General features: G+C 54.6%; 93 protein-coding genes and 1 other annotated feature (1 of these 94 cut by a window edge). Of the genes, 64 read left to right on the forward strand and 29 right to left on the reverse strand.

Annotated features, from left to right (window positions below; all coding sequences use genetic code 11):
- Positions 1–1,123 (reverse strand): cadherin-like beta sandwich domain-containing protein (locus JJB07_RS04435; RefSeq protein WP_201631452.1); only part of this gene is annotated, 1,123 nt, incomplete at its 3' end.
- Positions 1,124–1,321: 198 nt separating this feature from the next.
- On the opposite strand from JJB07_RS04435, the gene JJB07_RS04440 reads away from it, so the two are divergent.
- The 6 genes from JJB07_RS04440 (at position 1,322) to JJB07_RS04465 (ending at position 5,623) form a co-directional block, all read left to right on the forward strand.
- Positions 1,322–1,807: a GNAT family N-acetyltransferase gene (locus JJB07_RS04440; protein ID WP_236587764.1), complete on the forward strand. Its 486-nt coding sequence runs from the start codon at positions 1,322–1,324 to the stop codon at positions 1,805–1,807.
- Positions 1,808–1,836: 29 nt separating this feature from the next.
- Positions 1,837–2,352, forward strand: coding sequence for a phage tail protein (locus JJB07_RS04445; protein WP_201631456.1), 516 nt, complete (start codon positions 1,837–1,839; stop codon positions 2,350–2,352).
- A 29-nt stretch (positions 2,353–2,381) separates the two neighbouring features.
- Entirely contained in the window at positions 2,382–2,897 is a 516-nt protein-coding gene (locus JJB07_RS04450; RefSeq protein ID WP_201631458.1) for a phage tail protein, read from the forward strand.
- 15 nt (positions 2,898–2,912) lie between these two features.
- Complete coding sequence (locus JJB07_RS04455; protein WP_201631460.1) at positions 2,913–3,470, forward strand: phage tail protein; 558 nt, start codon at positions 2,913–2,915, stop codon at positions 3,468–3,470.
- 110 nt (positions 3,471–3,580) lie between these two features.
- The gene (locus JJB07_RS04460) at positions 3,581–3,787 is read left to right on the forward strand and encodes a hypothetical protein (RefSeq protein ID WP_201631462.1); all 207 of its coding nucleotides are present in this window, start codon (positions 3,581–3,583) and stop codon (positions 3,785–3,787) included.
- A gap of 111 nt (positions 3,788–3,898) precedes the next feature.
- Positions 3,899–5,623, forward strand: a complete 1,725-nt coding sequence (locus tag JJB07_RS04465; RefSeq protein ID WP_201631464.1) for an acyltransferase family protein — start codon at positions 3,899–3,901, stop codon at positions 5,621–5,623.
- Between the two features lie 171 nt (positions 5,624–5,794).
- On the opposite strand, the gene JJB07_RS04470 is transcribed toward JJB07_RS04465, so the two are convergent.
- Entirely contained in the window at positions 5,795–7,099 is a 1,305-nt protein-coding gene (locus JJB07_RS04470) for an S-layer homology domain-containing protein (protein ID WP_201631466.1), read from the reverse strand.
- Positions 7,100–7,720: 621 nt separating this feature from the next.
- Here JJB07_RS04470 and JJB07_RS04475 point away from each other — a divergent pair.
- Together JJB07_RS04475 and JJB07_RS04480 are read left to right on the forward strand one after the other, a co-directional pair.
- Positions 7,721–9,004, forward strand: coding sequence for an MFS transporter (locus tag JJB07_RS04475; RefSeq protein ID WP_201631468.1), 1,284 nt, complete (start codon positions 7,721–7,723; stop codon positions 9,002–9,004).
- Positions 9,005–9,082: 78 nt separating this feature from the next.
- Complete coding sequence (locus JJB07_RS04480) at positions 9,083–10,567, forward strand: gluconokinase (protein ID WP_201631470.1); 1,485 nt, start codon at positions 9,083–9,085, stop codon at positions 10,565–10,567.
- 22 nt (positions 10,568–10,589) lie between these two features.
- Here JJB07_RS04480 and JJB07_RS04485 read toward each other — a convergent pair whose 3' ends face one another.
- Positions 10,590–11,633, reverse strand: coding sequence for a LacI family DNA-binding transcriptional regulator (locus tag JJB07_RS04485; protein ID WP_201631472.1), 1,044 nt, complete (start codon positions 11,631–11,633; stop codon positions 10,590–10,592).
- 89 nt (positions 11,634–11,722) lie between these two features.
- On the opposite strand from JJB07_RS04485, the gene JJB07_RS04490 reads away from it, so the two are divergent.
- Positions 11,723–12,787 (forward strand): PD-(D/E)XK nuclease family protein, encoded by a 1,065-nt coding sequence (locus JJB07_RS04490; RefSeq protein WP_201631474.1) that lies wholly within the window; start codon positions 11,723–11,725, stop codon positions 12,785–12,787.
- 52 nt (positions 12,788–12,839) lie between these two features.
- Here JJB07_RS04490 and JJB07_RS04495 read toward each other — a convergent pair whose 3' ends face one another.
- The 3 genes from JJB07_RS04495 to JJB07_RS04505 form a co-directional block, all read right to left on the reverse strand.
- On the reverse strand, positions 12,840–14,093 hold the full coding sequence (locus JJB07_RS04495; RefSeq protein WP_201631476.1) for an MFS transporter: 1,254 nt from the start codon (positions 14,091–14,093) through the stop codon (positions 12,840–12,842).
- A gap of 12 nt (positions 14,094–14,105) precedes the next feature.
- Positions 14,106–15,026, reverse strand: coding sequence for an ArsR/SmtB family transcription factor (locus tag JJB07_RS04500; RefSeq protein WP_201631477.1), 921 nt, complete (start codon positions 15,024–15,026; stop codon positions 14,106–14,108).
- Between the two features lie 155 nt (positions 15,027–15,181).
- On the reverse strand, positions 15,182–15,709 hold the full coding sequence (locus tag JJB07_RS04505; protein WP_201631478.1) for a hypothetical protein: 528 nt from the start codon (positions 15,707–15,709) through the stop codon (positions 15,182–15,184).
- A 105-nt stretch (positions 15,710–15,814) separates the two neighbouring features.
- On the opposite strand from JJB07_RS04505, the gene JJB07_RS24355 reads away from it, so the two are divergent.
- Positions 15,815–16,561, forward strand: coding sequence for a DUF6060 domain-containing protein (locus JJB07_RS24355; protein WP_201631479.1), 747 nt, complete (start codon positions 15,815–15,817; stop codon positions 16,559–16,561).
- A gap of 240 nt (positions 16,562–16,801) precedes the next feature.
- Here the strand turns inward: JJB07_RS24355 and JJB07_RS04515 are convergent, their stop codons facing one another.
- From JJB07_RS04515 to JJB07_RS04530, 5 genes are all read right to left on the reverse strand, one after another.
- On the reverse strand, positions 16,802–17,239 hold the full coding sequence (locus JJB07_RS04515; protein WP_201631480.1) for a hypothetical protein: 438 nt from the start codon (positions 17,237–17,239) through the stop codon (positions 16,802–16,804).
- Positions 17,240–17,263: 24 nt separating this feature from the next.
- On the reverse strand, positions 17,264–18,394 hold the full coding sequence (locus tag JJB07_RS04520; RefSeq protein ID WP_201631481.1) for a helix-turn-helix domain-containing protein: 1,131 nt from the start codon (positions 18,392–18,394) through the stop codon (positions 17,264–17,266).
- On the reverse strand, positions 18,333–18,638 hold the full coding sequence (locus JJB07_RS04525) for a helix-turn-helix domain-containing protein (protein ID WP_201631482.1): 306 nt from the start codon (positions 18,636–18,638) through the stop codon (positions 18,333–18,335). The genes JJB07_RS04520 and JJB07_RS04525 overlap by 62 nt, the downstream gene beginning before the upstream one ends.
- A 256-nt stretch (positions 18,639–18,894) precedes the next feature.
- Complete coding sequence (locus JJB07_RS24175) at positions 18,895–19,017, reverse strand: hypothetical protein (RefSeq protein WP_283809044.1); 123 nt, start codon at positions 19,015–19,017, stop codon at positions 18,895–18,897.
- A complete protein-coding gene (locus JJB07_RS04530; protein WP_201631483.1) occupies positions 19,017–20,204 on the reverse strand; it encodes a hypothetical protein in 1,188 nt (395 codons plus the stop codon). The genes JJB07_RS24175 and JJB07_RS04530 overlap by 1 nt, the downstream gene beginning before the upstream one ends.
- A 255-nt stretch (positions 20,205–20,459) precedes the next feature.
- On the opposite strand from JJB07_RS04530, the gene JJB07_RS04535 reads away from it, so the two are divergent.
- From JJB07_RS04535 to JJB07_RS04575, 9 genes are all read left to right on the forward strand, one after another.
- Complete coding sequence (locus JJB07_RS04535; RefSeq protein ID WP_201631485.1) at positions 20,460–20,978, forward strand: hypothetical protein; 519 nt, start codon at positions 20,460–20,462, stop codon at positions 20,976–20,978.
- Positions 20,979–21,089: 111 nt separating this feature from the next.
- Positions 21,090–21,320, forward strand: coding sequence for a hypothetical protein (locus tag JJB07_RS04540; protein WP_201631486.1), 231 nt, complete (start codon positions 21,090–21,092; stop codon positions 21,318–21,320).
- 153 nt (positions 21,321–21,473) lie between these two features.
- Positions 21,474–23,333: a DEAD/DEAH box helicase gene (locus tag JJB07_RS04545; protein WP_201631487.1), complete on the forward strand. Its 1,860-nt coding sequence runs from the start codon at positions 21,474–21,476 to the stop codon at positions 23,331–23,333.
- Positions 23,320–23,760: a hypothetical protein gene (locus JJB07_RS04550; protein ID WP_201631488.1), complete on the forward strand. Its 441-nt coding sequence runs from the start codon at positions 23,320–23,322 to the stop codon at positions 23,758–23,760. The genes JJB07_RS04545 and JJB07_RS04550 overlap by 14 nt, the downstream gene beginning before the upstream one ends.
- Positions 23,761–23,866: 106 nt before the next feature.
- Positions 23,867–24,178 carry a nucleoside triphosphate pyrophosphohydrolase gene (locus JJB07_RS04555; protein WP_201631489.1) on the forward strand — a complete coding sequence of 104 codons (312 nt, stop codon included), beginning with the start codon at positions 23,867–23,869 and terminating at the stop codon, positions 24,176–24,178.
- Between the two features lie 13 nt (positions 24,179–24,191).
- On the forward strand, positions 24,192–26,357 hold the full coding sequence (locus JJB07_RS04560) for an MrcB family domain-containing protein (protein ID WP_201631490.1): 2,166 nt from the start codon (positions 24,192–24,194) through the stop codon (positions 26,355–26,357).
- Entirely contained in the window at positions 26,329–28,788 is a 2,460-nt protein-coding gene (locus JJB07_RS04565; protein WP_201631491.1) for a restriction endonuclease-like protein, read from the forward strand. Before JJB07_RS04560 ends, JJB07_RS04565 begins: the two co-directional genes overlap by 29 nt.
- 279 nt (positions 28,789–29,067) lie before the next feature.
- Entirely contained in the window at positions 29,068–30,711 is a 1,644-nt protein-coding gene (locus JJB07_RS04570) for an ABC transporter substrate-binding protein (RefSeq protein WP_201631493.1), read from the forward strand.
- 191 nt (positions 30,712–30,902) lie between these two features.
- Positions 30,903–32,237 carry a helix-turn-helix domain-containing protein gene (locus JJB07_RS04575; RefSeq protein WP_201631495.1) on the forward strand — a complete coding sequence of 445 codons (1,335 nt, stop codon included), beginning with the start codon at positions 30,903–30,905 and terminating at the stop codon, positions 32,235–32,237.
- A 265-nt stretch (positions 32,238–32,502) separates the two neighbouring features.
- Here JJB07_RS04575 and JJB07_RS04580 read toward each other — a convergent pair whose 3' ends face one another.
- Entirely contained in the window at positions 32,503–33,357 is an 855-nt protein-coding gene (locus tag JJB07_RS04580; protein WP_201631497.1) for a D-Ala-D-Ala carboxypeptidase family metallohydrolase, read from the reverse strand.
- 281 nt (positions 33,358–33,638) lie between these two features.
- Here JJB07_RS04580 and JJB07_RS04585 point away from each other — a divergent pair, with 281 nt between their 5' ends.
- Genes JJB07_RS04585 through JJB07_RS04595 form a run of 3 tightly spaced genes read left to right on the forward strand, consistent with a single transcriptional unit; the run spans position 33,639 to position 36,767 of the window.
- Positions 33,639–34,673, forward strand: a complete 1,035-nt coding sequence (locus JJB07_RS04585) for a tetratricopeptide repeat protein (RefSeq protein ID WP_201631499.1) — start codon at positions 33,639–33,641, stop codon at positions 34,671–34,673.
- 38 nt (positions 34,674–34,711) lie between these two features.
- A complete protein-coding gene (locus JJB07_RS04590) occupies positions 34,712–35,497 on the forward strand; it encodes a C39 family peptidase (protein WP_201631501.1) in 786 nt (261 codons plus the stop codon).
- Positions 35,498–35,555: 58 nt separating this feature from the next.
- Positions 35,556–36,767, forward strand: coding sequence for a DEAD/DEAH box helicase (locus JJB07_RS04595; RefSeq protein ID WP_201631503.1), 1,212 nt, complete (start codon positions 35,556–35,558; stop codon positions 36,765–36,767).
- 139 nt (positions 36,768–36,906) lie between these two features.
- Here JJB07_RS04595 and JJB07_RS04600 read toward each other — a convergent pair whose 3' ends face one another.
- Entirely contained in the window at positions 36,907–38,670 is a 1,764-nt protein-coding gene (locus JJB07_RS04600; protein ID WP_201631505.1) for a methyl-accepting chemotaxis protein, read from the reverse strand.
- A gap of 208 nt (positions 38,671–38,878) precedes the next feature.
- On the opposite strand from JJB07_RS04600, the gene JJB07_RS04605 reads away from it, so the two are divergent.
- From JJB07_RS04605 to JJB07_RS04640, 8 genes are all read left to right on the forward strand, one after another.
- Positions 38,879–40,432 (forward strand): hypothetical protein, encoded by a 1,554-nt coding sequence (locus JJB07_RS04605; protein ID WP_201631507.1) that lies wholly within the window; start codon positions 38,879–38,881, stop codon positions 40,430–40,432.
- The gene (locus tag JJB07_RS04610; protein WP_201631509.1) at positions 40,425–41,165 is read left to right on the forward strand and encodes a DUF6063 family protein; all 741 of its coding nucleotides are present in this window, start codon (positions 40,425–40,427) and stop codon (positions 41,163–41,165) included. The genes JJB07_RS04605 and JJB07_RS04610 overlap by 8 nt, the downstream gene beginning before the upstream one ends.
- Positions 41,158–45,582, forward strand: coding sequence for a coiled-coil domain-containing protein (locus JJB07_RS04615; RefSeq protein WP_201631511.1), 4,425 nt, complete (start codon positions 41,158–41,160; stop codon positions 45,580–45,582). The genes JJB07_RS04610 and JJB07_RS04615 overlap by 8 nt, the downstream gene beginning before the upstream one ends.
- 19 nt (positions 45,583–45,601) lie before the next feature.
- Positions 45,602–46,918 (forward strand): helix-turn-helix domain-containing protein, encoded by a 1,317-nt coding sequence (locus tag JJB07_RS04620; protein ID WP_283809045.1) that lies wholly within the window; start codon positions 45,602–45,604, stop codon positions 46,916–46,918.
- A 137-nt stretch (positions 46,919–47,055) separates the two neighbouring features.
- Entirely contained in the window at positions 47,056–48,417 is a 1,362-nt protein-coding gene (locus JJB07_RS04625; RefSeq protein WP_201631515.1) for a helix-turn-helix domain-containing protein, read from the forward strand.
- Positions 48,414–49,745, forward strand: a complete 1,332-nt coding sequence (locus JJB07_RS04630) for a helix-turn-helix domain-containing protein (protein WP_201631518.1) — start codon at positions 48,414–48,416, stop codon at positions 49,743–49,745. Before JJB07_RS04625 ends, JJB07_RS04630 begins: the two co-directional genes overlap by 4 nt.
- 182 nt (positions 49,746–49,927) lie before the next feature.
- Positions 49,928–50,557: a hypothetical protein gene (locus JJB07_RS04635; protein WP_201631521.1), complete on the forward strand. Its 630-nt coding sequence runs from the start codon at positions 49,928–49,930 to the stop codon at positions 50,555–50,557.
- 66 nt (positions 50,558–50,623) lie between these two features.
- Positions 50,624–51,331, forward strand: coding sequence for a SpoIID/LytB domain-containing protein (locus JJB07_RS04640; RefSeq protein WP_201631524.1), 708 nt, complete (start codon positions 50,624–50,626; stop codon positions 51,329–51,331).
- Positions 51,332–51,376: 45 nt separating this feature from the next.
- On the opposite strand, the gene JJB07_RS04645 is transcribed toward JJB07_RS04640, so the two are convergent.
- On the reverse strand, positions 51,377–51,832 hold the full coding sequence (locus tag JJB07_RS04645; protein WP_201631526.1) for a hypothetical protein: 456 nt from the start codon (positions 51,830–51,832) through the stop codon (positions 51,377–51,379).
- 170 nt (positions 51,833–52,002) lie between these two features.
- Here JJB07_RS04645 and JJB07_RS04650 point away from each other — a divergent pair, with 170 nt between their 5' ends.
- The 8 genes from JJB07_RS04650 (at position 52,003) to JJB07_RS04685 (ending at position 71,423) form a co-directional block, all read left to right on the forward strand.
- Positions 52,003–54,093 carry a fibronectin type III domain-containing protein gene (locus tag JJB07_RS04650; RefSeq protein WP_201631529.1) on the forward strand — a complete coding sequence of 697 codons (2,091 nt, stop codon included), beginning with the start codon at positions 52,003–52,005 and terminating at the stop codon, positions 54,091–54,093.
- Positions 54,094–54,219: 126 nt separating this feature from the next.
- On the forward strand, positions 54,220–58,644 hold the full coding sequence (locus JJB07_RS24360; protein ID WP_201631532.1) for a fibronectin type III domain-containing protein: 4,425 nt from the start codon (positions 54,220–54,222) through the stop codon (positions 58,642–58,644).
- A gap of 143 nt (positions 58,645–58,787) precedes the next feature.
- Entirely contained in the window at positions 58,788–60,416 is a 1,629-nt protein-coding gene (locus JJB07_RS04660; protein ID WP_201631535.1) for a dynamin family protein, read from the forward strand.
- A 7-nt stretch (positions 60,417–60,423) separates the two neighbouring features.
- Positions 60,424–62,391 carry a dynamin family protein gene (locus JJB07_RS04665; RefSeq protein ID WP_201631538.1) on the forward strand — a complete coding sequence of 656 codons (1,968 nt, stop codon included), beginning with the start codon at positions 60,424–60,426 and terminating at the stop codon, positions 62,389–62,391.
- Between the two features lie 124 nt (positions 62,392–62,515).
- A complete protein-coding gene (locus JJB07_RS04670) occupies positions 62,516–66,394 on the forward strand; it encodes a FlgD immunoglobulin-like domain containing protein (RefSeq protein ID WP_201631541.1) in 3,879 nt (1,292 codons plus the stop codon).
- 126 nt (positions 66,395–66,520) lie between these two features.
- Complete coding sequence (locus JJB07_RS04675) at positions 66,521–70,258, forward strand: FlgD immunoglobulin-like domain containing protein (protein ID WP_201631543.1); 3,738 nt, start codon at positions 66,521–66,523, stop codon at positions 70,256–70,258.
- A gap of 126 nt (positions 70,259–70,384) precedes the next feature.
- Positions 70,385–71,239, forward strand: a complete 855-nt coding sequence (locus tag JJB07_RS04680) for an SPFH domain-containing protein (protein ID WP_201631545.1) — start codon at positions 70,385–70,387, stop codon at positions 71,237–71,239.
- A 16-nt stretch (positions 71,240–71,255) separates the two neighbouring features.
- Complete coding sequence (locus tag JJB07_RS04685; protein WP_201631547.1) at positions 71,256–71,423, forward strand: type II toxin-antitoxin system antitoxin; 168 nt, start codon at positions 71,256–71,258, stop codon at positions 71,421–71,423.
- A gap of 38 nt (positions 71,424–71,461) precedes the next feature.
- On the opposite strand, the gene JJB07_RS04690 is transcribed toward JJB07_RS04685, so the two are convergent.
- From JJB07_RS04690 to JJB07_RS04705, 4 genes are all read right to left on the reverse strand, one after another.
- A complete protein-coding gene (locus tag JJB07_RS04690) occupies positions 71,462–72,283 on the reverse strand; it encodes a polysaccharide deacetylase family protein (RefSeq protein WP_201631549.1) in 822 nt (273 codons plus the stop codon).
- A gap of 21 nt (positions 72,284–72,304) precedes the next feature.
- Entirely contained in the window at positions 72,305–77,863 is a 5,559-nt protein-coding gene (locus JJB07_RS04695; protein WP_201631551.1) for a DNRLRE domain-containing protein, read from the reverse strand.
- Positions 77,864–77,934: 71 nt separating this feature from the next.
- Complete coding sequence (locus JJB07_RS04700; RefSeq protein WP_201631553.1) at positions 77,935–78,912, reverse strand: TolB family protein; 978 nt, start codon at positions 78,910–78,912, stop codon at positions 77,935–77,937.
- A gap of 84 nt (positions 78,913–78,996) precedes the next feature.
- On the reverse strand, positions 78,997–79,386 hold the full coding sequence (locus tag JJB07_RS04705) for a globin domain-containing protein (RefSeq protein WP_201631556.1): 390 nt from the start codon (positions 79,384–79,386) through the stop codon (positions 78,997–78,999).
- A 115-nt stretch (positions 79,387–79,501) separates the two neighbouring features.
- Here JJB07_RS04705 and JJB07_RS04710 point away from each other — a divergent pair, with 115 nt between their 5' ends.
- Together JJB07_RS04710 and JJB07_RS04715 are read left to right on the forward strand one after the other, a co-directional pair.
- Positions 79,502–79,795, forward strand: coding sequence for a DUF2087 domain-containing protein (locus tag JJB07_RS04710; protein ID WP_201631558.1), 294 nt, complete (start codon positions 79,502–79,504; stop codon positions 79,793–79,795).
- Positions 79,796–79,876: 81 nt separating this feature from the next.
- Entirely contained in the window at positions 79,877–80,836 is a 960-nt protein-coding gene (locus JJB07_RS04715; protein WP_201632740.1) for an aldo/keto reductase family protein, read from the forward strand.
- Positions 80,837–80,894: 58 nt separating this feature from the next.
- On the opposite strand, the gene JJB07_RS04720 is transcribed toward JJB07_RS04715, so the two are convergent.
- Genes JJB07_RS04720 through JJB07_RS04730 form a run of 3 tightly spaced genes read right to left on the reverse strand, consistent with a single transcriptional unit; the run spans position 80,895 to position 83,533 of the window.
- Positions 80,895–82,526: a GMC family oxidoreductase gene (locus JJB07_RS04720; protein WP_201631561.1), complete on the reverse strand. Its 1,632-nt coding sequence runs from the start codon at positions 82,524–82,526 to the stop codon at positions 80,895–80,897.
- The gene (locus tag JJB07_RS04725) at positions 82,519–83,130 is read right to left on the reverse strand and encodes a gluconate 2-dehydrogenase subunit 3 family protein (RefSeq protein ID WP_201631564.1); all 612 of its coding nucleotides are present in this window, start codon (positions 83,128–83,130) and stop codon (positions 82,519–82,521) included. Before JJB07_RS04725 ends, JJB07_RS04720 begins: the two co-directional genes overlap by 8 nt.
- A gap of 4 nt (positions 83,131–83,134) precedes the next feature.
- Positions 83,135–83,533: a hypothetical protein gene (locus JJB07_RS04730; protein ID WP_201631566.1), complete on the reverse strand. Its 399-nt coding sequence runs from the start codon at positions 83,531–83,533 to the stop codon at positions 83,135–83,137.
- Positions 83,534–83,662: 129 nt separating this feature from the next.
- Here JJB07_RS04730 and trmB point away from each other — a divergent pair, with 129 nt between their 5' ends.
- From trmB to JJB07_RS04745, 3 genes are all read left to right on the forward strand, one after another.
- Complete coding sequence (gene trmB / locus JJB07_RS04735) at positions 83,663–84,331, forward strand: tRNA (guanosine(46)-N7)-methyltransferase TrmB (RefSeq protein WP_201631569.1); 669 nt, start codon at positions 83,663–83,665, stop codon at positions 84,329–84,331.
- A 240-nt stretch (positions 84,332–84,571) separates the two neighbouring features.
- On the forward strand, positions 84,572–85,753 hold the full coding sequence (locus JJB07_RS04740) for a S8 family serine peptidase (protein ID WP_201631572.1): 1,182 nt from the start codon (positions 84,572–84,574) through the stop codon (positions 85,751–85,753).
- A gap of 97 nt (positions 85,754–85,850) precedes the next feature.
- On the forward strand, positions 85,851–86,480 hold the full coding sequence (locus tag JJB07_RS04745) for a hypothetical protein (protein WP_201631575.1): 630 nt from the start codon (positions 85,851–85,853) through the stop codon (positions 86,478–86,480).
- Positions 86,481–86,574: 94 nt separating this feature from the next.
- Here JJB07_RS04745 and JJB07_RS04750 read toward each other — a convergent pair whose 3' ends face one another.
- The 6 genes from JJB07_RS04750 to JJB07_RS04775 all read right to left on the reverse strand — a co-directional run bounded on the left by JJB07_RS04750 (position 86,575) and on the right by JJB07_RS04775 (position 91,918).
- Positions 86,575–87,489 carry a response regulator gene (locus JJB07_RS04750; RefSeq protein ID WP_201631578.1) on the reverse strand — a complete coding sequence of 305 codons (915 nt, stop codon included), beginning with the start codon at positions 87,487–87,489 and terminating at the stop codon, positions 86,575–86,577.
- Positions 87,486–88,778, reverse strand: coding sequence for a sensor histidine kinase (locus JJB07_RS04755; RefSeq protein ID WP_347338314.1), 1,293 nt, complete (start codon positions 88,776–88,778; stop codon positions 87,486–87,488). Before JJB07_RS04755 ends, JJB07_RS04750 begins: the two co-directional genes overlap by 4 nt.
- A gap of 79 nt (positions 88,779–88,857) precedes the next feature.
- Positions 88,858–89,514, reverse strand: coding sequence for an amino acid ABC transporter permease (locus tag JJB07_RS04760; protein ID WP_201631581.1), 657 nt, complete (start codon positions 89,512–89,514; stop codon positions 88,858–88,860).
- Positions 89,515–89,532: 18 nt separating this feature from the next.
- Positions 89,533–90,186: an amino acid ABC transporter permease gene (locus JJB07_RS04765; protein WP_201631584.1), complete on the reverse strand. Its 654-nt coding sequence runs from the start codon at positions 90,184–90,186 to the stop codon at positions 89,533–89,535.
- Between the two features lie 134 nt (positions 90,187–90,320).
- Positions 90,321–91,175 carry a glutamate ABC transporter substrate-binding protein gene (locus tag JJB07_RS04770; RefSeq protein ID WP_201631587.1) on the reverse strand — a complete coding sequence of 285 codons (855 nt, stop codon included), beginning with the start codon at positions 91,173–91,175 and terminating at the stop codon, positions 90,321–90,323.
- Between the two features lie 17 nt (positions 91,176–91,192).
- Complete coding sequence (locus JJB07_RS04775; RefSeq protein WP_201631589.1) at positions 91,193–91,918, reverse strand: amino acid ABC transporter ATP-binding protein; 726 nt, start codon at positions 91,916–91,918, stop codon at positions 91,193–91,195.
- A gap of 170 nt (positions 91,919–92,088) precedes the next feature.
- On the opposite strand from JJB07_RS04775, the gene JJB07_RS04780 reads away from it, so the two are divergent.
- The 9 genes from JJB07_RS04780 to JJB07_RS04820 all read left to right on the forward strand — a co-directional run bounded on the left by JJB07_RS04780 (position 92,089) and on the right by JJB07_RS04820 (position 102,357).
- Positions 92,089–92,346: a DUF6154 family protein gene (locus tag JJB07_RS04780; protein ID WP_201631591.1), complete on the forward strand. Its 258-nt coding sequence runs from the start codon at positions 92,089–92,091 to the stop codon at positions 92,344–92,346.
- Between the two features lie 92 nt (positions 92,347–92,438).
- Entirely contained in the window at positions 92,439–93,317 is an 879-nt protein-coding gene (locus tag JJB07_RS04785; RefSeq protein WP_201632746.1) for a cation diffusion facilitator family transporter, read from the forward strand.
- 97 nt (positions 93,318–93,414) lie between these two features.
- Positions 93,415–94,557 (forward strand): two-component system sensor histidine kinase NtrB, encoded by a 1,143-nt coding sequence (locus tag JJB07_RS04790; RefSeq protein WP_201631593.1) that lies wholly within the window; start codon positions 93,415–93,417, stop codon positions 94,555–94,557.
- Positions 94,558–94,646: 89 nt separating this feature from the next.
- Positions 94,647–96,005, forward strand: a complete 1,359-nt coding sequence (gene murC / locus JJB07_RS04795; protein WP_201631595.1) for a UDP-N-acetylmuramate--L-alanine ligase — start codon at positions 94,647–94,649, stop codon at positions 96,003–96,005.
- A 123-nt stretch (positions 96,006–96,128) separates the two neighbouring features.
- Entirely contained in the window at positions 96,129–97,661 is a 1,533-nt protein-coding gene (locus JJB07_RS04800) for a fumarate hydratase (protein ID WP_201631597.1), read from the forward strand.
- A gap of 126 nt (positions 97,662–97,787) precedes the next feature.
- Positions 97,788–98,069, forward strand: coding sequence for a YkvA family protein (locus JJB07_RS04805; RefSeq protein WP_236587611.1), 282 nt, complete (start codon positions 97,788–97,790; stop codon positions 98,067–98,069).
- Between the two features lie 38 nt (positions 98,070–98,107).
- Positions 98,108–98,332, forward strand: a binding site (T-box leader).
- A 55-nt stretch (positions 98,333–98,387) separates the two neighbouring features.
- Entirely contained in the window at positions 98,388–100,106 is a 1,719-nt protein-coding gene (argS, locus tag JJB07_RS04810; protein WP_201631601.1) for an arginine--tRNA ligase, read from the forward strand.
- 6 nt (positions 100,107–100,112) lie between these two features.
- Positions 100,113–100,880 carry a TrmB family transcriptional regulator gene (locus tag JJB07_RS04815; RefSeq protein ID WP_201631603.1) on the forward strand — a complete coding sequence of 256 codons (768 nt, stop codon included), beginning with the start codon at positions 100,113–100,115 and terminating at the stop codon, positions 100,878–100,880.
- A 115-nt stretch (positions 100,881–100,995) separates the two neighbouring features.
- On the forward strand, positions 100,996–102,357 hold the full coding sequence (locus tag JJB07_RS04820; RefSeq protein ID WP_201631606.1) for an ATP-binding protein: 1,362 nt from the start codon (positions 100,996–100,998) through the stop codon (positions 102,355–102,357).
- A gap of 325 nt (positions 102,358–102,682) precedes the next feature.
- Here the strand turns inward: JJB07_RS04820 and JJB07_RS04825 are convergent, their stop codons facing one another.
- Positions 102,683–104,266, reverse strand: coding sequence for a M2 family metallopeptidase (locus JJB07_RS04825; RefSeq protein ID WP_201631607.1), 1,584 nt, complete (start codon positions 104,264–104,266; stop codon positions 102,683–102,685).
- A gap of 85 nt (positions 104,267–104,351) precedes the next feature.
- Here JJB07_RS04825 and JJB07_RS04830 point away from each other — a divergent pair, with 85 nt between their 5' ends.
- The 7 genes from JJB07_RS04830 (at position 104,352) to JJB07_RS04860 (ending at position 110,455) form a co-directional block, all read left to right on the forward strand.
- On the forward strand, positions 104,352–104,879 hold the full coding sequence (locus tag JJB07_RS04830) for a hypothetical protein (RefSeq protein ID WP_201631609.1): 528 nt from the start codon (positions 104,352–104,354) through the stop codon (positions 104,877–104,879).
- 46 nt (positions 104,880–104,925) lie between these two features.
- A complete protein-coding gene (locus JJB07_RS04835; RefSeq protein WP_201631611.1) occupies positions 104,926–105,699 on the forward strand; it encodes an SDR family NAD(P)-dependent oxidoreductase in 774 nt (257 codons plus the stop codon).
- A 124-nt stretch (positions 105,700–105,823) separates the two neighbouring features.
- Complete coding sequence (locus tag JJB07_RS04840) at positions 105,824–106,891, forward strand: HD-GYP domain-containing protein (RefSeq protein WP_201631613.1); 1,068 nt, start codon at positions 105,824–105,826, stop codon at positions 106,889–106,891.
- A 203-nt stretch (positions 106,892–107,094) separates the two neighbouring features.
- Positions 107,095–107,712, forward strand: coding sequence for a LysE/ArgO family amino acid transporter (locus JJB07_RS04845; protein WP_201631615.1), 618 nt, complete (start codon positions 107,095–107,097; stop codon positions 107,710–107,712).
- A gap of 41 nt (positions 107,713–107,753) precedes the next feature.
- Positions 107,754–108,671: a nitroreductase family protein gene (locus JJB07_RS04850; protein ID WP_201631617.1), complete on the forward strand. Its 918-nt coding sequence runs from the start codon at positions 107,754–107,756 to the stop codon at positions 108,669–108,671.
- On the forward strand, positions 108,668–109,489 hold the full coding sequence (locus JJB07_RS04855; RefSeq protein ID WP_201631619.1) for an enoyl-CoA hydratase-related protein: 822 nt from the start codon (positions 108,668–108,670) through the stop codon (positions 109,487–109,489). The genes JJB07_RS04850 and JJB07_RS04855 overlap by 4 nt, the downstream gene beginning before the upstream one ends.
- Positions 109,490–109,570: 81 nt before the next feature.
- Entirely contained in the window at positions 109,571–110,455 is an 885-nt protein-coding gene (locus JJB07_RS04860; protein WP_201631622.1) for a 5'-3' exonuclease, read from the forward strand.
- 72 nt (positions 110,456–110,527) lie between these two features.
- Here JJB07_RS04860 and JJB07_RS04865 read toward each other — a convergent pair whose 3' ends face one another.
- Positions 110,528–111,376, reverse strand: coding sequence for an alkaline phosphatase family protein (locus JJB07_RS04865; protein ID WP_201631625.1), 849 nt, complete (start codon positions 111,374–111,376; stop codon positions 110,528–110,530).
- A gap of 151 nt (positions 111,377–111,527) precedes the next feature.
- Between JJB07_RS04865 and JJB07_RS04870 the strand changes: the two genes are divergently transcribed.
- The 5 genes from JJB07_RS04870 to JJB07_RS04890 form a co-directional block, all read left to right on the forward strand.
- Entirely contained in the window at positions 111,528–112,013 is a 486-nt protein-coding gene (locus tag JJB07_RS04870; protein WP_201631628.1) for a hypothetical protein, read from the forward strand.
- A 78-nt stretch (positions 112,014–112,091) separates the two neighbouring features.
- Positions 112,092–112,805: a hypothetical protein gene (locus JJB07_RS04875; protein ID WP_201631629.1), complete on the forward strand. Its 714-nt coding sequence runs from the start codon at positions 112,092–112,094 to the stop codon at positions 112,803–112,805.
- A complete protein-coding gene (locus tag JJB07_RS04880; protein WP_201631631.1) occupies positions 112,798–114,717 on the forward strand; it encodes a RecQ family ATP-dependent DNA helicase in 1,920 nt (639 codons plus the stop codon). The genes JJB07_RS04875 and JJB07_RS04880 overlap by 8 nt, the downstream gene beginning before the upstream one ends.
- A complete protein-coding gene (locus JJB07_RS23925; RefSeq protein ID WP_201631633.1) occupies positions 114,714–115,067 on the forward strand; it encodes a MazG-like family protein in 354 nt (117 codons plus the stop codon). The genes JJB07_RS04880 and JJB07_RS23925 overlap by 4 nt, the downstream gene beginning before the upstream one ends.
- A 20-nt stretch (positions 115,068–115,087) precedes the next feature.
- Positions 115,088–115,343, forward strand: the 5' portion of a protein-coding gene (locus tag JJB07_RS04890; RefSeq protein WP_236587613.1) for an RluA family pseudouridine synthase. 701 nt of this gene lie beyond the right edge of the window; the window shows 256 of its 957 coding nt (coding positions 1–256); its start codon is at positions 115,088–115,090; the stop codon falls past the right edge of the window.

A 115,343-nucleotide genomic window follows, 5' to 3' on the forward strand; every position in this document is an offset into this window, starting at 1 on the left:
CTTTCACAGTCGCGTGCGAATTCGAAACCGTCGGGGTGACGGTGAGATTCGTGACTGCATTGCCAACGCTCACCGTGTAAGTAGGCGTGCCCGAATCGAAGTTCGGAGTCAGAGCGCCCTGGCTAACCGTCAAATTGCTCAAGCTCGCATCGTTGCTCAAACTCAAACTCATCGGTTTCGTCGCGAGATAACCGGATTCACCGACAGCGACGTATTTCGTGCCACCGGCAAACACAGAGTAGAACATTTGCGAAGCATCAAACGTTTCCGACGTCCACGAAATCCCGTCTGCCGATGTATAGAGGAGACCGGAAAGCCCGGAGGCGACAAATTGTCCTCCGCCATATGTGACTCCGTACATCAGATCGGAAGTGCTTTGTTTCTTCGTCCACGAGACTGCGTCCGTAGACAAATAGATCCCGTCATCCCCGACTGCGACGTACTGGAGACTCCCATCGTACGCAACACCATGGAGATTGGTGGACGAACCGACGGATTGTGAGGCCCAAGATACACCGCCGTTGTTCGAGACAAAGACACCGCCGTTCGCTCCAACCGCTACGAAGCGATTGCCTCCAAAGACCACATCATTCAGATCTTGAGAGGTAAAAGGAGTCATCGAACTCCACGTCGTCCCGTTGGAAGAGGTCAAAATCTTACCGCCGGTTCCTACTGTGACATAGGTTGTCCCGTTAAATGCAATGCCGAAAATAGACTCGGTGTCGGGAATGGTCACCGCAGTCCAAGCAAGGCCGTCTGCTGAACTGTACATAGAAGCGCCGGTGCTGTACAGATGAGGCGTGCCGTATCCAACGGCTAAAAACTTGCCGTTCTGATACGTACAGCGCAACAGGTCATCCGTCCCAACGGTCTGAGAAGTCCAAGTCGTGCCGTCTGATGAGGTGACGACCTCCCCAGATTGACCGACACCTACATAGTGACCGTTGCCATAGCATCCTCCATAGATACCGACTGAGGAATTGGAAGTTACAGGACTCCAACTAGATGCTGCAGATGCAGAGGACATGAAGGAGCCAAATCCGCTGGAAACCAACACGAGTGCGAAGATGAGAAAGGAACCGATCCAACGCTCGATTCGTCTCGTAAAACGAAAGCTTTGCATGTGCCACCTCCTGATGTTATGAAGTTGTAAAAGAACGAAGTGCCACTCTCATCATAATCGAAGCTAAAGGTCGTGTAAATGATCCAAATTCCTATTTGGACTTAAACAAAAAGTACGGAAATCTGGAAGGTGCATCATTTTTTATGATAGAATCAAATCATTACTTACATACGTTTCATAGGAAGTTGGTGAAGTTTGATGAAGGAGGGCCTCAAGGTCCAAACAACGCCCGTGCGAGATGAGGATGAATCGTTTCTGTTTGCTTTATTTACCTCCACGCGCGAACAAGAACTTCAAGCGTGGGGATGGGACGAAGCGATGCAACAGCATTTTTTGCAGATGCAATGGAGGGCGCAGTGCAGTTCCTACTCCGTGCAATTCCCCCAAGCAGAACACTTGCTGCTCTGCCACGATCAGCAACCTGTAGGGCGTGTCATCTTGAATCACAGTCAAGAGAGCCTGCATCTCGTCGATATCACCCTTCATCCCAACTTCCGTGGACAGGGAATCGGCACCCGGTATCTGCTCACTTTGCAGCAAGAGGGAAGTGAGTCGGGACAGTCTGTGATCTTGAACGTCAGGACGGACAATCCGGCTCGCCGTCTCTATGAGAGGCTGGGGTTTGCAAGCACCGGAGAAGACGAACTGTACGTACGCATGGCGTGGCACTCGAAACAAAAGTAGTGTGAAAAACAGAGGAAGAGGTGACTTTCATGGCTACGGCCTATGTAGGTGAAATTCGCATGTTTGCAAGCGGTAAAGTTCCGAACGGGTGGGCGCTTTGCGACGGTTCCTTGCTGTCGGTGAACGCATACCCGGCACTGTACTCCTTGATCTCCACGACGTATGGCGGCGACGGTGTAAACAACTTTGCGCTTCCGGATCTGAGAGGGCGACTGCCGATTCACGTGAGCAGTCAATATCCGATGGGGAGTAAAGCAGGAACCGAGAAGGTTACGTTGACCACAGCTCAATTGCCGAATCATACGCATCCGGGACAAGCATCCAGCGCGGTCGGTACAAGTGCAGATCCGACCAATGCGTTCTGGGCCGCATCGACCGGGGCCAGCAACACCAACTTCACCGATGGTGTCGGTGTGACGTTGACGTCCATGAGCGCGGCAGCCGTCAGCAGCGTGGGATCGAACGGGGCACACGACAACATGATGCCGTCCTTCACGCTCAACTTTATCATCGCTTTGAACGGCGAATATCCGAACCTTCAATAATAAGTAACCAACAAGGAGGCGTGACCCCAATGGCAGAGCCGTTTGTAGGAGAGATTCGGCTGTTTTCGTATAATCGAATTCCGCAGGGATGGTTGCCTTGTAACGGGCAACTGTTGAACATTCAACAGAATATGGCACTCTATGCTCTCTTGAGCACAAAATTCGGTGGCGACGGAAAAACGACGTTCGCTTTGCCGAACTTGCAAGGTCGAGTTCCGATTCATCCGAACAACGCCAACCCGAATTTGGCGTACGCGGCATCCGGCGGTGAAAGCGCACACACGTTGACCCTCAAGGAAATTCCGATACATGACCATCAAGTGTACGCTTCAAGCGTTGCAGCCACCACCGCAGCACCGGGAGGCGCGGTGTGGGGAAGCCAAGCGAATCAGTTTGCTCCGGCTTCGGACCCCGGGACGCTCGTCCCGTTGAATGCCAATGCGTATGCTGCGGCCGGCGGGAGTGCAGCACACAGCAACATGCAACCGTACTTGACCGTGTCTTATTGCATTGCAACGACCGGGATCTATCCATCTCGGTCCTAAGGAGGGAATAGAATCATGGCAGACGCATATATCGGAGAAATTCGACTCTTTGCAGGTTCCTTTGCACCTACTGGGTGGGAATTTTGTAACGGACAGCAATTGTCCATCCAACAGTACCAAGCGTTGTACACCATCTTGGGTACTACGTATGGCGGAGACAGCAGAACGTACTTCAATTTGCCGAACTTGCAAGGCATGGCACCGATGGGTCAAGGTGCAGGCCCGGGCCTCACGCCGCGACAAATGGGCGATCAAGATGGGACATCGACAGTTACCTTGGACGTTTCGACGCTTCCTCCACACAACCATCTGCCGCAAGCACTGAACGCCAGAGGGATGTCGAACTCTCCGCAGGGCAACTACTGGGCAGAAACCGTTCCCTCGGGACCCGCGCGCACTCAAGTGAAGTTATACGGTACGACACCGAACGTCACCCTGAATGATCAAGTGATGGCCCCGGTTGGCGGCAATGCACAAGGGGCGGCGGACCCTCATAACAACATGCAGCCGTACCTCGCGATCAACTTCATCATCTGCACGACCGATGGGCAATACCCGGATTTTAACAACTAGAAATAGGGGAAAAAAAGTCATAGTTTCCTTTGCTTTCGGGCTACTCATTCCGAGCGAGATTTGCTATCGTAGAGAGAGACAACTACTTGGAATAGAGAAGAGGGCATAACATGAAACGTGGCTTTATCATTTGGGGCGTCCTCACCCTGATCGTATGGGTGGTCGCGATTGTGTCTGCGATTGCGACTGATTCGTTCAGTCTCCAATATCTCGGCTATACGTTGCCGCTGGCAGCGCTTTTGACCGTATTCGTCGCGATCATCATCGAACTGGTGCTCGTGATGATCGGCAGTCGGAAGAAAACGGCAATCCGATAAGCAAGTATGAAAAAGAGCTTGGTCCCGCGATGCGGCCAAGCTCTTTTTTTGTGTACACGTATGGTTTGCCTCCCTTGCGAATATGTGTAGACAAAAAGGGAGGTTGGGCGCATGCCTGAGAAGCTTGAGAAGGAAAAGCATCAAGGCCGTTACATGGCCGGGTTGGACGGACTGCGGGCTCTGGCTGTGCTCGCCGTCATGGCGTATCATCTGCACTTCAAGTGGGCTCCCGGCGGGTTGTTGGGGGTGGGTGTGTTTTTCGTGTTGTCGGGGTATCTGATCACCGATATCCTGGCAAGTCAGTGGGAGCGGGACGGGAAGTTGAACTTGCGGGACTTCTGGATGCGGCGGGTGCGCAGGTTGTTGCCGGCGATGCTTTTTCTGGTGTTGGTCGTGGTTTTGTGGGTGCTGTTCGTTCCGGGGTCGCAGCCGTCCTCGTTGGCGGGGGATGTGTGGGCGTCCGTTTTGTATATCAACAATTGGTGGTTGGTGTTCCACCATGTTTCCTACTTTGAAAGTTTCGGACCGCCGTCGCCGCTCGGGCATCTCTGGTCGCTGGCGGTGGAGGAGCAATTTTATCTGCTCTGGCCGTTTTTGGTGGCGCTTTGCGTGAAGTTTGTTCCGAGCAGGGCATGGCGTACGGCGTTGGTTTTGCTCGGAGCGGTGGCGTCTGCGGTTGCCATGGCGCTGCTGTATGAGCCGGGAGTCGATCCGAGTCGAGTCTATTATGGAACGGATACGAGAGCGTTCGCGTTGCTCATCGGGGCGGCGCTTGCTTGGGTCTGGCCGAGTGCGAAGTTGCAGGAGAGCCTTGCAAAAAAAGCACGTGTGAGCCTCGATCTGGCGGGTGGCGCGGGTCTGTTGGTCATTCTCCTCATGGTTTGGCTGACGAATCAGTACCAGACTTTTTTGTATCGCGGCGGGTTCGTGTTGCTCTCGGTGGCGACGGCGATGGTCGTGGCGATGCTCGCTCATCCGGCGAGTCGTTTGGCGAACGTATTGGGTGCGCAACCTCTGCGCTGGCTTGGTGTGCGGTCGTATGGGATGTATCTGTGGCACTATCCGATCATCGTCTTGACGAGTCCGGCGGTGGATACGGGCGGTTTGGATGTGTGGAGGTCGTTGTTGCAAGTGGCGTTGACGATTGGGATTGCGGCGCTGTCCTACGAGTTCGTTGAAAAACCGATCCGCTATCGCACCGCATCCTACAATAAAATCGTCGTCGCCGCCTGCACCGTGGTCGCGTTGGGCGTTTCAGGCGGGGCGATGGCATTGCCAGCGCCGCAGATTCCTACCCATGCCGTGCCTGTGACGGTGACTCCTGAACCTTCCGCAACTACGTCATCTGCCTCTCCGACGTGCCACGGCGTGACGGCGATGGGCGACTCGGTGATGCTCGATGCAGAGCCCTTTTTAAAAGAGTTCCTGCCCGGCATCGTGGTTGACGCGCAGGTGGGGCGGCAGATGGTTCAACTGCCTGACGTGGTGGAGCGTTTGAAGTCTGAGGGCAAGCTTGGCTCGTGCGTGATGATTCAAACGGGCACGAACGGACCTTTTACTCAAGACCAACTGGTAGCGCTTTTAGATTCTCTGGGTCCTGACCGGCAGATCGTGCTCGTGAACACCCGTGTGCCCCGCCCGTGGGAGAGCGTGGTGAATTCGACGTTGCAGGAAGTGGCGGCCTCGTATCCGCACACGACGCTCGTGGATTGGTATGGCAACAGTGCGGGCAAGGATTCGTACTTTTACCCGGACGGCGTGCATCTGAATCCGGAGGGGGCGCAGGTCTACGCGTCCTTGCTTTCGGTGGAAGTCACAACAGATAAGGAAAGGTAGTAAAAAAAAAAGCCCGTTTCGCTGTAAGAGCGAAGCGGGCTTTTTCATGAGCTAGAAGCCGAGCTTTGAAAGCCGAGCTTTGAAAGCCGAGCTTTGAAAGCCGAGCTTAGAAGCGGTGCTTAGAAGCGGTGCTTAGAAGTGGTGCTTAGAAGTGGTGCTTAGAAGTGGTGCTTAGAGCGCGATGGTGTAAACGGTTTTGGTGGTGCCGTCTTGAGCGGTTGCTACGACGGTCATGGTGTCGGTCAGGGTTGCGGAGTCTTCCACTTTGGTCGTTTGGGTGGAGTCGGTGAAGACTTCGACCGTGCCTTTGCCGCCGTCTACGGAGAGGACGGTTTTCAGAGCGGAAGCGGTGAGGCCGTTCAGAACGGTCAGTTTGTGATCCGTGTTGTCGATGGTGGTAACCAGAACGTTGCTGGAGGTGGTCAGCGTCGTGACGGTGCTTTTCACTTCCGGCAGAGCGATGGTGTAGGAAGTTTTCGTCGTGCCGTCTTGAGCGGTTGCGACGACAACCATCGAGTTGGTCAGGGTTGCAGCGCTGTCAGCTTCGGTTGCTTTGGTGCTGTCGGTGTAGACTTGCACGGTGCCTTTGCCACCGTCAACGGAGAGAATCGCTTCGAGGATCGCGACGGTCGTTCCGTTTGCCACGGTCAGGGCGTGGGTGGTGTTGTCAAGGTTGGTGACGATCGTGTTGCTGAGCGCAGTCAGCGCGGTCGCGTGGGATTGGTCGGTCGTCGGAACGTCCGGTTGGTCATCGCCGACGACGATGTTGTTTTCCAGCAGCAGGTCGAGCAAGGTTGCAGCTTCTGCGCGGGACAGGGAGTCTTTCGGGTTGAAATGGCCTTTGCCGTCGCCGTGGATCAGGTCGTATTGAACTGCGGTCGCGACGTACGGGCGAAGGACCGGAGCGATTTTATCAGCGTCCGAGAACTGACCTTTGAGGAGAGCGTCGGCAGCGGTAGCGTCCATCACTTTGATGGTCGGGTCGAGTTTGGTGAGGATCTTGACGAGCGTTACGGTGACGTCTTGGCGAGTTGCGGCGGTGTCCGGGTGGAACGCCAGGTTGCCGTTGAGGTCGCGGTACGCGTCGAAGTAGTCTTTTACAGATTCGACGTAGGAGTATTCCCAAGATTTAACCGGAACGTCGGTGAAGTCTTGCTTGGTTGCGGTGTTTTGCAGATCGAAGTAACGGGTGACCATGACTGCCCATTGAGCGCGGGAGACGGTGTTGTCCGGTTCGAAGTGTTTTGCATCCATGCCGGAGAGGACGCCTTTTTTGATGAGGTCGAGGATGAATTTCTCAGCCCAGTGGCCTTTGACGTCGGACATGTTGAGGTTCGGGTTGGTCGGCATGGTGAAGTGAGCTTTGATTTTGCCGTGAGCTTGAGATTTGCCGTTGCCGTTGTCATGAGCGAAGGCCGGAACTGCGGTCAGAGAGAGCATGGAAAGTACGGAGAGAGTTGCGATAACTTTTTTCATTCGATGGCACCCCTTAGGTATGTAATTGGTTTTGATATACCAATACGGACAGGTTGTTTTTGGTATGGGGGTTCCCACGCAAATATTTTGCAAATTTCGATAAAAAAAGCAAAAGACCTCTCGACGGCGTCCTGTCGGCTGTGGGGCCAAGCGGACTGCGAGGGGTCTTTTGTAGTAACAAGATATGCGCGGTTGCTTCACAACGTTCCACCAAATTTCGATAAAAAGGAAACGAAAACACAAAAGACCTCTCGACGGCGTCCTGTCGGCTGTAGAGCCTGGCGGACTGCGAGGGGTCTCTTGTAATAACAAGATATGCGCAGTTGCTTCACAACGTTCCACAAATTTCGATAAAAAGGAAACGGAAAAGCAAAAGACCTCTCGACGGCGTCCTGTCGGCTGTAGAGCCTGGCGGACTGCGAGGGGTCTTTTGTAATAACAAGATATGCGTGAGAGCTTCAAATGTTCCTCCACCTGTGCGGAGTTTTTTTGTGACTTTTTTTCAAATATTCCTTGACACAACCCTGTCCCACAAGGCATACTCCTTCTTAGGAAAACGTTTACGTAAACCGTTTACTGAAAGCGGTTGCAATCTTCTACCATCTAAGGGGGGACCCTCTCATGCAAAAAATCGGCAGAAAACGTTGGGGGATTGCTTTCATCTTATTCCTTGGCATTTTGGTCAACTATTTTGACCGTACCAACATGTCGGTCGCAACAAAACCGATGATGTCGGAGTATCACCTCTCCACCGTCCAGTGGGGCTGGATCATGTCCACCTTCGCATGGACCTACGCTCTCATGCAGATCCCCATCGGGGCCCTGCTCGACAAGATCGGCGTCAAATGGCTGATGCGCATCGCCGGTCTGATCTGGACCGCCGCGACTCTGCTGACCGCCGTCGTCAGCGGCCTCGGGCTGATCATCGCATCCCGCCTGCTCCTCGGCATCGGGGAAGCCCCGGCCTTCCCGTCCTCGTCCAAAGCAACCGGCTATTGGTTCCCGCTTCAAGAGCGCGGCGTTGCAACCGCAACCTTCGACGCAGCGGCGAAATTCTCCAACGTCATCGGCGCACCGACCGTCGCCTGGGCGGTAACGGAGTGGGGCTGGCGCGGCGGTTTTTATCTCACCGCAGTTCTGAGCTTGCTGTACACCGTCATCTACTGGGTCTGGTACCGCGATCCGAAGGAACATCCGACGCTTACCGTCGAAGAACGTCAATACATCGAAGCCGGCGGCGCGCAACAAGAGGGTAGCGCAGAGGGCGGCGTTTGGAAAAACTTCGCGTTCCTGCTGACCCAACGCAAAGTCTGGGGCTTGACCCTCGGGTTTGCGGCATACGGCTACACGTTCTACCTGTTCCTCACCTGGTTGCCGGGGTATCTGCAAAGCCAGATGCACATGAGCGTTCTCAAATCGGCGACCTACACCGCCATCCCGTGGTTGATCGCCACGGTCACCGACTTTTTCATCGGCGGCTTCCTCGTCGACAAACTGGTGAGCAAAGGCTATGATCAATCGAAAGTCCGCAAGACGCTGTTCATCATCGGTCTGTTGCTCGGTCTCTCCGTCGGCGGTGCCGCGTTCACGACCGATCCGAACGTCGCGATCATCTTCATCTCGATTGCCCTCGGTGGTCTGGCATTCGCCGCCCCGATCGGCTGGTCGATTCCGGCCCTCATCGCGCCCAAAGGCACAGTCGGCATGGTCGGCTCGATCATGAACTTGGTCAACAACGTCATGGGGATTCTCGCCCCGGTCATCACCGGCTATCTCGCGGTCAGCGGCTCGTTCGCATCCGGCTTCAAAGTAGCGGCCGTCGTGCTCCTCATCGGGATCGCAGCGTTCGCCCTCCTGATGGGGCCGATTGAAAAAATCAAGTCCCCCTACGAACAAGCAGAGTAAAACCAAATACAAAGAAAACATAGGGTGCTGTCTCTCTCGGGAGTCAGCGCCCTATGGACATTGATCGGAGAGATTACTATGGAGAGAAAAACTTGCTCCCTTGGCCTCGACATCGGAACCACGTCCGCAAAAGTGATCGCTTTGGCAGAGGATGGAACGCTTATCACCCAGCGCGGGCACCGTTTGGACTTGCTTCATCGAGAGGACGGCGCGGCCGAACAGGATGTCACCGCTGTCTACGCCGCCTTGATGGACGTGCTTTCGAACGTGCTCACAGAACTTCGCGCCGACAACTGGCACGTCCGCCACGTCGGATTCAGCGCCGCCATGCACAGCATTCTCGCTGTCGATAAAGCAGGGACCCCGCTCTCGCACGCCGTCACGTGGATGGACACCCGTGCCAAGCAATCCGCCACCGACCTCTGGGAATCGGAAACAGGCAAAACCATCTACACACGCACCGGGACGCCGGTGCACCCCATGTCGCCGCTCGTCAAACTGCACCACTGGAACCAACAACGACCGGAGTGGGTGGCCTCCATTTACAAATTCGTCTCCATCAAGGAATGGATCTGGCACCAATGGTTCGGCGAATGGACCGTCGACGCTTCGATGGCAAGCGCCACCGGCTTGTACAACGTGGCAGAGGGAGCCTGGGACTCTCAAGCCCTGCAAGTCGCCGGAGTCTCTCTTGACCAACTCAGCCGCGTGGTCCCGACGACCACCTGCATTCCTTCTATAAAAAGCGACGTGTTACGCAGTCTCGGATTTGACGAAGAGGTCCTCTTCAACATCGGAGCCACAGACGGCGTGCTCGCAAACCTCGGAGTCGGAGCTGTCGAGCCTCATACGCTGGTCCTGACGATCGGCACGAGCAGTGCTGTGCGCGTGACCTCCCTCCACGCGCAAACCAACGTGGACACGAGATCTTTTTGCTACGTCCTCGACGGGGAACGGTTCGTACTCGGCGGCCCCAGCAATGCGGGCGGAATTTCGGTGGAGAGCTTGTACGCACAGGTTCTGGCAGGGATCGGCGTCGCGTGGCAACCAGAGGAATTGGGCGCGAAACTGCTCGAAGCCGGCGAGGTGGAAACGCGTGACTTGCTCTGCCTGCCCTACGTCGCGGGCGAACGTGCCCCTCTCTGGGCACCGGAAGCCAGGGCATCGTGGATCGGAATCGACCGCAGCCACACAGGACTTCATCTCCTGCGCGCGGTGGTCGAGGGCGTCCTGCTCAACGCCTACTGGATCGCGACAAGCCTGTTCGAAATGACCGGACGTCCGAAAAAAGTGATGGCATCCGGCAAACTGCTGGAAGTCGCGTGGATTCGCCAACTTATGGCGGACATCTTCGGCCTCCCGGTGTATGAAAATCAAAACGGAGACGCCTCCGCCGTCGGTGCCGTGTGGCTTGCCGAGATCGCATCGGGCGTGCGCTCTCTACAGGACGTACTCACCACAGGCCAAGCAGAAGTGAGCGTCACCCACCCGCGCACCGAATTGCAGGAACACTACCAAGCCAAACTGGAACGCTTCCAACGCCTCGCAACCTTCTTGAACTAAAAAAAGATACGACACGCAGAGCCTATCTCTGTGCGTCGTATCTTTTTTCGTTTGTTCGTTGTGTGGAGGGCGAGAACACCAGGACGGACGGAATCGTCTGCACGGCGGGTTGCAAATGAGCTTTGATATCTCCGCGCAATCGCTCCAGAACGGTAGTGGCGGCGAGTTGCCCGATCTCGTGCGTTGGCTGTCGGATGCAGGTCATCCGCGGTTGCGTGAGTTTCACCCAATCCGGTTCGTCAAATGTCGCGATGCCCATCTCCTGCGGCACTTGCAGGGCCAAACCGGTCAGCATCGGGTACAACTCCATCATCAGCAAGCCGTTCGACGTATACACGGCAAAGGGTTGCTGACGCGGGTGTTGCCGGAGTTGTTCCATAACAGCTTCAAACGTGGCAGGGTCGCTTCGATCCACCCAGCAAACGTGCGGGTCGAGAGAACGCTCCTCACAAGCCCGTTGGTATCCCGCCAACCGCTCCGTCCGCGTACTGAGCCCGTTCAGCGTCTCCGAGATGAAATAGATGCATTCATACCCTTCTGTACACAAGGCGTCCGTGAGCAAATAGGAAGATTCTTCGTTGTTGGTAATGACGTTTTTGACCCCTGCGATTTCGAAATGACGGTCGACGAGCACGATCGGCATTTTTTGCGCGAGGTCTTGGAGGACTTTGAGGTTCTGTCCGTTCGTTTGGAGGATGATGCCGTCAACGCCGTGCGCGACCAGAGAGTGGAGCAGGGTGAGTTCACGCTTCGGATCATCGCCCGTCTCACAGACGAGCAGCGAATACCCCGCCGCGTTGAGCGCTTCGGAGATCGAACGGATCACCGAGACGCAAAACGGGTAGCTCATGTTCACCACGACGACCGCGAGAGTGCGGCTCTGGCCTTTGAGACCTTGGGCCATTTTGTTCGGGTGGTAGTTGAGGGTGAGGATGACTTCCTCAATCCGCAGTTTGGTTTCCTCGCTCATGGAGGAGAAGTTTTGATTGATATAACGGGACACGGTGGCGATGGAAACACCGGCCGCGTGCGCAACGTCTCGGATGGTTACTTTTTTATCTGACATAGCTCCATCATCCCATAGAGATTCAGGAGACGCAAGATCATCGCTACTTTAGTATAATTAGGTATTACTATGTGAGAGGGGGGAATAACATGAGATCTTTGTACGCGCGGTTGTACTCCTTGCTCGCAAACGCAACAGCAGAGGCCAAAGAGGATTTTCTAACGGAGATTCTCAGTTCCGTTCTTGAGGAACCCGCAACAATGACCCATTTTTTCAGCACTCTGCTCTCCACAACAATTGTAGAACCGAAACACCTGCGAGTTCTTACTCAACAAACATTTGAAAAGCTTTCTACACACCAAGTTGACTCCAGACCCGACCTCGTACTCACGTTCGAAGACGGGGGAACGCATCATATCGCGTTTCTTGAGAACAAGTTGGATTCGGTCGAAGGAAGCGACCAACTCAAAAGATACGCAGACCATCTCTATGAATATGAGATGAGAGGATACCGCACCACCCTGATCTATCTAACAAAACATCATGATCCCAAAGATCGACATTTGATCGTGCCAACAAGTTCGGCCTGTCGATTTAAGCAAGTTCGTTGGTATGAGATATATTCTTGGCATGCTGAACGGACTGAGGGTCAACGCAATCACTTTCTGCACTATATGGAGGAGTTAGAGTTGAATAACAAGAGAAGATTCACACCTGACCTTATTCTGGGTATGCAGAATCTACAGGTGATTTGGCGGCTGATGGAAGACTGCTTGGGGGCGGAGGTTCATGACGCCCTGACAGCATCGTTTAAGAGACCGGCGGACCAATCGAACCGAACCCCGCATATTCGAGACAATGGGAGATTTCTGAAATGTTCTTATTATGATTCCTACAAGTTGTGGGTAGGATGTGGATTTTACTTTACCAAACAGGATTTTCCCAACGTCTGCGTGATGATTGAAGTCGCTCCAAACGCACAGGATCGAAACAAAGTCATTGACGCCATGATCGAGTTTTGCAATGACAATCCAACTTGGACAGGTCACGATCTGGATGTACCCAGGTCGTGGGCAAGTATTCGGTATGAGAAGCCGTTATCTGAATTCCTGACGCAGGAAGATCAGGTGTCCGCGATACAAGACTTTTTCTGCGAGTGTCTCAAGGAGCTCGTTTCCTTTAAACAAAAGCATCCTGACCTTCCTTGGGTATGATGCAAAAAACCTCGTGTCGTTCGGCAACGACACGAGGTTTTTTTGTTTTGTCTTAGGCGGACTGCACCAACTCCTCAGAGATCTCCTTCGCCTTCTCCGACAAGTTTCCGTCGATGCCTTTCAACTGAGGCAACCACATCCCGAGCACCGCGCAACTCACGGCGAGGAGACCCGCTCCCACGAACAGCACGTGCAGTCCGAACGCCGTCGCCACCACGCCGCCCAGTCCGCTCCCGACCGGTTGCATCGAACCGCCGATCAACAAGCGAATCGACATCACCCGCCCGCGCAACGGGGCCGGCACCAATCTGCCGTACAGCCCCGACGACAACGCTCCGAAGAACGGCCCGCTCATCCCAAGCAAGAGGAAGATGGGAAACGCCATCCATGTCTTCGTCGCGATGCCGAGCAAGACGAAGCAGGAGCCTTTGACCAAGATACTGCCGAGCATCCAGAGTCTGCGTTTCTGGAGATCGCCCATCCACGCGATGAGCAGTCCGCCGCCGACAGCCCCGATGCCGTTCAGCGTCATCAGGACGCCGAGCATCAGCGCATCGCTGTGCAACCAGACCTGCACATACGGCACCCACATGGCGGAGATCGCGACCCCCGTCATATTGCCAATGGCGGCGAAGAGCATGATGACGAACAGGGCAGGAACTTTTTTGAAAAAAGCGGTGCCTTCCCGCATCTCGTTCCAATACCCACGCGTTGCTTTCGTCGTAGTCGCATGCTTCAACGACCCTACGACACGGCGAATCTGCACCAGCATCAGCGCCGAGAGCAAAAACGAACCTGCATTGAGCGCGATGCCCATCACAGGACCGACCAGATGGATGAGCAGACCGCCGAGAACCGGACCTGTCAGCATCGCGACGGTCATCGAGGTATCGAGGAGAGATTGACAGCGCACGAGGTCTTTTTCCGAAACGAGAGAGGGCAGGAGCGCCATCCCGGCCGGAGCGAACAGCGCCGTACACGTTCCGACGACCATCGCCGAGGCGTAGAGATGCCACATGTGGAGGTTGCCCGTCGTGGCGAGCACCGCCACGCCGCCAAACGCTGCAAATCGAAACGAATCCAGCCATGCCATCAATTTCACGCGGTCCACACGGTCCAAGAGCGTCGCTCCGGCCAGCCGCACGACAAACTCCGCAATCTGCTGCGCCATGACCAACGCCCCCATCGCCAGCAATGAGCCGGTCAATTGATAGACCAACCATTCCATCGCCAAGATGCCGAGAGCATCGCCGAGCGCTGAGACCGTGAATCCGGTGACCAAGTACCAATAGCCCTTCTCCCGCATGCGTGTTGCCTCCTATCGGCGGTCGTCCGCCAGAAAATACGCAAGCAATTCCGTGCCAAGCCGTGCGACAACGTCTGTCCGCAGCGAGTAGTACGTTACGTTGCCTTCGCCGCGTGCGGTTAGCAGCCCGGCTCCGCGCAACGCCATTAGATGGTGGTGAACCGTGGACATGGACAATCCGGTCGCTTGCACGACTTCGGTAAAAGATCGTGTGCCCCCGCCGATGAAGCGGAGGATGCGCAACCGGCTTTCCTCGCCCAAGCTCTTCGTCAGGCGCAAGAGTGCCGGAGCGGGGGAACCGTCCGACGGGGTTGGCAAATCGATCCCGTACCAGACCGACATCGAGGAGCCGTATCGGGTCATCGTCGAGATCGGGCGCAGGTGGTATTGGGGAACGAGCAGCACGTTGCGCAGTTCCGGCGTCACTTCATAGCGGACCCCGTTGGTGGCGAGTTCGATGACATCCATCTCGGGCATCGTGCCGAGCAGGGCGCGTTTTCGCTCGGCATCCCTCGCCAGTTCTTCGAAGACCGCGGGGTCCACGGTCTGAAAATACTCCGCGTCCCACTTCCCGAGCAGTTCCACGCCCAGATCCCGCTGCGCCCCGATGTCGGCAGGCACGTCTACGAACGGAGCCAACTTTTCAAACAAATCCCCGACAGACAGGGAAGACACCCATTGTAAAAACTGCGGTGCCGTCCGCTCGCCGGGACATTGATGGATGAGAAAGTCGAACCCGTGAAACATCGACCCCGACCAGCCATCGTCTAGCTGAGCGGCGAAGGCGGGGGATAGTTTTTTCCGAACCTCCCGCACCCAAGGCGTGCCCGCGTCCATGCCTTTGTGGTGCGTTTTGCGACTGTATGCGAAGAGGGAGATCAGCAATTCATAAGCCGGTGCCTGGTCGATGAGGATGGTGTAGGGAGAAGTCATGGGTTTCGCCTCCGTGGAAATTCGAGTTACTTCTATCTGCATCGAAGTTGTATGTATTTCTATGGTATTCGAAATCGGGAGACGTTGTCAATGTTTATGAAAAAAGGAGCCAATCCTCTGGGGATGGCTCCTACATAAATGGTGTCGGTACGCGTTCATTCATCAAGCGGCTTCACTTCAATCGAGGATACGTCTATGGATGGATCATGGATCAAAAAGTAAAAGGGAGCGGGTGTCTGGTCGAAAGTTTTGGAGATGACTTGAGAACCGCTCACAAAGAGACCCAACCTCTTGATTTGTTGACTGTAGACAACTCCCGCGACGATCTTGCGGGTATGTTTGTTCTCTGATTCAAAATCAAAACTGAGGGAGCCATAGGGCTGGTCACTCGCGAGAACTGAGGCATAGGATGCCGAGCGATACCAGCTGTACCCCTTGTCCCCATGAGTAATACTTGCCACACCCGTTTGGAGTCCTTTGTGATAAAAAACCAAGGTGTCTCCTTGATCGACCTCTGTTCCAAGGATGTCGGCGGTTGTAAGCCCCTCGTCTTGCAATCCATTCTGAATGACGAGGTCGATGGAGTCATACCATTCCCTGTTCGCTATAGTTTCCTTCTGAGAGCAGCCTACAAGCAATAGAAGAAAAAGGAGAAGAACCGGAAGGAATACAGTTTTGTTCACGAATCTTAACCCCCTACTATTTTCAATAGAAAACACTTGCGTGAATCCAATAGATAATATAGCATAAGTTTGTAAAAGTAAACAAATAGAAAGAGGTGTTTATTTGTGAAAAAAATAATTTCCATGGTCTGCACCGCTCTCATGGCCCTAAGTCTATTCGGGGCTACCGCTGCACATGCAGATACAAGTAATGCAAAGGTTGAGAACAGTGTGAAAATCCTAGGGGAGTACAACGGGAAGCAGGTCGTGTCTGTCAAAAAGATCACCAATGGTAACTGGGTGGATGTATCATTTGAGGAGTTCCTCAAGGATATGAACACAAAACAACAAGCGACTGTGCATCAAAACCCAACCAAGATGAAACTACAATCCCCCACTTCTATCATGAAACCTGCAGATGCCGTATACACGTGGTATGACTATTGGGAGAGCTCTGGCTATTACTACAATGCATCTCCAAGAAAAACGTCTCCAGACTACGGGTGTCCGAGCAGTGCTCCTGCACCTTGTACGCTGTCACTTCAATACTCCCTAACCCAATCCAAGAGTGCCAACGTCTCCCTGAGTTTGCCGGAATGGAACGCTATCAAAGCAACCCTCGGCTACACGTACCAAGACCAAGCTTCTGTCGCGGCGACTTACGCGCTCCCGGTTCCTCCGGGTAAATACGGGCACATGGAGTTTGCACCGAAATATTACCATAGTGAAGGAACTATGGAAGCTTGGATGAGTTCGATATCCGGTGTGCAGTTGGTGGGAACCCAATACGTTGGATGTGAAACTCCGCAAAAGTTGCAAACAGGATTTTTGGACGGTTATGCGATTGGTGTCATCACCAACAGTCCGACCTAATTTGTACGAAGTGAGAAGAGAAAGCCCTCGATGTTAAAATCGTGAGGGCTTTTTCTCTGGAGAAAAATCTATGATCAATATAGGGTCAGCATAATAATTTGTAAAAAACAACCTGTCCGATCAGTGATTCGGCAGGTTGTTTTTGTTTTCACGGAGTTATTTTGGAAAAAAGGAGCCAATCCTCTGGGGGGACCAGTCCTTTCGTAGTGCTAGTTGATAAAGAGGTCCAATCACTGCCCATTATTTTTTCGTATTCACGACAAGGCTGCCGTCAACGAAGAGTTTCCACTCTCCATTTTCTTTTACCATCGGTAGTGAGATCGGAACCCAACCTTTTTGGAATACGTCAGAGTAATGTTCGAAATTGACTTGATAGGTACCGCTGGATACTTCCTCTACGCTGATAAACTTCAATTGTTCATGTTGCTCCAAAGCCGTTTTGATGAAACTCTCGTAATTCGCATGCAGTTCTGCATCGTTCTGAGCGCGAGTGTCCTTAACGTGATTCATCAACTCATCGATGTCGTGATTCGTAAAGGCTTCGACATAGTCCTGAGCAGCCTTGATTACTACTTTCTTCTCTTCCTGAGTTGCGTAGACCGAGCCACTCCAACCAATCCCTATCGCCAGAACTCCAAGTGACAATGCAAGAGTAATGAGTTTGCTTGTACGTTGCAACAAGTACACCTCTTTTATTTGGTATTAGAAATTAGAATTCAACAAATAAATGGATATTCCTGTATTTTCGCTATGTAATCCCAAGACAGGCTGTGGGTAGAGTTTGAGGAGGTGTTTCGGGGTGCGTGCAAATGGTGGATTGTGCGTGGTGAGGTGGATGCCCTTCGTTTTCATTTTCTCTAGCGTCTCGGCCCTTGCATGGAGGAGCATGACGCAGGCTTCTCGGTAGTCTCCCTGATCGGCGCGAAGTCGGGCGAGGGTGGAGATGTCGTCGGCGGGGAGATTGGTTTTGGTATGTAGTTGGGTAGCTTCCATGCGATTGCGCCGGGCTTCGACCCGGTGGTGGTGCAGGTCTTGCAAATGCCGGGCACGGTCTGCGTAGTGGATCGCTTTGGTGTAGATCCCCTTTTGGTGAAACTCTTTCGCGAGGTGGAGGCAGGTCTTGGCTTGGTCGAGGAGAGAAGGTCTGGAACCGGCAGACGGTGCCGCCAGATTGACCAGTTCGAGGGCTCGGTCCGTTTGCCCGAGCTTGTCGTGTGCCTCTGCGAGAGTAAGCAACAGGGAGTTCGTGAAGTCGAGATCGGGATGCTCCTGCGTCGTGAGGATCGCGACGGCCTTCTCGAAAACCGGAATGGCTTTGTCATAGCGCTTGGCTTGCGTCAGGAGGAGTCCCTGCGCTTCCAGCAACCGTGCCTGCAAGTCCGGGTCTTCGGGAACACCCGCCGCCCGCAGCAGTTGCTCGGCCTCCGCGAGCTTCCCGAGATGGAGGTAGCAATGGACCAAGTCCACCAGCAAGGGGATGGAATCTCCATAGGTGCCGCGGGCGTTCAGCAAGTCTTGGAGATAATGCATGGCATGGGTGTACTTGCGTGCCCCCATGTACGCCTTGGCGAGGAAGTAGGAGAGAGTACCGGCCGAGTGTTTTTTGTTCTCGAAAAAAAAGTTCACGTCGACCTTCAGGCGTTTTGCCACTTCGGTCAGCAGGTCAAGAGACGGTCTCGCCTTGCCTGTTTCCACTTGGGAGATCATGCTCGCGGTACACAATCCCCGCGCCAAGTCCCCCTGTGTCAGACCTCGGATCTCGCGCAACTCCTTAATGAGAGTGCCGAGCACGACCAAGTCCTTTAAGCTTGAAGAGTTTGCGAGACGGTTCATGGTCTACCTCCTTGCCGGGGTGGCTTTGTGGGTCGTGTTCTACGATTTCAAAGATGTCGTCGAAGTTGCAGTCCAAGACGGCGCAGATCATCTTGGCATTGGGGGCGCTGACGTTGCGGGTGCCGTTTTCCACTTGGGAGAGGAACGCGCTGCTGAGTTGGGTTTGCTCCCCGAGACTTCGTTGGGTGAAGCCGGCGATGGCTCGGGTTTTTTTGAGGTTCGGTTTTTTGGCTTTGATAAGCATGGGGGGTGTCCTCCGGTGGAAGGTGGGTGGTTGGGGAGGGAAGTGAGTTCATGTAATCGCCACCTTTTGTTATTGTTGATGCTGGTTATGTTTATTTATTGCTGTGAAAATAATAAACCACCTCTGGGCGTGAGAGGTGGTTTTAGTCTGTAAGTAAGTTGCCGTATCGGAAAAAATCCAACTGGAAATTGGTTGTCGCTTGATGAATTGGGCAACAAAAAAAGCCCTCGTCAGGGAGTGACGAGGGCGAGGGGTGTTATTTGTATGCTGAGATGTGTAACGGATCTACCGGAATTGTTTCTGCCGTCTTGTTGATAGTAGCAGTTCCGAGAACAACTAAAGCCATAATCATAAGCCCAACCAAGAAAGACTTCTTCATTAGAACCCCTCCTCTTCAAAAAAATCAGCTTTCGAATTTGAAAAGATACGTGCTCTTTCATAGTACATCAGAGCGGTTTCAGCGTCACCTTTCTTGGTGTAAAAGTCGACCAAACACTTACAAGCGAAATAACGTACCTGTAAACTTCGGTTCGAATCGTTACTTATGCGCTCTGCATAGGAGGGATCATCTTTTATCTTGGTATACAAAATTTGCAGTTTCCCATGAAGATCGGGATACTCACTTGCAAGGGAATCGTACTGTTCAATAACTTGAGCCGCTTTTTCGTATTCTCGTAATTTCACCAAGACCTTTACATACTCTTTGACCGCGAAAACTAATGTATGGTCATAGTTTTTGGCTAAACTAATAGCGGAATTAAGAGAGACCGCTGCCTCTTCATAATTTGCAAGAATGTAATCGCAGTGAGCTAGGTTGATAAAGGCTTTGCCAATCCGACCCAAATCATTCGCTCGTTTGTAGTGACCGAGTGATTGAACAGCATGAGTCTTGGCAAGTTCAAATTTCCGACGTTCCAAACACAGTTTCATTCTCGTGTATGAGGCGAGCCCTAAAGCATTTGGGTTATCTGGAAATGACCGATCTACTAGGTCTAAGATTTCTTCGGCATGACTGTACTCATTACGAATGGTGTATGTCAGCATTAGATTCGCCGTAATGAGATGCAGTAAGTCTTTCTCATGATATTGCTCATACAAGGCTTTCGCAAAATCCAACGCCCGTAACCAAGTTGCGTGAGCATCATCATACTGCTGCTGAAAAAACTGAACACGACCGAGATTGTTTAGACTAACAGCTCGTTCCGTTGCACCCAATGCTACGTTTACCAAACGAGTGGCAAGATCGTATGCCCGGATCAACATAGGCTTCGTTCTCTTATTGGCTCCGAGGATCGTCGTTAAATCCTGAACTAGGTCAACAGTATCCGTCTGTGTCAAACGCTCTACCGTGATGCCTAATCCCTGAACGATTTTCTGTGTCATCGCAGGAGAGATCGCACGCTCACCGGTCAGCATGATTCTCAAATATTCACGACTAATACCTAGCCGTTGTGAAAAACCACGGATGGTGTAGGCATCCCCTTTTTCGTGCATGAGTTCAGTGATCCGTCTTGGTAAAGTTACTTTCCCAATCTCTGAGGATTGAGTCACTTCTATTGTTGACATGAGCGGTAATCCTCCGTTATAAGAGGTATATATACTTTGTTGATAAACCATGTGTAACAACAATTCGTCTATAGATTATATCATTTGTTTCTTGATTGGAGTACATACTTTTGGTGATTACAATTAAAATGAAATGATAATTGTCGAATTGTAATGCGTTGATGTTTCATTGACGACCAATTTTGTGTGGTATATTGAAATCGTAATACTTAGAAATATGGGAATGATAAAATTTGTGTTAAAGGAGAGAGAGTCATGATGAATTATTTTGCTACTTGTGCATTGGGGCTTGGATTAATTCTTATGTGCTTTTTAAGGATATCCAGTAGTATTTCAATCAATGGATCCTATATTGTGTGTGCTGCTTTGTCATCATTATTACTAACTTTTTCGGATTTTTTGCAGTTTTTTAATGATTTGGAAGAAAACAAACAAAAAAGAGAAAGGCTTGAGGTGTTCTCGGCTATTTGTATCATTTTTTCTGTATTGTCATTAACGGTTTTACCTTGGCTAAACTTTCTTAACGAGCATTCCGGTAATTTAACGATTTTAGGGGATGCAATTTCATTGGGGGCACTTGGCATTGTTGTCATCCTATCATCAATCAAAGATATTTATTCTCAAGGAGAAACTAAGAGGTCTGTCATTAAAGAGAGAGATGAATATAAGCAGGAGATGGAGAAGTATAAGAAACTCTACGAAGAGTCGGTTGGAAATCAGTCATTGGATGCTTTTAATGAAGCCGCTGTGACTAATGAGACAGTTAATGGCTGAGACTATTCAAGACGCTTTAGAAATCCAGTAAATATTTATTGATAAAAAATTGTATACTACTGAGTAGTAATCCTTCCTTGTTGGAGTATTTGGTTGAAGGGAGGTGTACTTATGCGAGTTAGATTGGTTATTGACACAGTAAGAGATGGGGAAGTGAAAATTGACAGTGACCCCAATGGTATGGCATTAAAAATGACTGACGATGAAATACAAGCGTTAAGGGGTTCGGAGGTTATTTACGTAAAAAACTATGGCGTGAAACTCAATACAAAATTTTTGAGAACTACCTATGATTTAGATACAAAGATACTAAGTATAGAATTAGCTGAGATTAGAGACTAGGCACCCTTCGGGGTGCTTTTTTAATGACATTTAGTAAAAGGTGACATAAAACAGGTAGAATATTTGAAGATGAAAATATAACCAAGATGGGAATATTGAGTAAATTTATGTAAAAGTGTATACTGTTGAGAAGAATGGTGATGAGGTGATGTTATGTATTTTAAAAATACGCCAGTTTTTATTGAGGGTAACAGCAAGTTAAGAAGCCCACAAATCGAGGCATATCTTAAGATTCAGTCTCATTTTGCAAAATCAAATGAGGAGGCATTAGTAGTTCTGCCGACTGGTACGGGGAAGAGTGGTTTGATTGCAATTGCCCCGTTCGGAATAAGTTCAGGGAGAGTATTGATCATAACTCCAGGCAAAGTTACGAGAAATAGCATTGCTAAAACTATGGAAATACTCGAAGATAACTTTTGGATTAATACAGAGGTCATCTTCGACATTGAAGATAATCCAGTACTGTTGATGTATGATAACGATGTATTGAACAGTGAACTGAGAGCTACAGATATAGTGTACACCAATGTACAAAAGCTGAATAAGTCTTACTCAAATTCTCTATTGAATCGTGTTGACAGAGATTTCTTTGATATGGTTATTGTTGATGAGGCTCATCACGCACCTGCAAATACTTGGCAAGAAGCCCTTACATACTTTAACAAAGCAAAAATTCTCCATGTAACGGGCACACCCTATCGAGGGGATGGAGTAAAAGTTCCCGGAAAAAGAATTCATGAAACAAAACTTTCGGAAGTAATGCAACAACGATATGTAAAATGGCTACGAAACAAAACACTGTCCTCAGGCAACATTTCCTTTATTATGGAAAACGGAACTATTCTTTCAATCCAAGAAGCCCGTAAATTAAGAGACGAAGAATGGGTTCAAAAATCAGTAGCTATGTCTGATGATTGTTCATTGGAAGTGATAAAGTATAGTATTCAGAAACTGAAAGAGTTAAAAGAGCTCTCGCCAAATGTACCTCATAAGATAATGGCAGCGGCATGTAATATTAAACATGCTAACAGGTTGTTTGAGTTGTACTCAACGGAGGGTGCAAAAGCAATCGTAATTCATAGCGATTTGCCAGATGAGGTTCAAGAAAAAAGATTTAAAGATATCGAGCTTCACAAATGCGATGTTGTAATAAATGTTGGCATGATGGGGGAAGGTTACGACCACAAATATCTTACTATTGCTGCCTTGTTTAGACCTTATAGAAGCTTAAATCAATTTGCTCAAATCATTGGTAGAGTATTAAGAGCTATTCCAAGCAATGAGATCACAAAGCATGAAATAGATAACAATGCACTTGTAATTTACCATAAGGAATTAGGGCTCGATGAGAAGTGGAAGTATTTTAAGGATGAAACTGAAATTGCGAGCAAGTATGAAAAAATACGAGAAATAGAAATAAGTGAGGATGAATATGAAGAGAGAAAGTCAATATATGGCACAGCTATTGTTGAGGGGACACTAATCGAGTATGATGATTCGTACAGCGATGCGATAAACTTCAACCATGAGTTTGAAAAAGCAAAACAATCACTGTCTGAAGAACTCGAGAAGAAGAAGACTGACTTATTAAATCTCGGTTGGGCAGAAGATGATATTGATGAAGCTTTATCGAAACTAGGAAGGAAGCGAAGTAAAGCAAAGTCTGAGGAGCTGTCCAGACTCTATAACGAGAAGAGGCCTTTAGAACGAAGAAGAAAAATAAGAGAACTTCTTAATGAAAAAATTAATCAAATATCGCTAGAACTTCTTGTTGAGTTTGATGTCGACCCTAAAGGAACGAATCTGTTCTCTAAGTTTGCACGGTCTTTGCCCCGACATATTAAACCTAGTACTAAGAATGATGGTGTATTAGTTATTTTCATAAACACCAAACTGAAAGCTCGTTTTTCAGGTCGTAATGAATTGGATGTTGATGAGTTGATTAAGGTGGAGGAATACCTTGAAGATAGCCTCCTCGGAGAACTAAGGAGGATATTAAATGGAACCCGTTAATATCATAAGAGATATAATTCAGGAACTTGTTCATTTACGGCTAGATAAAGGAGTTAGTCCTCAGGAGTTATCAAACAATATATTTGAAGAAGGATATCAAGAAGTCCGTATTCAGAAAATATTTGAGGAAATTCATTGCATCTTGACTTTCGTAGACAATGACATGTTTTCCGACAAAAGAATAAAAATTAAATACAAATACATCTATAACCAAAATCAATATCTCCAGCAGATTCTAAACATCTCCAATAAAAATGTATTGAGTATCTGGAACAGAGACGAGGAAGAAATGCGATTAATTAAGTTGATAGAAGATCAGTATTTGTTGATGGAGAAAACAAGTGACGAGTTAGGTGCCTTCTTGAGATCTTTACCAGAAGATTTACAGACATTACTCTCTTATTCAGAATGCAAAACAGGGTGCTAATAGCTACCCTGTTTTTTTCTTAGTCCCAAAAAACGTAACAATAGTAGATGCATAATAGAAAGTCATTTGTTATATTTAGGTGGAAATGACTAATAGAGGTGGAAATATGCCAACTTATAACAAACTAATCAGGGATCTTATCCCTGTTATTATTGAACAAACCGGTCGGACACCTAGCGGCCGAATTTTAGGGGAAGAGGAGTTCCAGCAGGAGCTTCGTATTAAGTTGCAAGAGGAAGTTCATGAATATTTAGAAGATCAGAACGTCGAGGAACTAGCCGATATCATGGAAGTCCTATTTGCTCTAGCGAAAGTACACGGAGCAAGCGAGGAGCAACTATTGCAAATTCGACAAAAAAAGCTCGAAGAGCGCGGGGGCTTTGAGAAGCGCATCTTTTTAGAGAACGTTACCGAGTAACAGGAGGTACGGAATGCCATTACCAATGCATCTGCGGGGAATCTATCGAAAGAAGCAAAAGTCGTACATGATGATACTCATGCTTGCGATGCTCGACGAGATCGAGTCAATGGAAAAGCGAGTTGTTTTGGCCTCCGATGTGAAAAGACGGTTCCACGACTACTTAATCAAAAGAGAGCAAACCAATCTAGTCATGGACCTTCCTCCAAAGGGCTTTAAAAGCTGGAAGGACGTACTTCCTGGCAACATGAACGACATCTTTAATCAACCTATAAACGCTCTCGCTGATGTCCTGATTTATGATAAGCCAGCAGGCACATTGGAAATTCGCCCCACGGTATTAGACAAATTTGACGAAGATTTTATTGCCGAACTTCGCGATTTCACGCAAGCTGAGTTGCAGGACTATTACGACAAACTAGCACAGAAACAGAACTCTCTCCGAAGAGAGTTTATCATGTTCATGGATCAATACCCGACAGCAAGAAATGAGCCGATACTTGATCATTCCTTAGCTGCGCATTTCCGACAAGGCATTCCAGCTCAATTGAGACAACTTCGATTCATGAGCGATCTTCTGAAAGTAAAATCCTCCGTTGGCTTTTCAGACCGTTGGGCAAGAATGCCTTGGATCGCGATCATGGACAAGCGCCTTACAGCAGACCCTCAATCGCATTACTACGTTTGCTATATTTTTTCAGAAGATATGGAACATCTCTACTTGTGCTTGAAACACAGTGACGAGCCTCTTAAAACGTCTGGCATTCAAGAATACCGAGAAGCAGTAGAGGGAATTCGTTCGAAACTCCCCGCACATTCGTTCAGTTCAAAAGACATTCGCGAGTGGGGCACAACCAAGAGTAGTTTAGACTATCTTTCTGGTGTCATCATCCACAAACGATATGACCGTACGGACATGCCTACTGATGAAGTTTTGGTAGATGATCTATACTCCATGATCAAGTTGTACATGGAAACCGTAACAAAGGAGTTGGGTGAAATGATTCCTTCTGATACATCTGTAGGTGAACTGGATCAGGTCGTAGCCCACATCCGCCACTACATCAACTCCCGTGGCTTCACCTACCCAGACCACCTCATCGAAAACTTCTACCTCTCCTTACGCACCAAACCCTTCGTCATCCTCGCGGGCATCTCCGGCACAGGGAAAACGAAACTGGTCAGCCTCTTTGCAGAAGCACTAGGAGCCAACTATACCCTAATCCCAGTCCGCCCAGATTGGAGCGACCCGACCGATCTCATCGGCTACAAGAACCTCCCAGGTGACTTCCAACCGGGCGAAGTCACGAAGGTTTTAGTAGAAGCCTCCAAGCCTGAGAATCAACAACGCTCGTACTTCATTTGCTTGGACGAAATGAACCTCGCCCGAGTCGAGCACTATTTCAGCGACTTCCTCAGCATTTTAGAAACCCGCGAACACGCCAAGTCAAACGGGAAGATCGTAACTCGCAACCTCCTCTCCACAGCCGGTATGACAGAAGAGGACGAGCAGACCTACCAAGACCTCCACATCCCGCAAAACGTATACTTCATCGGCACCGTCAACATGGACGAGACCACGCATCCGTTCAGCAAAAAAGTGTTAGACCGTGCCAACACCATTGAATTCAATTACGTGAAACTAGACAACTGGGAAACGGAAGAACAGGGCGAGCAATCAGAGGAACAGGCATCCGTAGAGCCTTTAGATGCACGGTCCCAAGTCTTAACTTCCGACTACCTCACACTGCAAGACGCACTACCAGACCACAAAGCCCTCATCCGTGAAACCACCAACGAACTCGTCACCATCAACGCCATCCTAGAAAAAATCCATGCCCACGTCGGCTTCCGAGTCCGCGACGAGGTCTGTTTCTACATGATCTACAACCAGCAAATCGGACTTCTCGAACGAAACATCGCGTTCGACCACCAACTCTGCCAAAAAATCCTGCCCCGTCTTCAAGGCAGCTCTCAGGGTGTAAAACGAGTCTTGCTCGAACTCTACAAGCACGCTACCAACCAACCCAACTTGCGCATCGCAGACTACGAACACGACGCATCCGATCTCTACGACAAAGTCCCAACCAACGCCCGCTATCAAATGACAGCAAACAAACTAGCCTACATGCTCCGGAGGTTTGATGAGGATGGATTCACCTCGTTCTGGCTCTCCTAATCGCAGTACCAGCGTGGAACTGCTCCGAGTAGAAACCGACCTGTTCGATCTCTATATAAAAGGAAAGCCATTCCACCCCACGGCGGAGGCTCTACAATTACACCGCGACGGGGACAATTGGGTTCCGGCAACTTTGCAAGTCTCAGCCTTAGACAAAACCCTGCAAACCATCCAAATCCAAGCCTTCTCTCCAGTCGAGCAGAAACTAACCGACTTCACGGATCACAACTACCCATGCTTCTACGAACACCAAAACTACGAAGTCGTAATCCAAGCCCACAACCCAGACCGCCCTTTACAGTTCCACCACGAAAACGCCCTGCTCCGAGACGCCGTGAAACCCATCGGGTCAGGCAAGGGCTTGCTCACCGGCATCCTCAACTTCAAAAACGAAGTCGGCTACACAGACTTCGAGATCCGTGAGCAGGGTCGTCCGTTGCTCCAAGTGCGCTTGGAAGTCTTTCCGTCCAAGATGGACTACAAAACCGACTACGAGAACATCCTGCACGATGTCAACGAGCAGGTGTACAACCTCGCTTTCGACTTCCTGCGCAGAACCTACACGATGACAGGCACGATGCAACCGTCACAGCCTCAAACCTTCACGGAGTTTTTCTCCATCTTGCGCGGGATTTTCGATCACCTCGTCCGCTCGGTGGAACGCATCCAGAACGCACCTCACCACCGTCTGCAACAGGAACGCCGTGAAGTCGTTGCGGACAAAGTCAAACGTGCGGGACGAGATAACCACCGCTATCTACAGAAGCGACCGCACCTGCTCGCCCACGACCCCGTTCACGGAATTCTGCCCATCGGGGGCACTCGCTACCAGCCGACGAAATTGCTTGAGACCAAACGGCAAATCAACTACGACACCGCCGAGAACCGTTTCGTCCGCTTTGCACTCTGTCGCATCCAAGCCAAACTCAAAGACATGCGCAAGCGGTTCACGGGCAACCAGAATCGCAGGAGAACCCGTTCCGACGCCGTCACATCCGATTGGCTCAGCATGATCGACCGCATGCAATCGCATCTCGACCGCCTGCTGCGTCTTGATTTTCTGCAAGGAGTAGGGGAGATGAAGCAAATGTCTCTCACCCTCGTCCTCCAGATGGCACCGGGCTATCGCGACGTTTACCGAGACTACCTTCTCTTGCATAAAGGTCTATCACTCCAAGGCGATCTCTTCCGCCTCTCGCTCAAGGACGTCGCCCAACTCTATGAATACTGGTGCTTCCTCAAACTGCACAGCCTGTTCAAAAAGCACTTCACCCTGCTCTCCCAAGACATCGTGCGCATCAAGCATGGCTCTCTGTTTGTCATGCTGGACAATACCAGCAAAGCGAAGTCCAAGTTCCTCGACCCGAAAACGGGGGAGGAGTTCACGTTGTTCTACAACAGGGCGTATCACGACGGCCCGACCTTGGGGCAGAAGCCTGACAACGTCCTGATGATCCACAAGCAGTCCTCCCGCCGTGAAAAAACGAAGCAGACGTACCAGTACGTCTTCGATGCCAAATACCGCATCAACCCCGCTTTTGAGGGCACGGAGTATAAAAACGTCTACCGCACACCCGGCCCCGAGGTAGACGACATCAACACCATGCACCGATACCGAGATGCCATCGTGCATGATACCCATCAGGACGGCACGTACGAGAGGCAGATGTTCGGCGCGTACGTCCTCTTCCCGTACCATGACGAAGACCAATTCCGTGAGCATCATTTCTACCAAAGCATCCGAAAAGTCAACGTCGGCGCGTTGCCTTTCCTGCCCGGATCGACGGAACTGGTCGAGACGTTTTTGCAAGAGCTCATTCAAGACTCGCCGGAAAAAGCGTTCGAGCGTTCCACGCAGTCGAAGGGGACACAGAGCTACTTCCAAGACAAGCTCTCAACCAAGAACGTCCTCATCGGTTCGCTTGGAGATGAGGAGCAATGGGACGTGAACCGTGAACACCGCTTCTACCACATGCCCTTGAAGAATCTCAAAAAGAAGTTGGACGCTCTGAGCAACTTACAGTGGATCGGCGTCTACTTCTCCAAAAAGTTCTACAAGGCAGAGGCTGGCATTCACTGGATCGGCCGCATCACCGAATGGAATGTCGTGAAACGCAGCGACATCACGGAACGGTCTTTCAAGCCGGGCAATGGGGAGGAACTCTACGTCCGCTTCGAGATCGAAGAGTGGGAGCAACTCCAACCACCGATTGAACCTTACGAAAAAGGAGTCCGTACCTGTCTTCTCACCACGGACTATCTGCTCAACCGTGCCACCAACCTCGGAGAACTCCGCATCGAATCGCCCGCTCACCTCCAAGACTGGCGGGAGTTGCGACGCCAAGGCAATTTAACCGTAAGCCTCGATCACTCATACGTAGACGAAGCCACTGAAGTCCTCCGAATCGAAGTCACAGAGCCTACGTCATAAGCACTTCCCGAAAAAAGAGACAGGCCCACACGGCCCTGTCTCTTTTTCTTTTTCACACCCGCCCTGAAACCGCTTACCTCCCTCCCTAAACCCCACCACCCACCCACTAAAAAACCACACACAAAACTCCCAACATTCCCAATCCCCCGAACATATTTACTTCTCTCCCACCCATTGTCCCCCATCAGAATTATTGCTATCATTCAACCCATCCGAATCTTACAACAACCGTCATAGCCTTGTAACATTCAACCAGACCTACTACCAGGAGGGATTTCGGTGAAACAACAAAACAAATGGCTCAGCATCGGTCTCGCAGTGACCATGCTTTCTACCGTCGCACTCGTCGGATGCGGCAGCGACGACTCTTCCGGCAACTCTTCTTCCGGTCTCTCGGCAGACCAGTCCCTGAACATCGCCCTCTCCGGCGAACCGTCTACGCTGGACAGCTCCAAGACCACAGACTCCAACTCCAACCTCATCATCGGCAACGTCGGGGAAGGCCTCACCCGAGTGGACAAGGACGGCAAAGCAGCCCCGGGCGTCGCCAAGTCGTGGGACATCTCCCAGGACGGCCTGACCTACACCTTCCACCTGCGCGATGACGCGAAATGGTCGGACGGCTCCGTCGTCACGGCGCAAGACTTCGAATACGCTTGGAAGCGCACCCTCGACCCGAAGACCGCGGCGCAGTACTCCTTCATGGTCGCGTGGATCAAGGGCGGCGCAGCATACAACTCCGGCAAGGGCACCGTCGACCAAGTCGCCGTCCATGCCAAGGATGACAAGACCCTCGAAGTCGTCCTCGAATCCCCGCGTCCGTACTTCCTGGCGCAAACGGCGTTCCCGACCTTCTTCCCGGAGAAAAAGGACTTCGTCGAAAAGCAAGGCGACAAATACGGCAGCGACGCAGACAAAACGCTGTACAACGGTCCGTTCAAAGTCGTCGAATGGAACCACGAGCAATCCGTAAAAGTCGAGAAAAACGAAAACTACTGGGACAACGCCAACGTCAAGCTCAACACCGCGACGTGGCAGATCGTCAAAGACTCGAACGCGGCGGAGAACCTCTTTGAAGCCGGCCAACTCGACCGCTTCACCATCGTCCGCGACCAAGTCGAGCGCTACAAGGACAAGCCGGAATACTCCGTCGTCCCGGAGCTGACCAACGCCTACATCCAGTTCAACCAAACCAACAAAGCGCTCGCCAACGTCAAGATCCGCCAAGCGCTCACCTACGCGATCGACAACAAGCAATACGTCGACGTCATCCTCGCCAACGGATCGCAACCGGCGCAGGGCTTCGTCCCGACCGGCGTCTCCAACGGCAACGGCGGCGACTTCCGCAAGGACAACGGCGACCTCGTCAAGCGTTCTGAAAACGCAGCCAAAGCCAAAGACCTGCTCGCAGAAGGTCTCAAGGAAGTCGGCCTGACGTCGTTCCCGGCGATGAAACTGCTCTCCGACGACAGCGACACCGCCAAGAAATCCTCCGAGTTCCTCAAGGAACAATGGCGCCAAAACCTCGGCCTCGACATCGAGATCCAGTCCGTGCCGTCGAAGCTCCGTTTCCAACTGCAACAAAAGCACGACTTCGACCTCGTCATGTCGCTGTGGGGCGCGGATTACAACGACCCGATGACCTTCCTCGACATGTACACCTCCGACTCTCCGTTCAACGACGTCTCGTACAAGAACCCGAAGTACGACGAGTTGATCAAAAACGGCAACAACGAGCCGGACTCCAAGAAGCGCATGCAATACCTCTACGACGCAGAGAAGCTCCTGATCCAAGACATGGTCGAAGGTCCGGTCTACTTCCGCGCCACCCCGATGGTGCTCAAAGGCTACGTCAAAGGCTGGCAGAACAACGTCTCCGCCCCGATCTACGACCTCAAGCACGTCTACATCGAAGGCAAGTAGTAAGCAAAAAGAGAACCGGGCCGTCACGGCTCCGGTTCTTTTTTTTAGGTAAATCCCCCAACGCAGGAAATTCAATGTGAATCACACAAAAATATCAATTTAAATACTTCTGAAAATATATACAAATACGTTCATCATTGTTATAATAATTCCACAATTGCTGAAATTGAGTCATTTGAGGTGAAACGAACGTGGCAGTCGATCTAGATGTAGATGAGCGAAACCGCATCATCGGGGACAATCTTCGCAAGTACAGGCAGCTAAAAGGCCTGACACAGGACGAGTTGGCCGATGGGCTGTGCAGTGTCAGCCAATTGAGCAAGGTCGAGAACGGCAAGACCTATCTCAAGCGAACCATGCTCAAGCAGATGGCCGATCGCCTGGATGTCCCCCTCGAACGAATCGAATCAGCAGATGCCTTGCTCGAAGAACTGACGGAGCTGTTGCAGTTGGCGAAGGACTATTACACCGCTCGCAATGTGACCAAGTCCTTGGAGCATTTGGAGCAGGTTATCGAGAAGTGTGAGGAATTTGGCTATTCAAAGTTGCTGGTGGATGCTCTGCATGAGAAGTGCTACATTCTCTTGTTAGAGAAGAAGGCACACGGAGAGGTCATGAGATTGGTCGAGCAAGTCCTGGAGAGAAAACTCTACCAAACACCTTCTCAGAAAATGTTGATGTTGCTTGATATTGGACAAGCCTACGATATGTCAGGAGACCAACAGGCCGCTTTCGATTGTTATTTACGAGCAGATGAAGAATATGAGTTCATTGAAGCAGAGGGCGAGCACTCCAAACTGCGGTATGCAGTCTCACTGGGTTTGGCGAAGTATCATTGCATTATGGGGAACTACCGGGCGAGTATGCGTTATGCGGAGAAGGCAGAGCGTGTTGCCGTTCATACGAACACACACCTGTATCGAATTCGCAGCCACTACTTCAAAGCGATCCCCTTACGACGTATGGGCGAGACCCAGAAGGCGGAGCAAATCTATCTCGAAGCATTAAAGGAAACACATGACAACTCGTTACTGGTCGATGTCGCAATTATCTCCAACAACCTGGGGGAGATCTATCAAGAACGAGGTGAATTGGGACCTGCCTTGCAGTTTTACCAACGGTCCTATAACATGTTTAATTTGGTAGGTGCGGGTTTGCAACTCTTCCAACCCTTGCTTCATATGGCGGAATTGGCCTGCCAGAACGAAGACCATGGCAAAGCCCAGGAATTCATCCAAGAGATATTTACGATCTGCGATCAAGAGGAGGGCAGAGCATACCGGGAGCGAGCCAGTGGTTTACGATTGCTCGCACAGGTCAAACTTTCCCTTCAAGATACGAAGTCGTTCGAAGATCACATGTTGCAGGCGTTGAGAATCTACCAAGACCATAATGTCTGGGATGCGGCCTACGAGGTTGCTGTTGAGATGGCCGAACATTACTCCCAATTCGATTCTGCTCGGTCTGTTGAGTTGTTCAGACAGGCTGTGGAATATAACAAAACAGTAAAGTCGCTAAGGAGATGACAGCATGAAAAAGTGGGTAGTAGGTAGTCTGATGGTGGCAGTCCTATTGATGGGTGCTTCGATTGCGACCTTGCACACGAATCACGTAGCGGATCTGTACCCTCCGGTATATGGGATTGCATTTATCCGTTAATACTCAATGTTGCCTGTCACCCGCCGATCTCCTCGGCGGGTTTTTTATTTGCTGACAATCCTGTCCAAACTGGTAAGATAAAAAAAGAGCACGGCTCCGGGGGAGGGAGCCATGCTCGGGAACAAACAGATCTTAGTAGTTGGTGTAGTCGCGAACTTCGTTTCTCCAGTCACCGTGCCAGTGGCTGTAGCCGGCTTCTGCGAAGGATTCGATGTAGTCCGGACCTTCTGCGGAGAACAGCGAGTTGTAGTAGTTGTAGTCAGAGGTCGTCGTAGCCGGAACGTCTACTGCATCGCCCCACATGTGACGGGACAGAGATGCGCCGCCAACTGCTGCGTTGTGGTTCGGCGTACGGTAGCCGGAGTTGATCGACATCGCGGAACCTTTGCGGGTACGCGCGTTTTGAACGTGTTGGATCATCATCGGGTCAACAACGCCCGAGGTGATCGTGCTTTCCGCGATGAACTCACCCAATTGGAAGTTCGGAGCGACGTTTGCCGCTTTGGAGTTGGAATCCAACGTGATGAACCATACCGGCTTCTGGTAGTTCGAAGCCGAGGAGGTCGGGTAGGTGGAAGTCAGCGAGGAGTCGGTCTTCATGCGGATGACCGTACCGGTTTGGTACTTCGCTGCACCTACTTGGTTGGAGTACGCCAGCAGCGTGCCGGAGGAGTTGTACGCGTACACTTTGAAGTAGCGGTAGCCGACTGCGGTCGTCATTTGCTTGGACAGCGAGGTCCCGGTTGTGGTTGCCCAGTCAACATCGGCTTCGTCAACGTGCGGAGAGTTCGAAGTCTTGATGACGTACTTCGATGCGCCGGTTACTGCACCCCAGCTCATGTTGACCATGTAGTTGGTGGCGACAACGGTGTTGATGCTCGCCGAGATGGTTTGCGAAGCTGCGGAAGCTGCGTCAACGCCGACGAACGAGAATGCGGTTGCGGCGATGGTCAGGGCCAGTGCGCCTTTTGCAATGATAGCTTTCATTTTGAATTGCCTCCCTATTTTGTTTATCTGTGTGTTTGGTTATTAATGATCTGTACTTGTAGTATACTAGATTGGCAAAAAAAAGAAAGATGTTTTATAAATAATAGTCTTATAATCCTAAATAATAGTTTTCGACACGGGAACTTTTTATAATGAAAGAGGTGTTTACGATCAACAACCTACCAATGGACTATGTTCGACTGGAAACTCAGCAGGACTTACAGTTTTATGAGACTCCTCCGCTGCAAGCAGAAGGATGGGGGGAGGAGATTCGGGCTTTTTTGGAAAAACTACGGGAGGCTTCTGCGGAATTTCGCACGGTCGGGGGCTGGAAGGTCTCGACGGCAGACGTGCAGCGGGCGGCGGAGCGTCTGGTTGAGGTGGTACGCGAGGTGTTCGGAGCGCCGTTGTCGCTGGACGATGAGGACGGGACGCATTTCGATGCGTTTTTGAATTCGCATGTGATTGCGGAAGATCTGCGGGCGTTGTTTGACGGGGCTCGTGTGCGCGAAGGGTTGAAGGACGCGGAGTATGAGGGATTTGCCCGACGCATCGCCGCCAATTCGATTCCGGCGGAGGAATCTCTGTATTACTTCCTCGGGGCGTACTGGGGCGAATGGTTGGTTCGTCATCGCGGGGCGGTCTGGATGTTGCACGCGCCGCTCAGACCTCTGCAAGCGTTTCCGGACATGATCACGTCCAACGGCACCGTCTCCCTGCACCCTTTTTCTCAAGTCTTGAAAAAAATCGCCGACCCGATCGGCGACAATCTCGCCTACAAAGCCGGCGTGTTTCCGAATGAGTACATCCCGCCGTATCCGTTGATCGCGTCGATGGCAGATCATCGGGAAGCGACGCTTGCGCTGTTGCCAAGTGAAGTACGCGAGGCGCAGGGGGCGGTGAAGCAGGGGGACATGGAGGGAGCCCTGCAACTGTTGGAGCAAGCGGTGGAGCGCGAGCCGGGGAATTTGTTGCTGCTCCTGCAATTGCAGCAGACGGCGTGGCAAGCGCAAGAGTGGGAGTTGACGCACAAAGCGCTGACCTCGTTGCTCCGCCAGTATCCGCATGCGCGTTCGTATTACAATTTGGGCGTGTTCTACGCGCAGTTCGATTTGCTGGACGAAGCGGTGGAGTCGATGCGGCAGGCGATTTTGCTCAATCCGAAGTATGGACGAGCCAAAGTCACGATGGCGGCGTTGCTTGCCGAACAGGGGGAAGTGGACGTGGCACGGTCGATTTTGACACAGGTTTTGACCGAAGGATATGACTCGACTCTGCAAGAGGAAGCGCAGAGGTTGCTTTCGGAGTTACAATAGAGAGAGTAGGAGAAACACCGCGAGGGAGTGAGGATGCCATGCAAGACCAAATGACGAACGAAAAAAGACCCGGCCGATGGTCTTGGCTGGTCTTCTGCGTTCTTGTGACGGGCCTGTTGCAAGGGCTCTGGGATTCTCCGATCCACGCAAATCCTCAATCGTCCGCTGAGATTGAGACCGGGCAACCGGAGTCGGCCACGGCAGAAGCAACCGCTGCAGCGGCGCTTCCGGAACGGACTTTATTGAACGTACCCCTGATCTCCCAACTGCCGGAGTTGTATAATGGATGCGAAGTGACGAGTCTCGCGATGTTGGTCAATGTGGCCGGGCACCCGGTCGACAAGTTGGAACTCGCCCGCAACATTCGCAAAGACCCGGCACGAGAGCAGACGAATGCGCAAGGTCAGACCCTTGCGTGGGGCAACCCGAACACCGGCTTCGTCGGCGATGTGACCGGCGCGAGTCGAGGGTATTCGGTGAACCACGGTCCGATTGCCGAGTTGTTGAGCCGGTATCTGCCAAACCGCGTCGTCGATTTGACGGGGCACAGCTTTGATGAACTGCTCAATTCTGTGGCGGGAGGCAAGCCGGTGGTCGTGTGGACCACGGAGAATTTCGGTCCGACCGACGATTGGGTGACTTGGAAGTCCCCGAGTGGCGACGTGCGGGCGACGTTCAGCGAGCACTGCGTGTTGCTCGTCGGCTACGATGCCACCACCGTCACCGTCAACGACCCGCTCGACAACCGCCAAAAGCAAGTCAACCGCGAGAACTTCGTGCAATCCTGGGAGCAACTGGGCAAGCAAGCGGTGACGTATCAGTAAGGGAAAAAGAGGCAGAACCGCGCTGGCGGTCTCTGCCGCTACATAAAGGAGCTATTTCATGACGACGAATTCGTTTCAGTCTTACAACCTGCCGGACTACCAACAGCAAGCGCTGCAAAAAATCGGCATCGACATCCCGACGCCGGTGCAAGCAGAAGCGATCCCGCTGATTCAAGCGGGGCGCGATGTGGTGGCGCAGTCGCAAACAGGCTCGGGCAAGACGCTCGCGTTTTTGTTGCCGCAATTGCAGAGAATCGATACGGCGAAGCGGGATGTGCAAGTGCTGATCCTCGCTCCGACTCGGGAGCTGACGGTGCAATTGGAGTCGGCGATTCGCGAAGTGACGGAGGGTACGGAGATTCGTTCGCTGGCGTTGGTCGGCGGGGCGAACATCGACCGTCAGTTGGAGAAGTTGAAGGAGAAGCCGCACATCATCGTCGGCACGCCGGGGCGTATCCTCGAAATTCAGGGCCGCAAGAAGCTCAAAGTTCACGAGGTCAAGTCGATCACCGTCGATGAAGTGGACCAGATGTTGGAGCTTGGCAATATTGAGGACGTGAAAAAGATCATCGGCTCAACGCTGCGTGATCGCCAACTGCTGTTCTTCTCGGCGACGATGAGTTCGGAAGCGCGGGAGATCGCCAAGCGGTGGATGAACGATCCGGTGTACATCGAAGCGAAAAAAGGCGAGCACATGGGCCGCATCGACCACGTCTGGTTCGGGACGGCGAAGCAGGACAAGCCGGATACGTTGCGTCGTTTGGTGCGGGCGTATGATGTGAACCGGGCGATCGTGTTCGTGAATGAAGGAGACCGCGTGTGGTGGTTGGTGCGCGAGTTGAACGAGATGGGGTTGACCGCTGAGGGGATGCATGGCGATGCGGCGAAGATTCAGCGCGAGAAGGCGATGAATGGATTCCGCGACGGCAAGTTTCAGTTGCTCGTCACCACCGATCTCGGGGCGCGGGGGTTGGATGTGGAGGGTGTGACGCATGTGTTCCATTTCGATATGGCGACGGATGCGGAGCATTATGTGCATCGTGCGGGGAGAACGGGGCGCGGGACGAATTCCGGGCTGTCGGTGAACATCGTGGCTCCGGAGGAGAAATTCATCATGCGCAAGTTTGAGAATGCGCTGGGGATCAAGATCTTCTCCAAAGGCCTCGACCAAGGCAAGATCACCAACCGCCGCCCCGGTCAGAGACGACCCGCTCCCGCCCCGGCCGGCAAGAAAAACGGCAAGGTCAAAGTCAAATCCAAGAAAAAATAGGCCGTCGTAAAAGCGACGCTCGAAAGGCAAGCAAGCTCGAAAGGCATGCAAACTTGAAGGACATGCTCGAAAGCTCGCGAGGCACGATGTGAAAGAGACGCTCCCACTTGGGGCAGCGTCTCTTTTTTTACACCCTTTTTTACATCTCGAATCTTCCGAGGACTTTCTTTAGCTCGTGGGCCATTTGGTTGAGGCCTTCGCTTAGATGGTAGAGTTCGTCCATGGAAGCGAGCTGTTGTTCCACCGCGACGGCGCAGGTTTGGGAACGTCGTGCGGTCAGGTGGGCGATGCCGGCCGACTCTTGGGCGGAGGACGCCACTTGTTGGGTCGTTGCCGTCATCTGCTCCGCCGCCGCCGTGATCTCGCGAATTTGCCCCGCCACCAGATGCGACTTGGTCAAGATCCGCTGGAACGCCTCCCCCGCAACGTCCACCGCCACGATGCCCGACTGCACTTCGTGAATCACATCGTCCATCGTCTGCACCGTATCTTGCGTATCCTCCTGCATCCGCTCAATCAACTCTTCAATCTGATGCGCCGATTGCTGCGACTGCTCCGCGAGCTTGCGCACTTCCTCCGCGACCACCGCAAACCCGCGCCCCTGCTCTCCGGCCCGCGCCGCTTCAATCGAAGCGTTCAACGCCAACATGTTCGTCTGCTGCGCCAATTTCGTGATCACGCCCACGATCTGCCCAATCGCCGAGGAGTGCTGTCCCAGACGGCGGACTTTGTCGGCGGAACGGTCTGTAACCGTCGAGATCGAGTGCATCTGCGTCACCGCCCGCTGGATCGACTCCTGCCCGGCATCCGCTTCACTTGCCGTCTCCACCGCCGCTTGCGTCACCACGCCGGTATTCTCCGCAATTCGATGAATCCCGTCTCCCATCTCTTCCATCGACTTCGAAATTTGATCCGCACCGGCCGCCTGCACATCGACCCCCAACGCTAACTGCTCCAACTCTCCGGCAACGCCTGTCGTCGAAGCTTTCATCTCTTCTGCATTCTTCGTCATCACCTCGGACGTCGCGGCCACCTGCTCGGCGGTGACCGTCACTTGCTCGATGAGGCCCCGCAGATTTTTTACCATCTCATGCAAGGCGTTCGAAAGCTTCCCGATCTCATCGTTCGCCAACTTCGGTTGCGACGTCTCCCGCAGATCGCCCTGCGCCGCTTGCTCCATAACCCCAAGCGTCCGCCGCAACGACTTGCGGATGTTCCACATGAACAGGGCCATGAACGAAATCGCCAGCACGATGGCGATGACAATCGTGAGGACGATGCTCTGCGCCGCCGTTTTTTTGCTGGCATCCTTGCGCTCCACCGCATGCGAGGCGACCGAATCCAACAATTCCTTGGTTTCCCCCATGCTCCCAAGCGCCGCTTGGAACGTGTAGTCCACTTCGTTGATCTTGCCAATCGTTTCTTGGCGAGCGGAGATCGACTGCGTGGGCAGTTTTTCAATCATCCCTGCCGACACTTGCACCCACGTTGAGAAGTTGGAGTCAAAGTCATCGAAGTTCTGGAAAATGGTCCGCTGCGTCTGAGGATGCTTGAACGTTTCCCAGTTGGATTTGTCCTCCTCCGCGAGCTTGCGGGCACTGTGCACCTTCGCACGGGCATTGACCGCGTGTTCCTCCATGCTCGTTTTCAACTGCCCGAACGTCGGAGAGCTCGGGTCCGTGTTCAAAAGCGTGTGCTCCAGAAGCAAGGCATCGTGCATTTCGCCCTGTGCCTGTGCAATCAAATCGAGCGTCACATAGTCGTGCTGATACAACACCTGCGTCAGATCATCCGAGATCGAGTTCAAGTTTCGAAGCGCGATCTGCGACGTGACACCGAGCGCCACCAACGGGATCAACAACAGGCAGAGCAGCTTCGTCACCAACGGCATTCTGCGAAACATCCCACTTCACCTCGTCTATGTAGAGTATTAGCCATTCTTAATTATCCAAAAGTGTCCTTCACAGAATTATACCCTGAGAGTCAATTGATTAGCAATGTTTAACTGTACTGTGCGATATTTTTACTTTCTATAAGTTGCTACTGACTTTTTCCCGAGAAAAAGAGTAGAATCAGAGGACGAGAGTTGTGCGTGATTGGAGGTTTTTTACGTGCATGACGCATTGACCGGATTTCGTGACCGGATGAAAAATATCGCGGGCTTCTGGCCGCTGTTTCGTTTGCGCGAACTGCGCAAGTACCAGGAGTTCGATTTGTTGGCGTTGGGGCTTGGCGTGCTCCTGTTGATTTTGGAGCACATGTTGATTGGACGCGTCGAGTGCGACCACGGAGACGTGGCGCGTTTTTTGCGAGAATCGATTCATGAGGCGTACGGGCAGGAGATCACCGAGGAGGAGAGCCGGGAGCTCGCTTCCTATCTGCTCTCCCAACTGCGCAACGACGGGCGGGCGTTCGAGTTCCCGTACCGCAACTTGGAAACGCGCGAAGATGACAGGCACCTGTTTCACCTGATCGAGAACGGCACCTACCACGTCGCCAGCGGGCAGATTCGCTTCAAGCTCTCCGACGTGGGTCTCGACCTGCTGTTCAAAACGCGCGAGATGTACAAGGAACTGCGCATCTCCATCTCCCAGATGCTGCTTCGACAGCAGATTGAAAAGGGCGTATTCGAAGACGCTCTGCACACCGTCGAAACCCTCGGCCTCGACGTGCGCCAATTGCGCGAAGAGATCGAGCGGATGAAAATGGGCATCAAACGCGACGTCTCGCAGTTTTCGCTGACGAAGTACGAAGCAATGCTCTCCCTGATCCGCGAGCAGTTTGACAAAGAACGGCAGATGTTCGAGGAATTGAACAACCTGATTCGCGACACCCGTTCGAATTACGAGATGAAGGGGAGCGGCGAGCGCGAAGAGATGGCGCTCAACCGCCTCGTCGAAGTGTCGCAACGATTGAACCAAGTGCAGAACCTGCACAACAAACTGCTCGTCGACAAACTCGATTTGCAAGAGTTGGTCTTGGAGTCGCTCGAAGAGGGCATCGTCTCCGGATTCCGCTCCAAAGTCAACTTCGAGCGCGAATTTCTCGATCCGCTGGTGCAGAACGGAGTCCAGTTGGAGAACGTCCGCCGCTTGATCGAGCCTTTGATGAGCTTGAACATCCGCAAGCGCTTCAACGTTCACAAAGCGTTCGCTTCGCAACCGGTGCAGAAGATCGTCGAGGAAAAACAATCCGACACCCCCGACGTCCCGACCGACGAATGGCAGCCCTCGCAGGAAGACCCGAAAGTCAAGCTCAAAAACATCCGCGACGCCCGGTACAAAGACTATCTGCGGATGATCTTCGAGCCGCTGGTTTCCAATCAGACGTTCAACCTGCACGACATCCTGCAAGCGCTGGAACCGCAGAAGCTCTACGACGTGGTCAACGCCCGCGACTTCTACCCGTTCCTCGTGCAATTGCACCAGATGAGCCCGATCAATTTCCGGCTGGATGCCGAGACCAAAGCGAAGATCCTCGATTCGGACGAAACCAACCTGCCGTACTTGCTCGTCCAACTGTTGAACGAGCAACCGGAATTTGAAGTGCTGGGCACGGTGCTGGTCGAAGTCGAGCACAACGGCGAACGCAGCCTGCGCCTCGCCGACGAAGAGGCGTGGACGGTGTCGAACTTCCGCTTTTACAAGGAGGGATTGTATGTATAGCAAAGAGAGCGTGGAACGTGCGATCAAACTTTTTATACTGCTGTTGGAAAAGGGCGAGACGGACGAGAAGGACCGCGACTTGGTGTTTGCGTACAAGGAAGACCCGGTCGCCCAAGAAATCGTCTCGCAAATGATTGAAAAGGAAGCCGGGATCAAGATCCTCCACGTCGGCGACAAGCTCTACGTCACGCCGTCGCTGGACAACAAGGTCTTCGGCTATTCCAATGAAGAACTGCGGGTCAAAATGGGCCTGCGCAATGACAACGTCTCGATGGGCTTGAAGCTCTACCTCGCCTATTTCATCATCCTCGCGACCCTCGCGATGTTCTATAACTCGGACGACCTGAACACGAAAGTCCGCCAGTACGTGCCGATTGAAGAGTTGGAGCAGTATGTCACGGAGAAGCTCCACATGCTCGGCACCGGCGATTACGGGCAATACCTCTCCGCCGAGTACGAGTTCAACTTCGCCCAAGTGGCGGAATACTGGCACTCGATGCCCGCGTACGACGAGACGCTGACCAACCAGCGCATGGGGCACAAATCCCGGGTGAGCTACATCCTCAAAGTCTGGTCGTTCCTCGAAGAGGAGAACCTTGCCAAAGTCGCCGTCGATTCGGAGATTCACCCGACCGACAAACTCGACCACATGGTGCGCAAGTACTACGCCCACCAAAAGCGCAAGGACGAACTGCTCGCCCTGATCCAGCAAAAGGAGATCTTCTATGCCTAGCATCAATCGAATCCGACTGGTCAACATCCAATATGACAAGGGCGGCAAGCAATACGCCGACGAACTTTTTAAACTGCACGGCAAAAACACCCTGATCAACCTCGCCAACGGAGGCGGGAAAACACTTTGGCTTCAACTCGTCATGCAAACGCAGCTCCCCGGCGGCCACATGGGATCGCGCCGCATGGTCGACTTGCTGGCTCATGAGCGGTACACGGGGCACATCCTCGTCGAATGGAAACTCGATACGCAAGGCGAGCGCGAGTTTTTGCTGACGGGCTTCTGTTTCACGAAAGCGTCCGATGAGGAAGGGGAGCTGAAGTATTTCACCTATGCCCACCCGTACCGCATCGGCGACGAACTTTCCATTGCGAAAATGCCGCTGGTGGCGGACGGCAAAGTCATCGGCTATCAGGATTACTACAACCTCCTGCGCAAAGAGTCGAGCGTGCAGACGTTCTCGCAACACGACCGTCGCAAGTACATCCAACACCTCGCCAACTACCACATCTATGAAAAAGAGTGGCTGTCGATTCGCACGACGAACGGCTCGGAGGGCGGGATGGACGGATTCTTTGCCCGCTCGAAAACGGAACAGTCGTTGCTTGAGAACCTGTTGATTCCGACGGTGGACCAAGCGCTTTTTCAAGATGACAACGAAGCGCAAGACTTGGCGAATTCGTTTTTGAAGTACAAAGACAAGCTCTTGCGGATTCCGCAGATTGAGAAAAACTTGGAGGAGTTCCAAGAGATCGAGTCGGCCGGCCGTTCCGTCGTGGACAAAGTCGCCGCCTATTCGGAAGCGCAGAAAGTCCGCTCGACGTTGGAAGGGCAACTGGTCTTCGTCAAGAACCGTCTGGAAGAGATGGTCGGCGAGCGCGAAGAGGAAGCGGCGGCGCTGACCGAAGTCGTCACGATGCTCAAGGAGCAGATTCGCGAGGAGGAGTTCAAGCAAGCCTCGCTCGACGTCAACGCTCTGCAAGCGGAGTTCCGTGCTGCGGAGCGCAAGTTGGCAGACCTCGCCGTGCGTCTGGAAGAACTGGACGAGCAAGAGACCACCGCTGAGAAAAACGTCCGCCTGCACCGGGCGATCCCGAAGTTCCTCCAGATCAAGGAATTGGAAAAACGTCTCGCCCGTGACCGCGAGACGCTCTCCGGACTCGACATGCAGAACGAAGACTTGCTCACCGAAGTCGCGACGTATCGCGGGCAGTTTCTGTCGTTATGGCAGGACAAGCTCACGAGTTTGCAAAGCGAGTTGAAAGCAAAGCAAGAGGAGCGCGAGACGTGGAAGCAGGCGGAGGTTGATGCGGAGAAGGAACACGACCGCGTCGCGGCGCTTTTGAACGATCTCAGCAAGTCGGGCGGGGAACTGGAGAACTGGTTCAAGCAGTATGAGAAGCAAAAATCCGCCGTGCGAGACCTGTTGGGCGACGAAATTGCAGAGGAGCCGACAGCGGAGCGCGACAATTTGCGTTGGCAGGAGCTTGAAGGCAACAAAACCGTTCGCGAGTCTGACGCGCAGGTAGAAGCGTGGGACGCGGAGATCGAGAAAGTCCAGAAGCAGATCGAGACCGAGCGAGACGATTTGCGCAAAGCGATGCGCGACCAAGACAAGTTGGAGGGCAAAATCGAGCTGTTCGAATCGGAACGTTCGAAACTCGCGGCGCGTCTGGAACTCGTGGACTTGGCGCGGGAAGACCTGCATGGTTCGCGGGCGGAGCTCGAGCTGAAACTGACGGAGAAGCGGGAAGGGTACGCGTATGAGTACAACAAACTCGCGGCGAAAAAAGGTGCGTTGGAGGAAAAAAGGGCCCTGCTGAGCAACGCGGACTACTACGTCCCGTCGCAAGAGCTCTTGCGATTCCAAGCGGTGTTGTCCGACTGGGGGATCGAATCCTCGCTGGGCTCCCAATGGCTCCAAGCCCAAGAGCCCTCGATCCGAGAAGCGCACGTCCGGACCAACCCGATGCTGCCCTACGCGCTCTTGCTCACCGACCCCGACATGCGCAAACTCCGCGACCCCCGTCTCGACTGGGAAGGCCTCTACTTAGAGAGCCTCATCCCGCTCCTGACGTTGCCGGACCAAGAGTCAAGTCATGAAAGTGCCACAGGCACAGGGGCCCTCGTATCCCTCGGCACGGAGACTGCATTCCTCACGCTCCACGGTGGCTACTCTCCATTCCTCTCCCAAGAGGCCCTCGACCGCCGTCGAACCTCATTGGAGACCGAAATGGCAACTCTCGTGGAAACCATGGACGTCGTCGAAAAGTCCCGCCGTCACATCGAGCAAGTCGCCGACGAACTGCTCCGCTTTTTCGAAACGTACAAGAAAAACCCGATGACCGACTGGCAAACCAAACGCGACTCCCTGCAACTCAAAGTCGCCGAGAAAAACGAAACCATCACCACCCAAACTCATCACATCACCACCCTGCGCACCCAAATCACCGACACCAAAAAATCGGTCAAAGATACCCAAGAAACACTCACCACCCTCCGCGACAAACTCCGCGTCCTCGACCCGCTCGCCACTCTAGCGGCCGAGCTCCCGGACCGAGAAACCTCGCGGAAAAACCAAGCCGAGCAGGAAACCGCACTCCAAGCCGAGCTCAAGGAACAATCCCGAATCCGCCACGACGCCCGCGACCAAGAGAACCGCCTGATCCCGGCCGTCTACGCACTTGAATCGGAAGAGTCCGCCCTGCAAAAAGCGCGCACCCAATACCTCGGCACCGACGCGGACACCACGACCCCGCTCCCCGCAGAGGAAGGTCTGACCTATGACACCGTCTGCGGCAAACTCGAATCGCTCGAAGGTCTGCTCGCTCAGAAATCGGTCGGTCGCGACGAGCTCATCCGCCTGATCCAGAACCACGAAGAGTCGATCAAGCTCAACCAAGCCTACATCGACGAGCAAGCGATCAACGCCGACGAACTCGCCGCCCACACCACGCAACCCCCGGCGTCCGAACTCACCTTCTGGGAAACCAAACTCAAGGAATCCCGCGCCGAGCAAAAACAAGTGGAAACCGAGCGCACCGACCTCCAAGCCGACCAGAAAAAAATCGAAGGCAAGATCGAAACCGAAGAGAAAAAAGTCAAAAAAGACTTCGACCGCGCTCCCTACGCCTACGACGACACCATCGACCTCGGCACCGAGCGCGACCGACTCAAGCTACTTCTCTCCGACCTCTGGAACCAACGCAAAACCAACGAGGGAGCTCTCGCCGAAATCGAGAAAAGCCGCGAAGAAGCCAAGTCCCTTTTCCAAAAAACGGACACCCTGCTCTCCGCCTACTCCATCGAACGCGACCCGCTCGACCTCGCCGAAGACCGTGCGCAGAAACTCGAATCCGAGCCGACCGCCGTCGTCACCGAACTCGACAAAGGTCTGCAGCGCACCGCCAAACAAACGGAGGAGCGCCGCCGCGAGATGGAGGATGAGTTCTTCCGCTTTGAGCGTTCGATTGACAAGTACGAATCAAAAATCGTCCAGAAATTCATCCGCTCCGTCATCGACTCCAAAGCGGAGGGCGACATGTCCGACATCGAGCAAGTGCGCCCCGTATTCGAGAAGTGCTTCGAGATGATGAAACTCTACGTCGAAAAAGCCCATCTCGAACGCCAAGAGCTGGAGGAAGCCAAGGAAGAACTCGTCCACCGCTGCCTCCAACACGCCGAGCGCGTCTACGACAACCTCAAGTCGATCGCCCAATACACCAAGATCGACTACCGCGGCAAAAAAGTTCAAGCGATCGACATCCAGCTCAAGGAAAAATGGGAGACCCCCGTCGGTCTGAAACTGATGTCGCAATACTTGCACGCCCTGACCGAAGAGTTGCAACAGAAATCGGCGAAGGACGAGGACGAAGACGACATCGAGAAATGGCTGATGATCAAACTGTCGTCCAAGCACCTCTTGAACGTCGTCGCCCCGATCTCCGAAGCGCGGATCAAAGTCTTCAAACCGCAACAGGTGCCGGGTGAGAAAGTCCGCTACGACCACTGGTCTGAAATTATGAAATGGTCGGGCGGCGAGCAATACACGGGATGCTTCGCGATGTTCATCGCCGTGCTCTCGTACCTGCGCGCCAAGATGTCCGGCCTCGACAACGCATCGAAAGTCCTGCTTGCCGACAACCCGTTCGGCGTCGTCTCGTCGCCGCATCTCTTGCAAGTCATCTTCCAATTGGCGCGCGTCAATCGGGTGCAGATGATCTGCCTGTCCGACCACAACAAGCAGTCGATTTACGATCTCTTCGAAGTCGTCTACTCGCTGAAACTGGTCGCCGCCCTCGGCCGTTCCGTCATCCAATCCAGCGAACGCCGCCCGGAGAGCGTCATGGAAGCCGGCTTCTATGAAATCGACTTCGACCAAGAAGTCGAAACCGAGCAAAAATCCCTCCTCTTATAGAACACATGGAGTGAACGAGATGCATATCGGCCTGAGAATCAAACAATATCGAGTTCAAAGAGAAATGCGCCAGAGCGAACTCTGCGAGGGAATCTGCTCCATCTCTCAACTGAGCAAGATCGAAACCGGCAAGACACAGATCAAACCGGACGAATTACAAGCTTTTGCAAAACGGTTAGGCGTAACGGTCAAGGACCTCGAATCAGACAGCGCCTTACACGCTGAGATTCAGACCCTGACGGAATACGCCAAGCAAGCGATCCAACTCGCTCGGTTCGATACCGCCCTGTCCTTGTGTAAACAAGCAATCGCAAAAAGTCTGGTCCTGCAAGACCGAACCGTTTATGCCAAGATGGTGCTCTTCGAGATCTATCTTCGTATTCGTTCCGAATCGTGGGAGGCACTCATCGAAAGCAGCAAGATTCTCTTGCAGGAGGAGTACGAACTTGAGACGGCTGAATGGGTCATGTTTTATTACTGCACGGCCCAAGCTTACCAACACACGGGCGAGTATTCGAAGATGTTGGAATATCTAGTTCAAGTGCTGAAGTATATGGAACGAACCCCATTGGACGATGAGGAGGCTGCCCGAGCATACAATGTGGGGTCCAACGCCTGCTTCTTTTTACGCAGGCCGAGAGATCTCTATCGGTATGCGAAGATCTCTGAGAAGCTCTTTTTGGAAATGGGCTCGTTCCATTGGGCGAGCGTCGCTCTCAACAACTCCGCGCATGGTCTGTTGTTGATGGGGCGATATGAAGAATCGAGCGAGATCTATGAAGCAAGCTATCAAAAGACATTGGCGAACATGATCAATATGTCATGTGGTACTTCTTCTCACAATTTAGGCTGTATCGCGTTGTTGACCAACAATTTGTCACAGGCGCGTCTGTACTTCGAACGGGCGTTGCATCATTATGGATTGGAGAAGACCCTGAACATGTTCGTGCAAGCGGAACCCAGCCTCGAATTGGCGACCGTCTCCGTTCGTGAGCACAAGTTTGCAGAGGGAGAGCGGTGGTTGCAGGATGTCGAGGCGATGTTGCCGGACCTTCCGGGTGCGAAATACCTCTACCAAGCCCGCATCGCCCGCACCCGCGCCGAATCCTGCGGGTTGCAAGGTCAGTCGGAGGAACAACTTGCCCACCTCCGCCATGCCCTCGACATCTACGAACGCCACACCGTCTGGTACGAAGCCTACGAAGTCGCCACGGAGCTTGCAGAACTCTTGGAAGCCCACCGTGAAGCAACCGCCCTCGACTATTACCGAAGCGCAATTCAATACCATGACTCCTTCGAAGTCGCCTGTGGACGCAAAATACTGGAACATCAGTAAAATATTAGAATACTACAGAAAAAAAGCGTCGTGAATGCGGCGCTTTTTTTTGTTTTAGGACTTAATTAATTTGTGCGACCTAGTATAATAGAGAACAGATGCAGTGTAACGAATGAAACTTTAGGAGTGTGAAGGGCTTGCCGCCACTTGCAGGACAGACGATGACCGTCGGTGAGAACCTGAAACGGATTCGGTTGCTAAAAGGGCTAAAACTTGACGAACTCTGTGCGGGCATCTGCTCGATCTCTCAACTCTCCAAGATCGAAAACGGCAAAGCGCAAGTGCGTGACGAGCAGTTGTTTCGATTTGCCGAACGGCTCGGGATGTCTGTGGAGATGTTGCGGGCGACAGATTCGTTCTTGGACCGCTTGCGGGACCAACTGAAACTCGCCCAACGGGCTTCGGCCGTACAACAAGATGAGCGTGCAATCGAGATGAGCCGCGCTGTAGCGGAGCAAGCCAAAGCACACGGGTACCTCGACCTCTTCGTCGAGGCGACTTTTTTGGAAGGAAGCCTCTTGCGCAAACTCATGCGTTGGCAGGATTCGGTTGCGCTTTTGAACGGGTTGTTAGACTCCGAACTTCAACTGGAATTGTACTGCCGGGGCGAGATTTGGGGTGAACTCGGTCACGCTCATCTGCAGGCAGGAGACAAGGCGGAATCGTTGCGTTGCTTCATGAAAGCGGTTGAGTTGATGAGCGACGTCCCGCAGGGACATCCTCGTGAGCTGACGATCTGCTTCCAACTCTCGATCATCCTCTATGAGATCACCGATTACAGAACGTCCTTGTACTACGCACGTGAAGTCAACCGCATTGCGACGGAACAGTCCATGAATCTCTGGCGTCTGCGGTCGCATACCATGAGCGCGTTGAATTTGTTTTTCATGGGGGAGCAAGAACAGTGCTTCGAGATTCTCACCGCGATGCTCCAAGAAGCGGAGAAAAACCAACTGGTCGGGCAGATCGGCAGCGGCTGTGTCAACCTCGGACACCTGCACAAGCTCGCCGGCGATCTCGTCAAGGCGCGGAACTATCTGGAACGCGGTGTGATGCACTTGGAACTCATGGAGATTCAGTACATGCACATGTCGACCTCGCCCTATCTGGAACTGGCGGACGTGTCGGAACGTCTGGGGCAAGACGAAAAAGCGTTGCACTGGCTAGGGCGGGCGGAGGAATGGATGGTGTCCATGCCGGCGCCGACGTATCTGTTCGAGTCTTCAGGCGCACGCATTCGGGCGAAGATTCACGTCAAGCAAGGCAAGTGGCAACAGGGTCTGACTTGCCTGCGGAAAGCGTTGGCGTTGTATGAGAAGCACAACGCTTTTTTGGAAGGCTATGAGACGGCTGTGGAAATCGCCGAGCTCATGGAGCAACAGAACGACCCGCAAACACCGGAGATGTACCGTCGGGCGTTTCAGTTGTATCGTAGATACCAAGAGGCCGTTGGTTGGAGTCACGGGCCGGTGTTTGAGAGGAGAGCGTACTTATCATGACAGATACTCAAGAGCTCATGCATTACATTGGCGAGAACTTGAAAAAGTATCGCTTGCAAAAAAGCATGCGCCAAGAAGAACTCTGCGAAGGGCTCTGCAGTGTCTCTCAGCTCTCCAAGATTGAGAACGGCAAAGCGCAAGTCAAAGCCGAGCACTTGAAGATCATGGCCGGGCGTCTCGGCGTTGAGGTGGAGCAGTTGATGAGCACCGACGCGATCCACGACGAACTTCGCGACCAAATCGAGTTGACGAGAAAAGCGACGATCGCCCGCAATTACAAGCTGGCATTCGAAACAATCCGCTCCGTCCTCGTCCGCGCCAAGCAAGCGGGCTACCAAGACCTGTACGCCGAAGCGGTGCTCTTCGAATGCTACTTGCTGAACCTCGCGGAGCACAACCACCAAGCGGCTCTGCAGAAACTGCGCGAGACGTTGCACGACGGCGGGGAGTTTGATCCGGTGACCCGCGCCGCGTTGCAGATCGAATATGGACGCGCCTATTCCTACACAGGCGATCTCGTCGAAGGGTTCCGTCAATACTTGCAAGCGGACACGTTGCTTCAGCGCGTGGAGCCGGTCGACGATGACCTCTACGCCCGTGTGTTGTACCGCAGTGCGGAGTGCATGTTCTACATGCAGAATTGGCGGACCGGCTACCGCTATTCCGAACAGGCGGCACGCGTGGCCGAAACGCTTGGCAAGCATCAATACCTCACCCGCGCCAAGTCGATGCAAGCTGCGTTCGCCGACAAACTGGGCCGCCCGGACGAAGCGCGGAACCTCTACGAAGAGTTGTTGCAAGATGCGGAGAACAACAACTTGATCCTCGACATCGGAACCACGGAGAACTGCCTGGGCCGTTGGTACCTCGATCATGGAGACCTCGAAACCGCCTACCACTACTTGCAGCGTTCGTTGACCTCCTTCGACCTGCTGAACGACAATTACAACCTGCGTCAGCCGCTGATGGACCTCGCGGAGTGGGCGCAGAAAGCCAAGCAATTCGAATGGAGCCTGCACTATGCCGACCGCGTGCTGGAACTGATCCGCGAGGGCGGGATGCCAGGGCTGAACGAACTGCTCCAAGGTCAAATGCTGGCCATCAACGCCAAGACCTACGGCGAACTTCAAGACGACGAGCGCATGATCTCGCACTATGAACAAGCTCTCGAACTCTTCGACCGCAACCGTGCCGTCATCCCCGCCTACGAAGTCTGCGTAACGCTCGCCGACCTGTACTACGGGCGGGACAACGGACGTGCTCTCACCCTGTACAAGCAAGCGGTGGGGTACAACCGCATCATCCACGAACTCGGCGTCAAAAAGTAAAAAACCTTCTTAGAACAACAGAGCCTCCGAAGTGAGAGGCTCTATTTTTTTATTTTTTTCATAAACTCTGAAAAATCAATAGACAGACGTTAATAAATGTAGTATATTGTTATCGAAAGAGAGTTATTGCAACATTATTAAGAGTAAATGATTACTTCTTTATGAAAGGGGTTCTGTTACAGATGAGACGCATGCGCTGGTGGATGGCGGTGCCTTGTGTAGTGGCAATGCTTGGCGCAGGAGGGTGCGGGGAAAGTGCGGACAGCGCGAAACCTGTATCGGCGACATCGTCTGAGCAGACGGCATCTGCTGCATCGGCTGCACCCGTCACTCAGTTTCACTTCACCAAAGCAGACTCGACGTCGCTGGCGGAGAACTTCCTCTGGGACTACTTGGACGCGTTGGATCGCGAGGACATCGACAAAGTCATGGACATGATGAGCGACGAGATGCAAGGGGTCTACCAATTGGATGACCGCATCGCGTTGCGCAACTTCAAGAGTGTTCACGTCAAGCGCATCTACGACATGACAGACCAAGCGCCCAAGGACACGAGGTACGTCGAAGCCCGGTACTTCTATGTGGAAGTCAACTACGAACTCTACCATTATCTCGAAGACAACGACTCGGACGGCGAGAACTACCGCATGGGCGTCATCGCGCGGGAGAAGCAAGACTCTCCGTACAAAGTCGTGGAATATTCTCACGTCCCGAAACTCAAGGAAGTTTCGGCTGACCATATCGAACAGCAGGGCGAAGCGCTTACGCCGACCCCGAACATTCCCGTTTTGCTGGACGGGTTGCGCTACTAGGGTACAACTTTCCGATCTTTGGTCGGAGAAAACCATAATGCAACAGAGAAAAGGGAGGAACTACAAATGAAAAAGGCTTCTGCACTGCTGCTCATGACCGCAGCAATGTCCCTCGTGGCATCGTCCGCGATGGCAGCACCGGCAATCAAGGAAGTAAAAGACTCCAACGGCAACGTTGTCCGTCTCGACGTGGCAGATCGTCCGTCCAACGGAACTCCGGGCGCGATCCAATCCGGCGGCACCAAACTGATCGTGGACAACTCGATCGTCGCAGCTTCCACCTACACCAAACCGACCTCGATCCGCGTAGGGATCCGCGCGAACAACAACACCGCGAACCCGATCTCTTCCGTATCGGTCGTTCCGTGGTACAACTACAACATCGACGTGCTCCCGAACGAGTGGATCGGCTCCTGGCCGGCACAATCCCTCAACGCGGGCGCAATCGCGGTAAAAATGTACGCTTGGTATCATATCCTTCATCCGAAATACTCCAACTGCGACGTTGACAACACCGTAAACTCCCAAGTTTACAAAGCGGGTTCTTCCTACTCCGCTACGACGACCGCTGTTGACAACATGTCCGGGATCGGGATCTTGAACTCCTCCGGCGTCATGTTCGAAACCCAATACCGTGCTGGTTCCTACGATTCCACCAAGCCGGGCACCAACATCATGTCTCAAAACGGAACCCACTACTTCGCAGACCTGGGCAAAACCTGGTCGTACATGACTTCCTACTACTACAGCGGCTCCACCCAATTCACCTACTAAGGTTGAAAAAAAGCCCCTCGCCGATGTCGGCGGGGGGCTTTTTTGCTATTCGCTTTTCTTTTTCTTCGGCTTGGTTTTGCGTTTGGACAGGCGGATCTTGACGATGGTTTCCGTGGTGGTGTGCTTGGAGATCATGTCCGGCGAGAGCTTGCCTTGCGACGTGAGGATCGAGTAGTCGAACGGGGTTTTCAGTTCGTCCTTGGCGATCAGCAGTTCGTTGGCGAGCGAGTCTTTGTCGAACACGTCCTTGACGTATGCTTTCTTGGCGAGAATCGCGTATTCGCCGTTGGGCAACGCGAGCACCAAGTCGTCCTCTACGTCCTCCATGCCTTCGAAGAACGCCTCGATTTCTTCGAAGAGGACTTTGTTTTCCTCTTTGCGTTCCTTCTCAATCTCTTTGTTCTGGAAGTAGCGCAGGATCTTCTCTTCCAGTTCGAGTTTCTTGCGCTCGGCTTTCTCGACGGTCATCTCTTCGGACATCTCTTGAGTCATCTCTGCCATGCTATATTCACTCCCGGTGAGGTTTTTCTCGTACAAAAGACACCCTCTCATTCTAAACGATAGGTTCCCCAAAAGACAAACTTTTCGTCAATTTGCTAAAATAAATCTTTCGTAAGAATGATAATTGTTGTATATTGCAATTGGCATAATAGTGAAAGTGGGGAATTGAGATGGCACGGAGAAACAAGATCGTTTGCGGCCTTGCGTTGGTCGCGGGATTCGTCCTGACGCAAAGCGGGATGGCGGGAGCAGACACGTTGCAGAACACGGGGTTTGAGACGTACACGAACACCATGGGCATCGCCGATCAGTGGGTGGGGTACCAGCCGTCCACGGCGAGTGGCGGGTATCAAGTTGTGGGGGCGCCCGTCTATGAAGGGATGCAGGCGCAGCGGTTTGCGTTTGGCAACATGGGCATGCTCGAAAAGTCGCACATCGAGCAGTTGTTCAACATCGAACCGGGTGCAGAGTATGAAGTATCGGGGTACTTCAACATCGAGAGCTTGAATCGCTCGTACATGCAGTTGATGATCGAGTATTTCGATGCCGAAGGGAACCTCGTGGACAGCAACGTCACCAACCAAGTGCAACGAACGAACGGCTACATTCGCTTCCAGAACATCAAAGTTGCGAATACGCAAGCTGTGTACTGCCGCGTTTCGGTGGGCTTGCTTGCGACGGCGGATGGTGCGTCCGGCGCTTTTACCGTGGACCAAATCGCGTTGCACAAGGCAGGCGATGTGTTGGTGAACGCGGGGTTTGAAGACTATCACGGGATGTACGACGTCGCAGATTCGTGGCGCTTCGGATACAGCCCCGGCTCTACACACAGTCAAAAAGTCGTGACCTCGCCCGTCGCATCCGGAACCCTCGCCCAAAAAGTGTCGGCGTCCGGCTTGCCCTACTGGGGATATGCGCACGTCATGCAGGTCGTCACTGCGCATCCGGGAGAGAGCTACACCGTCACGGGCAAGTTCAACGTCGCGGAGCTGAACGGTTCCAAAGTTCAGTTGTACATCGACTATTACGACGCGAACTACAAGCATCTGGGCTCCGACTATATCGACAAGCGTTCCGTTACCGACGGCTATGTGCAAGTCACGAACAAGACGCGGGCACCGAAGAACTGTGCTTTTTTCCAAGTGTGGGCGTTGCTGCGTTCGACGGTGAACAACGGGTCGGGTACTTTTTACGTGGATGACTTGAGCGTCACGTCGGATACCTACATCCCGCCGGAACAGCCGGTCGTCGATTTGACGCAGACGATCAGTGACACGTCAACCGCCAAACTGGGCTCGAACAATCGGCAAATCGGAAACTCTGCCAATTCGAACCTTGTCTCCACGGACGGTACGTGGACTTCTGTGTACGACTTCGAAACGCCGTCCGTCGTCCGCGAGTATGCGATTGCGCCGAGCTTGGGAGTCGATCTCTCGCGGGAAGCCAAGAACTGGACGTTCGAAGGGTTCGACGGTCAAAGTTGGACGGTGCTCGACACGCAGTCTGAGGTCACCGATTGGACGGCCGATACGGCCAAAACGTTCACACTCGACAACAAACAAGCGTACTGGCAATATCGTCTGAACGTCACCGCCAACAACGGCGACACCCGCTATCTCGATCTCGACGGCGTCTCCCTCAACGGCTACTTCGACCGCCCGAACACCCCGCTTGACGTCTGGAATTCGGACAAAGGGGATGGAACGGTGACGCTGAGTTGGTCGCCGAGCAACGGAGTTACTTCCTATAGAGTCTACCAAGACGAGCAACTCGTCCAAACCCTGCCCGGCGACGCCTCGACGGTGACGCTGACAGGACTGACCAACGACCGCGTCTATCACTACAACGTAAGCGCTGTCAACGGAGCGGGCGAATCTCTGAAATCGCCGGAAGTCGACGCCATGCCGTACTCCTCCGCCCAAAGTCTGGACCCGATCGTCACCAACGATTGGCAAGGCAACGCTCCGACAGCGACGATCACCTACGATTTCACGAAGCCGACCCGCGTGCGCGAATACACGATGAAGCCGGGACTGAATTCGAAACAGGCGCCCAAGAACTGGACGTTTGAAGGGTTTGACGGCTTGCAATGGGTCGAGCTCGACAAGCAATCGGACATCACCCAATGGCCTTCCAAACACCGCCGCTACTTCACGCTGGACAACTCGCAATCGTATCTCAAATACCGTTTGAAACTCTCGACCGACTACGGCATGGTTGCACCGCTCAAGAAAAACGACATTCAACTGATCGGGAACTGATTCGATTGAACCTAGAACCTGGAGGACGCCACGGCGACTTCAGGTTTTTTCTATCGTTTGACAAATTTCTGCAAGATAGCTAGAATATCCCATATAAATAATAATAATTATAAAGGGGAGCGAGTAGTGAACAAAGTTAGAAATAGAAAATCAACTGTTGTATTAAGTTGTCTTGCCCTGGCGGCGGGTCTCATCGGATACACCGGATTTGGAACGATCCCGTCTGCCTCGGCTTTCACTCCGGTGGTGAACGCAGGTTTTGAGACGTACACCGGAACGAATGGAGTGGCAGACGGTTGGACGGTCAACGTTCCCGCGACGGCTACCGGAGGCTTGCAAGTAGTGGACTCTCCGGTGAAGGAAGGATTGCACGCCCAGCGAGTTTCCGTCGGCGGGTTGCTGACAGGGGAAACGGCAGGGATTGAACAAACGGTGGACGTCGATCCCTCGTCACAGTATGAACTCTCAGGGTATTTCAACATTGAAAGTCTCGTTCACGCCAACGTGCAGCTGTACATCGAGTACCAAGATGCGGCGGGGACTGTAGTTGACAGCAACACGATCCAGCAAGTGCAGCTGACGAACGGGTATGTCCGTTTTCAGAACATCCGAATCGCAGACTCCACGGTTGTAAAAGCCAAGATCGCCGTCCGACTCGCCGCGACGGCAGACGACGCATCCGGTACGTTTACAGTCGACCAGCTTGCATTTGCCAAAACGGGCGACACGCTCGTCAATGCAGGGTTTGAAGACTACAACGGGATGTACGGCGTGTCCGACATCTGGCGTGTCGGGGTGAATGCAGGCTCCCAAGGCAGCTACTCCGTTTTGAATTCGCCGGTCTATACCGGCTATCGTGCGCAGAAAATCGCCGCCACGAATCTGCTCTACCCGGGATTTGTTCACATGCACCAAGTCGTAACGGCCGTACCGGGCCGGACCTATGCAGCGAGCGGTATGTTCAACATCCCGCAACTCACCAACTCGAAGTTCCAGTTGTACTTGTTGTTCATGGACAAGGACAACAAGTTAATTGAAACCGAAGAGCCGTTCGTGCAAACCGATCCGACGAGCGGGTACCAGTGGATGAAAACCGGCGTATTCGCCGCTCCCGCCGATGCGGCGTTCGTGCAAGTCGATGCGTTGATCCGTGCAAACGGGGACGGTGCCTCCGGGATGTTCTACGCAGACGACATGCGGATCACACTGGACCAACCGGTTCCGGTTCCCGACCAACCGATCGTGGATTTGATCCCGAAGATGACGTCGAACACCCAACCGCTCGGCGAAGTCACAGCGACTCCGGTTGCTGCGACCACCTACCAAGCGTTCGATGACAATAACACAACTGCGATCACGCAGCCTGCATCAAGCGGTACGCTGGGCTTCGATTTCAAAACGCCGGCTGTGGTTCGCGAGTATTCCATCTCGAGCAACAGCACCACGAAAAGCCCGAAAGACTGGAAATTCGAAGGCTATGACGGCTATCAGTGGGTCACTCTCGATGAGCAAAGTGACATCAAGGACTGGAAGTCTTCGGTTTTGACCAAAAAGTTCTCCATTCCAAATAAATTGCCGTACTTGCAATACCGAATCAATGTCACCGCGAACAATGGAGATGCCTCATCCCTTGTCACAGCGGAGCTCGCCATGTACGGCTATTTCGGAATTCCGGCAACGCCGAAAGGGTTGGCGAACACTGTCAACACAGACAAATCGGTTACGTTGAAATGGTCTTCGCAATTGGGGGTCACCGGCTACTACGTCTACCAAGACAACAATCCGACCCCCGTTCTAACCGTAGCGGCGGGGACGACGACGGCAACGTTGACCGGGCTTGAAAACAACCGTGTCTACCACTACAAGATCAGTGCGTACAACGCGGTTGGAGAATCGGTCAAGACCAATGAAGTTTTGGCGATGCCGTATGAGGCAAACCAATGGTTGAATCCGACCATGACCTCAAACACGGTACCCTCCGGCATCGTCACCACGAGTGTCGCGCCGGCGAACGGCTTCAAACTTTTTGACCACAATGGCAATGGGACGTCTTGGGCAGGGGCGGATTCGAACCCTGTCACCATCGACTATGACTTCCAAACCCCGACGATTGTGAAGGAGTACGCGCTGTATACGTATGCCGGCGCGTACTCGACGTCCGCTCCGAAAAATTGGACGTTCGAAGGATTTGACGGTACGCAATGGGTGGTGCTGGACACGCAATCCAACGTGTCGGACTGGGCGACGTATACAACCAAGTACTTCACGACCACCAACACGAAGCCGTACTTTAAGTACCGACTGAACATGAAGGACAACAACGGAAGTCTCGTCAACGGTGTGCCCAATTACCAACTTTACGAGGTGCAATTGCTCGGCTCGTACGATGTTCCGGCGATGCCGACCGGGTTGATCGACACCGCCAACTCAGACGGAACGGTTTCGTTGAAATGGACGCCGCAACTGGGAATCACGAGCTACAACATCTATCAAGATTACCAAGATGCAACCAGTATTCCGGTCAAGACGGTTCCGGTAGGCACGACGACTGCCACTCTGATCGGGCTTGAGAACAACCGCGTCTATCGATACAGAATCAGCGCGGTGAACGCAGTCGGGGAGTCGGCGAAAACGGCCGACATCATCGCAATGCCCTACAGCGCCACCCAATGGGTGAACCCAACGATGACCTCGAACACGGCCCCCTCCGGGATCGTCACCACGAGTGTTGCGCCGGCGAACGGCTTCAAACTTTTTGACCACAATGGCAATGGGACGTCTTGGGCAGGGGCGGATACGAAGCCTGTCACCATCGACTATGACTTCCAAACCCCGACGATTGTGAAGGAGTACACGCTGTATACGTATGCCGGCGCGTATGCGACGTCCGCTCCGAAAAACTGGACGTTCGAAGGATTTGACGGTACGCAATGGGTCGTGCTGGACACGCAATCCAATGTGTCGGACTGGGCGACGTATACAACCAAGTATTTCACCACCACCAACACGAAGCCGTACTTGAAGTACCGATTGAACATGACGGACAACAACGGCGCTCTGACCAGCGGAGTTCCCAACTACCAACTATTCGAAGTGGTATTGCTGGGTTCCTATGACGTTCCAGCGATGCCGACCGGGTTGATCGACACCGCAAACGGTGACGGAACGGTTTCGCTGAAATGGACGCCGCAACTTGGAATCACGGGCTACAACATCTATCAAGATTACCAAGACGAAACCAGTGTACCGGTCAAGACGATTCCTGTAGGCACGACAACCGCGACTCTGACCGGGCTTGAGAACAACCGCGTCTATCGATACAGAATCAGCGCGGTGAACGCAGTCGGGGAGTCGGCGAAAACGGCCGACATCATCGCAATGCCCTACAGCGCCACCCAATGGGTGAACCCGACGATGACCTCGAACACGGCCCCCTCCGGGATCGTCACCACGAGTGTTGCGCCGGCGAACGGCTTCAAACTTTTTGACCACAATGGCAATGGGACGTCTTGGGCAGGGGCGGATACGAAGCCTGTCACCATCGACTATGACTTCCAAACCCCGACGATTGTGAAGGAGTACACGCTGTATACGTATGCCGGCGCGTATTCGACGTCCGCTCCGAAAAACTGGACGTTCGAAGGATTTGACGGTTCAAAATGGGTGGTGTTGGATACGCAATCCAATGTGTCGGACTGGGCGACGTATACAACCAAGTACTTCACGACCACCAACACGACGCCCTACAACAAGTACCGATTGAACATGACGGACAACAACGGAAATCTCGTCAACAATGTTCCCAATTACCAACTTTTCGAGGTGGTATTGCTGGGATCGTATGATATTCCGGCGATGCCGACCGGGTTGATGAACACGTCAAACGGAGACGGAACGGTTTCGTTGAAATGGACGCCGCAATTGGGAATCACAAACTACAACATCTATCAAGACGATGGCAACGTACCGGTCAAGACGATTCCTGTTGGCACGACGACTGCGACTCTGATCGGGCTGGAAAACAACCGCGTCTATCACTACCGAATCAGTGCCGTGAACGCGGTTGCCGAATCGAGCAAGTCCTCAGAGGTCATCGCAATGCCTTACAACGCCACCCAATGGGTGAACCCGACGATGACTTCGAACACAGCTCCCTCCGGGATCGTCACCACGAGTGTTGCGCCGACGAACGGCTACAAACTCTTTGACCACAATGGCAATGGGACGAATTGGATCGGTTCCGCTGCGACTCCGGTCACGATCGACTATGATTTCCAAACTCCGACGGTTGTGAAGGAGTACACGCTGTTTACCTATGCCGGCGCGTATTCGACGTCCGCTCCGAAAGACTGGACGTTCGAAGGATTTGACGGCACGCAATGGGTCGTGCTCGACACGCAAACCAATGTGACCGACTGGGCGACCTACGTGACCAAGTACTTCACGACCTCCAACACAACGCCGTACACCAAATACCGACTGAACATGACGGCGAACAACGGAAACGCCAACTTCCAACTTTACGAGGTGCAATTGCTCGGCAACCACTAACGCCAAGCTCGTAGAAAAACCTCCCGACCCACGGGAGGTTTTTTTTTCACGTTTTCCCTCCCACGTGCGTAACTTGTAAACCCATGATAGAATCATCTACGGAAGCGTTTTATTTAGGAGTATTCAGATAGGAGTTTTTTCCGATGACCTTTATAGAGACTTTGCAAGTACAAGTCCGTCACGAGAACCTCGACGTCCGCTTGGGCACCATCGCGGACGAGATGGAACGTGCCGGGAATTCCGTACATGGCGCCAAGGTGCGCGATTTGATCAAGAAGCTCGACGCAGGCGAATTCTCCATCGCCTTCTGCGGACATTTTTCGGCGGGGAAGTCCACGATGATCAATACCTTGCTCGGTGCTGACATCCTGCCGTCCAGCCCCATCCCGACGTCTGCCAACGTTGTAAAAATTCGCGGTGGCGAGTCTTTCGCCCGCGCGTACCTCACCGACGGCGACTACCTCGAATTCGATGTCGCCAAAGACTTGGAGAAAATCAAAAACTACGCGGTCGACGGCACCACCGTCGAATCGATTGAAATTGCTCACCCGACCGACCTGCTCGCCCCGAACCTGTCCGTCATGGACACGCCGGGCATCGACTCCACCGACGACGCGCACAAAGTCGCAACCGAATCGGCGCTGCATCTCGCCGACGTCGTGCTCTACGTCATGGACTACAACCACGTCCAGTCCGAGTTGAACTTCTCCTTCACCAAAACCCTCAAAGACCGCGGCAAGCCGGTGTACCTCATCGTCAACCAGATCGACAAGCACATGGACTTCGAGCTGTCGTTCGACGACTACCGCGACTCGGTCATCGAAGGCTTTGGCAACTGGGGCATCGAGCCGGACGGTCTGTTCTTCACCACCTTGCACGAGCCGGACCACGAAGAGAACATGTTCGAAACGCTCCAAGCGAAAATCAGCGAGCTGTTCGCCGAGCGCGACACCCTGTTGGTCAAAAGCGTCGTGTCCTCCGCCGCCTATCTCATCGACGAACATCGCAAAATCCAAGCGGCGATTCACGCCGAAACGCGCAATACCCTGCAAGCGCGTCTCGATGCGGCCGACAACGCCGACGAACTGCTCGCCGGAGCGGAGATCGCCCGCCAGCAACTTCAACAACTGCAAGCAACCCCGCTCGACCTCCAAGAGCTCTTGAAAAAAGAAACCAACTCCCTGCTCGACAACGCCAAGATCACGCCGTTCCAAACCACGGAACTCGCAGGGAACTACCTCAAGAGCCGCAAACCGGGCTTCAAAGCGGGCTTCCTCGCTTCGGCACGCAAGACGCAAACGGAGATCGAAAACCGCCTGCAAGCGCTCTACGAAGACTTCGCCGAGAAAGTCAAAGCCAACATCGACTGGCACATCCGCGAACTGCTCGTCAAAGTGCCGGAGAAGTTCGGCATCCGCGATGAAACCTACGCGAAGTCGGTCTACGAACAATTCGACGTGAAGTACGGCCCGGACTTCCTCGCCGGCGTGGTCAAGGAGGGCGGTCTCTCCTCCGACGAATACATGTACCAATACGCCAAGGACATCGCCGCTGAAGTCAAGCAACTCTACCGCCGAGAAGTGCAGCGTTTTTCCGACATGGTCGTCGGCATCGCCAAGGATCAAGCGGAGGAAAAAGGCGCGATGCTGCGCCTGCAACTTCAAGCAGCCGAAGACCTCACCCACGCACAACAAGAACTGGCTGAACTCCAACAAGTGGAACAAGACTACGTCGCACGCCTCCTGCGCGTGTTGACCGGACAAGGGGAATAAACGCACGATGGAAGATTTCAAGTCACAACTGGGTCTCACGGCCGCCTGCCTGCGCACGGCGGCCGAAGTGACCTCTCAATTGACCGGCCTCAAGTCGATGGCGCAAGGCATGAACCAACGCGCCGACCGCTTGGAGCAAAACCTGTTCACCGTGGCGCTGTTCGGCGCTTTTTCCGCAGGGAAGTCGTCGTTCGCCAACGCCCTGATGGGGGAGATGGTCCTCCCGGTTTCGCCGAACCCGACCACGGCGGCGATCAACAAAATTCTGCCGCCCACCGAGCAATACCCGCACGGCAGCGTCCGCGTCAAGATCAAATCGGAGAGCGACATCACCACCGACGTGCAGCAGTCGCTCGGTGTCTTCGGTCTGTCCGCTCCGTCGCTTGACGCCGCTCTCGACGAGATCGTCAAACTCGACCCGTCGCAAGTGCTCTCGACGGCGAAACCGCACTTCTCGTTCTTGAAAGCCGTTTCCAAAGGTCTCGCCCCGATTCGCGAACACTTGGGCCAAGAACTGCTCGTCGACATGAAAGAGTTCAAAGCGTTCGTCGCCAAGGAAGAAAAAGCCTGTTTCGCCGACTGGATCGAACTCTATTACGACTGCCCGCTGACCGCCCAAGGCATCACCTTGGTCGACACGCCGGGGGCCGACTCGATCAATGCGCGACACACCGGAGTCGCTTTTAACTACATCAAGAACGCCGACGCCGTGCTGTTCGTCACGTATTACAACCACGCGTTCTCCAACGCCGACCGCGACTTCCTGACGCAACTGGGCCGCGTGAAGGACACGTTTGAAATGGACAAGATGTTTTTCATCGTCAACGCCTCCGACTTGGCGAAGGACGAGGAAGAACTGCACGGCGTCGTCGATCACGTTCGCAAAAACCTCGTCGCCTGCCAAATCTCCAGACCGCGCATCTACCCGGTCTCGTCCCAAACCGCCTTGCTTGCGCGCCTGCATGAAAAAGGCAAGCTGGCAGGCTCCGCGGAGAAAGTCTACCGCCAGCGCACGAACAGCATCGAAGGCGACCTGATGCCGGCGGGCGAAGCGCTCACGCTCTCCGGACTCAGCGCCTTCGAGCGAGACTTCCTCTCGTTCACGATCCAAGAGCTGACCCAGATCGCCGTCAAATCGGCGGTCGCCGAAATTCGCCGTGCCGTCACGACGCTTGACGACCTGATCTCCACCGCCAACGAGGACGAATCGGTGCGTGCGGAGAAGTTGCTCGCCGCCGACACCGCGAAGCAAAAAGCGCTCGACGGCGTCCGCGCCCTCGAAACCTCGTCCGAAGAACTGGCCGTTGTGAAAGAAATCGACGAGCTGCTCTACTACGTCAAGCAACGCCTGTTCTTCCGCTTTGGCGACATGTTCAAGGAAGCGTTCAACCCCGCCGTGCTCCAAGACGACGGACGCGATCTGAAAAAAGCGCTCCGCTCGTCGCTCGACGAACTGGTTCGCTACATCGGCTACACGCTCGGTCAAGAGATGCGGGCGACGGGTCTGCGCATCGAGAAGCATGTCAACCACAGTGCGAAGCGGCTGAGCGACCGCATGGGGGACGCCGTTCACCAAACGGCGCCGAAATTGGAACTGGAGCCCTACCAACCCCGTTCCTTCGAGTCGCCGGAGTTTGACGAAGTGCTTCCGACGTATCGGATCGAGGACTTCCAAGGAGCACTCGGGTTGTTCAAATCTGCCAAAGACTTTTTCGAGAAAAACGGCAAGCAAGCGATGCAGGAAACGTTGGACAAGCAGATGCAAGCGCCTGTACAAGCCTACCTCGACGAAGCGAGCTCCCGTTTCAAAGACCTGTACACGCAGGCTCTGCTCACCACCGTTCAAGACGGCAAGCAAAGCGTCTCCTCCGAAGTCGAAGAGTACTTCGCCGGGATTCTCGAAGCGCTCTCCGCGAAAGTGGATGTCGAGAAGCTCACAAGTTCTCGCGAGAAGCTTTCGAACTTAATCGCGTAATAAGGAAAAGGTCACCTTCAGTTGCAGGTGACCTTTTTTCTATGTTTAATAAGTGTTTGATAATACTCTTTTTTCATGTTAGTATATGGTAAAAATGCTAGATCCAAGAAGGGAAGTGATGCTGATGCAAGGAAGACCAAGCAACAAAGCGCGTCTGAAGGCGTTGACTCTCGGCGTGGCCGTGGCAACATCCGGTTGGTTGGCGGTCGCGCCGATGGCCTATCCGGTCGCGGTGTATGCTGCGACGAGTCCCGCCGACACTTCGACAATCGGACTTACGTTGACGAGTGTTGCAACGACTCCGTTTGCAGCGACCGGTTCGAATACAACTCCGATTTCCTACAGCCTGAAAACGGCGGCCAACGTCACGCTCGTCGTGCTCGATGCAGACGGGAACATCGTACGCACGGTTTTGAATAACGTCTCCACGACAGCCGGTTCCAAGTCGACGACATGGAACGGCAAAAACGACGCAGGGCAACTCGTCACAGACGGCGTCTACACCTATAAACTTTCCGCTGCAGACGCGGCAGGTACCACCGCGACTCCGCAAACCAATCTCATCACCATCGACCGAACGGCTCCGGTGATCTCGGGCAACAGCGTAGATCAAAGCCTGTTCGCTCCAACGGGGACGAACCATGTAAATTTGAGCTACTCCCTCTCCGAGACGGCGAAAGTCACCGTCAACATCTACAACAGCAGCAACACGCTGGTCAAAACGCTCGCTTCAAACGTTCAGCAGAGTGTAGGCACCAACACGCTGACTTGGGATGGCAAGAACTCCTCCAACGTGCTCTCGCCGGACGGGGTCTACACCTATAAAATCTCCGCCGTCGACCTCGCAGGACTGAACGCCGTGGCGGTGAGCGGCACCACGACGATTGAACGGTCGGCTCCTTCGATCACAGCCGTCTCGGACACGCCGGACCCGTTCAAAGTGACGGGCACGACGAACAGCACGATCAACTATACGTTGTCCGAGGCTGCGAATGTTTCACTCAAGATCTATGACAAAAACAACCTCCTCGTTCGCACGCTGGTGGACGCAAGACTTCCCATCGGCACCAAATCGGTGACATGGAACGGCAAGAACGACTCCGGAGTTCTCGTCGACGACGGGTTGTACACATACAAGATCAACGCAACCGATTCCTACGGCAACCAAGCAACAGAAGTGACGGGTACGATCACCACGGACAAAACCGCACCTACGGTCTCGTCGCTCAACGTGGGAGATGCGTTTGCGCCGGGTCAAAGCACGTTGCCGATTTCCTATGAGCTGTCAGAGAACGCGAAAGTCACGACCACCGTTTCCAACGCAGCAGGGACTGTCGTTCGGACACTGGAAAGCTCCGTCGCGAAGCAAGCGGGACTGAATTCTTTGGCGTGGGATGGCAAAAACACGTCCGGCGTCCTCGTGCCCGATGGAACCTATACCGTGAAAGTCAACGCAACCGACGCAGTCGGGTTCACTTCACCTGTTACCTCGGGGACCACCAAGACGGAAACCGGGGCGCCGGTGCTCACGGCGGTCAAAGACTCGACCGACCCGTTTAAAGTCACGGGAACCAGCACCTCTACGATCTCGTACACGATTTCCGAAGACTCCAACGTCAGCGTAAAAATCTACGGCGCAGACGGCAGGCTCGTTCGCACGCTCGTCAACGGTCTCGTCACCTACGGAGCCAAATCGGTGACCTGGAACGGCAAAAGCGAAGCCGGAGATCTCGTCGTGGACGGAACCTACACCTACAAAATCAACGCCACCGATCTGACCGGCAAAGCGGGCGTGGAAGCAATCGGCACGATCACCACCGACAATACGACGCCGAACGTCATGCTGCTCACTGTCGGAGCAACCTACGTACCGGGTTCCCAGCTCTTGCCGATTTCCTACGTGCTCTCGGAATCTGCCAAAGTGACGACCACGATCACCAACAGCGCAGGAACGGTCGTCCGCACACTCGAGAGTGCAGTCAGCAAAACTGCAGGCGACAACAACGTGACATGGGATGGAAAAAACGCATCCGGTGTCCTCGTGCCGGATGGTACATACACCGTGAAAATCACGGCAACAGACGCTGTCGGGTTCACGTCAGTACCGGTCACGGCCACTACACAGGCAGAATCAGGTGCCGCACAAATTACAGCAGTCAAAGTTTCTTCCAATCCGTTCAAAGTGACAGGCACCGCGACGACGACTCTCTCGTACACGCTGTCGGAGGATGCCAATGTCGACGTACAACTCTGTGATGCCAACGGTTGGATTGTTCGCACGCTTACCACTGGCCCGCAAACCTTTGGAGCGAAATCTTTCGCATGGAACGGCAAAAACGATGCCGGTTTCATCGTGGCAGACGGAACTTATACCATCAAAACCCAAGCAACCGATCGGGCTGGCAACGTTTCTACAGAAGTGTTAGGCACGATCACAACTGACAGTGCAGCTCCGGTCGTAACGCCGACAGACACGCAGCAGGTGATCTTCGTGCCCGGTTCCGAGAATGCCGTCATCGGATACTCCCTCAGCGAAAACTCGAAAGTGACAACGGCCCTCTACAACAGCTCGGGTACGCTCTTGAAAACTCTCGAAAGCAACGCAGCCAAAAGCGCGGGAGCCAACACCGTGACTTGGGATGGCAAAAACTCCTCCGGAGTCCTCGTTCCGGATGGCCTGTACACGGCGAAACTCACCGCCACCGATACAGTCGGTTGGGTCGCGAATCCTACGTCGATCCTATTCAGGGCAGATAGAGGTCCGGCATCTGTGACGAATGTCTACATGCATCCGTTCAAATTTACGCAAGAGAACGCCCAACTGGACTACACAGTGGGGGAAGAAGCGAACGTGAACGTGGAAATTTTCGACGCAAGCGGTATGCTTGTGAAGACTGTCTTCCAAGGCCATGTTTCGGCGGGCAAACAAGTCGCCCAGTGGACAGGACGAGATGAGTCGTCTCAGTTCGTGCCGGATGGAATCTACACCTACAAAATCAATGTGACCGACATGGCAGGCCACGTATCACCGGAAGTGACAGGAACTTTTGAGGCGGTCAATCGAGCTCCTCAGATTACAAACGTGTCGGCTGAACCTGCCGCGATCAATCGCCAATCGACTTCCACAATTACGTACACGTTGTCGCAGGACGCGAATGTCGAACTTGACATTTTGAACGCCTCAGGATCGTTACTTCAACGTCTGATGAACGCCGTACCCACGACTGCGGGTGTACACACGGTCAAATGGGATGGGAAAAATCCCTCGACCGGCACTCCATTCGTCGATGGAACCTACACCTATGTGCTGACTGCGACGACATCAGATGGCTGGACGTCCGAATCGGCAAAAGGCACGATTCAGCTAGACAATGTGTTCCCGTCCTTCAGATACCAATTTGAACAGCACTTTACTCCTTTGGTCAGACCGACTCCTGTGTCGTTTACACTCGAGGAAAGCGTCAATTCCCTCAAAGTCTACATTACCGATAAGCACACGGTTCAAGTAATCCGAACGATCTATGCAGGAGGTCCGCACGCTGCGGGAACGTACAGTTTCAATTGGGATGGTTTGGATGATAACGGGAATCTCGTACCGGATGAACTCTACTCTATCATGCTGGAGGGAACAGACCTTGCGGGGAACCGCAGTGCAACAGGGTCGTCTATTTTTGTGGAGAACCACGCGCCTATACTCTCCAATTTGACTTTTGACCAAGTTCCCTATCATCTGAACAGCAATGTTCCGCTCAAGATCACGTGCAACAATTCCGGTTATGGGCATTTGGAAGCCCAGATTTACAATCCGGATGGAACTTTAAATGCAAGACTCATTGATCATGATGACCCGGATATTCCGTTTGAATTCCAATCCAAAGACAGAGTGTTTTCTTGGTACGGTGTCAATGCAAGTGGTGTCACCGGCACCTACAAAGTCGTGATTCAGGCGACCAATTGGTCCGGAATGACATCTGAACTGACCTCTACCTTCGAAGTCAACTAAGGAAAACGTCCACCGTTCTCGGTGGGCGTTTTATTTTTCGATTAAACCGTTATTGAACCTACGATCTGAAACATGATAATATCTGAGTGTAGACAAAATTAAATCACCAGAAGGGAAGGGTTGCCGATGCAAGGAAGCAGAGGCACTTGGAAGTGGGTGCTCACCCTCGGAGCGGGCTTTACCGCTGCGAGTTGGTTCGCCGTCACTCCGGCACACGCGGACAACAGCAAGTTTATTGAAATGAACACGCTGTCCCAGTCACAACTTTCCGCTTCCGTAGACGCGATTCTCGCCGATTCCAGCAAGTTCACGGCGGGGGATTTGATCGTCAAGTACAAACCGGGCACGGATGCCGCCAAAATTGCGGGCAAGCACGCCGCAAGCGTTCAGAAAAGCAACAAAGGTCTGCGCCTTGGCAAGTTGGCCTTGACCAAGAACGCCAATCTCAAGCAAACGTATATGGACCTCGTCAACGACCCTGATGTCGAGTATGTACAACCGAACTATAAATACGATCTGACGGCCACTCCGAACGACCCGAGCTACAGCTTGCAGTGGTCGCTCCCGAAGATGCACGTCCCCGAAGCGTGGGACAAAACGCAAGGCGATTCGTCGATGGTCATCGCCGTCGTCGACACGGGCGTTCTGTCCTACCACCCGGATCTCAGCGGAAGTCTCCTGCCGGGCTATAACGCGATTACGAACGACGGCAACTACAACGATGACAATGGACACGGAACGCACGTCGCGGGCATCGCCGCCGGGATGATGGGCAACGGCGTCGGAATTTCGGGCGTGGCGGGACATGCCAAGATCTTGCCGGTCAAAGCGATGAGCGCATCCGGCTCCGGCTCTGACCTCGACATCGCTGAAGGCATCACATGGGCGGCCGACCACGGCGCGAAAGTCATCAACTTGAGCCTTGGCTCCGCTTCGTTCTCCCAGACGATGCAAGACGCGATCAACTACGCCTACAGCAAAGGGTGCCTGATCGTCGCAGCGGCCGGCAACGACAATTCCAGCGCGTTGCACTATCCGGGGGCTGACGAGCACGTCCTCTGCGTCATGGCCACCACGGAAACCAACACCAAAGCGACTTTTTCCAACTATGGTTCGTATGTAGACATCGCCGCGCCGGGCACGAACATCTATGCGACGACGTATGACGGAGCCTATGGATACAAGCAAGGCACTTCGATGGCGTCTCCGAACGTCGCGGGTGTGGCAGCTTTGGTTTGGAACTACCGCCCGACGCTGACCAACTTCCAACTTGAGCGCGTCTTGGAATCGTCTGCGCTCGACTTGGGTACCGCAGGCAAAGACACGACGTTCGGCTACGGACTCGTCAACGCGTTTTCTGCGATGACGGCGGCCGTCGATACGACGCCGATCGGTCTCACGCTGACCGGAGTCACACCGAATCCGTTTGCTCCGACCGGCTCCAACGTCTCGACGTTCTCTTACTCCATCGCAGAACCGGGCAACGTCACATTGAAAGTCCTCGACGCAAGCGGCAACGTCGTGCGGACGCTTTTGAACAACTCCGCCGTTACGGTCGGTGCCAAATCTGTAACGTGGGACGGCAAGAACGACGCCAAAGTTCTCGTGGCGGAGGGAGAATACACGTTCCAACTTACGGCGGTCGATTCGTGGGGCAACTCGGCGACACCGCTGACCCGCACGATCTCTGTGGACCGCACGGCACCCGTGATCTCGGGAAACACCGTATCTGCGAATCCGTTCGTTCCGACCGGTACGAACACCGTGGGTCTGACCTACGCGCTGTCCGAACCCGCCAAAGTAACGGTGGGCATCTATAACAGCGCAAACGCATTGGTCAAAACGCTTGTCACCAACGTTCAACAAAGCGCGGGTGCGAACTCCTTGACGTGGGATGGCAAAAACTCGTCCGGCGTACTCGCTCCGGACGGCATCTATACGTATAAAATCACCGCGACCGATGCAGCAAATCTGAGCGCCGTCGCTGTCTCCGGCGCCGTAGGACTCGACCGCTTCAAACCGTCGATCACCGCTGTCAGCGACACCCCGGACCCGTTCAAAGTCACGGGCACCGCGAACAGCACGATTGCCTACACGCTGTCGGAGGAATCGACGGTCGACATCAAAATTTATGACGCAAGCGGCACTCTCGTCCGCACGTTGCAGAACGCCAAACTTCCGTCCGGCGCGAAGACGGTCGCATGGAATGGCAAAAACGACGCCGGCACGCTCGTTGCGGACGGCATCTATACCTACAAAATCAACGCAACCGACAGCTTCAACAACCAAGCGGCCGAAGTGACGGGCACGATCACAACGGACAAAACCACACCGAGTCTCACGCTGACGACGTCCGCTGTGAAATTCGGTCCGGGCTCTGAGACGCTCTCTCTGAATTACACACTCTCGGAGAAATCCAAAGTCACGACGACCGTCACCAACTCCGCAGGTGCAGTCGTTCGCACGTTGGAGAACGCGATCTTGAAAGACGGCGGCTCCTACTCCGTGCCGTGGGATGGCAAAAACGCCTCCGGCGTCCTCGTCCCCGACGGCGTCTACACGGTCAAAGTCACCGCTACAGACCTCGTAGGCTGGGTTTCGAATCCGGTTTCTGCGACGGTTACGACGGAGACGGGAGCTGCCAAAGTCACGAACCTCAAAGCGACACCGAACCCGTTCAAAGTCACGGGCACGACGCTGGCGACATTCACGTACACGCTTTCGGAGGACGCAACGGTTTCTCTCAAAGTCACCGATTCAAACTCCAACGCGATCAAAACCCTCGTCAACGGCGTCCTCAAAGCGGGTGCTCAAACGGTTACGTGGAACGGGAAAACGGACGCCGGAATCTTGGTAGATGACAAGGAATACACCTACACGCTGACGGCAACCGATGCGGGCGGCAACGTGACGACGCTTTCGGGCACGATCAAAACGGACAAGACCGCTCCGACGCTCGGCAACTTGACATTCTCGCTCGCTCCTCCCGACTCGATCACGCTCGCGGTCGATCTGTCCGAAGACGTCAAGCTCACGGCCGGCGTGTACAACAACGTGGGTGCCTTGGTTAGGAATTTGACCGTACCGACGCTTGCCACCGCAGGCACGCTGAACCTCACGTGGGATGGCAAAACCTCGGCCGGCCAGATGGCGCCGGACGGCACCTATACGTTCAAACTCACCGGCACCGATGCGGCGGGCTGGGTGACGAACGCTTCGGCTCAGTTGTACCTCGAAACGGGTGCTCCGAAACTGACGGCGCTCTCCAATTCGCCGCTGATCTTCCGTCCGACGGGCACCAACCTCAATACGCTTGCGTTTACGCTTTCGGAGGATGCAACGCTCGTGATCAAGGTCGCCGATTCCAATGGCAACGTCGTGCGCACGCTCTACAACGCCAAGCAAACGCCGGGCGCGAAGACGATTCAATGGAATGGCAAAACTGACGCGGGCGTGCTCGTCGGCACCGGCGTCTACACGTACAAAATAGATGCGGTCGATCTCAAAGGAAACGTCGCCGCGACGGTGACCAGCAACGTAAGCGTTGATGTTACGGCCCCAACGTTTACAACTCCGACGTTCAGCGTGAACCCGTTCCATCCGACAACCGGCGCAACGACCGCGCTTTCCTACAATTTGTCGGAGGACGCAACGGTCACCGTGACCGTCGTCAACGCAAGCGGGGCAGCGGTGAAGACGCTTCTCAACGGTGTGAAACAGTCTGCAGGCAGCAACACCGTCGCTTGGGACGGCAAGAACTCGTCGGGCGTCGTTCTCGCAGCGGGGACCTACACCGTAAAACTCCGTGCCGTCGACGCGGTCGGACTCATCGGGGAAACCAGCTTCACCATCGTGATCAACTAGAACAGTCTGGGTACGAAAAGAGGCGGGAGACCCCCGCCTCTTTTTTTTCATTCCGGAATATGATATCATGATGATATCAAAGTGATATCAACTGAGAATTGTTGAGAATGAAAGGGTGAGGGGTTCATGCAAGAGCGTAAAGCGTGGGCATTCAACGGATTTGTCGGCATCTTGCTCGTCCTGCTGCTGTTCGTCATGGCGGGAGTTTTGGGATCGAATGGAGGAACCGGCGGAATTGTCGGAGCTCTCGTGTGTCTCCTGTTGGGCATCGTCTCGATCACCGGGTTTCAGATCGTGCAACCGAACCAAGGCTATGTCGTGATGTTCTTCGGACGTTACCTCGGCACGTTGCGCCAAGATGGATTCTGGTGGACGGTACCGTTTTCGCTTCGCAAGAAAGTCTCGATGCGCGTGCGAAACTTCCACACCTCGCAACTGAAAGTCAACGACGTGGACGGCAACCCGATTGAGATCGCCGCCGTCATCGTCTTCAACGTCGTCGATTCCGCCAAAGCGATGTTCGACGTTGACAACTACGAGCGTTTCGTCGAGATTCAATCGGAGATCGCCCTGCGTCACATCGCGAGCTACTACCCGTATGACACGATGGATGATCAGGGCGGCTACACCCTGCGTGCCAATCCGGACGAGATCGCCGAGCAACTGCAACTCGATCTCCAACACCGACTCGCCATCGCCGGCGTCAAAGTCATGGAAGCACGCCTGACGCACTTGGCGTACTCGGCGGAGATCGCCCACGCGATGCTGCAACGCCAGCAAGCGACGGCGATTCTCGCAGCCCGCGCCAAGATCGTAGAGGGCGCCGTCGGCATGGTGCAGATGGCGATTGAGAAATTGCAGAGCGAAGGCGTGGTGGAACTCGACGAAGAGCGCAAAGCTTCGATGATCAACAACCTCATGGTCGCCATCGTCTCCGAACGTTCGGCACAACCTGTCGTCAACGCCGGATCGCTCTACTAGACGGGCGGGATGAGCAATGGCCAAAAAGCAATTTCCGCTGCGCCTCGACCCCAAAGTCTATGAAGCGTTGGAACGCTGGGCAGGCGACGAGTTTCGCAGCGTCAACGCACACATCGAGCTCTTGTTGCGCGAATCGTTGAAGCGAGCGGGGCGTTTGAAACCTGAGGAGGACAAAGGAGAATAGAGAAGACCCACGACCGAGAAGGTCGTGGGTCTTTTTTTTTAACGAAGGGACAGGAGAGGGTAGTCTTCCATCTTGACGAAGCGGAAGCCTTTTTGTTTGAGTACGGGGATGGCTTTTTTCACCCCTTCGGCCGTCCATTTCTCCGGATGGTTCATGTGCATGAGCACGATGGAGCCGGGTTTGGCGTTGATCAGCGCGTTGTAGACTTGGTCGGTGTTGAACGTGGCTCCGGCATCGCCGAGCACGTTGTATCCCGCTACATTTTCGCCGAGGTCATTGGCGACTTTCACCCCGATCTCATCGTAGAACGCCGTGCCGGAACGGAAAAACTTCGGAGGATGACCGAGCAGTTTTTCCATCTTGCGGTGGTTGTTCAGCACTTCGTCGATCATGTCGCCGAGGTTGGCTGTGCCGTTGATTCCCCAAGCGGGTTTGCCGTTGACCGACAGCGGGCGGTGTTGCGTGCCGTGGTTCTCCAACTCGAACTGCGGAATCTTGGCCAGCGCGAGGAACGTTTGCAGGTTAGCATCAATCCAGCGCGAGTTGATGAACAACGTCGCCGGGATGCCTTGTTGCCGCAAGTAGTAGATCAACTCCGCATCGTAGCCGCTGCCGTGCGGGCCCCCGCAGGCGTCGAAGGTCAAGGCGATCACTTTGTCGGTGGTTTTCAGGGAGGTGCGGACGCCGGTGACGCTCTCGCCCCATTCCTTGGGGACTTGGTTTTTGTACTTGTTGAGCAGTTGTTGTTTCAAAGTGGCATCGCTCGCGGCGGTTGCTATCGCAGGGTTTGTGGTGGTTCCCGCGAGCATCGTCAGCGAACAGGTGAGCAAGCAGGCCCCGATCCAGTGTGTTTTTTTCATATCGTCACTTCCTTTTCTCTCTTAGAGCCACCATTTGCAGTTGCCGTGTCCAAACCAGCTCAGGAATCCGGTGGCGGCGATTTTTTCCTTCCACCACATTTTCCAATAGTACACATGACCGGCTTTGTAGGCGGCTGTATTGTCGCAAGAGCACGCGAAGTACCCTTTTTGCGAATAACAGATGTCATGGTAGTGGCAGATGCGGTCTAAGTGATAATGCTCTTCTCCGTCGCTACCATAGTTCGGACCGCACCAATGTCCCCAATAGCGCCAGTGCCCCGTCGGGTCGGTATACTTGATCGGATTGTCTGACGCATACGCATAGAGGTTGAGCGTTTCCGGTGCAGACAGGTCTCCCATCTGCTTGTCGCGGGTGAGGAAACGTCCGGTCGAAGCGTCGTAATAACGGGCGCGCAAATCGTACAGACCCGTGGCTTCGTCGTATCGATATCCCGCATACCGATACGGGTTGGCCGATGCGAGCGAACCAGTTTGCGACAGAATGTTGCCGTACGCGTCATACGTGTAGGTTGCCACGACAGCGCCTGTGGAATCCGTCAACGCGGTGACGTCTCCATGACCGTTCACGATGTAATGATACGTGTAGCCGCCTCGGGTCATCGTGATCGGGCTGCCTTGGGAATCGAACGTGTACTCCGCGACGATGTTGTTGTTGGCATCGGTCTCCGCGACGGAATTCGGCGAGCTCTCTTGCACATCGTAGAAGAAATTCAACGTGCCGGTCGGGGTGATCATCCGGGTAAGGCGCCCGTCGAATTCGTAGGCGAAGGAAGCGAGGACTGTGCCGCTTGCGTCCTTCACTTGCGTCAGGCGATCGGCGGCGTCGTACACATACGTTTTGGTTCCGTCTGAAAGTAGATTTCCGTTTTTGTCATAGGTATAGGTTTTTCCGCCTGCCGTTTGCATCTGGTTGGCCGCGTCGTAGGTGTAGGCGGTAGTCGTCGTGGTTCCGGATTTGGTCACCGCTTTTTGCGTGCGGTTGCCGGCGGCGTCGTAGGTGTAGACGATCTTCGTGCCGTCGGGCAACGTTTCTTGCGTCAAGCGATCGAGCGCATCGTATTGGTACGAGACCGCTCCTTTGTCTGTCGTGATGCCGGTGATGCTGTTGTTGGCATCGAAGCTGTACGCATACGCTTCCAGAGGCGTTCCGTCCGGTTTGTAGGTTTTGAGATTGAGCAGACGGTTGGACGTATCGAATTCGCGGGTGGTGATCATTCCATTGACGCGAATCGTGGAGATCGGATTGCCTTGGTCATCGTAGACGAAACGGCTTACGTTGCTTCCGTTGCGGGCGATCGTCAACATTTGCTTCAACGTGTTGTACGTGAAGGAGGTCGTCGAAGTCGTTGCCGCGTTTACCTCGATGGACGTCGTCTGTCCGTTCGGGTTGTACCCGTAATTCACAGTGGTCGATCCGCGCTTCTCTTGCGTGCGCAGCGTGTTGGTGTTATACGCAAAGGTAGAAGAAACGCCCGACGCATCTGTGAACGAGGTTTGGTTTCCGAACGGATCGTAGGTGAAGGTGTACTGAGGAGTGCCGTTGTACGCGATTTGCGTGTGTTCACGGGACTCGTTGTACGTGAAACCGATCGTGGTGCCGTTTGGATTATTTTGCAGAGTGGTGTTTCCGTTTTTGTCAAAATCAAAGGTGGTTTTGTTGTTCAACGGGTCTGTGGTGCTTGCTTGGCGACCGAGTTCGTTGTAGGTGATGGTCGTCGTGTTTTTGCGCGGGTCGGTGATCGATGTCACGTCTCCCGCGGGGTTGTAGGTGTAGCTGGTGACGCCTTGCAACGGATCGGTTACTTTGGTCAGCATGTTGCGCGCATCATATCCGTAGGCAAACGTTTGATTCGTCCCGCTCGTTTTGCCGGTCTTGGTATCGGACGCCGTATCGTAGGTGTACGAAACGACGGTGCCCGATGGAGATGTGATTTTGGTTTGGTGTCCGGCGTTGTCGTATTCGTAGAACGTGAAGGCATTGCCGAATTCAAGCCTGGAAGCATCGAAATACGCCGTACCGCTTTGGTTGTTGAATTGGTAGAGCAGGTCGACGGAGGAGAACGCTTTTTTCGGCACGACACGAGTTGCGACGTGTTGCCAGTCTGTCGCGGTCTTTGAGAATTCATTGGAGTTGGTCGCGTCGGTCGTTCCGTCCGTGTAATTGAGCGTCACTTGCAGCGAGAAACTGCCGCCGCTTGGATTTGCTCCCGTCTGCTTGCCCCAGCCGGACAACGTCAGAACGGTCGAAGCATCACCCGTGAGCGGGATGCGTTGGCTCAGCGATTTGTTTTTGCCGGATTCCCCGCTGAGTTTGAGTGCATTGGTGCCGGAGACGGTCGTCGAAGTGTCGATCCCGTCACCCGTTGCCAAGAGCGTTCCGCTCCAGCCGTCCGGCACTTTGTCACCGTCGGAGTCGCGTTCAAAGCCGGGATTCTCCAGCAGGTTGTATGCGCTGAGGACTTCGGCTTTTTCGAATTGAATTCCGTCAAAAGTGGCTGTTCCCGTACCGGGGTCCATGCCGACGGCGACGCGAATTTTCGTCGTGTTGGCCGGCACCGTGTCGAGCACCGCTTGGATGCGTGTCCAATCTTGCGTGCCGACGATCTTGTTGGAAATCTGTTGGCCGAGCCAGGAATCGCTTGCGTTCAAAAACTCCATCTTGATGATGGCGGAAGACGTGGTGTTGGCGGTTTTGATATACCCGCTGACCACATATTTGTCACCCGCCGTGTAGGGAATGGTGACATCGGTGTTCACCGTGGCCCATCCGGTCGGGTTGGCGATGGAGATCGCTTTGTTGCCAAAGCGGCCGCCGTTCGCCCATGTGAACGTCGCGGTCTTGCCGGTTTCGGTGTTGCGGACCCAGTGATCGGGCCAGCCGTCTGCGTTGGCGTCCGTTTCGAAACTGGAATTGACGGCGAGATTGTCGACGATGGAGAGCGGGTTGGTGTTGCCGGTGAGACGGCCCTTGTCGTCATAGCGTTTGGCACCGACCGCGATCTGCGGCGTGGAGATTTCGGTCAAATTGTTTTTGACGTCATACCCGTAGTTGGTCGTGATGTCGAAGAAATCTTTGCGCGTGACGATGTTATTGCGCTCGTCGTATTGCGCCGTCGAGGTTTCCGTGCCGGGCAGTTGCACACCCGTTTGGTTGGAAGCCGCATCGTATGTGTACACGTACTTTGCATTGGGATCGGTTTTGTTGGCATTGGGATCGATCATCGACGTTTGGTTGTTGTTGTTGTCATACGTGTACGTGCCAACCGATTTGGCGGCCGGAACCGTCGGGTTGCCGATCAGTTGAATGACGTTCCCGTTGGGGTTGTAACTATAATCGGCGCGTGTTCCTTGGGCGTCTGTGTAGGTCGTGACCGCATTGGCAGTGTCATACGCGATCGTCCGGTCGGAGCTTTGCTGAGTGCCGCCGATCGTGATCGGATAATGCAGCGCCGTGACGCGGTCGGACGTGTCGTAATCAAGGGTGTTCGTACTTCCGTTCCAATTGGAGAACGAGGTCATGCGGTGCGTGCTGTCATACGTATAGGCGACCGATTGATTGACTTGGTCGGTCACTTTCGTCAGATTGCCCGCCGTGTCGTACGTGTAAGAAACCGTATGATTGGCCGGATCGACGAGGCTTGATACGTAGCCGTTGGTGCCGTAGTTGAATGTGATGACGCGATTGTTTGCATCGGTGAGCGTTTTGACACGAGTGGAGGCGTCGTAGCCGACGGTGACGAGGTTGCCTTTTTCATCGGCGATCGAGGTGAGGCGTCCGTTCGTGCCAAATTGGTAGACCCTGTTCTCTTTGTCTGTGATCGTGTAGGTGTTGTCGGCGTTTTTGACCAAGGTGAAGTCGATGCCCGCAGGGGGGTTGAACCCGCCGCCGACACGTTGTCCGAAGATATGGCGCGTGCTGTCTTCGTCGATGACGGTGATCGGGCCTTTGCCGGCGTCGACGATGCGCATGTCGTAGTTGCTCACCCAGCCCCAGCCAAATTGACCGGCGTACCAGCCTTTGCGGCTGTTGTAGGTGCGGACGACGGAGATTTGCGGAGTGCCCGTCAATTCGATGTCGGTCGTTTGCTTGACGAGGTTGCCGTTCGAGACGTTGACGCCCTCCGGCGTATAAGTCCAAAAGTGCTCAAGCCCGGCCGGATCGACGGAATAGTTGATCGTCAGGCGCGGAGTGTTCGTCGTGGCATTGACCGAATTGAATTGACGTGCCGGAGCGGTCGTTTCATTTTGCGACTTGAGGGTGACGCCGAAATTGCCGAGCACCCCGTTGTACCAATCTTTGACGAGTGACGTGATCGTCCACGTCCAGTAGGCGTTGGTTGTGTTCGAGTTTACGGTGTCTTCAGGTGTGGCATTGGTGGTCGGGAGGGTATTCCAAGTGGCTGCGGAGCTGAAATCGGCGGTATTGCGGAGCACGTCGACGGCGGTATTCGTCGTGTTCGTCGCCGTCTGATACGCCGAGAAGGTCGCAGATGTAATGCGGCTGTCACTTGGCAAACTCGGCAAGAAAAACGAGAACAGCGCGCGCGTCGTGCCATAGGTGGGGTCTTTGCCCACGAACAAATTCGGGTAACTCCCATATGTGGCGGTCGGATTTGCGCCGGAACCGAAAGTGTCGACCATGACATCCCACGAGTTTACGGTCGGGTCGAGGGTGACGGGGAATTTGGTTTGCGGATCTTGCAAAAAGGCAGTGTCGGCCTGCAAATCGACGAACGTTTTGCCGGCTGCCGTGCGCAGAGTTTGCGTGACTTTGTCCGACTGCTTGCCCGCAGAATCGGAGAGGAACGGTTTGCTCATCACCCATGCGACTTGGTTGTTTGCATTGCGAAACGTGATTTCGCCCGTTGGCTCCTGCTTGGGCGTCAGACCCGACAAGCGCACTTCATAGGAAAACTTGTTCGGTGCGGCAGGCGTTTGCAAGATCAAGTTTTCCTTGACGAAGTTGCTTTTCAACACGTATTCGGCGTTGGTGTTGGCAAAAAGTCCGGGGTAGGTGACGACGTTGTCTTGCGTCTTCGCTTGGACGGCGATGGCGCCGACCGGTTCAAGCACCATGCTGTTTTTGTCGTTTTCGATGCGAATCAACTCGCCGCTTGCAGCTTTTGGGGAAAAGCGAACGGCGAATTCGTTCGCTTTGTTTTCGTACTTGCCGTTTTTGAGGGAAACGGTGTTGTCGATCATTTTCATTTTCTTATCAGATTTGTCTTGGTAGAACTGCGGTTCTGCATACACTTCCTCGGTGAACGATCCATCCGGATTGACGAAGCGCGTGGAATGGCGGGTGCGTTTGCTGGTTAACTCCAGTTTGGTTTTGGGCGGTTTGTCGGGCAGTTCGCCGATGTCCGGCTGCCAGCGTACATTTTTGGCGGCGGTGTGCAACCGCTCTTTCCCAATCTGTTGGACCTGACTCCGGCCGTCGGGGACTCCCGGCTTCACGGGCGGCGGTGAGGATTGGGGCGAGCACCCTGTTGTTGTCAACAGCAACAACACCAGAGTGAGCGAGAGGGTAGTGGTCGAACGTTTTGAGAAAAAAGCCATGAAGTACGCTCCTTTTCGTAAAGTATCAGGTTTACATTCCCCCTGAAATGTTGGAAATATGTCGGTTTTTGTTAAGGTTGGAGAGGGATTTCCTTGGCACCGGAGCCGTCGAGTTGGACTTGCATCAAGACATATTGGTTTTTCTGACGCGATTTGTCCTTGTTTTTCAAAAACAGCACGGCCGGTGAGTGGTGCAGCGCGATCGGCTTCAACGAGGCGTTGTCGAGACGGGTGATCTGCCGTACTGTTTTCGAGGGCAGGTCCATTGTGAACAATTCAAACGCGGGTACATCGCCCTGCTTTTGTTGAACGTCGGCAGAGTAGAGGATGCCGGTTGCAGGGCCTGGCAACCACGAGGGGTCTTGAAGTTGTTGATCGGGATCATGCGGCGGGAGGAACGAGATCATGTCGAGTTTCTTGTTGAGGGACAACACCCGGAACCGCGTTTCATACGACGTGGGATCGATGGTTTGGTACAGCAGGGAAGTCCCGTCATCGGAAAGCGACAGATGTTCCATCGTGTCGTGTGCCAGTTTGGTGATGCGTTGCCGATTGGCGCCGGTTGCTTCCATCGAGTACAGATCGAGGTCGACAGGGCGGTAGGAAGCTTTCTCTTCGAAGCGTTGTGATTGCACGTAGTAGATGGTTTTGTCGTCCCGTGCGTACAGGGCTTCGGTAATCAGCGTGTCTCCCCCGGACAGGAGTTTAAGCCCGCTGCCGTCCGCGTGGATCTCTTGCAGTGTGCTCACATGAAGTTTCGATTTGACAGGCATCGAGACGAATAAGATCTTGGAGCCGTCTGAAGAGAAGCGGGGTTGGAGATAGCTTGCTTTGTCACTTTGCGACAAGCGCGTTACGCCCGTACCGTCGACGTTGGCGATGTAGAGCGATGAAACCCCGTTTTGGACGGTGGTGTAGGCGATGTGTCGGTCATCGGGCGAGATCGCGAAGTCCTCTCCCAGCCCTTCCGTCGGTTCTCCAAACCGCCCGCCGCCGCCGCAACCCAGAGAGAGGCAGATGGCGAACAGGAGCAACATCAAGCGTTTCATCGAATTCCTCCTTCGTACGAAATCGTACCGTTAGCTTTTCCCAACTCATGAAAAAAGGTCAGCCCTGTGTGAGGGCTGACCTTTTTAGGAATCTTGGGTATTGACCATGTGGTACGCCGTCTGGGTGAGGCGGTCGTACACAAATTCGCGCAGTTGGCCTTGCAGACCGAGTTCGTCCAAGGCTTCGCTCATGCAAGCGAGCCACGCGTGGGCGCGGGTCGGTGTGATTTCAAACGGCATGTGGCGCGCGCGGAGCATCGGGTGCCCGTATTGGTTGGAATACAGGGTCGGCCCGCCAAAAAACTGCGTGAGGAACAGGTATTGTCGATCCGCTACCGGACCGAGGTCGTCCGGGAAGATCGGTTTCAGGTCGGGATGCTCCCCTACGCGCTTGTAAAACGCGTCCACCAACTTGCGGATGGCGTCTCCTCCGCCGATCATTTCGTATACAGTCTTCTCAGGTGTGTCGTGCATGCGGAAGACTCCTTTCGGTTCACTTCAATTCAAGTATTTATTCTAGCATCATTGACAGAGAGAAGCGAATTTGATTATGATCTAATTAGATGATCATGAAAATGGAGGGGCGAAGATGAAAGACCTGTATCCAGAGGAATACGAGAAAGCGGTGCGCGACTTTTTCACAAGAGACGGCAAGTTGAAGAACATCCCGAGTCAGCGCAAGAAAAAGTTGTTCATCTTTGAACACATGATGGCCGGTCTCGACCCGGAGCGTGCGTATCAGGAGAAGGAACTGGATGCGTACATCCATACATTTCACGACGATCACTGCACGATCCGCCGCGAGTTCATCATCAACAAGTACATGTCCCGCGAAGACAATGTGTACAAACTGAACCCTTCGCCACTGTGGGCGAAAATTTAGGGAAGGGAAATGGTTGCGGGAAGCGAATACTCCTTATGTGGAAGTTCTTACATATGGAGGTGCATGTTCACTATGACGCAAATGAAGTACCGCAACCTCGGTCGCTCCGGGCTGAAAATTTCGGAGATCGGTCTCGGTTCTTGGCTGACCTACGGCGGCACCGTGGAAGACCAAACCGCTGAGATCTGCATCGACAAAGCGTATGAGTTGGGCATCAACTTTTTTGATACGGCGAACATCTACCGCAAGGGCGAAGCGGAGATCGTCGTAGGTCGTGCGCTGGCGAAGTACCAGCGCGATTCGTTCGTGTTGGCGACCAAGGCGTACTGGCCGATGGCGGAAGGCCCGAACGACCGCGGCCTGTCCCGCAAGCACATCTTCGAGCAAGTTCATGCTTCTCTCAAGCGTCTGAACGTGGACTACATCGACCTCTGGCAATGCCACCGCTTCGATGCGGAAACTCCGCTGGAGGAAACGTTGCGTGCGATCGACGACCTCGTGACCCAAGGCAAGATTCTCTACGCGGGCGTGTCCGAGTGGAGCGCGTTGCAAATTCAAGAGGCGTTGCAGATTGCAGACCGCAAACTGCTCGACCGCATCATCTCGAACCAACCGCAATATTCGATGCTTGAGCGTTATATTGAGAAGGACGTCCTCCCGCTGTCTGAGCGTGAGGGTGTCGGTCAAGTCGTGTGGTCCCCTCTGGCACAGGGCGTCCTGACGGGCAAGTACACCAAGGGCCAACCGGCTCCTGAGGGCTCCCGCGGCACGACGGATGCGGCGAACATGGTCAACCGCTTCCTGACCGACGAAAACTTTGCGAAACTCGACGGGCTCAAAGCTGTCGCAGAGCGCAAGGACTGCTCGCTGGCGCAACTCGCGCTGGCATGGGTTCTGCGCAAGCCGAACGTGGCGTCGGCGATCATCGGCGCATCTCGCCCGTCGCAAGTGGAGGAAAACGTCAAAGCAATCGACGTGGAACTGACCCACGCAGACATCGAAGAGATCGAGACCATTCTCTCCGGCCAAGCGGCGAAGTAACACAAGCCATCTCAAGGGCGAAAAAAGGCAGGCACCCACAGGGGAGCCTGCCTTTTTTTTAGATCGTTTGTTTTTTGAGCTCTTCGATCATGTGTTTCGACGTGCGGGCGGCGAGGGCCATGACGGTGGCGGTGGGGTTGCCGCTGCCTGACGTGGGGAAGACGGCGGCCGAGCAGATGAACAGATTCGGCACGTCGTGCGCTTGGCACCAGCCGTTCACCACCGAATCCTCAGGGTCCGCCCCCATGCGCGTCCCGCCCATGAGATGCGCCGTATCCGAGACGACGAACTCCGGTTCACCGCCCGCCGCTTTCAGAATCGACTTCATCTGCTCCACCGCATGGTCGATCAGTTTCAAGTCGTTCTCTCCATAACTAAACGTCACGTGTGCCATCGGCATCCCGTACTCGTCCACTTCCTCTGCGAGCGTCACCCGATTGTTCTCATCCGGCAACACTTCGCCGACCATCGTCAACCGCCCATAGTGGTTGAAGTCCAGCATCGACTCCCGCAAACGCCGTCCCCAAACGCCCGCATCGCGCGCCAACCCCGTGCTCATCGCCACCGGTCGAGCCCCGTGCGCATGGAGCGTATACCCGCGAATGAACCCGCGATCCAACTGCGTTTCATAGAAGTCCTGCGTCGTCGCCATCACCGGCGTGCCTTTGTACAGACGAATCTCTTGCTCAAACCGCGCATACACGTCATGGCTTGAATGCGGCATGAGATACTTCCCGACCGTCCCGCTGGAGTTGCACAACCCGTCCGGATGCCCGGTCGTCTTGGAATTCAGCAACAACCTCGGCGTCTCAATCGCGAACGACGCCAACACGATCACTCGACCGCGCTGCCGATATTCCACCCCTTCATGAGTAAAAATCACACTCTTCGCCCGACCCCGCTCATCGAGCTCCACTTGCGTCACCATGCAATCGGTCAAAAACTCCGCACCGTACCCGATCGCTTTGGGCACATGATGCACCAGCGAGGAATACTTCGCATTGGGCATGCAACCCTCGTTGCAGAACCCTCGATTGATACAAGGCGGCCGCCCGTCAAAAGGTGCCGAATTGATCGCGAGCGGCGTCACCACCGACCGAATTCCCAACCGCTCACACCCGATGCGAAACATCTCGGCGTTCGCAGAGATCGGTTCGCGCTCCGGATAGGGGAACGGCCCGTTGAACGTTCCCCACGGAAACTTCTTGGGTCCTGAGACGGCGATTTCTTTTTCGATATACCGATAAAAAGGGGCGAGCTCGTCGTACCCAAACGGCCAATCGGCCCCGACCCCCTCGACAGTTTTCATCCGGAAGTCGCTTTCATGAAACGGCAAATACACGCCCGTCCAATGAACCGACCCGCCGCCGACGCCACGGCCCGAATTGTTTTTGCCAAGCTTCAAGGGATTCTGGCCGTCCACGAGGCGCGTGTCCTGCCAGCCCAAGTGCTTCATCGTCAATTCATCGGACGCAAAATCGCTCTGGGGATTCCAAAACGGCCCCGCCTCGATCACGACGACGCGCAGGCCGACTTTGGCCAACTCATAGGCCATGATTCCGCCCGCCGTGCCCGCACCGACGATGACGACGTCCGCTTCCTGCGGGTACTTGCGGTGGTTGAGGTCGTCGTAGCGAGCTCCGTCGTAATGACAAGCATGGTGGTGATGTGGATCTCGTTCCTCAGGCATCTCGTTTCGCCTCCCACGGATCGGTCAAGCCGAATTCGATCCGAACGTACCCGCGCGGATAGGCGGGCCCGCCGTAGCCGATTTCCGACCAAACCTGCGGATGTGAATAGTACGCGCTCACCGTCTCGGTCAACATCTTGGAAAAAAACGCCGTCGCCGGCACCACCGTGCCCTCCGTCGTCCGAAGTGTCAAGATATCGCGCTCCAACCCCACCAAGATCGTCGTCTGCTTCTCAGGCGTCAATTGCACAAACGATGTGCCGTACTCCGACTGTGCGAGCACTTCGAGCGCCGCCAAGCCGTTTTTGATCAAGTCCTTCTGCTTGGGCGTGCCGAGTTTGCGCTGTTCCTCGCCGATATCGGACGCCAGTTTGTTGTCAAAGTGCTTCACGACAAAGTCGAGCAGGGTCGAGCGGTTGTCATCGACGAACAGCGCCGCCATCGCCCGAATTCGGTCCGCTTCCTCGCCCGTTAATTTCGGAAGCGACCCCACCAAATCCAAGCGCTTCTCCACAATCTCACTCGTGTGCTCGTCCCAATGCTTCTGCTCGTGCATCACGTTGTACGCGGGATAGTGCGTCCGCAGACGTTCGTACTCGCTCATGCCCTCACCTCCAGAACAGAACGAGCAACCCGATCAAGCTCGTCACTGTGATCATCGCAGGCAACGCCACGGGCGGCCCCACGAGAAAATTGCGCATCTCATACCCGCCGACGCGCTCCCCGACGCCGCGCCAATGCAGGAACGAGCCGACCATCCCGCTGAAAAACGCCGCCGTCAGCAGAACCACCAACGTCAACCACACCCACGCCGGCGCAAAAAACACATACGTCACGCAAAAAAGCGCAGCCAGCGGCGCTTCAATGACAGGAACCCACATCGCCCAATGTCGGAAGTTCTGGCGGTAGTGAAACAGGGTCACCTGCACAAAAATTGCAAAGAAAATCAGCCCCAAGAGCAGCAACAACACGCGCTCCAACGGCCAACCGTACCATCCGTTTCCCATCAGGAGTCTACACCTCCAAGAAAAATTGAACTCCTTACCAAGCATTGCCTGACAAACTCTTGCGCAGACTGTGGACAGACACTATAATTCTTGTTGGCATTCATTCTTGGACAAAGGTGAGACAAACCCATGCGCATTCGCGGACGCGACAAGTTTTTGCGACAATATCATACCTACATCGAGCAGGGCCGAATCATCGAAGACTCCCCGAACTACAAGGGACGTTGGCATGAACTGTTCGGCAACGACAACCCGATCTACATCGAGATCGGCACGGGACGCGGCCAGTTCATTTCGCAACACGCGGTGCAGAACCCGGATATCAACTACATCGGCATCGAGCTGGAGTACCTCTTGCTCGGCCGAGTCGGTCACAAAGCGGAAATGGCAGGGGCGGGCAAAAACCTCGTCGTCACACCCGCCGACGCCACTCGTCTGACCGACATCTTCGCACCGGGCGAAGTGTCCCGCATCTATTTGAACTTCTCCGACCCGTGGCCGAAGAACCGCCACACCCCGCGTCGCTTGACGCACGAGGGGTTCCTTCGTCTCTACCGCAACGTCCTCAAACCGGACGGCGCCGTTCACTTCAAGACGGACAACCGCCCGCTGTTCGAGTTCTCGCTGAACTCGTTCGCCGACGACGATTGGAAGCTCTCAAAGATCACGCTCGACCTGCACAACTCGCAATGGGCAGAGGGCAACATCATGACCGAGTACGAGCAGAAGTTCTCCGAGCAGGGCGTGCCGATCAACCGCCTCGAAGCTCGTCCCTTGCCGAAGCTTCAAACGGAGTAACAACGGGAGTAAAAAAGCACCCTCGCCACTGTGGCAGGGTGCTTTTTTTGTCGAAAATGTTTTGAATATTCTTTTAGTGAATACGCAAGAAAACGTTAAAAAAAAGAACGAATTTGGAGGCCATCTCCTTAGATTGGAGAATTTCAAAATTGCCAGTCATAATTTGTTATGTTTATACTTTGAGTGTAGAGTTAACTAACTCACAAACACTAAAAAGAGAAACGGGAGGTTTCACAAAAAATGGCGAAATTCAACAAGAAGTTGGTTGGTACCTTGGCAGCATTCGCAGTGCTCGCATCGGTCGTTCCGGGCGTGGCATCTGCAGCAGATCAAACTCAACCGGCAGTCGCAACGGCTAAAGCAAAAGCGTCTGACCGTCTCCTAGTCAAAACCAAGCAAGGCATCGTGCAAACGGACATCGCGTCTGCGCACGGCCTGACCGAAGGCAAAGTCATCGGCGGCAACTGGAAAGTGATGCACGCACCGGCGGGTCAACTGGAAGCGAAACTCGCAGAACTGCAAGCAGACCCGAACGTCGAATCGGTTGAAATCGACCATGTTCGCACCATCGACGCAACTCCGAACGATCCGTCCTACTCGTCCCAATGGCACCTGCCGAAAGTGCAAGCGCCGGCAGCTTGGGACATTACCAAAGGCTCGACGTCCCGCACCATCGCGATCATCGACACCGGGGTTGACCTCAACCACGCAGACTTGAAATCGAAAATCGTCCCGGGCACCGACATCGTCAACGGCGACTCCACCGCGATGGACGACCACGGCCACGGCACGCACTGCGCAGGGATCGCGGCGGCTCTGACCAACAACGCGACCAACACCGCAGGCATGGACTGGAACGCAAAGATCATGCCGATCAAAGTTCTGGACTCCAGCGGTTCCGGCTACGATTCTGACATCGACACCGGCATCTACTGGGCGGTTGACCACGGCGCGAACGTTATCTCGATGTCGCTGGGCGGCGCAGCGTTCTCCCAAGCTTCTCAAGACGCGATCAACTACGCGTACAACAAAGGAGTAATCATCGTAGCGGCTGCCGGTAACGAATCGACGTCGGCGAAATCGTACCCGGCTGCGTACAACAACGTCGTTTCCGTTGCTTCGACCACTTCGACCGATGCGAAGTCCTCGTTCTCGAACTACGGTTCTTGGGTCGACGTGGCAGCTCCGGGCTCCAGCATCCTGTCCCTGCGTCTGGGCGGCGGCACCACCACGATGTCCGGCACCTCGATGGCCACTCCGCTGGTGGCAGGTCTGATGTCGCTGACCTGGTCGAAGAACTTGACCTACTCCAACACCTCGGTCATCAACCGCGTAGAAACCACGTCCGATGCGATTTCCGGCACCGGCACCTACTGGACCTATGGCCGTGTGAACGCTTACAAATCCGTCAACGGCTTCTAATCCCAAAAAGTACCGAAAGGCCCACTAAAAAGGTGGGTCTTTTGTACTGGCAAAAAGTCAGAATATTGAGTATAATAAAACCAAGGAGGGGATGAACATGCAAAACAACTTCCACCAAGCTGAGTATTGCGACATGAACTTGGTACTCGGCAAGACGGACTTGGAACATTTTATCGGTCAATTGGCTTCCGGCGGGGTCTCACTCTATTGGAAGGACCGCCACGAAGACATCGTCCTCGTTGCCACCACGGGCATTGAGAAGAAGGAATTTCATTTCCAACCTTCGGACCAAGGGTTCGTGTTGAAGGGGTCGGTGGTCTTGCAGGACAAACGACTGGTCAACGCCCTCCAGTACACACTGATTCGCACCAAGGGGCAGGCCGTTGTGAAACAAATTTCCGAAGGGCCGATCTTGGTTTCTAAATTCCACAACGGGGAGGCTTTGCAAATCATGGAACTTCATGGGCCGCGCAAAAAAGTCGTGTATGAAAAGCCGATCCGGGTATCGAGCGAAGATGTGATCCGTGCCTTTAAGAGCCGGGAGATCGAGGAGCGCATTCCGGTTTTGAAGATGGAGATGGATTATGAGCTGGTCACGCTGTCCGATGCAATCGAGGCGAACGACCAAGAGGGAGTGCGCGACGCGAAGATTCGTCTCGAAGAACTGCGCCGTGAACTGATGCTCTTTGAAGCGTTTGATCAACAGATCCCGGAGGTACTCCACTAAGACGATGACCCAGACGACGATCGAAACCCAAACATAGGCGGCAGGCTCTATCCGAACACGGATGAGAATCTGCCGCCTATTTGTGTGTCTTTTTTTAGGAGTAGGGGTCTTCACTGCGCGTTTTGACTTCGGAGTAGAGCGCGGTGAGGAATTTTTTGATGTTCAAGCGGCAACGGGTGGTTTTCTCGCCGTCTTGGATTTCCTTCATCCGTGTGCGCACGTCTTGGAAATCGAACAAGCGCGGAGCGTACTGTTCAAACGTCGGGTTGGCGTAGTCGGTCAGCCCGATCGAGGCGATGTGTCCAAGCGCTTGTAAAATGGTGCGGCGCAGGCGTTGCTCCATCGCTTTGATCTCTCGCTGCAACTGCTCGTAGGAGATGCGCGGGTCGATGCCGATCAGCACCGCTTGGTAGAGGTCTTTGAGCGCGGGCATCTCTCGCCAGATTTTTTCTTGGTCGTGGAGGTATTGCAAGATCTTCAAGAGGTCGCCGGAACCGGATTCCCCCGCGATGCCGAGCGTGGTCAGCACATCGTGCGCATGGTCGGCAAATGTTTTGCTCACCACGGTGGACATGGCGCGTCCGGGGCTGGCGTGTCCGTCGAGGACGGAAAGCGAGCGGCGAATCGTGGACAGGGATTGCTCCAACTGGAGGTGCTCCATCACCCGCTTGAGCACGGCAAGCACTTCGAGTCGGTTGACAGGCTTGTGGATGAACGTGTCCACGCCGCTCTGGTACGCTTCGCCGACCATCTCTTTGTTCTCCACTTGGGAGATCATCACGAAACGGCCTTGATAGCCTTGGGCACGCAGGTCTTGGATCGTCTGGATGCCGTCTTTGCCGGGCATGAGCAGGTCGATCAGCACGATGTCGGCGTTGCGCACGTCTTCATACGTAACGTGTTGGCCCGACGGAGCAGAGCCGATGACAGTGCCGACGTCGCCGTCCTCTAAGATGCGTTCCAGCATGCGGCGGGTGGCCGGATCGTCCTCGATGAGATACATGTTCATGAACTCCACTCCTCTCTCTGTTTTTGCAAAAGCTCCGAGGTCGGCATGCGCAGGAGAAATTGCGTTGTGCTTCCTGAGCGCGTCATCTCCAACGTCCCGCACAGCGACGCGGTGAGATCGAGGCAATGCGAGAGTCCGATGCCGGTCGACGGGTTGCCTCGCGAATCGTACTTGGTCGTGTAGCCCGGTTGGAATACATACTCGGCCTCGCTGTCCGGAATGCCGGGGCCCGTGTCCCAGACCATCCATTCTACAAACGCTTGAGACAGGCGAACTTCAACTCCGATTGAACCGGCCCCTTGGATCGCTTCCACGCTGTTGGCGACGAGGTTGTTCAAGATCGAGACCAGTGCGTAGGTGCGGTTGGTCGTCAAGTTGATCTCTGCGTGTTGGTGGAAGTCGATCTCCTTGCCAAGCATCTGCGCGTACTTGGAGTTGGCTTGCACGACGAGCCGCGTGAGTTGCTTGAGCTCGATGCGTTCTTCGATCGTATCTTGGCGCAGGAGTTTGTCGAGACCCGCGAGGATGCGCTGCGAGTCTTTTTTCAACTCGTGCACTTCTTCGGCGATGGAGAGAGCGTGTCGCGAGTAGCCGGAGGGCAGGCGGCCGCTTTTTTCCTCCGTTTTAAGTTGTTTGTAGAGCTCGTAGGAGTTGCGGGTGATGTCTTCGATGTGGCCCATCGATTTGTGCAGGTAGAAGCCTTCTTCGTAGAGCGAGGCGTTGAGCAGGAGCAGGTGTTGAATCTGTTCATTCTGCTGGTCCCCGAGCAAGCGCAGTTGGCGGATCATCAACATGTTGTAGAGGCCGACGACGAAGAACGAGCGCAGGCAGCCAAACAGCGCGAGAATCAAAACGGTGTGCGTATCCAGCGGGTACGCCGCTCCGAGCAGGTTTCGAAAGGTCAGTTCTCCGATGTTGGCGAGCAAATCGCCGCCCGCCCCGATGATCCCGACCATCAAGGGCTTCTCCAAGCGGCGGCGCAAGTTGGTGAGGGTCAGGGTGAGGGCGAACAGCAAGTAATAGATCGTGGAAGGCAAGTGGTGCAGGAGTGCATCGTCCCAGGCGACGCCTTGGTTGTGAGTCAGCAGGGCGCGAAAGAGCAGCAGGGACACGCCCACCCACACCCCCGTCTCAAACGGGCGCAGTTGTTGAAACCAAATCAAGCCAAAAAAATAACAGGTCGTCCCCAGCGAGAAGCGAAACGTCTCGCCGAACGGGTTCATTTTCAGTTCACCCAAAAAAGCGGTGGCCGCCATGATCAACAGCAGATGGACATATCGATTGCGCACTGAGTTTCCTCCGAACAAGGTAAAAAAGCATCTCCCCCCATTTTACCACGGGAGGAGATGCTTGTTCAGAACTTTTCGACTAGACGTTGAACCGCTTCTCCAAGCGACCTGCGATCAACGAGAGCGAATAGTTGATCACAAAGTAGCAGAGGGCGACGAAGATCAACACCGGGAATACGTAGTCCACTTGCTGGCTGTAGACGATCTGCGCGGCGCGCATCAACTCTTCGAGCGAGATGATGATGACGAGCGAGGTGTCCTTGAGCAGCGAGATGAATTGGGAGACCAACGGCGGAACCATCTTGCGCAGCGCTTGCGGCAAGACGATGTAGCGCAGGGTCTGGATGTAGGTCAGACCTGACGAACGGCCCGCTTCGATCTGGCCCTTGGGAATCGAGTTCAGACCGCCGCGGATGATCTCGGAGATCATCGCGGTCTCGAAGATCGTCAGCGCGGTAATTGCCGCCGTCAACGGCGTGGTCTTGATGTCCAGAACTTCCGGCACGGCGAAGAACGTGAAGAAGATGATCAAGAGCAACGGCAAGTTGCGAACGAGTTCGACGAGGAGGAAGAGAAGTTGCGAGATCACCGGGATGCGGGCATAGCGCAAGATCGCGATCAAGTTCGAGAAAACAAACGAGAGCACAATCGACCAAACCGCGATCTCAAGCGTCACGCCAAGGCCGTGCAACATGTACTTGATGTTGGCGGCGGAATAGGCACCGAGAAAGTCCATGTGTCAGCGCCCCCTTTCCTAATAAGCCCGGTTCAGCCGGCGTTCGAGGTAGGACACGAACAAGCTGAGCGGGATGGTGAGCACGAGATAGAAGAGACCGACGAAGATGTAGGTCGAGAACACGTCGAACGTTTCGGAATTGATGATGTCCGCTTGGTACATGAGATCGAGTCCAGCCACGACGCCGAGGATCGACGAGTTTTTGACGAGGTTGATGAATTGGTTGCCAAGCGGAGGGATGACGACTTTGATCGCTTGGGGCAACACGATGTAACGCATGGTCTGGATGTAGGTCAGGCCCGACGAGCGGCCGGCTTCCATCTGGCCTTTGGGCACGGCGTTGATCCCGGCGCGGATCGCTTCGGCGATAAACGCAGAAGTGTACACGGCAAGTCCCAGCGTCCCGGAGGCAAACCCGCTCAAATTGATGTGCAGGGCGGGCATCCCGGCGTAGAACAGGAACACGGTGATGAGAAGCGGGATGTTGCGCAGAAATTCAACGTACGCGGTGCCAAACCAGCGCAGCGGCTTCACAGACGAAATCCGGAAGACGGCGATGATGACGCCGAGCACGAAACTGCCGAGCAAGCCGAGCAGAGACGCTTCGATGGTGGTCAAGAAGCCATCGAGGTATTCACTGAAATGGTCTGTCAAAATTGTAATGTCGATCATTGGGATCACCCCTTTCAAGGAGCTTTTCAAAAAAGAGCCTTGCTAAAAATGTCTTACTAAAAAAGGAAGGAGCGGAGGTCGCTCCTTCCGGTCAGGCGAGCCGGTCATTCAGTTGTGGCTGCTTGGGGTCGTTCTTACTTCTTCGGATCTTCTTTGAACCATTTTTTGTAGATCGTAGCGTAGTCGCCGCTGTCGTTGATTTTCTTGAGGAAGGTGTTCAGGTATTTGGTGAACTCGTCATCGCCGTGCTTGGATGCGATGCCGTACGGTTCGTCGGTGAACAGGCCGCCGGTCAGGACGTAGGACGGATCTTGTTGGGACATGCCCATGAGGATCGCGTTGTCGGTGGTCAGCGTGTCGCCTTTGCCGGACTTGAGTGCGGTGAACGCTTGTGCGTAGTCGTCAAATTCGAGGATTTGCGCATCCGGTGCTTTTTGCTTGATGTTGATTGCGGAAGTCGAGCCTTTGACGGCGATGACTTTTTTGCCCGCTTTCAGGTCGTCGATCGACTTGATGTCGGAGCCTTGCTTGACGAGCAGGGATTGACCCGCTTTGAAGTAGATGTCGGAGAAGTTGACTTGCTTCTTGCGGTCTTCGGTGACCGTCATGGTTGCGATGATGATGTCGATGTCGCCTTTGTCGAGCATCGGGATGCGGGTCTTGGAGGTGACTTCCTTGAACTCGATTTTGCTTTCGTCGCCGAGGATGTCCTTCGCCAGAGCTTTCGCGATGTCGATGTCAAAGCCCGCGACAGTGCCGGTTGCCGGGTCTTTCAGGCCGAACAGGTTGGTGTCGAACTTCACGCCTGCCACCAATTTGCCGCGCTGTTTGATCGCGTCGAGAGTTGCGGACGTCGCGGTGCCCGTTTTGGAGCCGGAGTCGGTCGTTTTGCCGCTGTCAGAGGAGGAGGAGCCGCAACCGACGAGTGCGAGAGCTGCAACAGACGAGACGAGAAGCAGGGAGAGTGCTTTTTTCCAAGATTTTTTCATGAGTGAGAAACCCCTTTCTAATGGTTGAGTCGGGAGAGGAATTGACGGGCGCGTTCTTCACGCGGGTTGGCGAAGAATTCGGCCGGTGTATTTTCCTCCAAGATCTGGCCTTGGTCCATAAATACGATGCGGTCCGCCACTTCGCGGGCAAAGCCCATTTCGTGCGTGACGCAAACCATCGTCATGCCTTCTTGAGCAAGCGATTTCATGACGTCGAGCACTTCGCCGACCATCTCCGGGTCGAGCGCGGAAGTCGGTTCGTCGAACAACATGATCTTCGGCTTCATCGCAAGCCCGCGCGCGATGGCGACGCGTTGTTGCTGACCGCCGGACAATTGGGACGGGAACGACTTGGCTTTGTCCGGGATGCCGACTTTGGTCAGGTACTTCATGGCGATCTCGGACGCTTCGCTCTTGCTCAGTCCGTTGACTTTGGTCGGTGCGAGCAAGATGTTGTCGAGAACGGTCATGTGCGGGTAGAGGTTGAAGTGCTGGAACACCATCCCGATGTCACGGCGAAGTTTGTTGATGTCGGTGGCTTTGTCGTTGACTTTGGTGCCGTTGACCACCAACTCGCCGCTCGTCACGGTCTCCAAACGGTTGATGCAACGCAGAAGCGTCGATTTGCCGGATCCGGACGGTCCGATGACGACGACGACTTCACCGGGTTTGATGTGCAAGTCGATGTCGCGCAGGACGTGGAATTGACCGTAGTGCTTGTTGATCTGCGAAAAATGAATCATGGTGTGTGTGACACCCCCTTGCATTTCCTGTCTAGAAAAATGACTGCATTAAGAATAGTGGCAATACTACGGCAACATACGCAAACCTACAGAAAACTATTTCGGAAGTTTTTCGTGGGTCTGGGAAAACTACGCAAAAACCCCTGCGGGGTGGGAGGAGGCGGTCTGTGATGAATTTGGTGGATCAGATGTATGAACTGTACAAAGACCAGTTGGTCGGCGACGAGGAAGACGCGATCATCATCGTTAGCGGAATTCTGGAAGACCTCGAACCCGAGCATATGTTGGAATGGATTCAGGGCATGTCCCGAATGGAGCTGTTCGAGATGCTCGGCAATTACTTGGTGGACAAGTTGAAAAACAAAATGGCGGAGGAAGGAATCGGCAAGCACAACGGGGACTTCCCGCACGACGGGGTGATCCATTGAGCGGCGGTGTGAAGCAGCGGGGACGGTTCATCCGCCGAAACGACGCGAACACGATCCAAGCGTCGGTGTCGCTCGCTGAGAAAAACGATCGGATGAAGCAAGGCGAGCGCGGAGCCTGGGTTTCGATCTTCGCGTATCTGTTCCTCTCGGCGTTGAAATTGTCGGTCGGGCACTATGCGGGGTCGAAAGCGCTGTTCGCCGACGGGCTTAACAACGCGACCGATATCGTAGCTTCTGTAGCGGTGCTGATCGGCCTGCGCATCGCCCGCAAGCCGGCCGACGAAGATCATAAGTACGGTCATCGCCGAGCGGAGACGATCGCGACGTTTGCGGCCGCTTTTATCATGGCGTCCGTTGCCGTCGATGTGCTTTGGGACGGCGTGCAGAGTTTGATGCGGGGAGAGGCGATTACGCCCGACCTCATCTCGATGTGGACGGCGTTGTTCTCGGCGGGCGTGATGGTCTGCGTCTATCTCTACAATTCGCGGCTTGGCAAACGAATCAAATCGCAAGCCCTGCAAGCGGCGGCGGCCGACAATCGGGCAGACGTCTTGGTGTCGCTCGGGGCCACGGTCGGCATCCTCGGAGCACGATTCGGCTGGCATTGGCTCGACCCGGTGATGGCGCTGGTCGTCGGAGTCATCATCGCGAAAACGGCGTATGAGATTTTCTACGAAGCGGCCCATGCGCTCAGCGACGGCTACGACGAACGGGAGTTGGGCGAGATTCGGCAGTTGATTCAATCGTCTGACGGCGTGTTGGAAGTGCGCGACTTGAAAGCGCGTCGTCACGGAAGCGACGTGCATGTCGATGCGGTGATTGCGGTCGACGCCAATCTGAGCGTTCAAGAAAGCCATTGCCTCACCGATCAAGTGGAGCAAACGCTGACCGACAGGGAAGAAATCGAGCAAGTGATGATTCATGTCGAACCGTTCGTCCCGACCGGCAGTGAGACGGAAACTCAAAAATGAGGAATTCAGTCTGTTGCCCATTGGTGTCGTTGGTAAGGTATAATGTCAGGTATCTAAACCAAGTACAAGTGCCTGAACGTATAAGGGGTATGAGAATATGCTAACAGTCGTGCAGGGTTTCCGTGCCCGCATGCAGGAGCGCATTCGGGAATTCACCTACCGCTGGTGGACGGATCGCCATGAAGACAATCAGAACTTTTTTTACCATGTGGAAGACAAATTCTACGAGCAGACGCTGCGACAGGAAGCGGAGGAGCTCTTGGACATCGTGTTCTCGTCGTTTTTCGGGCCCGCTCGGGAAAAAATGCTGCAGTGGGCCCGCGAGACCAGCGCCAAGCGTGCCGTACAGGATGTCCCGCCCGAAGAGGCGATTGAGAGATTTCGGATGTTCCGCCGCGTGTTGCAGCAGTTTTTTATGGAGTATGCCGAGGAGCAGCAACTGGATTTGCCGCTGAGCTTGCAAGTGGCCGAAGAGATGACGCACAACGTCGAGCTCGCGATGCAAAACTGGATGGCCTGCTACATGGAGCTGAAAAACTCCTACCTCAACGAGCAGAAAAAACGCTTCGACGTCGAACGTCTCGCGTCGATTGGACAGATGGCGGCGGGTGTTGCGCATGAGGTGCGCAATCCGTTGACGGCGACGCGGGGATTTTTGCAACTGCTCGCCGAAGTGCAGCCGCATGCGTTTTTGAACATCGCGATGGAGGAATTGGATCGCGGAATCGATACGATTTCTTCGATGCTCGACGTCGCCAAACCCCCGGTGCCCGATGCGCCGAAGTCGCCGTTGCTCATGGCACCGCTGTTGAAGCATACGGTCGATCTGTTTCACGACAAGCAGTACAAAAAGCGGGTCGTCTGTGAGTTTCAAGACGAGGACTGCACGGTCTTGGGACGGCGCGAGACGTTGAAACAGGCGTTTTTCAACGTGATCAAGAACGCGTTGGAAGCGATGAAAGACTTGGAGGACCCCGTGCTGACCCTGCGACACTTTCGGCGGGGTCGGACGTTGGTCATCGAAGTGCAGGACAACGGCATGGGGATTCCGGCGGGCAAGCTGCACTTGCTGGGCACGCCGTTTTTTTCCATGAAAGACGCGGGGAACGGGTTGGGGTTGACGATGGTCTACCGCACGATGCACGAGCATTTCGCCCATGTCACCGTCGAAAGCGACGAAGGGCAGGGCGTGTTGTTCCGCTTTGAGTTTCCGATGGAGAGCTCGGTTCAGGTTTTGTAATAATTCGTTATTTGCAATTTCGTGTGACTTTGCCCATACTAAAGACTGTCATTCTTATGACTAGACTTCTAACGAGGAGGTCTCTCCGCATGCAGAAAATCCACTTTGTGGGGATCAAAGGCTCCGGGACGAGTGCCTTGGCGCAGATCTACGCGCGTATGGGGATTCAAGTCACGGGTTCGGACAGCGCGGATGTTTTTTTCACCGACGCTTTGCTGAACGGAGCCGGCATTACCCACATCGTGACTCCGTCCGCTGACAACGTGACGGACGTTGACATGGTTTGCCACTCTCCGGCGTATGGAGATGACCATATTGAGATCAAAGTTGCGAAGGAAAAGGGCATTCCGGTGCTTTCTTATCCTGAGCAACTCGGCCAGTTGATGAACGACAAGCGCACGATTCTGATCTCGGGCACGCATGGCAAGACCACGACGACGTCCATGATCAGCAACCTGTTGTTGAAGACGGGGCTCGACCCGATGGTTGTCATCGGGAGCAAGAACTATGACATCGGCTCCAACTCGCGCTTTGGCGAGGGCTATCTGGTCGCGGAGGCGTGCGAATACCGTCGCAGCTTCCACAACTACAATCCGACGATTGCGATCGTCAACAACATCGACTTCGACCATCCGGACTATTTCCATGACTTGGAGGACGTGTTCTCGGCGTTCCAGACGTTCGTGGACAAAGTTCCGGCAGACGGCGCGCTGATCGCTTGGGGCGACCAAGAGCTGTGCCGCAAGTTGAAGACGGAGGGCCGCACCGTGTATTTCGGCCTGAACACCGACAACGACATCTATGCGACTCATGTGGAGGAATCCCGCGGTCGTTTGAAATTCCGCGTGTGGGAACGAGATACGGAACTCGGCGTCATCGAAGTCCGTGCCTTGGGCCGCCACAACGTCTTGAATGCGTTGGCGTCCGTCGCGGTGACGCGCTTGCTGAACGTTCCGTTCTCCGATGTGCAGGCGGCGTTCTCCGATTTCCGCGGCGTGTACCGTCGCTTCGACTACCTCGGTCAGTTTGAGGGGTTGGAGCTGTACGATGACTACGCGCATCATCCCAGTGAGATCGAGACGACGCTTCGAGCGACGAAGCTGTCGTTCCCGGAGGACACGTTGCTGACGGTGTTCCAACCGCACACGATCTCGCGGACCAAGAAGTTCCTTGAGGACTTCGCTCAAGCGTTGACCTTGTCCGATGAAGTGATGCTCGTCAAGATCTTCCAATCGGCTCGTGAGAAAGGCGACGAGGCGGAAGCGTTGACTTCAGAATTGGCAGAACAGATTCGCTCGCGTGGCAAGAAAGTCATCGTCGTCAACAACCTCGAAGAAGGCGCCGAGTGGATTCGCCGGGAGAAATCCTCGCAGCGCGGGTTGGTTTTGACGATGGGCGCAGGCGATGTCCGAGGCATCGCCGAGCAACTTTTGTCGGTAAAAGCATAGGGAGTGGAGAGACCGGAGGTGTGTGTCCGGTCTCTTTTTTTCTATGCCAGCCATGTTATAATGAGAGACGATGCTTGTTCGGAACCTGCGGGGCTCACCCGCTTACTTAAAGGGGATAGACAAATGCAACAATTCAAAGAATCCATGCTCAAATTGATCATCGAAACTTCGACCAACCTCCCGTCCGACGTTCGCGTGGCTGTCACCAAGGCACGTCTCGCCGAAGAACTGGGCAACCGTTCCTCGCTGGCTCTCGACACCATCGCCGAGAACATCGTCATGGCGCAAGAGGAAGAGTCTCCGATCTGCCAAGACACCGGCATGCCGACGTTCCACATCCATGTCCCGGTCGGTGCCAACCAGATCGTGATGAAAAAGCAAATCCTCGAAGCAATTGCCGAAGCGACCAAACTGGGCAAACTGCGCTCGAACTCCGTCGACTCCTTGACGGGCGAAAACTCCGGCAACAACCTCGGCCCGGGAACTCCGGTTGTTCACTTTGAACAATGGGAACGCGATGACATCGAAGTCAAGCTGATCCTCAAAGGCGGCGGCTGCGAGAACAAAAACATCCAGTACGCACTCCCGACCGAACTCGAAGGTCTGGGCAAGGCAGGCCGCGATCTCGACGGCATCCGCAAGTGCATCTTGCACGCGGTGTACCAAGCGCAAGGCCAAGGCTGTTCCGCAGGTTTCATCGGCGTCGGCATCGGCGGCGACCGCACCTCGGGCTATACGCTGGCGAAGGAACAATTGTTCCGCCGCGTGGACGATGTGAACCCGATTGCAGACCTCGCGAAGCTCGAAGAGTACATCATGGAAACCGCGAACCATCTGGGCGTCGGCACCATGGGCTTCGGCGGCAAAGTCTCCCTGCTCGGTTGCAAAATCGGCGTGATGAACCGTCTGCCGGCTTCGTTCTACGTGTCGGTTGCCTACAACTGCTGGGCATACCGTCGTCTGGGCGTCGTGCTCGATGCACAGACCGGTGCGATCAACGAATGGCAGTACAAAGAAGAAGTCGACGCCATCGACACCACGAAGCGTCAAGTCGAAGGCGATGCAGGCACGCGCACGGTGGTTCTGCAAGCTCCGATCACCGAAGAACAAATTCGCGATCTCAAAGTCGGCGACGTTGTCATCTTGAACGGCGAGATGCACACGGGCCGAGACGCGTTCCACAAATACATGATCGAGCCGGAACACACGACTCCGGTCGACTTGAACGGCGGCGTCATCTACCACTGCGGTCCGGTGATGTTGCAAGACGAAACGGGCGAATGGCACGTCAAAGCGGCGGGCCCGACCACTTCGTCCCGCGAGGAACCGTACCAAGCGGACATCATCAAGAAGTTCGGCCTGCGCGCGATCATCGGCAAGGGCGGCATGGGTCCGAAGACGTTGAAAGGCCTGCAAGAGCACGGCGCGGTCTACCTCAACGCCATCGGCGGCGCGGCGCAATACTACGCGCGTTGCGTCAAGAAAGTCAAAGGCGTCGACCTGATGGAATTCGGCGTCCCGGAAGCGATGTGGCACCTCGAAGTCGAAGGCTTCGCAGCGATCGTCACCATGGACTCCCACGGCAACTCCCTGCACGCAGAAGTCGAGCAAGAGTCCCTCAACAAACTCTCCGACTTCGCAGCGAAAGTCTTTTAAGCAAAAAGAGCCCCTGTCCACTTCAAGTGGGCAGGGGCTTTTTTTCATCGTCGCTCACTCCGGAAACTTTTTGAGTGCCTGTACGTACATACTAGTAGATACGCCATGTCAAGGGAGGGAGTTTCCATGAACAACAAGCCCACATTTTTTCAAAACGTCGCCGGGATGTTCAAGGACAAGCAGACGGCGTTTCGCGACAAGTTGCTGATCGTCGGCGGGATTCTCTACATTCTCTCCCCGGTTGACTTGATTCCCGACTTCATCGTCCTGCTCGGCTACACCGACGACCTCGCCGTCGCCATCGGGACGTACCGCCTGTTCCGCCGCGTCTACAACGACTTCGTCCGTCGCTCGCAGATCGTCTCCGAACAGCATTTCAATCCCATAGACAAGCCCAATCATCGGTAAAAGTTGCATCCCGCAATCCCTCTGGATATAATAGGTCAAGAACGTCTGCGATGAGGAAAGTATCCAGCCTGCGTTGACACACAGCGAGCCGGGGATGGTGGGAGCCCGGTCAGGAGCAAGCATGGAGAAGCGCACCTCGGAGATGCCCCCCGAACAGGCGGGGCCGGGTCTGCCCGTTACAGCGCAAAGCGGCTCCTTTTTTTCTAGGTAGAATCAGGAGCAACAAGAGTGGTACCGCGGGAGCAACAGCTCTCGTCTCTTATCTTTTTAAGAGACGGGAGCTTTTTTTATTTCATACAAAAAGGTGAGTGTTCACACATGTCCTACAAACATCAAATCGCGGGCGTCATCGCCCACGCGGCCAACATGGAGGAGTCTGAAGCCCTCCGCCTCCTGGAAACTCCGAAAGACCCCAAGATGGGCGACATCGCATTCCCGTGCTTCCAACTGGCGAAGACCCTGCGCAAAGCGCCGCCGATGATCGCCGCTGAACTCAAAGAAAACATCCAACCGGCTCTCCAAGAAGCGGGCGTTCCCGTCGGCAACATCGAAGTCGTCGGCGCCTACATCAACTTCTACCTCGACCAACAAGCGGTCACCTCCGACGTCATTTCGAACGTCCTAACCGCAGGCGACGCCTACGGCGCGACCAACATCGGCCACGGCGGAAACGTCACCATCGACCTCTCGTCGCCGAACATCGCCAAGCCGTTCTCCATGGGCCACCTGCGTTCCACCGTCATTGGCAACGCGCTGGCGAACATCCTCGAGAAACTCGGCTACAACCCGGTGCGCATCAACCACCTCGGCGACTGGGGCACCCAGTTCGGCAAACTGATCGTCGCGTACAAAAAGTGGGGCTCCGAAGACGCCGTCCGCCAAGCGCCGATCCCGGAACTGCTCCGCCTCTACGTGAAATTCCACGACGAAGCGGCCAATGACAAAACCCTCGAAGATCAAGGCCGCGAATGGTTCAAAAAGCTCGAAGACGGCGACGCGGAAGCCACCGCTCTCTGGCAATGGTTCCGTGACGAGTCGCTCAAGGAATTCAACAAAACCTACGAACTCATGGGCATCAAATTCGACTCCCTGCACGGCGAAGCGTTCTACAACGACAAAATGGACCGCGTCGTCAACCTGCTCGAAGAAAAAGGTCTGCTCGTCGAGGACGAAGGCGCTCTCGTCGTCAAACTGGACGAATACGACATGCCGCCCTGCCTGATCAAAAAATCGGACGGCGCGACCCTCTACGCAACCCGCGACCTCGCAGCCGCGCTCTACCGCCATGAAAACTTCGACTTCGCCAAAGCGCTCTACGTCGTCGGCGGCGAACAACGCCTGCACTTCAAGCAAGTCTTTAAAGTGCTGGAAAAAATGGGCTACGACTTTGCGCAGGAGATGCACCACATCCCGTTTGGCATGATGCTCAAAGACGGCAAAAAAATGTCCACCCGCAAAGGCAAAGTCGTCCTGCTCGACGAGGTCCTGCAACAAGCGATCGACGATGTCCGCAACGTGATCGCCGAGAAAAACCCGAACCTCGAAAACCAAGACGAAGTCGCCAAAGCGGTCGGGGTCGGCGCCGTGATCTTCCACGACCTGAAAAACTTCCGCCTCAACGACATCAACTTCTCGCTCGAAGACATGCTGACGTTCGAAGGCGAAACCGGCCCGTACGTTCAATACACCCACGCACGCGCCTGCTCCATCCTGCGCAAAGCGGGCTACGAACTCACCGCTGAAAAAGTCGAGCTGCCGTCCGGCGCGCTTGAAGGTGCAGAATCGTGGGCGGTCGTCACGATGCTCCTGAACTTCCCGAACGTCGTCCAACGTGCGGGCGCCGACTTCGACCCGTCGGTGATCGGCAAGTACGTCATCGACCTCGCGCAGGCGTTCAACAAATTCTACGCGCACGTCCGCGTCATCGACGAAGACCAAGCAGTCACCACCGCGCGTCTGCACCTCGTCGCGGCGACCGTTCAAGTTCTGCGCACGTCGCTCCACCTGCTCGGCCTCCAAGCCCCGCAGGCGATGTAAGCGAGTATGCTCACCCGGTTCGGCTTCACCGATTACGAGAACAAAGTCTACGAGACTCTGCACCACGTCGGCAAACCGATGACCGGCTACGCGCTGGCGAAGGACTCCGGCGTACCGCGCGGCAAGATCTACGAAGTCCTGCACCGCCTCGTGGACAAAGGGATCATCCTCGAATCGATGACCGGCAACAAAAGCGAGTACCAAGCGGTAGACATCGAGATCGTCATCAAAGCCCTCACCCAGAATTTCTACCAAAACGTCGAGAAGTTGCGAGACGCCTACCGCGAAGATCGTCCCGAAATCGACGACCGCGTCTGGATGCTGAAGCAAGACTCCTCGATGCTGCTCACGATGGAGGAATGGATCAAAAAAGCCACCTCCTCCATCCGGCTCTCGCTCTGGGCGGACGAATTCGAAACCATGCGCCCACTGCTTGAACAAAAACAAGCCGACGGCATCCAAGTCGAAGCGCTGTCGCTCGGCTCCGTTTCTTCCGCACTCCAACACTTGACGACATTCCCCGTTCCGCAATGGGAACATCATTCCTTGGAGCGTTGGCGGTTGTTGATCGTGGACGAAGCGCGGATTCTGCTCGCGATCTTCCACGGGGGCGAGATGAAGGGCGTGATGACGTCGTCGCCGCAGTTCGTGCAGTTTTTCCTCGACTTTTTCTACCATGACGTGGTGTTGACGGAGATCACCAACCGCTATTACGACGACGTGTTGGTGGAGGACGAACACATTCGCAAGTTGTTGATCAAATTGCGTTATTAAATGAAAACAACCGATTTCTCAAAAGTTGTCTACAGAATTTAGACTTTCGCAGGAAATAGGTCTGATCACAGCGAATCTGTATCCTAAGTTGGAATCCCGACGTAGGAGGGATTGTATGGCGATCCTCACCTTTGGCTTCTATTGGTTGAACACGGCGGTTTGGTGGGGTGTCATGTGGTTGTTCATGCAAAAACGCAAGCACTCCACGTCCAGCAGCATCCGAGCCATCGAGGGAGTTTTCTCCGGCGTGGCTTTGGCACTGGCACTCGCGTACCTCATGCTGGCCTTGCATCGGTCGGCGTTGCTGGGCGTGATCCCGTCGGCATTGGCTCACATCTCCGACATTCCCGTCGTTCCGTTTGTGATCCATTTGCTGTTACTCGCTGCGGGTGGAGCGGCGTTGCTCGTGTTGAACTACCGCTTTGACCACCTCGACCGTGAGGTAGCGACGGTTAGCTTGCATTCTCGATACCGCTATATGATTATGGCCGACAAACGAGCGATCTTGGTGTTCAGCACCGATGGCAGCTTGCAAGAAATCAACCCGCGGGGTTGTGAATGGATGCGCGATTCGGAACACCAATTGATCGGCCGGCCGGTGCTTCAGGTCTTGGAGCGCTTGGAACCGGAAGACGCCCACGAAATGTTCGAGCAGATCATCAAGGGGCAGGTTGTGGAATTGAAGCGCGACGACCGCATCTTGGGCGATTTCGAGTGGACGGAACTCTTGGATGAGGACGGACATCCGGCGGGGCAGATGCTCTGCTTCTCCGATGTCACCGAGAACAAGAAATTCCAACGCGAGATCATCCAATCGGAGAAACTCGCCGTCGTCGGGCAATTGGCGGCTGCGACCGCGCATGAGATTCGCAACCCGCTGACCTCGATCAAAGGCTTTCTCCAATTGTTTGAGCACAAGTTCAAAGGAGATCAGGGCGACACCGAGATTCGCGAGTATACGCGGATCATGGTTGAGGAAGTCGACCGCATGGAGAAGATCATCCGCGATTTTCTGCTCATGACGAAGCCCTCCGATGTCACCCGCGAACGGGCGGACGTCAACGGGGTGATCGAGCGCTTGTTGGTCTTGGTGCAGAACCAAGCGACGCTGCGCAACATCAACGTCGTGACCGACCTCGGGGAATTGACGCCGGTCCTCATGCACAAAGAAGCGATTCAGCAAGTCTTGCTCAACCTCATGCAGAACGCATTCGAGGCGATGAACATCGGCGGGACGCTGACGATCCATACCGAAGAGGATGAGAAGTACGTGTCGAGCACGATCCAAGACACGGGAGTCGGCATGACGGAGGAGGAGGTTGCCAACCTCGGCAGCCCGTTCTACTCCACCAAGACCGAAGGCACAGGCCTTGGTCTTACCGTCTCTTCGAAGATCATCCACGAACACGGTGGCATCCTCGACATCCGCAGTGAGAAGGGCGTCGGCACCACGATCACCGTCAAACTGCCCAAGTAACCTCGAAGCAAAAAGAGACCCGGTCACAAGATTGTGACCGGGTCTTTTTTTTGAGGTAAGGGGTTCGATTATTCGCTTTTGTCCAGCGGTGTGACATAGAAATTGTGGTTTCCGGTTTCCCAGTCATACTCTCTTCCAAACAAAACGACATACCCACAGGATATACAGTCGAACGCATAACGAACTTGTTCCTCCCAATTCGGGTACGGTCTCATCTCAGAATCCCTCACTTGCATCCGAACCACGGAATAGATCCACTCATCGCCTTGACAGACAGGGCAATGAAACGGTTTGCCCAATACTTGCAGACGCACTTCCATGGTCATCAAACAAACTGCTTCACGAAAAACTCCGGGGTCAGCTCTTGACCGGTGGCATTTCGGATCATTTCGTTCCACGAGTAGCGGGCTCCCGGCAGGAAGACTTTCTCCGTGAGCCATTGCCCGACACGGGGCTCCTCGGTCACGGAAGTCAAGTTCAGGTCGCGCTCCATCGCCGCGAGGAATTGCGACGCGCAGAGTTCGCCGAGGATGTAATTCTGGTAATAGACCGGAGCGGTGCCGAGGTGAATCTTCGCCGCCCAATCGGGTGCGGTGCGGCCTTCCGGACGTTTGACCATCTGGAACTTCTCCACATAGTCCCACCACAGCGTGTTCAAGTCGCGATCCGGATTCTCGTACATGTCGCGCTCGAAGTACGTCATCACCAAGCCCCAACGCACGAAGATCAACATCGAACGCGTCAACTGGCGAGCGACTTCCGATGAGACGGCTTGCGCTTCCTCGGGAGGGACGCCGGCGATCTTCGTCAGCCAATCGGCGTCTTTGGTCAAACGACCGAACAGCATCGCAATCGCTTCCGTCGTCAACGTATGCGCCGGACCGCGCAACAACCACGGCAGGTTGGCGTCGAACTCCTGGTCATACACGGCATGTCCGAGTTCATGCAGCATCGTCGCCATCCAGTATTCGTTGGCGCGGACGTTGCAGAGAATTCGCACGTCGCCCTCACGGTCGATGTCGGTGCAATACGCATGCTGGTTCTTGCCTTCCCGCTCGTACAGGTCGGAGCGGTTGAGGATGTCTTGAATCTCCAGCCCGACCCCGTCGAAGTATACTTTGGAGAGCGCGACCACGTCTTGGTCGGCGAAATACTTGTTGAGATCGACGCCCTCCGACGCGGGAGCTTCTTGGAAGAACGGGTCCGCATAATGCCACGGGCGCATCTCCGAAACGTCGATGCCGCAGCGCGCCGCCAACTCGCCGTCCAACTCCGCTTTCATCGCGGCAAAAGGCGCGCGGGTAGCAACTTCCAACTGTCCGAGCACATCAAACAGCTCCGTACGGTCGATTTCCTGAAACGCCAAGCTCATCTCGTAGTAGTTCGAGTACCCGAGTTTCGCGGCGATCCCGTTGCGGAACTTTACCAACTCGATGACGTTGTGCGCCACTTCCACCCCGATCTGCTTGCTCGCTTCCCACGCCGCACGGCGCTTCTCAGAGGAAGTTTCGCTCCCGAGGATGTCATAAATTTCATTGTCCGAGACTTTCTCGCCGTCGATCAGCGCACGATACGAGGTGAAACGTCCCTCGATCTCCGTCTCGCGGCGCACCAATTCTTCGATGTCCTCCGCGTCAATCTGTTGCTCTGCATAACTGTAGTAGAGGATTTCCAACTGACGAGCCAACAGCGGATCGGTGATTTGACCCGATTCACGCAATTCGCGCAATTGAGCATAGGCGTCGCGGTCGGCGAACAACTTCAGCAAATCGGCTTTCAACGCGGCGTACCGCTCTTCGTCCGCCGGGTCGCCCGTCGTGGTGGCTTTCCAATACGCGTCGTTCGAGAGCTTATGTAAGTCTACGATTCGTGGAATCATACGGTCGAGAAATTCTTGCAAACGTGTCATCAAATGGTGGTCCCCCCGTCGCATGAGATTGGAAAAACGTGCTATGCTGATTGTAACACGCACTGGCTGTGAGGAGGAACTACGGTTGTTTGATCCCACTATCTATGACAATCTCAAAGTCGTCTTCGAAGGCGCACTCTATGATCTCGACCATGACAAACGCCTGCTGGTCAGCGGGCGAGAGGACCTCGTGGACCTCGCCACGATGTCGCGAACGTTTCGCATGAACGTCCGCAAGCCGGACAGCGAAATCCACGCGACCGTTGAGTTGAAAAGCGGGCTGCTCGACTTCGCGAGCGAACTCCGCCGCATCCGCACGGCCGACCAATTGCCCGGCTGCGAGTTGGAGTTCCAGTTCCGACTGCCCGCCGAAAAAGCGGCCCAAGCCGCCGAGTACGAACGCCACCTCGCCGACGTCTGGGGCGAAGTCGCGACCTCCCAGCACGAACTTTCCACCGTGCTGATGACCAACACCGGCGTCGAAGTCACGCTCGGGCACTATCGCATCACGCTGCAATTTCGCGGCAAGATCGACGAAGACAACATCAACGACGTCGAATCGCTCCTGCAACACTTGGTGGCAACGATGGAGTTTTTCGACGAGTCCGAGTAAACTACACCTATAGACGAAACGCACAGCGAAACAAGGAGAGATACATATGGCATTGAAAGTACAAGGACAAGTCGCGATCATCACCGGAGCGTCGTCGGGCATCGGCCGGGCGAGCGCGTTGCAACTGGCGGAAGCGGGATTCCAAGTGGCGCTGGGCGCACGCAATCTGGACAAGTTGGCGGGAGTCGCCGCCGAAATCAAGGAAGCCACGGGACATGAGCCGTTCCTTATGCAAATCGACGTCCGTCACCACGACCAAGTGAAAGACTTCGTCGCCGCCGTCAAACACCACTTCGGCCGCATCGACTTGCTGCTCAACAACGCAGGTCTCGCCAAAGGCACGACGCCGCTCGTCGAAGAAACGGACGTCTCGAACTGGGACGCGATGCTCGACACGAACGTGCGCGGGCTGTTGCTCATGACCCGAGAGGCGGTTCCGCATATGATCGAGGGAGGCAACGGGCACGTCATCAACCTCGGTTCGATCGCAGGTCGTGAAGCGTACGCGGGCGGCGGCGTCTACTGCGCGTCGAAATTTGCAGTTCGTGCGATCACCGAAGCTCTGCGCCACGAACTCTTGGGCAAGCCGGTTCGCATCACCACCGTCGATCCGGGCATGGTCGAGACGGACTTCTCCGTGGTACGCCTCGGCGATCAGGAAAAAGCGGACGCCGTCTACGCCGGCATGACTCCGCTTACCGCCGAAGACATTGCCGACTGCGTCACGTGGGCGGCGACTCGTCCGAAGCATGTCAACATCGACGCGATCATCGTCAAACCGCTCGACCAATCGGGAGCGGGCAAAGTCGCGCGTCGCTGACGAGCCTTTTTTACAAAAAAAGCGAATCCCCAGCCAAAGTTGAGCAGTTTCTAATGCGCCGGTTATATGGTAAATTAGAAATAGGAAAATTGTCACGAATTGTTGGAAAAAGGGGATTTCGCCCATGCGCCATGTATCGGTAGACACGGTGCAGCCCGGAAACGTGCTGGCCCGGTCGATTTACACAAATGACGGGAGACCTCTGCTCAACGCGGGGGTTCAATTAACGGTTGGGATGTTGAGCACGCTGCGTCGTCTGGGCGTCTCGATGTTGTTTATCCAAGATGCGCGGTTTGCCGATGTCGTGGTGGAGGAAGTCGTTTCGGAAACCACGCGACGGGAAGCGTTGAGCAATTTTGCCACGGCGGTGCAACATGTGCAGGGTGGCAGTGAATTCAACACCAAGCAGGTCTCGCAAGCGACCGGCTCGATTATTGACGAGATCATGAAGAACAAAAAAGTCCTCGTGTCGCTCTCCGACATCCGAACCAAAGACAACCGGGCGTTCATTCACGCGATCAACGTGACGATTCTGTCGCTGGTCATCGGGTCGAACATGGGTCTCAATCGCGGGCAGTTGAGCGATTTGGCGGTCGGCGCGATGTTCCACGATATTGGCAAGATCGAATTGCCGGAGAAGATGATGAAGGAAGAGAGCAACGATCTTCCATCCGGGCTCTCCAACGACCAAAACCACACGTGGCGCGGGTACAAGCGTCTGCGCAAGAAAAACGAGATCTCCATCATCGCGGCGCATTGCTGCTTGCAACATCATGAGCATATTGACGGAAGCGGGTATCCGCGCGGGTTGACCGGGGATGAGATTCACCCGTACGCCAAGATCGTGGCGGTGGCGAATGCGTTTGACAACTTGATTGCGGGCAACGAGGACACGAAGCCGATGTTGCCGCATGAAGCGACAGAGTTGATGATGAGTTTGGCGGGCAAGCAGTTTGACCATGAAGTGGTCGTGCAGTTCTTGCGTTCGGTGGCGGTGTATCCGACGGGCGTCTCGATCAAGCTCGACAACGGCCAAGTCGGCATGGTCGTCGCCCAACACAAAGGTCTGCCGTCCCGCCCGATCGTCCGCGTCTTCAAAAAAGAAGAAGGCGAATGGGAGTCCCACGATGTCAAAGAAGTCGACCTCGCCAAAGAAACGACCCTGTTCATCCAGAAAGTTATGATGGAATAGGACCCCCCCGTCCATTCAAAAGGGCAAGAGGGAATAGGCAATCCCCGTCCATCCAAATGGGCCATAGGGAATAGCCAACCCCCGTCCATCCAAATGGGCATGGAGGGAATAGGGACCTCCGTCCATCGATAGGGTCATGATGAATAGGTACCCCCCGTCCACTTGTGGTCGGGGGTTTTTGAATCTAGTTTTTTGAAAGGGTGTTGGTCTTGGCTTTTTTGCATGGGTTTTTGTTGGCGTTTGGGTTGATATTGCCTTTGGGCGTGCAGAATGTGTTTGTTTTTAATCAGGGAGCGCGGCAAGGGTCTTTCTTGCGGGCGCTGCCTGTCGTGGTAACGGCGACGATTTGTGATTGGTTGTTGATTTTGCTCTCGGTGCTCGGCGTCTCGCTCCTCGTCATCGAAGTGGCCTGGGTGCGCTGGCTGTTGATCGTCGTCGGCGTGCTGTTCCTGCTCTACATGGGCTGGTTGACGTGGAAAAGCGCCGCTTCCTCCGGCGACTCCCCTCAGGACAACGACAACGGCGAAACCTTCTCCGCCAAACGGCAAATTCTCTTCGCCGCCTCCGTCTCTCTCCTCAACCCCCACGCCATTCTCGACACCGTCGGCGTCATCGGAACCTCCTCGCTTTCCTATGCGGGCGGGGACAAAATTTGGTTCACCGCCGCCTCCATGCTTGTCTCGCTGCTCTGGTTTCTCTCCCTCGCCTTCGCCGGCCGTCTCATCGGCAAACTCAACCGAGGTGTTCTCCCTCTGATCAACCGAATTTCAGCTGTGATCATGTGGGGAAGTGCGGTGTACATGGTTCTCACCTTGTTGTAGACTAGAGACGTATACCCTTTGAAGGAAAGGAGTCACGTCTCGTGTCTGACCCAACGCGCACGCTAACTCGTGAACAAGCGATCCCGCTGTTCGAAGGAGTCGAACTCCGTCACAGCAGCCGTTCCTATACAGGCGAACCTCTCTCCACAGAGATTCGCACGAAACTTCTGAACTTCCTCGACTCCGGCTGGGAACCCTATCCGGAGTCGCACACCCGCGCTGTCTTCATCGAAGGCACCGACAAGACCTCGCGCATTTTCAAAGGCTTCCTCGGCTCCTACGGCAAAGTCACCAACGCCCCGGCCCTGATCGCGATCATCGCCGACGTAGACCGACCGCACTTCTACGAAGCAGCTGGCTACATGGGCGAGCAGTGCGTGCTCTACGCCACCGCTCTCGGCCTGGAATCCTGCTGGGTCGGAGGTTTCTTCCGCCCCGAAGAAGCAGGCAAGATCGCAGGTCTTGGCAAAAGCGAACGAGTTCTCTGCGTCGTCGCCATCGGAACCGCCAAGCAGGGCGGCATGACGTCGCTCTACGAAGGACTCTTCAAATTCGGCAGCACCAACCGCGGCAAACGCAAGGACGTCTCCGAGATTCACTACCTCGAAGACATCACCCCGCCGCACTGGTTCTTGCGCGCCATCGAAGCGGTGCAGATCGCGCCGTCGTCGTTCAACAAACAACCTTGGCACATCATGTACCATCGAGACGGCCGCATCTCGCTCTCCGCCACAGAAGACTACAAGGAAAAAGCGCCGCTCTACGCAGGCGCCCCCAACTCCTCCCGACTCTGCTGCGGCATCGCGATGGCCCATTTCAAAGTGACGACCCGCGCCCTCGGCATCGAAGGCCACTGGATTCCCGAAGTCGAACCAAGCAACCCCATCGCGTCGTTCTTCGTCCCTTCGGAGATCAAGGACAACCTCGACGCCTTGAACGATTTGGAGGTCACCTCATGAGCGACTTGCTGTTTGAAGTCAAGGACCATATCGCCACGATCACACTCAACCGCCCCGAGGCGCTGAACGCTTTCTCCGTGCCGATGATCCAAGCATGGGTCTCTGCCTTGGAAGAGTGCCGCGACAACGACGACATCCGCGTCGTCGTCGTCACCGGAGCGGGACGAGCGTTCTGCTCCGGCGGCGACGTGCGGGCGATGCGCGAAGGCAAAGGCTTTCTCGCCCAAGGCGACGACGAGATCGACACCTACACCACCGGCCTCGCCCGCAAGAACTCGCTGTGGAAACTCATCCAACGGGTGCCGCTGACTTTGGAGCAAGTCGACAAGCCGGTCATCGCTGCGCTCAACGGAGATGCAGTCGGTGCCGGTCTCGACATGGCGTTGATGTGCGACCTGCGGGTCGCGAGTGACACGGCCCGTTTTTCCGAAGGGTACGTGAAGCTTGGCATCGTACCGGGCGACGGAGGCGCGTACTTTCTCCCGAAGCTCGTCGGGATGGCGAAAGCGTTGGAATTGTTGCTGACAGGCGACAGGATCGACGCCCGAGAAGCGGAGCGAATCGGCCTCGTCAACTCCGTGGTTCCGGCAGAGCAAGTCTTGGACGAAGCCTACAAACTCGCCTCCAAGATCGCCGCCCAACCGCCGGTTGCCGTGCGACTGATCAAACGCGCCGCCTACCAGAGCCAACGCACCGATTTGCGTACGGCGCTCGACCTCGTCTCGTCGCACATGGCCATCGTCACGGAGACCGAAGACCATCTGGAAGCCGTGCGTGCCTTGCTGGAGAAACGCCAGGGCGAATATCGAGGGAAATAAAAGGAACCCCCTTGGCAGACAAGGGGGTTTTTCGGTGTGCTATAATGGTAGCTAGAGTGACTAGAACGGAGGAACAACACCTTGTTGAATAAAAGCAACTTTCTCGTCGTCGACGGCTCGTCTCTCCTCGTGCGTGCGTACTTTGCCAGCGCGTACGGCGGTCGCATCATGCAGTCGTCGCGCGGTGTCTATACGAACGGTGTCTTTGGGTTTATGAACATGCTGTTGAAAGCAGTCGAGCAGATGCAGCCGACCCATCTGTTTGTGGCGTGGGATGTGTCCCGCGATACGTTCCGTCGTGAACTGTACCCGCAGTACAAAGGCACGCGCGGCGAATTGCCGGACATGCTCCACCCGCAGTTTGACACGATGAAGGAAGTCCTCGACGCACTCGGCGTCCCGCAGCACTTGGACGAGCGCTACGAAGCGGACGACATCATCGGCACCCTGTCGCACATGGCGGCAGACGAAGGGCACGACGTATTGGTGTTGACGGGGGACCGCGATGCTTTGCAATTGGTGCGTGACAAAGTAACGGTCGCGATCATGAAGAAAGGCATCACCGAAATGAACTACTACACCCCGGCTTCGCTGTACGAAGAGTGGGGCCTGACCCCGTCGCAAATCATCGACCTCAAAGGTCTGATGGGCGACACCTCCGACAACATCCCGGGCGTGCCGGGCATCGGGGAGAAAACGGCGAAGAAACTGCTGGACGAGTACGGCACGGTCGAGAACCTCATCGAGAACCGCCATCTGCTCAAAGGCAAGATGAAGGACAAAATCGAGGAGCACCAAGAGATCGCCCGCCTGAGCAAGTTGCTCGCGACGATCGTCCTCGACGTCCCGCTCGTCCACACCGTGAACGACTGCCGCCTCTCCATCAAGATGGAATCCGCCAAGGAGAAGCTCGCCGAGTTGGATCTTAACCGCGTCTGGACCCAACTGACGAAAGTAGTCGGCTAGAAAAAAGGAGACCTGTCCTCTGAGGAGGCAGGTCTCTTTTTTATAGAAACGATGGCGACGGCAAGACTAGGATTAGTTCCAGACGTCGGTGATCGGCGTTGCGGTGGTCGATTTAGACACCGTCGGGAGGGCGTACATGTCTTCCAGCGTTCTCAGGACGTTGAAATGGTTGATGTTCTCGCTGTAGCTGCCCGCTTTGACCATCGGGCCGACGAAGAGGGTCGGAATTTGGTTCGAAGTGCCGAAGTCGTCCTCGTCCCATTGGACGATCAGCAGGGAGTTGTGCGTTTTCGCCCATTGTACATAGGAGTCGAGGTTGGTTTTCAACCACGTATCCGCTTGGTTGATCGTGCCGTCATGCATGTCGTGGTCTTGGTTCGGGATGACGAACGAGATCGTCGGCAGTTTGGTGAAGTCGGTTGGGAACGAGGTGAACGGCATGTTGATCGAAGTCGGCAAGTTCGAGAAGTTCACCCACGGAGCGTGTTTGCGGTAGTATTTCAAGTTCGAGCAGCCCGTAAATCCGGTGTACGGCAGGTCTTCGGAGTAACCGCCAAACGTAAGTCCGGCCCCAATCAGTTGTGATGCAAGGCTTGGCGTCGTGAACGTGTGCGGGCAGGTATCAGAGGTGACGCTGTGGTTCGTGCCGGAGAACAGGTCGAAGTAGTTCGGTTGAGACGGATGCTCAACGCCGTGCGAGTCCGAGAACGAAGCCCCAAGTGTTTTCAGCGAGTTGATGTACGGCGCTTCGGTGGTGTTCCCGATCACTTCGCTGTAGGAATGGTTCTCCTCCATAACGACGATGACATGATCCGGGCGCGGCACGGTGCCTGCTGCAGTCGCGGTCTGCGGCTGATTGACGGTGGCTCCGACTGCGGTGACAGCAGTCAGGGCTGCGATGAGGGCAAATGCTTTTTTCATTTGGGTGTTGCCTCCCTATTTTTATTTGCAAGTTCGAAATAAACATGGTGCACATAGAATTTATCAAACTTTTATCTTGTTGTCATCCTGATTTTCATTACAAGATTGTAAAAAATACAAATAGGAAAGACTATCCATGAGGTGAGAACCTGTGAGAGTAATCGTACTTCATGGAGACGCCCGACGGAATTTTGGGATCGCCGCTTTGCTCGTGCTTGTCGGGGTGGGCGGACTGATCTTCTCGGCGGTACAGGACTTTTTTTACTTGGCGATTGTCATGGTGACGGCGATTATGGTGGGGAGTTTCATCTGTTTTCGGATCATGTGGGTGGAGAGACCTGATGGGCGAAAGGGAAGGGTTTTTTATTTGGTCTCCTTGGTTGCAGGGTTTTTCCTCGTGTTGTTTCTGCTCGATGTACCTGCCTACCGGAACCATGACTATGAGGTGGCATCGGGCATCCCGTCCAAGGTGGAGCATGGGAAGAGATCGAATGTGTACGTGACGGTTGAAGGTCACCAGTTTACGTATGATGAACGCGAACTTCCGATAAACCCCTACGACTATCGCTTTGAAATTCACTACCTGCCTTGGACCAGATGGCGTGTAGACTCCTCGATCACCATCGCCACACGCTGAAAAAAAGCCCCTGTTTCGCAGAGGGGCTTTTCTCTTTTGCTCAACTGAGGTATCTTCAAGTCATGAGGTGATGAACGGATGGATGTGTTTGCGCGTTCGGTGCAAGGTGTGGTGCAGTTTTTACAGGAAGCGGTGGAGCGGGAATGGCGCTCTCCGGAGGAGCGGCGGTTTCACAGCGAACTGCAAGGCCCGTGGTTTGACGAGGTCGCGCGGTGGTTGGAGCAATTCGCAGGGCATGAGCTGTGGCAGACGGCGGGTGAGCGCATGGACGAAGTGCGTGCTTTTTCGCGAGGGGTGCGGGATGAGCTTGGGTATGTGCTCAGTCGGATCGAGCCGCAGCTTGCGATGAGTGTTCTCTGCGGGTTGCCGGCTTCGCAGGGACTTGGGTATACGCACGAGCGCTTGGCTTTGAGTCTTGGCGTGGAGAACGGGCAGGTGCTCTCGTGGGAGCAGGAGGGCTATGCGCGGATGCGGACCCTTTTAAATGAACGAACTCCCTTGCTGGCGTATGTATTGGCTCTGTCGGTGGAGTTGGAGGCACAAAACCCTGTTAAGGAGAGCGAGCCCGAGGATGTGGAAGCGCTGGTGGGGCAGGCCGGTTTCGATCCGGACTTCGATTTGCGCCGCTATGTGTCGCCCGCTATGGAGTTGGAGCTGCGTCAATGGTTTCACAAATGGGGCGTGGAGTCGCCGTTCCCCGACGACGAAGGCCGCGAGTTGGCGGTGGCGTTGGTACAAGCACGCTTGAAATGGGAGATGTCAGCCGGAGAGGAGGAGAGCGAAGATGCTTGATCTGCGGGAGCCGCTGAAGCGGTATTTTGGATTTGAGAGTTTTCGCGGGGGGCAGGAGCAGATCATCCAATCGTTGCTTGAGGGCGAGCATGTGCTGGGGATCATGACGACCGGAGCGGGGAAGTCGCTCTGTTACCAGTTGCCCGCGTTGCTGATGCCCGGTGTGACGCTCGTGATCTCGCCGTTGGTGGCGCTGATGCACGACCAAGTTGAAGCGCTGTCCCGTCGCGGAATCGACGAAGCGACGTATCTGAATTCCCTCCTCTCCCCGCAGGAGTTGAAAAACCGCCTGGCAGGCATCCGCCACGGCGCTTTCAAACTGGTCTACATCGCGCCGGAGCGGTTGCGGAGTCAGGAGTTTTTGCAACTTTTGCAGGACATTCCCGTCTCGATGCTCGTGGTGGACGAAGCGCACTGCATCTCCGAGTGGGGGCATGACTTCCGCACGGACTACTTGCAAATCGGGTCGGTGCGGGAGAAGCTCGGGCATGTTCCCGTGCTCGCGTTGACGGCGACGGCGACGCCGGAAGTGCAGGAGGACATCCTCATTCAACTGCGCATCGTCAACTGTCGCAAGTTCGTCACGGGGTTTGACCGTCCGAACTTGGCGTTGGTGTTTCGCCGCGAAGAGACCAAGGAAGCGAAGTACCGGGCCGCTTTTTCCTTCCTGCAAAAGCAAGAGGGCGTGGGGATCGTCTATGCTCCGTCGCGCAACGAGTGTGAGGAAGTGGCGCGGTATTTGCGTATGGCGATGCCAAACGAAACCATCGCTTTTTATCATGCGGGGTTGCGGCCGGAGGAGCGGCGGATGGTGCAAGACGAGTTCATGGCGGGCCGTGTGCGGATCGTCGTGGCGACCAATGCGTTTGGCATGGGAATTGACAAGCCGGACATTCGCTACGTCGTGCATCTGCATGTACCGGCGAGTGTCGAGGGCTATTACCAAGAGGCGGGTCGTGCCGGGCGGGATGGATTGCCGTCTGTGTGCATGACGATCTACAACGAGCAGGATCGGGCGATTCACCATTATTTTTTGAAGCGAGAGTTTCCGACGGAGCAGGAGTATGACACGGCGTTCGAGTTGATGAGGCTGCACAGTTCGGAGGGCGGCGTGTTTCGCGGGTCGTGGCGCGAGATGACGCGCTGGCCGGGGCTGGACGACGACCGTCTGTCCCTGCTCGTGCATCAGTGGGAGAACATCGGCGCGATGGAGGTCTTGGACTTTACGGGCGACGGTGTGATCTTCCGGCTGGACATCGAGCGGATGAGATCGCGAAAAAGCGACGTGTTGACGGCGATTGAACGGTTGAAGTTGCGCAGGTTCGGCAAATTGAACCGCGTGATGGAGTTGTTGCACTCGCCGCTCTGCCGACGAGAAGGGGTGCTTGGGTACTTCGGACAAGCGCTGACAGAGCGTCCTCGGGTGTGCTGTGACATCTGCAACCCGGAGATGGCGAAGAACCCGAGTCTCGTGGAAGTGACGCTTGGAGCTTTGAATTGGGGGCGGGTTCTGGGAGACTTGTTCCCGGAGGAGAAACTCGACCCGCGCATCGGCGAACCGCTTCGTCTGGCGATGACGGCGGGGGAGGAAGCGTACCGCGTCGGGCAGCAGGGCAAAGCGGACGAGTTGCCGCGCCTGTACGAGATGCTGAATTCGCCGTCTGTGACGACGCGTCGGATGGCGTGTTCGGCGATTGGCAAGATCGGGCGAGCGGAGTCTGTTCCGTACTTGCTCCCGAGATTGGAAGACAGCAACCCGCAAGTGCGACAGTACGCGTTAAAAGCGCTCGCCAAGATGGACGACCGCCGTTGGGTCGGGCCGGTTTGGGACTTGCTGCGGCGAGAGGACAAGGAGTACAACATCCGACAAGCCAAGATCATGTTGGAGCAGATGGGAGAGCGAGTGCAGTGAGTGACGTGCGTGGAGATGCAGTAGTGACAGTCGCGGAGTTGAAGCAACAGGTGAAGGAGTTCACAGAATCCCGCAATTGGGGCGGCGGACATCGGTCGAAGAACTTGGCGATGAGCATCGCGATTGAAGCGGCGGAGTTGATGGAGCATTTCCAGTGGTTGGAGAACGACGACTACGCAGCGGAGAAGTTGACGGAGGAGAAGCGGGAGCAAGTGCGTCTGGAAGTGGCGGACATCGCGATCTACCTGCTCAGCTTCTGCAACCAACAAGGTATTGATCTGGCGAAGGCCGTTCATGATAAGTACCAAATCAATGAAAAAAGGTTCCCTGTCGAGGAATGGGTCAAGTGACAGGGCAGAGGGAGCACAGCATGGCTAAAGGTCAGACTTCTACTAAGGCTTACAAACAGGGTGGCAAACCCTTACCTAAAAACGGCGGGAATTCTGCGCCGAGCAAGCAGTTCACGGTGCAAGAGCCGGCGGAACTGCTGGCATTTTTGCTGAAACACATCACCAACCTCAGCCGGAACTCGGTCAAATCCATTCTGGCACGCGGGCAAGTTTTCGTAGGTGAAGAGTCTGTCACCGCCTACAACTACCCGCTCAAACCGGGGCAAACCGTTTCCA

Source organism: Tumebacillus amylolyticus, from assembly GCF_016722965.1.
Taxonomy (GTDB): domain Bacteria; phylum Bacillota; class Bacilli; order Tumebacillales; family Tumebacillaceae; genus Tumebacillus; species Tumebacillus amylolyticus.

Coding starts and splice junctions, on each gene's coding strand:
- JJB07_RS04440 (WP_236587764.1), top strand. CDS start 1,322: ATGAAGGAGGGCCTCAAGGTCCAAACAACGCCCGTGCGAGATGAGGAT.
- JJB07_RS04445 (WP_201631456.1), top strand. CDS start 1,837: ATGGCTACGGCCTATGTAGGTGAAATTCGCATGTTTGCAAGCGGTAAA.
- JJB07_RS04450 (WP_201631458.1), top strand. CDS start 2,382: ATGGCAGAGCCGTTTGTAGGAGAGATTCGGCTGTTTTCGTATAATCGA.
- JJB07_RS04455 (WP_201631460.1), top strand. CDS start 2,913: ATGGCAGACGCATATATCGGAGAAATTCGACTCTTTGCAGGTTCCTTT.
- JJB07_RS04460 (WP_201631462.1), top strand. CDS start 3,581: ATGAAACGTGGCTTTATCATTTGGGGCGTCCTCACCCTGATCGTATGG.
- JJB07_RS04465 (WP_201631464.1), top strand. CDS start 3,899: ATGCCTGAGAAGCTTGAGAAGGAAAAGCATCAAGGCCGTTACATGGCC.
- JJB07_RS04470 (WP_201631466.1), bottom strand. CDS start 7,099: ATGAAAAAAGTTATCGCAACTCTCTCCGTACTTTCCATGCTCTCTCTG.
- JJB07_RS04475 (WP_201631468.1), top strand. CDS start 7,721: ATGCAAAAAATCGGCAGAAAACGTTGGGGGATTGCTTTCATCTTATTC.
- JJB07_RS04480 (WP_201631470.1), top strand. CDS start 9,083: ATGGAGAGAAAAACTTGCTCCCTTGGCCTCGACATCGGAACCACGTCC.
- JJB07_RS04485 (WP_201631472.1), bottom strand. CDS start 11,633: ATGTCAGATAAAAAAGTAACCATCCGAGACGTTGCGCACGCGGCCGGT.
- JJB07_RS04490 (WP_201631474.1), top strand. CDS start 11,723: ATGAGATCTTTGTACGCGCGGTTGTACTCCTTGCTCGCAAACGCAACA.
- JJB07_RS04495 (WP_201631476.1), bottom strand. CDS start 14,093: ATGCGGGAGAAGGGCTATTGGTACTTGGTCACCGGATTCACGGTCTCA.
- JJB07_RS04500 (WP_201631477.1), bottom strand. CDS start 15,026: ATGACTTCTCCCTACACCATCCTCATCGACCAGGCACCGGCTTATGAA.
- JJB07_RS04520 (WP_201631481.1), bottom strand. CDS start 18,394: ATGAACCGTCTCGCAAACTCTTCAAGCTTAAAGGACTTGGTCGTGCTC.
- JJB07_RS04525 (WP_201631482.1), bottom strand. CDS start 18,638: ATGCTTATCAAAGCCAAAAAACCGAACCTCAAAAAAACCCGAGCCATC.
- JJB07_RS24175 (WP_283809044.1), bottom strand. CDS start 19,017: ATGAAGAAGTCTTTCTTGGTTGGGCTTATGATTATGGCTTTAGTTGTT.
- JJB07_RS04530 (WP_201631483.1), bottom strand. CDS start 20,204: ATGTCAACAATAGAAGTGACTCAATCCTCAGAGATTGGGAAAGTAACT.
- JJB07_RS04535 (WP_201631485.1), top strand. CDS start 20,460: ATGATGAATTATTTTGCTACTTGTGCATTGGGGCTTGGATTAATTCTT.
- JJB07_RS04540 (WP_201631486.1), top strand. CDS start 21,090: ATGCGAGTTAGATTGGTTATTGACACAGTAAGAGATGGGGAAGTGAAA.
- JJB07_RS04545 (WP_201631487.1), top strand. CDS start 21,474: ATGTATTTTAAAAATACGCCAGTTTTTATTGAGGGTAACAGCAAGTTA.
- JJB07_RS04550 (WP_201631488.1), top strand. CDS start 23,320: ATGGAACCCGTTAATATCATAAGAGATATAATTCAGGAACTTGTTCAT.
- JJB07_RS04555 (WP_201631489.1), top strand. CDS start 23,867: ATGCCAACTTATAACAAACTAATCAGGGATCTTATCCCTGTTATTATT.
- JJB07_RS04560 (WP_201631490.1), top strand. CDS start 24,192: ATGCCATTACCAATGCATCTGCGGGGAATCTATCGAAAGAAGCAAAAG.
- JJB07_RS04565 (WP_201631491.1), top strand. CDS start 26,329: ATGGATTCACCTCGTTCTGGCTCTCCTAATCGCAGTACCAGCGTGGAA.
- JJB07_RS04580 (WP_201631497.1), bottom strand. CDS start 33,357: ATGAAAGCTATCATTGCAAAAGGCGCACTGGCCCTGACCATCGCCGCA.
- JJB07_RS04590 (WP_201631501.1), top strand. CDS start 34,712: ATGCAAGACCAAATGACGAACGAAAAAAGACCCGGCCGATGGTCTTGG.
- JJB07_RS04595 (WP_201631503.1), top strand. CDS start 35,556: ATGACGACGAATTCGTTTCAGTCTTACAACCTGCCGGACTACCAACAG.
- JJB07_RS04600 (WP_201631505.1), bottom strand. CDS start 38,670: ATGTTTCGCAGAATGCCGTTGGTGACGAAGCTGCTCTGCCTGTTGTTG.
- JJB07_RS04610 (WP_201631509.1), top strand. CDS start 40,425: ATGTATAGCAAAGAGAGCGTGGAACGTGCGATCAAACTTTTTATACTG.
- JJB07_RS04615 (WP_201631511.1), top strand. CDS start 41,158: ATGCCTAGCATCAATCGAATCCGACTGGTCAACATCCAATATGACAAG.
- JJB07_RS04620 (WP_283809045.1), top strand. CDS start 45,602: ATGCATATCGGCCTGAGAATCAAACAATATCGAGTTCAAAGAGAAATG.
- JJB07_RS04630 (WP_201631518.1), top strand. CDS start 48,414: ATGACAGATACTCAAGAGCTCATGCATTACATTGGCGAGAACTTGAAA.
- JJB07_RS04635 (WP_201631521.1), top strand. CDS start 49,928: ATGAGACGCATGCGCTGGTGGATGGCGGTGCCTTGTGTAGTGGCAATG.
- JJB07_RS04640 (WP_201631524.1), top strand. CDS start 50,624: ATGAAAAAGGCTTCTGCACTGCTGCTCATGACCGCAGCAATGTCCCTC.
- JJB07_RS04645 (WP_201631526.1), bottom strand. CDS start 51,832: ATGGCAGAGATGACTCAAGAGATGTCCGAAGAGATGACCGTCGAGAAA.
- JJB07_RS04650 (WP_201631529.1), top strand. CDS start 52,003: ATGGCACGGAGAAACAAGATCGTTTGCGGCCTTGCGTTGGTCGCGGGA.
- JJB07_RS04660 (WP_201631535.1), top strand. CDS start 58,788: ATGACCTTTATAGAGACTTTGCAAGTACAAGTCCGTCACGAGAACCTC.
- JJB07_RS04665 (WP_201631538.1), top strand. CDS start 60,424: ATGGAAGATTTCAAGTCACAACTGGGTCTCACGGCCGCCTGCCTGCGC.
- JJB07_RS04670 (WP_201631541.1), top strand. CDS start 62,516: ATGCAAGGAAGACCAAGCAACAAAGCGCGTCTGAAGGCGTTGACTCTC.
- JJB07_RS04675 (WP_201631543.1), top strand. CDS start 66,521: ATGCAAGGAAGCAGAGGCACTTGGAAGTGGGTGCTCACCCTCGGAGCG.
- JJB07_RS04680 (WP_201631545.1), top strand. CDS start 70,385: ATGCAAGAGCGTAAAGCGTGGGCATTCAACGGATTTGTCGGCATCTTG.
- JJB07_RS04685 (WP_201631547.1), top strand. CDS start 71,256: ATGGCCAAAAAGCAATTTCCGCTGCGCCTCGACCCCAAAGTCTATGAA.
- JJB07_RS04690 (WP_201631549.1), bottom strand. CDS start 72,283: ATGAAAAAAACACACTGGATCGGGGCCTGCTTGCTCACCTGTTCGCTG.
- JJB07_RS04695 (WP_201631551.1), bottom strand. CDS start 77,863: ATGGCTTTTTTCTCAAAACGTTCGACCACTACCCTCTCGCTCACTCTG.
- JJB07_RS04700 (WP_201631553.1), bottom strand. CDS start 78,912: ATGAAACGCTTGATGTTGCTCCTGTTCGCCATCTGCCTCTCTCTGGGT.
- JJB07_RS04705 (WP_201631556.1), bottom strand. CDS start 79,386: ATGCACGACACACCTGAGAAGACTGTATACGAAATGATCGGCGGAGGA.
- JJB07_RS04710 (WP_201631558.1), top strand. CDS start 79,502: ATGAAAGACCTGTATCCAGAGGAATACGAGAAAGCGGTGCGCGACTTT.
- JJB07_RS04715 (WP_201632740.1), top strand. CDS start 79,877: ATGAAGTACCGCAACCTCGGTCGCTCCGGGCTGAAAATTTCGGAGATC.
- JJB07_RS04720 (WP_201631561.1), bottom strand. CDS start 82,526: ATGCCTGAGGAACGAGATCCACATCACCACCATGCTTGTCATTACGAC.
- JJB07_RS04725 (WP_201631564.1), bottom strand. CDS start 83,130: ATGAGCGAGTACGAACGTCTGCGGACGCACTATCCCGCGTACAACGTG.
- JJB07_RS04730 (WP_201631566.1), bottom strand. CDS start 83,533: ATGGGAAACGGATGGTACGGTTGGCCGTTGGAGCGCGTGTTGTTGCTG.
- trmB (WP_201631569.1), top strand. CDS start 83,663: ATGCGCATTCGCGGACGCGACAAGTTTTTGCGACAATATCATACCTAC.
- JJB07_RS04740 (WP_201631572.1), top strand. CDS start 84,572: ATGGCGAAATTCAACAAGAAGTTGGTTGGTACCTTGGCAGCATTCGCA.
- JJB07_RS04745 (WP_201631575.1), top strand. CDS start 85,851: ATGCAAAACAACTTCCACCAAGCTGAGTATTGCGACATGAACTTGGTA.
- JJB07_RS04750 (WP_201631578.1), bottom strand. CDS start 87,489: ATGAACATGTATCTCATCGAGGACGATCCGGCCACCCGCCGCATGCTG.
- JJB07_RS04760 (WP_201631581.1), bottom strand. CDS start 89,514: ATGGACTTTCTCGGTGCCTATTCCGCCGCCAACATCAAGTACATGTTG.
- JJB07_RS04765 (WP_201631584.1), bottom strand. CDS start 90,186: ATGATCGACATTACAATTTTGACAGACCATTTCAGTGAATACCTCGAT.
- JJB07_RS04770 (WP_201631587.1), bottom strand. CDS start 91,175: ATGAAAAAATCTTGGAAAAAAGCACTCTCCCTGCTTCTCGTCTCGTCT.
- JJB07_RS04775 (WP_201631589.1), bottom strand. CDS start 91,918: ATGATTCATTTTTCGCAGATCAACAAGCACTACGGTCAATTCCACGTC.
- JJB07_RS04780 (WP_201631591.1), top strand. CDS start 92,089: ATGAATTTGGTGGATCAGATGTATGAACTGTACAAAGACCAGTTGGTC.
- JJB07_RS04785 (WP_201632746.1), top strand. CDS start 92,439: ATGAAGCAAGGCGAGCGCGGAGCCTGGGTTTCGATCTTCGCGTATCTG.
- JJB07_RS04790 (WP_201631593.1), top strand. CDS start 93,415: ATGCTAACAGTCGTGCAGGGTTTCCGTGCCCGCATGCAGGAGCGCATT.
- murC (WP_201631595.1), top strand. CDS start 94,647: ATGCAGAAAATCCACTTTGTGGGGATCAAAGGCTCCGGGACGAGTGCC.
- JJB07_RS04800 (WP_201631597.1), top strand. CDS start 96,129: ATGCAACAATTCAAAGAATCCATGCTCAAATTGATCATCGAAACTTCG.
- JJB07_RS04805 (WP_236587611.1), top strand. CDS start 97,788: ATGAACAACAAGCCCACATTTTTTCAAAACGTCGCCGGGATGTTCAAG.
- argS (WP_201631601.1), top strand. CDS start 98,388: ATGTCCTACAAACATCAAATCGCGGGCGTCATCGCCCACGCGGCCAAC.
- JJB07_RS04815 (WP_201631603.1), top strand. CDS start 100,113: ATGCTCACCCGGTTCGGCTTCACCGATTACGAGAACAAAGTCTACGAG.
- JJB07_RS04820 (WP_201631606.1), top strand. CDS start 100,996: ATGGCGATCCTCACCTTTGGCTTCTATTGGTTGAACACGGCGGTTTGG.
- JJB07_RS04825 (WP_201631607.1), bottom strand. CDS start 104,266: ATGACACGTTTGCAAGAATTTCTCGACCGTATGATTCCACGAATCGTA.
- JJB07_RS04835 (WP_201631611.1), top strand. CDS start 104,926: ATGGCATTGAAAGTACAAGGACAAGTCGCGATCATCACCGGAGCGTCG.
- JJB07_RS04840 (WP_201631613.1), top strand. CDS start 105,824: ATGCGCCATGTATCGGTAGACACGGTGCAGCCCGGAAACGTGCTGGCC.
- JJB07_RS04855 (WP_201631619.1), top strand. CDS start 108,668: ATGAGCGACTTGCTGTTTGAAGTCAAGGACCATATCGCCACGATCACA.
- JJB07_RS04865 (WP_201631625.1), bottom strand. CDS start 111,376: ATGAAAAAAGCATTTGCCCTCATCGCAGCCCTGACTGCTGTCACCGCA.
- JJB07_RS04875 (WP_201631629.1), top strand. CDS start 112,092: ATGGATGTGTTTGCGCGTTCGGTGCAAGGTGTGGTGCAGTTTTTACAG.
- JJB07_RS04880 (WP_201631631.1), top strand. CDS start 112,798: ATGCTTGATCTGCGGGAGCCGCTGAAGCGGTATTTTGGATTTGAGAGT.